General features: G+C 59.5%; 103 protein-coding genes (1 of these 103 cut by a window edge). 46 read left to right on the top strand and 57 right to left on the bottom strand.

Annotation, left to right across the window (positions count from 1 at the left end):
- Positions 1-6: 6 nt before the first annotated feature.
- Positions 7-1941 carry a BCCT family transporter gene (locus BMZ57_RS10765; RefSeq protein ID WP_226994565.1) on the top strand — a complete coding sequence of 645 codons (1935 nt, stop codon included), beginning with the start codon at positions 7-9 and terminating at the stop codon, positions 1939-1941.
- Positions 1942-2129: 188 nt separating this feature from the next.
- On the opposite strand, the gene choV is transcribed toward BMZ57_RS10765, so the two are convergent.
- From choV to BMZ57_RS29650, 4 genes are all read right to left on the bottom strand, one after another.
- Positions 2130-3308 (bottom strand): choline ABC transporter ATP-binding protein, encoded by a 1179-nt coding sequence (choV, locus tag BMZ57_RS10760; protein ID WP_010207126.1) that lies wholly within the window; start codon positions 3306-3308, stop codon positions 2130-2132.
- Positions 3305-4150 (bottom strand): choline ABC transporter permease subunit, encoded by an 846-nt coding sequence (choW, locus tag BMZ57_RS10755; protein WP_010207125.1) that lies wholly within the window; start codon positions 4148-4150, stop codon positions 3305-3307. The genes choV and choW overlap by 4 nt, the downstream gene beginning before the upstream one ends.
- A 68-nt stretch (positions 4151-4218) precedes the next feature.
- Entirely contained in the window at positions 4219-5166 is a 948-nt protein-coding gene (locus tag BMZ57_RS10750; protein ID WP_010207122.1) for a choline ABC transporter substrate-binding protein, read from the bottom strand.
- A gap of 196 nt (positions 5167-5362) precedes the next feature.
- Positions 5363-5563: a hypothetical protein gene (locus BMZ57_RS29650; RefSeq protein ID WP_146136234.1), complete on the bottom strand. Its 201-nt coding sequence runs from the start codon at positions 5561-5563 to the stop codon at positions 5363-5365.
- An 18-nt stretch (positions 5564-5581) separates the two neighbouring features.
- Here BMZ57_RS29650 and BMZ57_RS10745 point away from each other — a divergent pair, with 18 nt between their 5' ends.
- Together BMZ57_RS10745 and gbdR are read left to right on the top strand one after the other, a co-directional pair.
- Positions 5582-6958, top strand: coding sequence for an L-serine ammonia-lyase (locus BMZ57_RS10745; RefSeq protein ID WP_010207121.1), 1377 nt, complete (start codon positions 5582-5584; stop codon positions 6956-6958).
- A 503-nt stretch (positions 6959-7461) separates the two neighbouring features.
- Positions 7462-8565 (top strand): choline metabolism transcriptional regulator GbdR, encoded by a 1104-nt coding sequence (gene gbdR / locus BMZ57_RS10740; protein ID WP_005792167.1) that lies wholly within the window; start codon positions 7462-7464, stop codon positions 8563-8565.
- A 106-nt stretch (positions 8566-8671) separates the two neighbouring features.
- Here the strand turns inward: gbdR and BMZ57_RS10735 are convergent, their stop codons facing one another.
- The 6 genes from BMZ57_RS10735 to BMZ57_RS10710 form a co-directional block, all read right to left on the bottom strand.
- Complete coding sequence (locus BMZ57_RS10735) at positions 8672-8935, bottom strand: hypothetical protein (protein ID WP_010207120.1); 264 nt, start codon at positions 8933-8935, stop codon at positions 8672-8674.
- A 360-nt stretch (positions 8936-9295) separates the two neighbouring features.
- Complete coding sequence (locus BMZ57_RS10730; protein WP_069672925.1) at positions 9296-10456, bottom strand: gamma-butyrobetaine dioxygenase; 1161 nt, start codon at positions 10454-10456, stop codon at positions 9296-9298.
- A gap of 27 nt (positions 10457-10483) precedes the next feature.
- On the bottom strand, positions 10484-10960 hold the full coding sequence (locus BMZ57_RS10725; protein WP_010207115.1) for a thioesterase family protein: 477 nt from the start codon (positions 10958-10960) through the stop codon (positions 10484-10486).
- A gap of 14 nt (positions 10961-10974) precedes the next feature.
- On the bottom strand, positions 10975-11940 hold the full coding sequence (locus BMZ57_RS10720) for an L-carnitine dehydrogenase (RefSeq protein WP_044287998.1): 966 nt from the start codon (positions 11938-11940) through the stop codon (positions 10975-10977).
- 142 nt (positions 11941-12082) lie between these two features.
- A complete protein-coding gene (gene cdhC, locus BMZ57_RS10715) occupies positions 12083-12970 on the bottom strand; it encodes a 3-dehydrocarnitine:acetyl-CoA trimethylamine transferase CdhC (protein ID WP_010207113.1) in 888 nt (295 codons plus the stop codon).
- Between the two features lie 73 nt (positions 12971-13043).
- Positions 13044-13988, bottom strand: a complete 945-nt coding sequence (locus tag BMZ57_RS10710; protein ID WP_010207112.1) for a choline ABC transporter substrate-binding protein — start codon at positions 13986-13988, stop codon at positions 13044-13046.
- A 207-nt stretch (positions 13989-14195) separates the two neighbouring features.
- Between BMZ57_RS10710 and BMZ57_RS10705 the strand changes: the two genes are divergently transcribed.
- Positions 14196-15140 (top strand): GlxA family transcriptional regulator, encoded by a 945-nt coding sequence (locus BMZ57_RS10705; protein WP_010207111.1) that lies wholly within the window; start codon positions 14196-14198, stop codon positions 15138-15140.
- A 76-nt stretch (positions 15141-15216) separates the two neighbouring features.
- Complete coding sequence (locus BMZ57_RS10700; RefSeq protein WP_162098508.1) at positions 15217-15357, top strand: hypothetical protein; 141 nt, start codon at positions 15217-15219, stop codon at positions 15355-15357.
- 120 nt (positions 15358-15477) lie between these two features.
- Here BMZ57_RS10700 and BMZ57_RS10695 read toward each other — a convergent pair whose 3' ends face one another.
- Both BMZ57_RS10695 and BMZ57_RS10690 read right to left on the bottom strand, forming a co-directional pair.
- On the bottom strand, positions 15478-15894 hold the full coding sequence (locus tag BMZ57_RS10695) for a DUF3010 family protein (RefSeq protein WP_010207109.1): 417 nt from the start codon (positions 15892-15894) through the stop codon (positions 15478-15480).
- 41 nt (positions 15895-15935) lie between these two features.
- Positions 15936-16337 carry a lysozyme inhibitor LprI family protein gene (locus BMZ57_RS10690; protein ID WP_010207107.1) on the bottom strand — a complete coding sequence of 134 codons (402 nt, stop codon included), beginning with the start codon at positions 16335-16337 and terminating at the stop codon, positions 15936-15938.
- Positions 16338-16556: 219 nt separating this feature from the next.
- Here BMZ57_RS10690 and BMZ57_RS10685 point away from each other — a divergent pair, with 219 nt between their 5' ends.
- The 6 genes from BMZ57_RS10685 (at position 16557) to etfB (ending at position 24344) form a co-directional block, all read left to right on the top strand.
- Complete coding sequence (locus BMZ57_RS10685) at positions 16557-17534, top strand: dipeptidase (protein ID WP_010207105.1); 978 nt, start codon at positions 16557-16559, stop codon at positions 17532-17534.
- Positions 17535-17612: 78 nt separating this feature from the next.
- Positions 17613-18143: a DUF5943 domain-containing protein gene (locus BMZ57_RS10680; RefSeq protein ID WP_016977793.1), complete on the top strand. Its 531-nt coding sequence runs from the start codon at positions 17613-17615 to the stop codon at positions 18141-18143.
- Between the two features lie 15 nt (positions 18144-18158).
- Positions 18159-20219 carry a dimethylglycine demethylation protein DgcA gene (gene dgcA, locus BMZ57_RS10675; protein ID WP_010207100.1) on the top strand — a complete coding sequence of 687 codons (2061 nt, stop codon included), beginning with the start codon at positions 18159-18161 and terminating at the stop codon, positions 20217-20219.
- Between the two features lie 183 nt (positions 20220-20402).
- Entirely contained in the window at positions 20403-22343 is a 1941-nt protein-coding gene (dgcB, locus tag BMZ57_RS10670) for a dimethylglycine demethylation protein DgcB (protein WP_010207099.1), read from the top strand.
- A complete protein-coding gene (gene etfA / locus BMZ57_RS10665) occupies positions 22343-23563 on the top strand; it encodes an electron transfer flavoprotein subunit alpha (RefSeq protein WP_044287995.1) in 1221 nt (406 codons plus the stop codon). Before dgcB ends, etfA begins: the two co-directional genes overlap by 1 nt.
- 10 nt (positions 23564-23573) lie before the next feature.
- The gene (etfB, locus tag BMZ57_RS10660) at positions 23574-24344 is read left to right on the top strand and encodes an electron transfer flavoprotein subunit beta (protein ID WP_010207097.1); all 771 of its coding nucleotides are present in this window, start codon (positions 23574-23576) and stop codon (positions 24342-24344) included.
- A 771-nt stretch (positions 24345-25115) separates the two neighbouring features.
- On the opposite strand, the gene gbca is transcribed toward etfB, so the two are convergent.
- Positions 25116-26411, bottom strand: a complete 1296-nt coding sequence (gene gbca / locus BMZ57_RS10655; RefSeq protein ID WP_010207096.1) for a glycine betaine monooxygenase oxygenase subunit — start codon at positions 26409-26411, stop codon at positions 25116-25118.
- Positions 26412-26693: 282 nt separating this feature from the next.
- Between gbca and gbcB the strand changes: the two genes are divergently transcribed.
- Complete coding sequence (gene gbcB / locus BMZ57_RS10645; RefSeq protein WP_010207095.1) at positions 26694-27794, top strand: glycine betaine monooxygenase reductase subunit; 1101 nt, start codon at positions 26694-26696, stop codon at positions 27792-27794.
- Positions 27795-27989: 195 nt separating this feature from the next.
- Here gbcB and BMZ57_RS10640 read toward each other — a convergent pair whose 3' ends face one another.
- Both BMZ57_RS10640 and BMZ57_RS10635 read right to left on the bottom strand, forming a co-directional pair.
- A complete protein-coding gene (locus BMZ57_RS10640; RefSeq protein WP_010207094.1) occupies positions 27990-28187 on the bottom strand; it encodes a hypothetical protein in 198 nt (65 codons plus the stop codon).
- A 176-nt stretch (positions 28188-28363) separates the two neighbouring features.
- Positions 28364-29404 (bottom strand): threonine aldolase family protein, encoded by a 1041-nt coding sequence (locus BMZ57_RS10635; protein ID WP_010207092.1) that lies wholly within the window; start codon positions 29402-29404, stop codon positions 28364-28366.
- A 90-nt stretch (positions 29405-29494) separates the two neighbouring features.
- On the opposite strand from BMZ57_RS10635, the gene BMZ57_RS10630 reads away from it, so the two are divergent.
- From BMZ57_RS10630 to fdhA, 8 genes are all read left to right on the top strand, one after another.
- Positions 29495-30223: a TraX family protein gene (locus BMZ57_RS10630; protein ID WP_010207086.1), complete on the top strand. Its 729-nt coding sequence runs from the start codon at positions 29495-29497 to the stop codon at positions 30221-30223.
- A 251-nt stretch (positions 30224-30474) separates the two neighbouring features.
- Positions 30475-31728, top strand: coding sequence for a serine hydroxymethyltransferase (gene glyA, locus BMZ57_RS10625; RefSeq protein WP_069672924.1), 1254 nt, complete (start codon positions 30475-30477; stop codon positions 31726-31728).
- 22 nt (positions 31729-31750) lie between these two features.
- Positions 31751-33001: a sarcosine oxidase subunit beta gene (locus BMZ57_RS10620; RefSeq protein WP_010207084.1), complete on the top strand. Its 1251-nt coding sequence runs from the start codon at positions 31751-31753 to the stop codon at positions 32999-33001.
- Between the two features lie 15 nt (positions 33002-33016).
- The gene (locus BMZ57_RS10615; protein WP_010207083.1) at positions 33017-33319 is read left to right on the top strand and encodes a sarcosine oxidase subunit delta; all 303 of its coding nucleotides are present in this window, start codon (positions 33017-33019) and stop codon (positions 33317-33319) included.
- Entirely contained in the window at positions 33316-36333 is a 3018-nt protein-coding gene (locus BMZ57_RS10610) for a sarcosine oxidase subunit alpha (RefSeq protein ID WP_047542566.1), read from the top strand. The genes BMZ57_RS10615 and BMZ57_RS10610 overlap by 4 nt, the downstream gene beginning before the upstream one ends.
- 123 nt (positions 36334-36456) lie before the next feature.
- The gene (locus tag BMZ57_RS10605; RefSeq protein ID WP_010207081.1) at positions 36457-37089 is read left to right on the top strand and encodes a sarcosine oxidase subunit gamma; all 633 of its coding nucleotides are present in this window, start codon (positions 36457-36459) and stop codon (positions 37087-37089) included.
- 10 nt (positions 37090-37099) lie between these two features.
- Positions 37100-37957, top strand: coding sequence for a formyltetrahydrofolate deformylase (gene purU / locus BMZ57_RS10600; protein ID WP_005792124.1), 858 nt, complete (start codon positions 37100-37102; stop codon positions 37955-37957).
- A gap of 196 nt (positions 37958-38153) precedes the next feature.
- Positions 38154-39353 (top strand): formaldehyde dehydrogenase, glutathione-independent, encoded by a 1200-nt coding sequence (fdhA, locus tag BMZ57_RS10595; protein WP_010207077.1) that lies wholly within the window; start codon positions 38154-38156, stop codon positions 39351-39353.
- Positions 39354-39428: 75 nt separating this feature from the next.
- Here fdhA and BMZ57_RS10590 read toward each other — a convergent pair whose 3' ends face one another.
- The gene (locus BMZ57_RS10590; RefSeq protein ID WP_069672923.1) at positions 39429-39887 is read right to left on the bottom strand and encodes an anti-sigma factor domain-containing protein; all 459 of its coding nucleotides are present in this window, start codon (positions 39885-39887) and stop codon (positions 39429-39431) included.
- Between the two features lie 136 nt (positions 39888-40023).
- Here BMZ57_RS10590 and BMZ57_RS10585 point away from each other — a divergent pair, with 136 nt between their 5' ends.
- Positions 40024-40596, top strand: coding sequence for a DUF2780 domain-containing protein (locus BMZ57_RS10585; protein ID WP_069672922.1), 573 nt, complete (start codon positions 40024-40026; stop codon positions 40594-40596).
- Here the strand turns inward: BMZ57_RS10585 and yihG are convergent.
- Complete coding sequence (yihG, locus tag BMZ57_RS10580) at positions 40593-41480, bottom strand: 1-acylglycerol-3-phosphate O-acyltransferase, YihG family (RefSeq protein WP_010207071.1); 888 nt, start codon at positions 41478-41480, stop codon at positions 40593-40595. The two genes, BMZ57_RS10585 and yihG, sit on opposite strands and share 4 nt — an antisense overlap.
- A 171-nt stretch (positions 41481-41651) precedes the next feature.
- On the opposite strand from yihG, the gene rloA2 reads away from it, so the two are divergent.
- Genes rloA2 through creD form a run of 4 tightly spaced genes read left to right on the top strand, consistent with a single transcriptional unit; the run spans position 41652 to position 45694 of the window.
- Complete coding sequence (gene rloA2 / locus BMZ57_RS10575) at positions 41652-42152, top strand: retropepsin-like aspartic peptidase RloA2 (protein WP_010207070.1); 501 nt, start codon at positions 41652-41654, stop codon at positions 42150-42152.
- 9 nt (positions 42153-42161) lie between these two features.
- A complete protein-coding gene (gene creB / locus BMZ57_RS10570; RefSeq protein WP_010207068.1) occupies positions 42162-42830 on the top strand; it encodes a two-component system response regulator CreB in 669 nt (222 codons plus the stop codon).
- A complete protein-coding gene (creC, locus tag BMZ57_RS10565) occupies positions 42830-44269 on the top strand; it encodes a two-component system sensor histidine kinase CreC (RefSeq protein WP_010207066.1) in 1440 nt (479 codons plus the stop codon). Before creB ends, creC begins: the two co-directional genes overlap by 1 nt.
- Before the next feature lie 51 nt (positions 44270-44320).
- Entirely contained in the window at positions 44321-45694 is a 1374-nt protein-coding gene (gene creD / locus BMZ57_RS10560; protein WP_010207064.1) for a cell envelope integrity protein CreD, read from the top strand.
- Positions 45695-45788: 94 nt separating this feature from the next.
- On the opposite strand, the gene BMZ57_RS10555 is transcribed toward creD, so the two are convergent.
- From BMZ57_RS10555 to BMZ57_RS10490, 15 genes are all read right to left on the bottom strand, one after another.
- On the bottom strand, positions 45789-46418 hold the full coding sequence (locus tag BMZ57_RS10555) for a glutathione S-transferase N-terminal domain-containing protein (protein ID WP_010207062.1): 630 nt from the start codon (positions 46416-46418) through the stop codon (positions 45789-45791).
- A gap of 34 nt (positions 46419-46452) precedes the next feature.
- Entirely contained in the window at positions 46453-47070 is a 618-nt protein-coding gene (locus tag BMZ57_RS10550) for a helix-turn-helix transcriptional regulator (RefSeq protein WP_010207061.1), read from the bottom strand.
- 79 nt (positions 47071-47149) lie between these two features.
- Positions 47150-47875 carry an amino acid ABC transporter ATP-binding protein gene (locus BMZ57_RS10545; RefSeq protein ID WP_010207059.1) on the bottom strand — a complete coding sequence of 242 codons (726 nt, stop codon included), beginning with the start codon at positions 47873-47875 and terminating at the stop codon, positions 47150-47152.
- 107 nt (positions 47876-47982) lie between these two features.
- On the bottom strand, positions 47983-48693 hold the full coding sequence (locus BMZ57_RS10540) for an ABC transporter permease (RefSeq protein ID WP_010207058.1): 711 nt from the start codon (positions 48691-48693) through the stop codon (positions 47983-47985).
- Entirely contained in the window at positions 48690-49409 is a 720-nt protein-coding gene (locus BMZ57_RS10535) for an ABC transporter permease (protein WP_010207057.1), read from the bottom strand. The genes BMZ57_RS10540 and BMZ57_RS10535 overlap by 4 nt, the downstream gene beginning before the upstream one ends.
- Positions 49410-49474: 65 nt before the next feature.
- Positions 49475-50236, bottom strand: coding sequence for a transporter substrate-binding domain-containing protein (locus tag BMZ57_RS10530; RefSeq protein WP_042571453.1), 762 nt, complete (start codon positions 50234-50236; stop codon positions 49475-49477).
- Positions 50237-50244: 8 nt separating this feature from the next.
- Positions 50245-51273 carry a Rossmann-fold NAD(P)-binding domain-containing protein gene (locus BMZ57_RS10525; protein ID WP_069672921.1) on the bottom strand — a complete coding sequence of 343 codons (1029 nt, stop codon included), beginning with the start codon at positions 51271-51273 and terminating at the stop codon, positions 50245-50247.
- 129 nt (positions 51274-51402) lie between these two features.
- Positions 51403-51579, bottom strand: coding sequence for a hypothetical protein (locus BMZ57_RS29495; RefSeq protein WP_010207054.1), 177 nt, complete (start codon positions 51577-51579; stop codon positions 51403-51405).
- Positions 51576-52679, bottom strand: a complete 1104-nt coding sequence (locus BMZ57_RS10520) for a PepSY-associated TM helix domain-containing protein (protein ID WP_042571455.1) — start codon at positions 52677-52679, stop codon at positions 51576-51578. Before BMZ57_RS10520 ends, BMZ57_RS29495 begins: the two co-directional genes overlap by 4 nt.
- Before the next feature lie 63 nt (positions 52680-52742).
- The gene (locus tag BMZ57_RS10515) at positions 52743-55172 is read right to left on the bottom strand and encodes a TonB-dependent siderophore receptor (protein WP_010207051.1); all 2430 of its coding nucleotides are present in this window, start codon (positions 55170-55172) and stop codon (positions 52743-52745) included.
- A gap of 146 nt (positions 55173-55318) precedes the next feature.
- Positions 55319-58132: an acyltransferase domain-containing protein gene (locus BMZ57_RS10510; RefSeq protein WP_021491311.1), complete on the bottom strand. Its 2814-nt coding sequence runs from the start codon at positions 58130-58132 to the stop codon at positions 55319-55321.
- Positions 58133-58241: 109 nt separating this feature from the next.
- Complete coding sequence (locus BMZ57_RS10505; protein WP_010207048.1) at positions 58242-59237, bottom strand: FecR domain-containing protein; 996 nt, start codon at positions 59235-59237, stop codon at positions 58242-58244.
- Positions 59234-59752, bottom strand: coding sequence for an RNA polymerase sigma factor (locus BMZ57_RS10500; protein WP_042571457.1), 519 nt, complete (start codon positions 59750-59752; stop codon positions 59234-59236). The genes BMZ57_RS10505 and BMZ57_RS10500 overlap by 4 nt, the downstream gene beginning before the upstream one ends.
- A gap of 100 nt (positions 59753-59852) precedes the next feature.
- A complete protein-coding gene (locus tag BMZ57_RS10495; RefSeq protein WP_042571458.1) occupies positions 59853-60560 on the bottom strand; it encodes a 3'-5' exonuclease in 708 nt (235 codons plus the stop codon).
- Entirely contained in the window at positions 60557-62479 is a 1923-nt protein-coding gene (locus BMZ57_RS10490) for a putative nucleotidyltransferase substrate binding domain-containing protein (RefSeq protein ID WP_045791561.1), read from the bottom strand. The genes BMZ57_RS10495 and BMZ57_RS10490 overlap by 4 nt, the downstream gene beginning before the upstream one ends.
- A 245-nt stretch (positions 62480-62724) precedes the next feature.
- Between BMZ57_RS10490 and BMZ57_RS10485 the strand changes: the two genes are divergently transcribed.
- Positions 62725-63171 (top strand): response regulator, encoded by a 447-nt coding sequence (locus tag BMZ57_RS10485; RefSeq protein ID WP_010207040.1) that lies wholly within the window; start codon positions 62725-62727, stop codon positions 63169-63171.
- A 127-nt stretch (positions 63172-63298) separates the two neighbouring features.
- Positions 63299-63742, top strand: coding sequence for a hypothetical protein (locus tag BMZ57_RS10480; protein ID WP_010207038.1), 444 nt, complete (start codon positions 63299-63301; stop codon positions 63740-63742).
- A 36-nt stretch (positions 63743-63778) separates the two neighbouring features.
- Here BMZ57_RS10480 and BMZ57_RS10475 read toward each other — a convergent pair whose 3' ends face one another.
- Complete coding sequence (locus BMZ57_RS10475) at positions 63779-65956, bottom strand: malate synthase G (RefSeq protein ID WP_042571460.1); 2178 nt, start codon at positions 65954-65956, stop codon at positions 63779-63781.
- Positions 65957-66223: 267 nt separating this feature from the next.
- Here BMZ57_RS10475 and BMZ57_RS10470 point away from each other — a divergent pair, with 267 nt between their 5' ends.
- Positions 66224-66736, top strand: a complete 513-nt coding sequence (locus BMZ57_RS10470; RefSeq protein WP_044287987.1) for a glycine cleavage system transcriptional repressor — start codon at positions 66224-66226, stop codon at positions 66734-66736.
- Between the two features lie 223 nt (positions 66737-66959).
- Here the strand turns inward: BMZ57_RS10470 and rarD are convergent, their stop codons facing one another.
- The 5 genes from rarD to BMZ57_RS10445 form a co-directional block, all read right to left on the bottom strand.
- Positions 66960-67844 carry an EamA family transporter RarD gene (rarD, locus tag BMZ57_RS10465; RefSeq protein ID WP_010207032.1) on the bottom strand — a complete coding sequence of 295 codons (885 nt, stop codon included), beginning with the start codon at positions 67842-67844 and terminating at the stop codon, positions 66960-66962.
- A 102-nt stretch (positions 67845-67946) separates the two neighbouring features.
- The gene (locus BMZ57_RS10460; RefSeq protein WP_010207031.1) at positions 67947-68921 is read right to left on the bottom strand and encodes a serine/threonine protein kinase; all 975 of its coding nucleotides are present in this window, start codon (positions 68919-68921) and stop codon (positions 67947-67949) included.
- Positions 68922-69115: 194 nt separating this feature from the next.
- Positions 69116-71014, bottom strand: a complete 1899-nt coding sequence (locus BMZ57_RS10455; protein WP_069672920.1) for a PhoX family protein — start codon at positions 71012-71014, stop codon at positions 69116-69118.
- Between the two features lie 78 nt (positions 71015-71092).
- Complete coding sequence (locus tag BMZ57_RS10450) at positions 71093-71857, bottom strand: TOBE domain-containing protein (RefSeq protein ID WP_069672919.1); 765 nt, start codon at positions 71855-71857, stop codon at positions 71093-71095.
- Between the two features lie 58 nt (positions 71858-71915).
- Entirely contained in the window at positions 71916-72653 is a 738-nt protein-coding gene (locus tag BMZ57_RS10445; RefSeq protein ID WP_069672918.1) for a ComFC family protein, read from the bottom strand.
- 92 nt (positions 72654-72745) lie between these two features.
- Between BMZ57_RS10445 and bioB the strand changes: the two genes are divergently transcribed.
- From bioB to BMZ57_RS10395, 10 genes are all read left to right on the top strand, one after another.
- Entirely contained in the window at positions 72746-73801 is a 1056-nt protein-coding gene (bioB, locus tag BMZ57_RS10440) for a biotin synthase BioB (protein WP_010207025.1), read from the top strand.
- 69 nt (positions 73802-73870) lie between these two features.
- Positions 73871-75052 carry an 8-amino-7-oxononanoate synthase gene (bioF, locus tag BMZ57_RS10435; protein ID WP_010207023.1) on the top strand — a complete coding sequence of 394 codons (1182 nt, stop codon included), beginning with the start codon at positions 73871-73873 and terminating at the stop codon, positions 75050-75052.
- The gene (locus BMZ57_RS10430) at positions 75045-75776 is read left to right on the top strand and encodes an alpha/beta fold hydrolase (RefSeq protein ID WP_010207020.1); all 732 of its coding nucleotides are present in this window, start codon (positions 75045-75047) and stop codon (positions 75774-75776) included. Before bioF ends, BMZ57_RS10430 begins: the two co-directional genes overlap by 8 nt.
- Positions 75769-76581 (top strand): malonyl-ACP O-methyltransferase BioC, encoded by an 813-nt coding sequence (gene bioC / locus BMZ57_RS10425; RefSeq protein ID WP_069672917.1) that lies wholly within the window; start codon positions 75769-75771, stop codon positions 76579-76581. The genes BMZ57_RS10430 and bioC overlap by 8 nt, the downstream gene beginning before the upstream one ends.
- Positions 76578-77258 (top strand): dethiobiotin synthase, encoded by a 681-nt coding sequence (bioD, locus tag BMZ57_RS10420; RefSeq protein WP_069672916.1) that lies wholly within the window; start codon positions 76578-76580, stop codon positions 77256-77258. Before bioC ends, bioD begins: the two co-directional genes overlap by 4 nt.
- Positions 77259-77364: 106 nt before the next feature.
- Positions 77365-77646, top strand: a complete 282-nt coding sequence (locus tag BMZ57_RS10415) for a hypothetical protein (protein ID WP_010207017.1) — start codon at positions 77365-77367, stop codon at positions 77644-77646.
- Between the two features lie 257 nt (positions 77647-77903).
- Positions 77904-79709, top strand: coding sequence for a phenylacyl-CoA dehydrogenase (locus tag BMZ57_RS10410; protein WP_010207016.1), 1806 nt, complete (start codon positions 77904-77906; stop codon positions 79707-79709).
- A 260-nt stretch (positions 79710-79969) separates the two neighbouring features.
- Complete coding sequence (locus BMZ57_RS10405; RefSeq protein ID WP_042571464.1) at positions 79970-81259, top strand: GGDEF domain-containing protein; 1290 nt, start codon at positions 79970-79972, stop codon at positions 81257-81259.
- Between the two features lie 90 nt (positions 81260-81349).
- On the top strand, positions 81350-83119 hold the full coding sequence (locus tag BMZ57_RS10400) for an acyl-CoA dehydrogenase C-terminal domain-containing protein (RefSeq protein WP_069672915.1): 1770 nt from the start codon (positions 81350-81352) through the stop codon (positions 83117-83119).
- A 123-nt stretch (positions 83120-83242) separates the two neighbouring features.
- Positions 83243-85021 carry an acyl-CoA dehydrogenase C-terminal domain-containing protein gene (locus BMZ57_RS10395; protein ID WP_047542588.1) on the top strand — a complete coding sequence of 593 codons (1779 nt, stop codon included), beginning with the start codon at positions 83243-83245 and terminating at the stop codon, positions 85019-85021.
- Positions 85022-85247: 226 nt separating this feature from the next.
- On the opposite strand, the gene BMZ57_RS10390 is transcribed toward BMZ57_RS10395, so the two are convergent.
- The gene (locus tag BMZ57_RS10390; protein WP_010207012.1) at positions 85248-86147 is read right to left on the bottom strand and encodes a LysR family transcriptional regulator; all 900 of its coding nucleotides are present in this window, start codon (positions 86145-86147) and stop codon (positions 85248-85250) included.
- 209 nt (positions 86148-86356) lie between these two features.
- Here BMZ57_RS10390 and BMZ57_RS10385 point away from each other — a divergent pair, with 209 nt between their 5' ends.
- Complete coding sequence (locus tag BMZ57_RS10385; RefSeq protein WP_038453977.1) at positions 86357-87619, top strand: aspartate aminotransferase family protein; 1263 nt, start codon at positions 86357-86359, stop codon at positions 87617-87619.
- A 168-nt stretch (positions 87620-87787) separates the two neighbouring features.
- Entirely contained in the window at positions 87788-87946 is a 159-nt protein-coding gene (locus tag BMZ57_RS10380) for a YqaE/Pmp3 family membrane protein (RefSeq protein WP_010207008.1), read from the top strand.
- A gap of 5 nt (positions 87947-87951) precedes the next feature.
- Here BMZ57_RS10380 and pqqE read toward each other — a convergent pair whose 3' ends face one another.
- The 10 genes from pqqE to BMZ57_RS10330 form a co-directional block, all read right to left on the bottom strand.
- Positions 87952-89082, bottom strand: a complete 1131-nt coding sequence (pqqE, locus tag BMZ57_RS10375) for a pyrroloquinoline quinone biosynthesis protein PqqE (RefSeq protein WP_010207007.1) — start codon at positions 89080-89082, stop codon at positions 87952-87954.
- Entirely contained in the window at positions 89075-89350 is a 276-nt protein-coding gene (pqqD, locus tag BMZ57_RS10370; RefSeq protein ID WP_069672914.1) for a pyrroloquinoline quinone biosynthesis peptide chaperone PqqD, read from the bottom strand. The genes pqqE and pqqD overlap by 8 nt, the downstream gene beginning before the upstream one ends.
- Positions 89347-90099 carry a pyrroloquinoline-quinone synthase PqqC gene (pqqC, locus tag BMZ57_RS10365; RefSeq protein WP_069672913.1) on the bottom strand — a complete coding sequence of 251 codons (753 nt, stop codon included), beginning with the start codon at positions 90097-90099 and terminating at the stop codon, positions 89347-89349. Before pqqC ends, pqqD begins: the two co-directional genes overlap by 4 nt.
- 11 nt (positions 90100-90110) lie before the next feature.
- On the bottom strand, positions 90111-91022 hold the full coding sequence (pqqB, locus tag BMZ57_RS10360; RefSeq protein WP_010207003.1) for a pyrroloquinoline quinone biosynthesis protein PqqB: 912 nt from the start codon (positions 91020-91022) through the stop codon (positions 90111-90113).
- 66 nt (positions 91023-91088) lie between these two features.
- A complete protein-coding gene (gene pqqA / locus BMZ57_RS10355) occupies positions 91089-91163 on the bottom strand; it encodes a pyrroloquinoline quinone precursor peptide PqqA (protein ID WP_003194766.1) in 75 nt (24 codons plus the stop codon).
- Between the two features lie 159 nt (positions 91164-91322).
- Positions 91323-93665, bottom strand: coding sequence for a pyrroloquinoline quinone biosynthesis protein PqqF (gene pqqF, locus BMZ57_RS10350; RefSeq protein WP_069672912.1), 2343 nt, complete (start codon positions 93663-93665; stop codon positions 91323-91325).
- A gap of 48 nt (positions 93666-93713) precedes the next feature.
- Positions 93714-94508, bottom strand: a complete 795-nt coding sequence (locus BMZ57_RS10345; RefSeq protein ID WP_069672911.1) for a carbon-nitrogen hydrolase family protein — start codon at positions 94506-94508, stop codon at positions 93714-93716.
- 10 nt (positions 94509-94518) lie between these two features.
- Positions 94519-96201, bottom strand: coding sequence for a flavin monoamine oxidase family protein (locus tag BMZ57_RS10340; RefSeq protein ID WP_069672960.1), 1683 nt, complete (start codon positions 96199-96201; stop codon positions 94519-94521).
- Between the two features lie 167 nt (positions 96202-96368).
- Positions 96369-96815 carry an Lrp/AsnC family transcriptional regulator gene (locus tag BMZ57_RS10335; RefSeq protein ID WP_010206997.1) on the bottom strand — a complete coding sequence of 149 codons (447 nt, stop codon included), beginning with the start codon at positions 96813-96815 and terminating at the stop codon, positions 96369-96371.
- Between the two features lie 40 nt (positions 96816-96855).
- Positions 96856-97725: a LysR family transcriptional regulator gene (locus BMZ57_RS10330; protein ID WP_010206996.1), complete on the bottom strand. Its 870-nt coding sequence runs from the start codon at positions 97723-97725 to the stop codon at positions 96856-96858.
- A 112-nt stretch (positions 97726-97837) separates the two neighbouring features.
- On the opposite strand from BMZ57_RS10330, the gene BMZ57_RS10325 reads away from it, so the two are divergent.
- The 5 genes from BMZ57_RS10325 to BMZ57_RS10305 all read left to right on the top strand — a co-directional run bounded on the left by BMZ57_RS10325 (position 97838) and on the right by BMZ57_RS10305 (position 105439).
- Positions 97838-98263: a VOC family protein gene (locus tag BMZ57_RS10325; RefSeq protein WP_010206994.1), complete on the top strand. Its 426-nt coding sequence runs from the start codon at positions 97838-97840 to the stop codon at positions 98261-98263.
- Positions 98264-99545: 1282 nt separating this feature from the next.
- Positions 99546-102986, top strand: a complete 3441-nt coding sequence (locus BMZ57_RS10320) for an ATP-binding protein (protein ID WP_069672910.1) — start codon at positions 99546-99548, stop codon at positions 102984-102986.
- A complete protein-coding gene (locus BMZ57_RS10315; protein WP_069672909.1) occupies positions 102983-103702 on the top strand; it encodes a hypothetical protein in 720 nt (239 codons plus the stop codon). The genes BMZ57_RS10320 and BMZ57_RS10315 overlap by 4 nt, the downstream gene beginning before the upstream one ends.
- 382 nt (positions 103703-104084) lie before the next feature.
- The gene (locus tag BMZ57_RS10310) at positions 104085-104450 is read left to right on the top strand and encodes a hypothetical protein (protein WP_069672908.1); all 366 of its coding nucleotides are present in this window, start codon (positions 104085-104087) and stop codon (positions 104448-104450) included.
- Between the two features lie 23 nt (positions 104451-104473).
- Entirely contained in the window at positions 104474-105439 is a 966-nt protein-coding gene (locus tag BMZ57_RS10305; RefSeq protein WP_069672907.1) for a tyrosine-type recombinase/integrase, read from the top strand.
- Positions 105440-105724: 285 nt separating this feature from the next.
- Here the strand turns inward: BMZ57_RS10305 and BMZ57_RS10300 are convergent, their stop codons facing one another.
- From BMZ57_RS10300 to BMZ57_RS29130, 5 genes are all read right to left on the bottom strand, one after another.
- Positions 105725-106075 carry a hypothetical protein gene (locus tag BMZ57_RS10300; RefSeq protein ID WP_069672906.1) on the bottom strand — a complete coding sequence of 117 codons (351 nt, stop codon included), beginning with the start codon at positions 106073-106075 and terminating at the stop codon, positions 105725-105727.
- A gap of 476 nt (positions 106076-106551) precedes the next feature.
- Positions 106552-107001: a hypothetical protein gene (locus BMZ57_RS10290; protein ID WP_069672904.1), complete on the bottom strand. Its 450-nt coding sequence runs from the start codon at positions 106999-107001 to the stop codon at positions 106552-106554.
- Positions 107002-107246: 245 nt separating this feature from the next.
- Positions 107247-107618, bottom strand: a complete 372-nt coding sequence (locus tag BMZ57_RS10280; RefSeq protein WP_068588503.1) for a hypothetical protein — start codon at positions 107616-107618, stop codon at positions 107247-107249.
- 92 nt (positions 107619-107710) lie between these two features.
- The gene (locus BMZ57_RS29135) at positions 107711-109597 is read right to left on the bottom strand and encodes a hypothetical protein (protein ID WP_139136460.1); all 1887 of its coding nucleotides are present in this window, start codon (positions 109595-109597) and stop codon (positions 107711-107713) included.
- A 3-nt stretch (positions 109598-109600) separates the two neighbouring features.
- Positions 109601-109795 (bottom strand): hypothetical protein, encoded by a 195-nt coding sequence (locus tag BMZ57_RS29130; RefSeq protein ID WP_139136459.1) that lies wholly within the window; start codon positions 109793-109795, stop codon positions 109601-109603.
- Positions 109796-111065: 1270 nt separating this feature from the next.
- On the opposite strand from BMZ57_RS29130, the gene BMZ57_RS10275 reads away from it, so the two are divergent.
- The gene (locus BMZ57_RS10275; RefSeq protein WP_074900494.1) at positions 111066-111977 is read left to right on the top strand and encodes a site-specific integrase; all 912 of its coding nucleotides are present in this window, start codon (positions 111066-111068) and stop codon (positions 111975-111977) included.
- Between the two features lie 297 nt (positions 111978-112274).
- Here the strand turns inward: BMZ57_RS10275 and BMZ57_RS10270 are convergent, their stop codons facing one another.
- The 3 genes from BMZ57_RS10270 to BMZ57_RS10260 form a co-directional block, all read right to left on the bottom strand.
- Positions 112275-113267, bottom strand: a complete 993-nt coding sequence (locus tag BMZ57_RS10270; protein ID WP_254668487.1) for a replication initiator protein A — start codon at positions 113265-113267, stop codon at positions 112275-112277.
- Positions 113268-113391: 124 nt separating this feature from the next.
- Complete coding sequence (locus tag BMZ57_RS10265; RefSeq protein ID WP_069672900.1) at positions 113392-113628, bottom strand: hypothetical protein; 237 nt, start codon at positions 113626-113628, stop codon at positions 113392-113394.
- Positions 113629-113950: 322 nt separating this feature from the next.
- A protein-coding gene (locus BMZ57_RS10260) for a site-specific integrase (protein WP_069672899.1) crosses the window boundary here: on the bottom strand, positions 113951-114170 show its end. The gene runs 845 nt beyond the window's last position; 220 of the gene's 1065 nt are visible here — the last part of the coding sequence; the start codon falls outside the window, past its right edge; the stop codon is at positions 113951-113953.

Below are 114170 nucleotides of genomic sequence, written 5' to 3'. Positions count from 1 at the left end.
GGTTGGGTGTTCTACACCTCCACCGCGTTGATTCTGTTGTTGACTGCCATCCTGATCATCGCCCCGCAGGAGGCCGGGCGCATGCTCGGCGTAGCACAGGCGTGGCTGTCGAAAAGCTTTGGCTGGTACTACATGGTGGTCATCGCCGCCTACCTGGTGTTCGTGGTGGGTCTGGCGTTTTCGTCCTACGGCAAGTTGAAACTGGGCAGCAAGGACGACACCCCGGACTTCAGCTACGGCGCCTGGGCCGGCATGTTGTTCTCGTCGGGCATCGGCATTTCGCTGTTGTACTTCGGTGCTTCCGAGCCGCTGGACCACTACTTCAACCCGCCCGAAGGCGCAGCCGCCAGCAATGGCGCCGCGCGCCAGGCGCTGCAACTGACGTTCCTGCATTGGGGCCTGCACGGCTGGGCGATCTATGCCTTGGTCGGCCTGGCCGTGGCGTACTTCGCGTATCGCCATAACCAGCCGCTGGCCTTGCGTTCGGCGCTGTACCCACTGGTGGGCGAGCGTTGGGTGAAAGGCGCGGCCGGCCACGCGGTGGACGGCTTCGGCATGTTCGTGACCCTGCTGGGCCTGGTGACGAACCTGGGGATTGGTTCGATGCAGGTGTCGTCCGGGTTGGAAAACCTGTTCGGCATGGAGCACAGCAACACCAACCTGTTGATCGTGATCATCGTGATGAGCACCGTGGCGACCATCGCCGCCGTGTCGGGTGTTGAGAACGGCATTCGGCGCCTGTCCAACCTCAACATCGTGTTGTTCAGCGGCCTGTTGATTTTCGTACTGTTGTTCGGCCCGACCCTGCACTTGCTCAACGGTCTGGTGCAAAACACCGGTGACTACCTCAACGGCATCATCCTGAAAACCTTCGACCTCTACGTGTACGAAGGCGACGCCGACAAGACCGAACGCTGGATGGGCCTGTGGACACTGTTCTACTGGGCCTGGTGGATTTCCTGGGCGCCATTCGTGGGCATGTTCATCGCGCGTATTTCCCGTGGTCGCACGGTGCGTGAACTGGTGGCCGGCGTGCTGCTGATCCCGTTGGGCTTCACCTTGGCGTGGCTGTCGATCTTCGGTAATTCGGCATTGGACCTGGTGCTGAACCAGGGTGCGGTGGCGTTGGGCAAGACTGCGTTGGAACAGCCTTCCATGGCCATCTACCAACTGCTTGAGCATTACCCGGCGTCGAAAATCGTGATCGGCGTGTCGATCTTCGTGGGCTTCGTGCTGTTCCTGACCCCGGCGGATTCCGGCGCGGTGATGATGGCCAACCTTTCCTGCAAAGGCGGCAACGTGGATGAAGATGCGCCGCACTGGCTGCGGATCTTCTGGTCGGCGGTGATCACCCTGGTGACCATCGGCTTGCTGTTCGCGGGCAACTTCGAAGCCATGCAGACCATGGTGGTGCTGGCGGGGCTGCCATTCTCGGTAGTGTTGATCTTCTTTATGTTCGGCTTGCACAAAGCCATGCGCCAGGATGTGGCCATCGAACAGGAGCAGGCGCAATTGGCCGAGCGGGGCCGTCGTGGTTTCAGCGAGCGCTTGACCGCGCTGGACCTGCAACCGAGCCAAGGCACCGTGCAACGCTTCATGGACAAGCACGTGACGCCAGCGCTGGAAGAAGCGGCGACGGCGTTGCGTGAACAGGGGCTGGAAGTGCAGACCCTGCTGGGTAAATCCAAGCGCTGCATCGGTGTGCGCATCGAGATGGCAGAGGGCAACCCGTTTGTCTACGAAGTGAGCCTGGATGCTTACTCGTCGGCACCGAGCGACCTTCCCGAGGAAGAGCGCACGCGTTACTACCGCGCGGAGGTCTACCTGCACAATGGACCTCAGGAATACGACCTGATGGGCTTCACCCAGGAGCAGATCACCCGGGACGTGCTCGATCAGTTTGAAAGCCATCGGCAGCTCCTTGGCCGTGTCTATAGCTGATAGTTGAAGACGGGTGGTGTCCTCACTGATACCACTGGGTCCAAATGTGTAAACAGAACTAAATGTGGGAGGGGGCTTGTCCCCGATAGCAGTGTGTCAGTCAGTACTTCTGTTACTGATACACCGCAATCGGGGGCAAGCCCCCTCCCACATTGACCCAGTTTCTACATTGAGATGTGCAGTGTTTGTCAGCCCAGGTTCTTGCCCAGCAGGGCATGGTAAAGCTCACTGTCCCCCAGAATCCCCACTACCTGGTTGTTGTCATGCAGCACCAGCTTGTTTCCGGTGTGATAACGAATCTGCAACGCATCACGCATGCCGATGTTCGAGTCCACCAGCGTCGGCACCCGGCCCAGACCTTCCACCGCTTGCCCCGGTACCCAGTTCTGCAGGTTCATCACCGCGCCATTCTGGCGAGCGCCCTTGATGGTGTTGCCCTCGGCCAGGTCCAGCCACGAGTCGCCGCCCGGGTCCAGGCAGACTGAACCGTTGACGCGCTTGCAGTTGTCCAGGGTGCGCATCAGGCTGCGGCCGCACAACACGTTCAGTGGGTTGGTATGCGCGACGAAGGTACGCACATAGTCATCCGCCGGGTTCAGGACGATCTCTTCCGGCACGCTGTACTGGATGATCTTGCCGTCTTTCATGATCGCGATACGGCTGCCCAATTTGAGTGCTTCGTCGAGGTCGTGGCTCACGAACACGATGGTCTTGCTCAGCTTGCGTTGCAGTTCCAGCAGCTCGTCCTGCAGGCCCTGGCGGATCAGCGGGTCAAGGGCGGAGAAGGGTTCGTCCATCAGCAGGATATCGGCGTCCATCGCCAGCGCACGAGCCAGGCCGACGCGCTGCTGCATGCCGCCGGAGAGTTCGTCCGGCTTCTTGTTACGCCATTGGGTCAGGCCCACCAGCTCAAGTTTTTCATCCACCAGCTTGCGTCGGTCTTTCTCCGGGCGGCCCTGCATTTCCAGGCCGAAGCTGATGTTTTCGCGCACCGTCAGCCAAGGCATCAGGGCGAACTTCTGGAACACCATGGCGATGCGCTTGGTGCGCATCATTTTCAGCTCGGCGGGTGTGCAGGAGGCGATGTCGATCTGGCGACCTTCATGCTCGACGAACAGTTGTCCACGGCTCACGGTGTTGAGGCCGTTGATGCAGCGCAAGAGACTGGATTTGCCGGAGCCCGACAGGCCCATCAACACACAGATCTCGCCTTTCTCGATGTCCAGGCTGGCTTTTTCCACGCCAACAATCTGCCCGGTTTTTTTCAGGATCTCGTTACGGCTCATGCCTTGGTCCAGCAGCTTGAGCGCTTCGCGTGGGTCTTTGGAGAAGATCACGTCGACTTTGTCGAATCGGATAATGCTCATGCATCACCCCCTACTTTAGCGTCGGGTTGTTTGCAGATGCGGTCGAGCATGATGGCCAGCAGCACGATCGCCAGGCCCGCTTCAAAGCCCAGGGCGATATCGGCGGTGTTCAGTGCGTTGACCACGGGTTTGCCGAGGCCATCGGCGCCCACCAGGGCAGCGATCACCACCATCGACAACGACAGCATGATGCATTGGGTAATGCCGGCGGCAATGCTCGGCATGGCGTGGGGCAGTTCAATGCGCGAGAGCAACTGACGGCGCGAGCAGCCAAAGGCCTTGCCGGCGTCCATCAACTCTTGGGGTACATCACGGATACCCAGGTAGGTCAGGCGGATCGGCGCGGCAATCGCGAACACCACCGTAGAAATCAGCCCAGGCACCACACCCAGCCCGAAGAGGGTCAGGGTTGGGATGAGGTAGACGAAGGTCGGCACGGTCTGCATCAGATCGAGTACCGGCCGCATCATGGTGTAAAACATCGGTTTATGCGCGGCAACAATGCCCAGCGGCACACCGATGACCACGCAGACCAGGGTGGCGAACAGCACTTGCGCCAGGGTCTCCATGGTTTCCTGCCAGTACCCCAGGTTCAGGATCAGCAGGAAGGAGGCGATGACAAAAACAGTCAGTCCCCATTTACGTTGGATAAAGTGAGCCAGCAGCGCAATCAGACCGATCAATGCCAGCGGATTGAACCAGGTCAGCGCGAACGTCACGCCGTGGATCATCGTTTCCAGTGTCGATGCGATTGCGTCGAAGTAGTTGGCGCCGTGTTGGGTCAACCATTCGACGAAGGCAGCGATGTACTGGCCTAGTGGGATTTTCTGTTCAGTCAGCATGGTAGTGAATGTCCACATGCGAAGAGGGAAAACATCCCGGGACAGCGCACCGCCCCGGGGATAGCGGATTACTTGGCGAGGTAGGCTTTAACGGCGTCGAGTCCTGGTTTGCCATCTATGGTGGTGACACCGGCAAGCCAGGTGTCGAGGACTTGCGGGTTCTTCTTCAGCCAGGCTTTCGCCGCGGCGTCGGGTTTCATCTTGTCGTCCAAGACATTACCCATCAGGGTGCTTTCCATATTCAGGGTGAACACCAGGTTTTTCAGCAACTGGCCCACGTTGCTGCATTCCTCGGTGTAGCCCTTGCGGGTATTGGTGTAGATGGTGGCCTGGCCGTAGTTGGGGCCGAACGAATCGTCACCCCCGGTCAGGTACTTCATCTTGAAACGGGTGTTCATCGGGTGCGGTTCCCAGCCGAGGAACACGATGGCCTGGTCGCGTTTGGTGGCGCGTTCGACCTGGGAGAGCATGCCGGCTTCGCTGGACTCGACGACTTTGAACCCTGCGGTTTTCAGGCCGAAGGCGTCTTTGTCGATCAGCGTCTGGATGGTGCGGTTGCCGTCGTTACCCGGCTCGATGCCGTAGATCTTGCCGCCCAGTTCATCCTTGAATTTGGCGATATCGGCGAAGTCCTTGAGGCCTTTGTTGTACAGCGCTTCCGGGACGGCCAGGGTGTACTTGGCGTTCTCCAGGTTGGCGCGCACGGTTTCCACGGTGCCGGCATCACGGTACTGCTTGATGTCGTTTTCCATGGTCGGCATCCAGTTGCCGAGGAAGACGTCCATGTTCTTGCCGTCGGCCAGCGACTTGTAGGTCACTGGTACCGAAATCATCGTGGTGCGCGGCTTGTAGCCCAGGCCCTTGAGGATCTCGCTGGTAGTCGCGGTGGTGACGGTGATGTCGGTCCAGCCGACATCGGAGAAGTTGACGGTCTGACATTGTGCCGGTTCTGCGGCGTGCGCCATGACTGGCAGACTCAGCATGGCGGCCAACAACAACGAGGGTGAACCTTTCATCTGGGTAGACTCCTGTGTTTTTTCTGGCGGCATTCGCCGCGCTTTATAAGTGTTGCGGTTGGTGCGTGCGACAACAGCTCTGGCACGGTGCCTTGCAAACGAGTCGAGACTGATCATGTACCAGTGAAAATCTGACGCCTACAGGGGGCGTCGTATCCAGTACAGGGATGGTCGTATCCAGTGTCGGTGACGTCGCTTACAGATTTTTCCACAGGCAAAACTGCAGTTTTTGCCCATCTGCACCGTTAAAAACGGCCAAAACAGGCGATCGCACGGGAGCGACGCTGGTGAGCATGAGTGCGTCGGTGTGAGACGCCGTGACGGCAAGTAAAAGCTTGATGATGCCGCCATCTGGGCGATCTGAGCGTAGCAGCTCCTTGGTGTCCGGCCTGTTCACCTGCGGAGTCCCACGTTAATGGCTATCAGTGTTTTCGACCTGTTCAAGATCGGCATCGGGCCTTCTAGTTCTCACACCGTCGGCCCCATGCGCGCCGCGGCGTTGTTCGTTCAGGCTTTGCGTGAACGTGAACTGTTGGAACAAGTGCGGCGCGTCGAAGTTCAGCTCTACGGCTCATTGTCGGCCACCGGCATTGGTCACGGGAGCGACACCGCGACCATCATGGGCCTGATGGGCGAATGGCCAGATGCGATCGACCCATCGCAAATCGGCCAGCGCATCCACACCCTGCGCGAGACCGATACGTTGCTGCTGGACGGCCGTTTGCTGGTGCCCTTCGTATGGGCGCGGGACATGCGTCTGCTCGACGAAAACCTACCGTTCCACCCCAATGCGATGACCCTGGTGGTGACGGGCGATCACGGTGAGCTGCACCGTGACACCTACTATTCGGTGGGCGGCGGCTTTGTGGTGGATGAAGCCCAGGCGCAGAGCGGCGTGGCCGATATGGACCGCACCGAGCTGCCGTATGATTTTTCCAGCGCAGTCGAGCTGTTGCAGCTGTGCAAGACTCACAACCTGCGTGTCGCCGAGTTGATGCTGGCCAACGAGAAAACCTGGCGCTCCGAGGAAGAAATCCGCAGCGGACTGATGAAGCTCTGGCGCGCCATGCAGGATTGCGTGGAGCAGGGGCTCAAGCACGAAGGCATCCTGCCCGGCGGCCTGAACGTGCGCCGGCGTGCCGCCAAGTTGCACCGCAGCCTGCAGGAATTGAACAAGCCCAATGTGATCGGCTCGACGTTGAGCGCGATGGAATGGGTCAACCTGTTCGCCCTGGCGGTGAACGAGGAAAACGCCGCCGGTGGGCGCATGGTGACGGCCCCTACCAACGGCGCGGCGGGGATCATCCCGGCGGTGTTGCACTACTTCATGAAATTCAGCGAGGAAGTCACCGAAGCCAACGTGGTCGACTACCTGCTTGGCGCGGCGGCGGTAGGCATCCTGTGCAAGAAAAACGCCTCGATCTCGGGTGCCGAAGTCGGCTGCCAAGGGGAGGTAGGCTCGGCCTGCGCCATGGCCGCCGCCGGCTTGGCCGAGATTCTTGGCGCCACGCCGGAACAACTGTGCAACGCTGCTGAAATCGGCCTGGAGCATAACCTGGGCCTCACTTGCGACCCGGTGGGCGGGCTGGTGCAAGTACCGTGCATCGAGCGCAATGCAATTGCGGCGGTGAAGGCAATCAACGCAGCGCAAATGGCGCTGCGGGGCGACGGCCAGCACTTTATCTCCCTGGACCGAGTGATCCGCACCATGCGCGATACCGGGGCGGATATGCATGACAAATACAAAGAGACATCGCGGGGCGGGTTGGCGGTGAGTGCTGTGGAGTGTTGAGCCAGTGACGCCGCTATCGCAGGCAAGCCAGCTCCCACATTTGGAATACATGCCCCTGTGGGAGCCGGGCTTGCCCGCGATAGCGGCAGTTCAAGCAACACTGCTCATAAAGTGAACACCGGATCCAAAAGCGCCACCTTTTAGCGCGTCGCAAACAGATAAGTAGCTACCGAACGATTTCCCGCCCGACCTGCTGTCACCCGTGCTTTGGGTGACAGACTTCTCCCACGCCCGCAAAGCGCCTTCCCACAAGTGCTACCGATCTGCTCATCCCCTGTGGATAGGCTCATTCCTACGGCTGATTTCGGCTATATCCGTACGTGCGGCGCGGGCTTATCTAGACACGTCATCAGGTCGTTTTTAGGAGTTATTGGACGGCCATTCAATTTTAGGCATGGCATTTGCTCTATCAATTCAAAGCCTCTCTCCTCGCTGGATGTAGAGCGCAATAACAAGAGCCTCGCCTGAGGCCATCACCCGCTTTTGTGTGAGGAGATACTGCGATGACGTCGTTCAACTCCGGGGCCCAACCCCAGAACCGTGCGCCTCAATCCATCGGCTTTTTGCTGCTGGACAATTTCACGCTGATTTCCCTGGCGTCCGCAGTCGAACCGCTGCGCATGGCCAATCAGCTCTCCGGCCGCGAGCTGTATCGCTGGACGACCTTGAGCGTCGACGGAAACCAGGTGTGGGCCAGCGACGGTCTGCAAATCACCCCCGATGCTTCCATGCACAAAGCCCCGGCCCTGGACACGGTGATCGTGTGCGGCGGCGTGGGCATCCAGCGCACCGTTACCCGTGAACATGTGTCGTGGCTGCAAAGCCAGGCACGTCAGTCCCGTCGCCTCGGCGCGGTGTGCACCGGCAGCTGGGCCCTGGCCTGCGCCGGTTTGCTTGATGGATTTGATTGCAGCGTGCACTGGGAATGCCTGGCCTCGATGCAGGAAGCTTTCCCCCGCGTGGCCATGAGCACACGCCTGTTCACCCTCGACCGCAACCGCTTCACCAGCTCCGGCGGCACCGCGCCGCTGGACATGATGCTGCACCTGATCAGCCGCGACCACGGCCGTGAACTCTCGGCCGCCATCTCCGAAATGTTCGTCTACGAGCGTATTCGCAACGAACAGGATCACCAGCGTGTGCCGCTCAAGCACATGCTCGGCACCAACCAGCCGAAGCTGCAGGAAATCGTCGCGCTGATGGAAGCCAATCTGGAAGAGCCGATCGACCTGGACGAACTGGCGGTGTACGTCGCGGTGTCTCGTCGCCAGCTGGAGCGCCTGTTCCAGAAATACCTGCACTGTTCGCCATCGCGCTACTACCTCAAGCTGCGCTTGATCCGCGCACGGCAGTTGCTCAAGCAGACGCCGATGTCGATCATCGAAGTGGCGTCGGTGTGCGGGTTCGTGTCTACGCCGCACTTCTCCAAGTGCTACCGCGAATACTTTGGCATTCCGCCACGGGATGAGCGCGTAGGTTCCAACACCACCCAGCAGGTGGCGATGATGCCGATCCCGCAGGCGCTGGTATTGTCACCGTTGTCGGGACCGATGTCGGCGTTGAGCCAGGCCAGGAACGAGTCGACTTTCGCCAGCGTAAGGCTCTAGACCGAGTCGCCTGCGTTCGCGAGCAAGCCCGCTCCCACAGGTGACCGAGTTCCACCTTTGAAATGCGGTCGAATGTGGGAGCGGGCGTGCTCGCGAATGCGGACTATCAGGCGCCCGAGTTCTGCTTGAACTGCACCAAGGCCGGCAGCAACTGCTTATCGATCGCCTGCCGCACCGCCGGCAAGATCGTCGCGCTGCCGGTGTACATCTGCTCAACCATCCCCTTGAGCGCCTTGGCCCGAGCCTCGCTCAAACCACGCACCGCACACTCGCAGGCCTGCTCGGCGGTGGCGCCGCTGGACACTTCGAAACCCAGTGAGCGCAGTTGGCCCAGCAGGTCATCCTGGTCAATCAAATCCGCGTGCATCATGACGTTTATCCTGGTGAAGGGAACGGGGTTAGACCTGGATTCTGGTTGCCGTCCAAAGGGTCGGCAAGGGCAGATTGCACGAATGCCTCAGATGGCTATGAGCAGGTCGTTTTCGGGCCATTTACCGACCGTATTAATGGGCACACTGAACTCAAGCACTCAGCTTGAAGGTTTGGTCACCCTCAGGATGTAACGCTCACACAAGGCACTCTGCCCCGATCCAGTCACGGCTGGATCGGGGCTTTTTTTAGCCTGGGATTTGTGGCGTGAGTACCGGCCTCATCGCAGGCACGCCAGCTCCCACATTTGGAGTGCATTTCCCTGTGGGAGCTGGCTTGCCTGCGATGGCAGCGCCGCGGTCTAGCGCTGCAACACCCGGATGCGCGACAGTAATTCATCGCGGTCGATGTAGCAGCCCTGGAAATGCCGTGCCCCGGAGGCCGGATCGAACGCATTGCGCGCATGCAGGGTGCGACGGTTGTCGAAGCACCACAATTCGCCCGGGTTCAGGCGCTTGACCAGCCGAAAACGATCCTCCCGCGTCATCGCAATAAACCGCCGATACGCCCGATACAGCAGCGGCATCTGCGCCACGCTGGTCTCGAAGGGCCCGCGTAGAAAGTTGGCCATGCGAATCTCCGCCACGTCGCCCAAGGCATCCAGTGCAATGATCGGCGCCAGGCGGCGATAGTCGCTGTGACGGTCCTTGTTGCGAAACTCCACCGGGATTTCACACAGCGCCCTGAATGCTTCGGGATCTTCCGTGCGCAGGGCGTTGGCGATGGCAAACCCGTCGACAAAAATGCTTTCGCCGCCGTTGGCATCGTTCACCAGGCAATGCAGGAATTGCAGGCCCGGTTGCAGCTCTCGTGTGGGCAAATCACTGTGCAAGGGCAGGTTGAAAGCGGTGTAGGCATTGCTGTCGGCATCGGCCTTGGATTGCACATTGAACAGCACGCCGAAGTTGCTCTCGCGGATGAAGGAAATGCGCTTGGCCACCAGCGCCAGGGAGTCGCGCTCGGTGGGGACGCCTCGGACTTGCGTCAGGCCAGAATCGCGCAGCGCCAGCAACCATTGCAGCAGCGCGCTCGGGTCTTCCATGACGGCCGAATACTCAAAGATCGGTAGCTGGAACCGACTGTCCCACAGCCGCGATTTGGGCGTTGCCGCACGGCGTTCGGCACGGGATTCATCGTCGTAGGCATGCGCCCGCAGCCAACCCGGATCGTACTGACTGCGGTGGCCGCCGCTCCATTCCAGGCTCAGGTTGCCTTGATCAATACGGGCCGAGGCCGGCCTGAGATGGGCGTCCACATCCACAATCTCCAGCACTTGCTCGCGCGTCACGCTGTACACGCATTGGGTGCACGGGCAGTTGTCTCGCAGCCATTGATGATGAAACGGACTGACCCGTCCATCGGCCCACTGCACAAGGATCTGATCCTCCAGCACCCGTACATCCGCGATGTCGCAGATCTTCGGGTAAGTACGGAAATCGGCGACAGCGGCGGCGGTTTGCATGGTGGCTCCTAAGGGTATTTTCAGTGGCTATTTTTTCAGCGGTAGTCCAATCACTCGGCCAAGCAGGGCGGGGCGCGGCAGGTCAGCCTGCTCCGCGCTGATAGCCGTGAGTTTTTCCAGTGTGGACTCGGTGAACGGCGCCGAATGTGGACCGGCCAGATCAACGTGCAACAACATCTGCTCGTTGCCCGCCAGTTCCTTTTCATCCCCAACCAGGTGCAGGCTGTGATAGAGGTGCAGGCGCTTGGCGTCGTGGGCGATGAGTTGGGTATGCACCTCCACGTCGGCACCCAGCTTCACTTCGTGCAGGTAGTTGAGGTGCAACTCCAGGGTGAACAGTGAGTGGCCGCTGGCTTCGCGGTTTTCACTGTCCAGCCCCAGGGTGTCCATCAGCGCGTCGGTGGCGTAGCTGAAGATCAGCAGATAGAACGCGTCGCGCAGATGGCCGTTGTAGTCCACCCAGTCGGGGTGGACCTGGGTGGTGTAGGTGGTCAGTGCGGGCATGTTAGGATTTTCCCTTATTCGGCGAAGGTCATGCCGTGCTTGGCTTTGGTGGTTTTCACCGCCTCCAGCACCGCCAGCAGGCAGTCATCACGATAGCGCTCCAGCGCCGAAATGCTGTGTTTGCCCAGTTGATCACTGGTGCCGTCGACCACATCGTCGATCAGCTTGTCGGTCAACTCCGGCGCTGGCAGGTAGGTCCACGGCAATTGCAGCGCCGGGCCGAATTGCGCCATGAAGTGGCGCATGCCTGCGTCGCCGCCTGCCAGGGTGTAGGTCAGGAAAGTGCCCATGAACGACCAGCGCAGGCCCGCGCCAAAGCGGATGGCGTCGTCAATTTCGCCGGTGGTGGCGACGCCGTCATTGACCAGGTGCAGGGCCTCACGCCAGAGGGCTTCGAGCAGGCGATCGGCGATAAAGCCCGGGACTTCCTTGCGCACATGCAGTGGGCGCATGCCGAGGGATTCGTACACCTTGATCGCCGCTTGAACGGCCTCCGGCGCAGTGTTCTTGCCGCCGACCACTTCCACCAGCGGCAGCAGGTAAACCGGGTTGAACGGATGGCCGACCACGCACCGCTCAGGATGGGTCGAGCCCTCGTAGAACTCGCTTGGCAACAGGCCGGACGTGCTCGACCCAATCAACGCATTCGGCTTGGCGGCGGCGCTGATCTTGCTGTGCAGGTCGAGTTTCAGTTCCAGGCGTTCCGGGGCGCTTTCCTGGATGAAGTCAGCGTCTTTCACACACTCTTCAATGGTGGCGACAAAGCGCAAGCGGTCCTGGGATGCACCCGGCGCCAGGCCTTGTTTTTCCAAGGCGCCCCAGGCGTTGGCAACACGTTTGCGCAGCGCGGCTTCGGCACCGGGCGCCGGGTCCCAGGCGATCACATCCAGGCCATGGGCCAGGGCGCGGGACACCCAGCCGCTGCCGATAACACCGCTGCCGAGGGCGGCGAAGGTTTTGATTTCAGTGATAAAGCGCATGGCAAATTCCTAAAGAGTTCGGTGATCACCGGTGGGAGCTGGCTTGCCTGCGATAGCGGTGTGTCAGTTGGTGCGTTTGGTGGCTGACGTACCGCAATCGCGGGCAAGCCCGGCTCCCACAGGGTTGTGGGGTGTTTGGAAGTCAGCCGCGTTTGGTCAGGCCCATCTTCACGCGGCCCTCGGCCGGGGTCATGACCCGTGCGCCCAGGCGGCTGAGAATTTCACTTGCCCGCTCCACCAACTGGCCGTTGGTGGCGAGCACGCCTTTGTCCAGCCACAGGTTGTCTTCCAGACCGACCCGCACGTTGCCGCCCAGCAGCACCGCTTGCGCCGCCATTGGCATTTGCATGCGACCGATGCCGAAGCCGGCCCACACGGCGTCGGCGGGCAGGTTGTCGACCATGGCTTTCATGGTGGTGGTGTCGGCCGGCGCGCCCCATGGGATGCCCAGGCACAGTTGGAACAGTGGGTCGTCCAGCAGGCCTTCCTTGATCATCTGCTTGGCGAACCACAGGTGACCGGTGTCGAAGATTTCCAGCTCGGCTTTCACGCCCAGTTCCTGGATGCGCTTGGCGCCGGCCCGCAGTTGTGCCGGGGTAGAAACGTAAATGGTGTCGCCGTCGCCAAAGTTCAGGGTGCCGCAGTCCAGCGTGCAGATTTCCGGCAGCAGCTCTTCGACGTGGGCCAGTCGAGTCAAGGGGCCGACCAGGTCAGTGTTGGGGCCGAACGCCATCGGGTTCTCGCCGCCGCCGATCTCCAGGTCGCCGCCCATGCCGGCGGTGAGGTTGACGATGATGTCGATGTCGGCCTCACGGATGCGCTCCATCACCTCGCGGTACAGGGCGACGTCGCGGCTGAACTTGCCGGTTTCAGGGTCACGCACATGGCAGTGCACAACCGTGGCGCCTGCCTTGGCGGCTTCCACCGCGGCGGCGGCGATTTGTTTGGGGGTGACCGGCACGTGTGGGCTTCGGCTGGTCGTGTCGCCAGCACCGGTGAGTGCGCAGGTGATGATGACGTCGTGGTTCATGAGGCGGTTCCTTACAGGCATAGTGGTGCCGTTCGCGGTCGAAAGTGGCCGCGAAACGGTGATTGAAATGGGCTTACTTGCTGGTCAATTTCAGGTTGGCCGCTGCCGGCTTGCCGTCGAAGGTGGTCACCCCTTCCAGCCAGCGCGCCTGGTCTTGCGGGTGATCCTTGAGCCACTGCTTGGCAGACTCGATGGCGTCCTTGTGATCCAGCAGTGGCTGCATCATCCGGCTCTCGTCGGCGGCGGTGAAGGTGAGATTGGTCAGCAGTTTGTGCACGTTGGGGCACTGCTCGGCGTAGTTCGGCGCGGTGACGCTCCACACGGTAGCCATGCCTTCGTTCGGGCCGAGGGCGTCGTCGCTGCCGGTGAGGTAGGTCATGGCGACGTTGACGTTCATCGGGTGCGGCGCCCAGCCGAAGAACACCACGGCTTCCTTGCGGCGGACCGCACGGTCGACGGCGGCGAGCATGCCGGCTTCACTGGACTCCACCAGTTGGAACTTGCCCAGGCCGAACTGGTTCTTGGCGATCATTGCCTTGATCTGGGTGTTGGCGCCTGAGCCTGGCTCGATGCCGTAAATCTTGCCGCCCAGTTCTTTCTCGAACTTGGCGATGTCGGCGAAGGTTTTCAGGCCCTTGTCTGCCAGATAAGTCGGCACGGCGAGGGTGGCGCGGGCGTCTTCCAGGCTGGGTTTGTCGAGGACCTTGACTTGCTTGGCGTCGACGAACGGTGTGATGGTCTGGGTCATCAGCGGGTTCCAGTAACCCAGGAACAAGTCCAGGCGCTGGTCGCGGATGCCAGCGAAGATGATTTGCTGGGAGGCGCTGGTCTGTTTGGTCTTGTAGCCGAGGCCGTCGAGCAACACTTGGGTCATGGCGCTGGTGGCGATTACGTCGGTCCAGTTCACCACGCCCATGCGCACGTTCTGGCAGGATGCCGCGTCGGCAGCCAGTACGTTCGTGCTCAAGATGGCGCTGGCGCTGAGTGCAAGCACACAGCGGCTGATCAGTCGGTTCATGGTGGATCCCTCGGCAGGTCGTTATTGTGGGGGCCGGCGTCTTTATGCGCCGTGAGGCTGATGTTGCGGGTTTAAGTTACGTAGCTTTGGAGGGGACAAAGCGCACGGCGGCGACCAGCTCTTGCACTGCAGCGACCTGCCCCCTTGAATCCACCCGAGAACGGGAGTATCACAGTGCCACGCTGCCCGTCCGACGAGAGCGCCACCATGTCCCAGGATTTCTACTTTCTGCTGATGCCAGGCTTCTCGGCCATCGGCTTTATCTCCGCGCTGGAACCCCTGCGGGTGGCCAACCGCTTTCGCGGCGAGCTGTACCGTTGGCATGTGTTGAGTGCCGATGGCGGCGCGGTGCTGGCGAGCAATGGCATGTCAGTCAACGCCGATGCGGCGCTGGAACCGTTGAAGAAAGGCGCCACATTGCTGGTGGTGGCGGGTTTCGAACCGCTGCAGTTCGCGACCCCTGCGCTGGAACATTGGCTGCGCCGCCTCGACCACGAGGGCGTGACCCTCGGTGCCATCGACACTGGCGCCTGTGTGCTGGCTGAAGCGGGCCTGCTCGACGGTCATCGCCTGACCCTGCACTGGGAAGCCATCGACGCCTTCAAGGAAGCTTATCCACAGCTCACCGTGACCCAGGAACTGTTCGAGATCGACCGCCGCCGCATCACCTGCGCCGGCGGTACGGCCTCCATCGACCTGATGCTCGACCTGATCGCCCAGGCCCACGGCCCTGAGCTGGCGATCCAGGTCTCCGAGCAATTTGTGCTCGGCCGCATCCGCCCACGCAAAGACCACCAACGCATGCAGATCGCCACGCGTTATGGCATCAACAACAAAAAGCTGGTGCAAGTGATCGGCGAGATGGAGCAGCACACCGAGCCGCCCCTGAGCACATTGGCCCTGGCCGAGGCGATCAAAGTGACGCGCCGTCAGCTGGAGCGCCTGTTTCGCCTGCACCTGAACGACACGCCGAGTAACTTCTACCTCGGCCTGCGCCTGGAAAAAGCCCGGCAACTGCTGCGTCAGAGCGACATGAGCGTGCTGGAAGTGAGTATTGCGTGCGGGTTTGAATCGCCGTCGTATTTCACCCGCAGTTATCGGGCACGGTTTGCAAAATGCCCAAGGGAGGATCGGCGGCGGGAGGTGGTTTGACGGCTGATTATAGTTAATTGTATTCGCGACTATGATTTACAGTTCTTTTCATAATCTGGTGGGCCGACGCCCGGAAATGTTGCGCACCCTCCTTGGTGAGGTGGCATTGGAGCTGGGGGAAACGAGCAATCTGGGCCAACTGCTGCGCGCCGGCGTGTGGACCGAATTCGAAAGTGCCTGGAGCGCCCTCACCATTCCCCAGCGTGCAGCGGCCTGAAGAACACAGAGATCAAATGTGGGAGCGGGCTTGCTCGCGAAGGCGGCGTGTCAGTCAGCACTTCTGATACCGACACACTGCCTTCGCGAGGCCCGCTCCCACCCTGATTGATGGTGTGGCTTACTTCTTGACCAGCGCCGAACACGCCGCTTTGTACGCCTCATGCTGATACTTGTTCAGCGTCGCCGGCAGATCAAAGTTGTGCTTCTTGTTCTGTGCATTGAGGGTCTGTGGCGACAACAGCGTCACCTCAACACCCTCCAGCAACTGAAACACCCCTTCAATCTTGAACGTGGTCGGGCCGCCGGCGAATTCCCCTTTTTTGCTGCGCTTCTTGATCGCGATACGTTCGATGGCGTTTGCCTGCACAAACGCCCTCACCTGAGCGGCGAAGGCTTTGACGTTGGCCGCTTCATCGTCGTCTTCAAGGGCGATTTTTTTCGTGGCCAGAGCGACGTGGGTCAACACCTGGTTGTCCAGAGAGGCGACGGCGATGATGGCTTCGCTGCCTTTGATTTCGATGCCGCAAGTCTTCATGAATAGCCTTGGTTCGGAGAGAAAGTGACGAGGATTGTCGCTTATTCCTGGCCAATCGACTCCAAAAACTCCGACCGCTCATCACTCATCCGTGCCAAACAATCATTTTGCGCAATCGCGTACGCCTTGGTGCCGTTTACCGCTGGGAAGGTGTCCACCGCGCAATCAGCGTCGCGCAATTTTTCCCACTTCTGCTGGGCATCCTTCAGACGAGCGGTAATGTCCGCCAGCTTGGTCTTGTCGCTGCCATAGGTCGAAGCCATGCGTTCCAGCAGGCCCAGATAGTTATCCTTGAGCAGTTGTTCAGCGGTGGTTTTGTTGTAAGAGGCGCATTCCAGGGTTTGCTTGTCGTTTTCGATGCCGTCGCACGGCGTGCTGTCGGTGTCTTCGGCCGCGTGAACGCCGGTTGCGATGAGTGCCAAAGCCAGGAAAATCGATTTCATTGCGCCGTCTCATATCAGGTGATGCGGGAATTCTGGCTCAAGCGTAAGACAAAGAACAGTCGCCAGTCAGGCCTCTCACAACAGCCTTTGTCGCGGATTGACGCTTTCGGCAATTCCCCTGTCGTTTTTGCACCCGGCTCTGTCGGCCCCTGGGCATATGCTGGCCCCAAAGCGCCGGCAGACGATTCGGCGCATGAATCGCCAATAAGGGGACGCCTGATGAGCCCAGCCGAATTGCACGCCGACAGCATCGTTATCGACGGGCTGATTATTGCCAAGTGGAACCGCGACCTGTTCGAGGACATGCGCAAAGGGGGCCTCACCGCCGCCAACTGCACCGTGTCGGTGTGGGAAGGGTTTCAGGCCACTATCAATAACATCGTGGCCAGCCAGACCCTGATCCGTGAAAACAGCGACCTGGTGATCCCGGTGAAAACCACCGCTGACATCCGCAAGGCCAAGGAACAAGGCAAGACCGGCATCATTTTCGGTTTCCAGAACGCCCATGCCTTCGAAGACCAACTGGGCTATGTCGAGATCTTCAAGCAGCTCGGCGTCGGTGTGGTGCAGATGTGCTACAACACCCAGAACCTGGTTGGCACCGGTTGCTACGAGCGCGATGGCGGCCTGTCGGGTTTCGGCCGTGAAATCGTTGCTGAGATGAACCGCGTCGGCATCATGTGCGACCTGTCCCACGTAGGTTCCAAGACCTCCGAAGAAGTCATCCTCGAATCGAAAAAGCCGGTGTGCTACTCCCACTGCCTGCCGTCCGGGCTTAAAGAGCACCCGCGCAACAAGTCCGATGAAGAACTCAAGTTCATCGCCGACCACGGCGGCTTTGTCGGTGTGACCATGTTCGCGCCGTTCCTGGCCAAGGGCATCGATTCGACCATCGACGACTACGCCGAAGCCATCGAGTACACCATGAACATCGTCGGCGAAGACGCCATCGGCATCGGCACTGACTTCACCCAAGGCCATGGCCAGGATTTCTTCGAAATGCTGACCCATGACAAAGGCTACGCCCGCCGTCTGACCAGCTTCGGCAAGATCATCAACCCGCTGGGCATCCGCACCGTGGGCGAGTTCCCCAACCTCACCGAGACCCTGCTCAAGCGCGGCCACCCCGAGCGCGTGGTACGCAAGATCATGGGCGAGAACTGGGTCAACGTCCTCAAGGACGTCTGGGGCGAATAACCCACCGCCAACGCCTCTTCTTCCCCCGGTTGTTCGCGCCGGGGGCATTAACAAGAATTTTTCTGGAGTTAAGTTTCCATGGCCAAGATCGCCCCGCAATTGCCTATCGAAGTCGACAGCGAAACCGGTGTCTGGACCTCCGACGCCTTGCCGATGCTGTACGTGCCACGCCATTTCTTCGTCAATAACCACATCGGCATCGAAGAAGTCCTGGGCGCCGACGCCTATGCCGAGATCCTCTACAAGGCCGGCTACAAATCCGCCTGGCACTGGTGCGAGAAAGAAGCTGAATGCCATGGCCTGGAAGGCGTCGCGGTGTTTGAGCACTACATGAAGCGCCTGTCGCAGCGCGGTTGGGGCCTGTTCAAGATTCAGGACATCGACCTCGATAAAGGCACCGCCAGCGTCAAGCTGGAACACTCGGCGTTCGTCTACGTGTACGGCAAGGTCGGGCGCAAAGTGGACTACATGTTCACCGGCTGGTTTGCCGGTGCCATGGACCAGATTCTGCAAGCACGCGGCAGCCAGATCCGCACTGTCGCCGAACAAGTCTACGGAGGCTCCGAAGAGGGCCACGATGACGGCCTGTTCACCGTCAAGCCGTTGTAAGCCGAGGACCGTGCCATGGCTTTCGAAGCAATGTTCCAGCCGATCCAGATCGGCAAACTGACCATCCGCAACCGCGTGCTCAGCACCGCCCACGCCGAGGTGTATGCGACCGACGGCGGGATGACCACCGACCGCTATGTGAAGTACTACGAAGAGAAAGCCAAGGGCGGTATCGGCCTGGCGATCTGCGGCGGTTCCTCGGTGGTCGCCATCGACAGCCCGCAGGAGTGGTGGAGTTCGGTCAACCTGTCCACCGACCGCATCATCCCGCACTTCCAGAACCTGGCCGACGCCATGCACAAGCATGGCGCCAAGATCATGATCCAGATTACCCACATGGGCCGTCGCTCGCGCTGGGACGGCTTTAACTGGCCGACGCTGATGTCGCCGTCGGGCGTGCGTGAGCCGGTGCACCGTGCCACCTGCAAGACCATCGAGCCGGAAGAAATCTGGCGTGTGATCGGCAACTACGCCCAGGCCGCGCGCCGCGCCAAGGCCGGTGGCCTGGACGGTGTGGAACTGTCTGCCGTGCACCAGCACATGATTGACCAGTTCTGGAGCCCGCGGGTCAACAAACGTACCGACGAGTGGGGCGGCACCTTTGAAGGCCGCATGAAGTTCGGCCTGGAAGTGCTGAAAGCCGTACGCGCCGAAGTTGGTGATGATTTCTGCGTGGGCATGCGCCTGTGCGGTGACGAGTTCCACCCGGACGGCTTGTCCCACGAGGACATGAAACAGATCGCCAAGTATTACGACGACACCGGCATGCTCGATTTCATCGGCGTGGTGGGCTCGGGTTGCGATACGCACAACACCCTGGCCAACGTGATCCCCAACATGAGTTATCCACCGGAGCCGTTCCTGCACTTGGCCGCCGGTATCAAGGAAGTGGTCAAGGTCCCGGTGCTGCACGCGCAGAACATCAAGGACCCGAACCAGGCCACGCGCATTCTGGAAGGCGGTTATGTGGACATGGTCGGCATGACCCGTGCACACATTGCCGACCCGCACTTGATCGCCAAGATCAAGATGGGCCAGATCGACCAGATCAAGCAGTGCGTCGGTGCCAACTACTGCATCGACCGCCAGTACCAGGGCCTGGATGTGTTGTGCATCCAGAACGCCGCGACCTCTCGTGAATACATGGGCGTGCCGCACATCATCGAGAAGTCCACCGGGGCGAAACGCAAAGTCGTGGTGGTCGGTGCCGGCCCGGCCGGGATGGAGGCTGCACGCGTGGCCGCCGAGCGTGGCCATGACGTGACCTTGTTCGAGAAGAAAGAGTTTATTGGTGGGCAGATCACCACGGCGTCCAAGGCGCCGCAGCGTGACCAGATTGCCGGCATCACCCGCTGGTTCCAGTTGGAGCTGGCGCGTTTGAAAGTCGACCTGCGCCTGGGTGTCGCGGCCGATGCAGAGACCATCCTGGACCTGCGTCCGGACGTGGTGGTGCTGGCCGTCGGCGGGCATCCGTTTATCGAGCAGAACGAACACTGGGGCGCCGCCGAAGGTTTGGTGGTCAGCAGTTGGGATGTGCTCGATGGCAAGGTCGCGCCGGGCAAGAACGTGCTGGTCTACGACACCATCTGCGAGTTCACCGGCATGTCGGTGGCCGACTTCCTGGCCGACAAAGGCTGCCAGGTGGAAATCGTCACCGATGACATCAAGCCGGGCGTGGCCATCGGCGGTACGTCGTTCCCGACCTACTACCGCAGCATGTACCCCAAGGAAGTGATCATGACCGGCGACATGATGCTGGAGAAGGTCTACCGCGAGGGCGACAAGCTGGTGGCGGTACTGGAGAACGAATACACCGGCGCCAAAGAGGAGCGGGTGGTGGATCAGGTGGTGGTGGAGAACGGCGTGCGTCCGGACGAAGCCATTTACTACGCGCTCAAGGAAGGCTCACGCAACAAAGGCCAGATCGACGTTGAAGCCTTGTTCGCGATCAAGCCGCAGCCTTGCCTGAGCGAGGCGGGTGATGGGTACTTGCTGTTCCGCATTGGCGACTGTGTGGCGCAGCGCAACACCCATGCTGCGATCTATGACGCCCTGCGCTTGTGCAAGGATTTCTAGAAACCACCGAACCACTGTGTACTCGATCTAAATGTGGGAGCTGATCAATGTGGGAGCCGGGCTTGCCCGCGATGCAGGCGACTCGGTCTTGAGTGAAACCGAGGCGATGCCATCGCAGGCAAGCCAGCTCCCACAGTGATCCGGCTTCCATGCTGGACCCGCGTGGTCTTTGGGAGCTTCACCATGTTGAACACCCTTCTTCCGATTCTCTTGTTTGCCGCCCTGGGCCTTGCCGTCCTCGGTGCCCTGCGCCGAGTGAACATGTGGCGCCGTGGCCGCGCGTCCAAGGTCAACCTGCTGGGCGGCCTGTTGGCTATGCCAAAGCGCTACATGGTCGACCTGCACCACGTGGTCGCTCGCGACAAATACATCGCCAATACCCACGTCGCCACCGCGCTGGGTTTTGTGCTGTCGGCGTTGCTCGCCATTCTGGTCCATGGTTTCGGCCTGCAGAACCGCATCCTCGGCTATGCCTTGCTGCTGGCGTCGGTGCTGATGTTTGTCGGCGCCACCTTTGTTTACCTGCGTCGCCGTAATCCGCCTTCACGCCTTTCGAAGGGCCCCTGGATGCGCCTGCCGAAAAGCCTGATGGCGTTCTCGGTAAGCTTCTTCCTGGTAACGCTGCCGGTGGCCGGAATTCTGCCGGTGGACTTTGGCGGCTGGCTGCTGGCGGCGTTGCTCAGCGTCGGTGTGCTGTGGGGCGTGTCCGAAATGTTCTTCGGCATGACCTGGGGCGGCCCGATGAAACACGCCTTTGCCGGTGCGCTGCACCTGGCCTGGCACCGCCGTGCCGAGCGCTTCGGAGGTGGCCGCTCCACCGGTTTGAAGCCGCTGGACCTCAGTGATAAAAGCGCGCCCCTGGGCGTGGAAAAACCCAAGGACTTCACCTGGAACCAACTGCTCGGTTTCGACGCCTGCGTGCAGTGCGGTAAATGCGAAGCCGCCTGCCCAGCCTTCGCCGCCGGCCAGCCGCTGAACCCAAAAAAGCTGATTCAGGACATGGTGGTCGGCCTGGCGGGCGGCACCGATGCCAAGTTCGCCGGCAGCCCCTATCCTGGCAAACCCATCGGTGAGCACAGCGGCAACCCACATCAGCCGATCGTCAACGGCCTGGTGGACGCCGAAACCCTGTGGTCATGCACCACCTGCCGCGCCTGCGTGGAAGAGTGCCCGATGATGATCGAGCACGTGGACGCCATCGTCGACATGCGCCGCCACCTCACCCTGGAAAAGGGCGCCACCCCGAACAAAGGCGCCGAAGTCCTGGAAAACCTGATCGCCACCGACAACCCCGGCGGCTTCGCACCGGGCGGTCGCCTGAACTGGGCGGCAGATTTGAACCTGCCGCTGCTCAGCGAAAAAGGCAGTTGCGACCTACTGTTCTGGGTCGGTGACGGTGCCTTCGACATGCGTAACCAACGTACCCTGCGCGCCTTCGTCAAAGTGCTGAAAGCGGCCCAGATCGACTTCGCGGTACTCGGCCTGGAGGAGCGCGACAGCGGCGATGTTGCGCGGCGCCTGGGTGATGAAGCGACTTTCCAGTTGTTGGCCACACGCAACATCCAGACCCTGGCCAAGTACAGCTTCAAGCGCATCGTGACCTGCGACCCGCACAGCTTTCATGTACTGAAGAACGAGTACGGCGCCTTCAACGGTCATTATCGCGTACAGCACCACAGCACCTTCATGGCGCAACTGATCGATGAGGGCGCGTTGAACCTGGGCCAGCACAAGGGCAGCAGCGTGACCTATCACGACCCTTGCTATCTGGGCCGTTACAACGGTGAGTACGAAGCGCCGCGTCAGGTGCTGCGAGCCCTGGGCATCGAGGTCAAGGAGATGCAACGTTCGGGCTTCCGCTCACGCTGCTGCGGCGGCGGTGGCGGGGCGCCGATTACCGACATTCCCGGCAAGCAACGTATCCCCGACATGCGCATGGAAGACATCCGCGAAACCGGCGCCGAACTGGTGGCCGTGGGTTGCCCGCAATGCACCGCGATGCTCGAGGGTGTGGTTGAGCCGCGCCCGTTGATCAAAGACATCGCCGAGCTGGTGGCGGATGCATTGCTTGAAGAGGCGCCAGCCAACGTTCCATCCAAGCGCGAACCTGCGGAGGTGCATTGATGAGCGACATTATCCGCCGCGACCCACGGGCCGAATGGATCGCCCGTAACCGTCTTCATCCCCTGCATGCGGCGATGCAGCCCGTGCAACACAGCTGGATGGGGCCCAACGGCGTTGTCCGCAAGAACGTGCATGGCGTTGGTTTTATCGGCCCCAACGGGATCAAGCGTATCGACCGCAGCGGCGCCCAGCAGGGCGGCGCGGCGAAGCGTACGGCGGCGGTCGAGGTGCAGTTGCCGCTGCACCAGGTTCCGGCGCCGGCGTTCTACATCAACGTGGTGCCGGACATGGTCGGCGGCCGCCTGAGCAGTCACGACCGCGACTTGCTCGGCCTGGCGCGGCAGCTCGCCGGCAACGACGGCGCAGTGTTGGCAGTGGTATTTGGCGAGCATAAAGAAACCACCTTTGCCACAGCGGGCGTTGATCGCCTGCTGGTGCTGGAGGGCCATGAGTTCGACGGTTATTCACCGGAGCAACGCGTTCAGGGCCTGCGCGCTGTGGATAACCAGCTCAACCCCCGCCATTGGCTGCTGCCGGACAGCCGCAGCGGTGGCGGCGAGCTGGGCCGGCGTTTTGCCGCCAGCCTCAAGCAGCGTCCGGCCACGCGGGTGTGGCAGATCAAAGGCGAGTCGTGTATCGGTCGCGCCGGTGCGGGCCAGGAAGATTTGGCCCGGCCGCTGCCACGCCTGATCCTTGCGGCCGCCGAGTGTGCCGATCCGGTCAGCGAGACACGTCATGAAGTACTGCCCGTGGAGTTATCCACAACCCTGGCGCGCAGCCTGCCACGGATCGAAGATCTAGGTGCCGTGGCGGTAGACCCGGCGGCGATTCCCATGGCCGAAGCGGAATTCATCTTCTCCGGCGGTAACGGCGTGAAGGACTGGGCCCTGTTCCACCAGACCGCTGCGGCTCTGGGCGCCACTGAAGGCGCGTCGCGGGTAGCGGTGGACGATGGCTATATGGCGCGTGATCGCCAGGTCGGCGCCAGCGGCACCTGGGTCACGGCACGGGTCTATGTGGCCGTGGGCATTTCCGGGGCGATCCAGCACCTGCAGGGCATCGGTGCCTGCGACAAGGTGGTGGCGATCAACCTCGACCCCGGTTGCGACATGATCAAGCGTGCCGACCTGTCGGTGATCGGCGAAAGCGCCGCGATTCTGCAAGCCTTGATCGTCGCGGTCGAGGCCCACCGCAACGGCGCCAAGCGCGACGCGGCTTGAGGATATGAGCATGAACACAAATGTTATCAGCTTGGTGTCCATCGGCGCCCACCCGACCTCCGGGCGACCACGCCGTGCCGAGCAAGACGCGCGCGCGGTGGAGCTCGGCCTGCAAATGGCTGGGGATAAGTTGCAGGTGCTACACGCGGGCGACATCAGCGAGCCGACCCTGCGCAGCTACCTGGGCATGGGGTTGCCGCAGTTGCATGTGCTGGAGCAGCCAGCGGGCAGTGATGCCTTGCCGGTGCTCAGTGAATACCTGCGTGACGCCGGTGCCCAGGTGGTGCTCGCCGGCAGCCAGGCGGAAACCGGTGAAGGCTCGGGCATGTTGCCGTTTTTGCTCGCCGAGCAATTGGGTTGGCCTTTGATTGTCGGGCTGGCGCAGGTCGAGTCCATCGACGGCGGTGTGGCCCATGTGCTGCAAGCTCTGCCACGTGGGCAACGACGACGCCTGAAGGTACGCCTACCGTTTCTGGCGACGGTGGATAACGCCGCGCCCAAGCCTCGGCAGAGTGCCTTCGGCCCGGCGCAGCGCGGTGAGCTGGCGGCCCACGAAGTCGAAATCGAACAAGACGAGTTATTCACAGACGCCGTGCTGCAGCCGGCCAAGCCACGCCCCAAGCGCCTCAAGGTAATCAAAGCCAAGAGCGGTGCTGACCGCATGAAAGCCGCCACGGCCAAGGCCAGTGGTGGCGGTGGTCAAGTGCTCAAGGGGCTCAGCCCGGAAGCGGGCGCCGAGGCCATTCTCAAGCTGTTGATCGAGGAAGGCGTCGTACGCTGATCGAATGTGGGAGCGGGCTTGCTCGCGAATGCGGTGTGCCAGTGCCTGTGTTGGCTGACACCTGCCTTCGCGAGCAAGCCCGCTCCCACCTTGGTTCTGCACTGTCCGTGGGATTACCCACAATCCCTGTTGACCCGTCTGTGGATAACCTGTTCGCGGTTGTCCACAGCCCGTTACAATCAAGCCCTCCAGCCCTTTGTACGAAAAACAACCAGGCTAACTGACGGTTTTTACTCGGTTTTTTTGCGCTGTCCGAGCATTTTTCCGCACAGAGTTGCCCCCATACTCTGTTGGCGCTTCTGTGGATAACGTGTTCGCTATCGGCTGCAGCCCTTATTAATCAAGGCTTTCAATCGACTGATCAAAATATGATCAATTAGGGGTATTTACTCACCGGAATCTCTGGAAACCGCGATTTATGAAGCTTTGAAGGGGTTTTCCACAGCGTCGTGCAAGTTGCCCCCAAAGTCTGTTGGTGCTTCTGTGGATAAGGTGTTTGCGTACCTCTACACGTCACGTAATACAACGCTTTCAGGGGTTTGATCAATAAGTGATCAACCGCTGACAAAACCCCGGTACTCAAATAAGTCACGGATTTTCTTCATTTAATTTAGGGTGGAAGGCGCACTTGCCCACAATTGCTGTGGGTGGCTCTGTGGATAAGTTGTTGGGTAAAGGCTGGAGGGTACGTCAGGAGAGGGGTTCAGAGGTTTTGATTAAAATTTGAACACTACATAGGAGCCGGCTTGCCGGCTCCTACAGAGGGGAAGGTTACTCGTGAGCCGCAACGCCTTTGAGGTAAGGCGCCGGAGCGGCCCCCAGGTTGCTCAACATGCGCTCGCTGTACCAGTCCACGAAGTTCACCACGCCGAATTCATAGGTCTTGGAATACGGGCCTGGCTGGTAAGCGGTGGAGTTGATCCCGCGCTGGTTCTCTTCGGCCAGGCGACGGTCCTGGTCGTTGGTGGCGTCCCACACTTGGCGCATGCGGTCCACGTCGTAGTCCACGCCTTCCACGGCGTCCTTGTGCACCAGCCACTTGGTGGTGACCATGGTTTCCTGAGCGCTGATCGGCCACACGGTGAACACGATGATGTGATCGCCCATGCAGTGGTTCCAGGAGTGGGGCAGGTGCAGGATGCGCATCGAGCCCAGGTCCGGGTTCTTGATGCGGCCCATGAGTTTGGCGCAGCCCTGCTTGCCGTCCAGAGTCATCGACACGGTGCCCTTGAGCAGCGGCATGCGCACGATGCGGTTACGCAGGCCGAAGCTGGCGTGGGCGTAAGGGATCTTCTCGGCATCCCAGGCGGCGGCGGAGGCGGCCACGTGGTCCTTGAACGCCTGGTCGGCGCGCGGGTCGGTGACGTCGTCCCATTCCAGCAGGGTTTTCAGCAGTTCCGGGTGCGACGCGTTGCAGTGATAGCACTCGCGGTTGTTTTCCAGCACCAGCTTCCAGTTGGCTTTCTCCATCAAGGTGGTGGTAATCGCCACCTTGGTGTTCTCCATGTCGTAGGGTTCCATGTAGTGGTTCAGTGTCGACAGGAAGTCATCGATGGCTGGCGGGTTCTCCGACAGGCTGATGAAGATGTAGCCACCGGCGGTCTTCACGTTGACTGGCTTGAGGCCGTACTGCTTCATGTCGAAGTCGGCGCCCATCTCGGTGCCGGCGAACAGCAGGCGGCCATCCAGTTCGTAGGTCCACTGGTGGTAGTGGCAGACCAGTTTGGCGACCTTGCCCTTGTCGCTGGTGCACAAGCGCGAGCCACGGTGACGGCACACGTTGTGGAAGGCATGCACCACGCCTTCGGCGCCACGGATCACGATGATCGGGTTCTTGCCCACTTGCAGGGTCAGGTAGTTGCCCTTGGCCGGGATCTCGCAGGTCATGCCGGCGATCAACCACTCTTTCTGGAAGATTTCCTGCATGTCGATATCAAACAACCGCTCATCAGAGTAAAACGGCTGCGGCAGCGAGAAAGTGCGCTCGCGCTCTTGCAGCATTTGCGCGGTGGCCTTGCGTGCGGGTTCCAGCGGATCGCCCAAGCTTAAGGTTGCGGTGACGTCCATCGTGTGTGTCCTCATGGCCATTCTGTGTGGCCGGCGAATAGTGGCTACGGTTGGTGCTTTGCAAGGCGTAAAGAAAGCGTCGTTGTTGGGAGCGAGTGTGGGGCCGGCGATGTGGCGAACCTTATCCATGGGCGACATGGCCCAATCTGTTCCCGACGCGCAACCCTAGGTCGTTGGGGGCTGGTCGCGATAAGTATGTGAATGTCGCAGATAGGTAAATGGGTGGTTCTGACGTTACGCAGAATCGCCACCATAAGGCCGATGTCGGCGGTGGAGAACAACATGTCCAATAATTTCCTGAATCCGGTAACCACCCAGACCTGGGCCAATGGTCGACACATTGTCCGTTGCGTCAAAGTCATCCAGGAAACCTGGGACGTGCGCACCTTCTGTTTCATGGCCGACCAGCCGATCCTGTTCTTTTTCAAGCCAGGGCAATTCGTCACCCTGGAGCTGGAAATCGACGGCCAGCCGATCATGCGCTCCTACACCATTTCCAGCTCGCCCTCGGTGCCTTACAGCTTCTCGGTGACCATCAAGCGCGTGCCGGGCGGCAAGGTTTCCAACTGGTTGCACGATACCCTTCATGAAGGGCAAGAGTTGGCGGTGCACGGGCCGGTGGGCTTGTTCAACGCCATCGACTTCCCGAGTCCGAAAGTGCTGTACCTCAGCGGCGGCGTGGGCATCACGCCGGTGATGTCGATGGCGCGCTGGTTCTACGACACCAACGCCAACGTCGACATGACGTTTATCCACAGCGCCCGTTCGCCCAAGGACATCATCTATCACCGCGAGCTGGAGCATATGGCGTCGCGGATCGACAACTTCAGCCTGCACCTGATCTGCGAGAAACATGGTTTGGGTGAGCCTTGGGCGGGTTATCGCGGTTACCTGAACCACAAGATGCTGGAACTGATGGTGCCGGACTTCCTGGAGCGCGAAGTGTTCTGCTGCGGCCCTACGCCTTACATGAACGCGGTAAAGCGCCTGCTGGAAGTGGCAGGGTTCGACATGACGCGGTACCACGAGGAATCGTTTGGCGCCACACCGCCGGAAGCCCGTGCGGACGCGGTGGAGCAAGCCGAACAAGCCGCCGACGCGCCGGAAATCGACCTGGCGGATCTGCACCAGGTGGAGTTCATTGCGTCGGGCAAAAGCATTCGCGTCGCCCCCGGCGAAACCGTGCATGCCGCAGCCGCCAAGCTTGGCCTGTTGATCCCCAAAGCCTGCGGCATGGGCATCTGCGGCACCTGCAAGGTGATGAAGCTGGGCGGCGAGGTGGAGATGGAGCACAACGGTGGCATCACCGAAGAAGACGAAGCCGAAGGTTATATCCTGTCGTGCTGCAGTGTGCCGAAGGGTGATGTGCGCATCGAGTTCTGACCCTCAGTAGAGTGCTGGCCGCCGACCCGGTTGACGCCGCGCGCTCCGCCGTGGCGGTCGCAGGCCGCGATGAACATGCAGTTGACCGCCGTCCAGGGCACCGGGAAATAGAGCATCAAGAGCCGAAGGCCTTGTGAGCGAAATCACATCAGTGCCGCGTCGCAGGTCATGAGTCTGCGGCGCGAGCCTTAGTGGTTAGCGGACGAAAAGGTTGATGGTGTACGCGCCGGATGCTGTCATTTCGAACTCTTTGCCGGTGACCGTAAAGAGCCTGGAAGGCTCGACGATGGTGTCGCCGACATTCGCCAGCTTCCTCAGGTCGTCGAGGCTGACGAGTGTGGCGCTGGTGGCGTCTCGGCGTTGCGAGTCAATCGTGTAGCGTTGAATTTCCATGATGTTGCCCTCTATAGGATTTCCCTTTCCAGCCGAATATTCGGCAGGCAGTCAGCCCCGAAAAAACGCGTCCGTTTGTTCGGGGTGACGAAATCCTAACCAAGGCAGGGGGTAGATAGATACTGTCAGAAATACCTACAAACAGTCTCTGAAAACGCCCTGAAGGGCCCGTCGTTTCAGGCTTCCATTACTTTCCGAATATCCGCCGCCAATTCTCTTACACGTTCTTCCTCGGTATCCCACGCACACATGAAGCGTGCGCCGCCTTTGCCGATGAACGTGTAGAAGCGCCAGCCCTTGGCGGTCAACGCCGCAATCGCCGGTTCCGAGAGCTGCAGGAACACGCCATTGGCTTGCACCGGGAACATCAGTTCCACGCCGGGAATGTCGGCCACCAGGCTGCTTAGCAGTTGTGCACAGTGGTTAGCGTGGCGTGCATGCTTGAGCCAGGCATCGTTTTCCAGCAGGCCCACCCACGGGGCGGAGAGGAAGCGCATTTTCGACGCCAACTGGCCGGCCTGTTTGCAGCGGTAGTCGAAGTCTTCGGCCAGCTTATGGTTGAAGAACAGGATCGCTTCGCCCACGGCCATGCCGTTTTTGGTGCCGCCAAAGCACAGCACGTCCACGCCGGCCTTCCAGGTCAGGTCCGCCGGTGAGCAGCCAAGGAATGCGCAGGCGTTGGAGAAGCGTGCGCCGTCCATGTGCAGGTTCAGGCCCAACTCTTTGCAGGTGGCGCTGATGGCGCGGATTTCATCCGGGGTATACACGCTGCCGACTTCGGTGGCCTGTGTCAGGGTGACCACGCGCGGCTTGGGGTAGTGAATGTCCTGGCGCTTGAGGGCGATCTCGCGGATCGATTCCGGGGTCAGTTTGCCGTTTTCGGTGCGCGCGGTGAGCAGCTTGGAACCGTTGGAGAAAAACTCCGGTGCGCCGCATTCGTCGGTTTCGACGTGGGCGGTTTCCGAGCAAATCACGCTATGGTAACTCTGGCACAACGAGGACAGCGCCAGGGAGTTGGCGGCGGTGCCGTTGAAGGCGAAGAACACTTCGCAGTCGGTTTCGAACAGGTTGCGGAAACCGTCGGCGGCACGGTGGGTCCATTCATCATCGCCGTAGGCGCGCTGATGGCCCTGGTTGGCTTGTTCCATGGCGGCCCAGGCTTCCGGGCAAATGCCCGAATAGTTGTCACTGGCGAATTGTTGGCTCTTGTCGGTCATGGCCCATTCCTGTGGTCGATGTTGGTGCGCACTGTAACCAAGATTGTCGCGGGTGCGCACGCACTGTAAATGCAAAGTCACTGGGGAATTATGCACGGTACTGGAACCCTGCCTGTCGGACATGTCCGTGACGGCGCTTTGGATCTGCTCAAGTGGCTGGCGCTGTTGAGCATGGTGCTCGACCACCTGCGCTATGTCGGGCTGAGCCTGGACGGCCTGTATGTGCCGGGACGCTTGGCGTTCCCGTGGTTTTGCCTGGCGATTGCGGCGAATCTGCATCGGGTCAGGCACGCACCCGTGACAGGCCAATGGCGCTACCTGGGCTGGCTGTTGGTGTTCAGCGTGATCAGCGAAGTGCCCTATCGGCTGTTTATCGAGGATGCCGATACGTTGAACGTCTTGCCGACCTTGGCACTGGGCCTGCTGGTTGCCCGAGGATGGCAGCAGAAGGCGCTTTTTGATCGCGTATTGGCGCTGATTGCCGTCACGATCGCCGCCGTGTTTTCCACGCAGCTGATGTTCGGTTTGTTTGGTGTATTACTGCCGCTGGCGATGCTGCTGGTGTTCCGTCGTCCCTGGTATTTCAGCGTGTTGCCGGGGTTGGTGTGTGTGGCCGCCAATCAATGGCAGATTCTGCTTAATAGCGGCACGCCTGTCGCGTTGTCGGGATTGGCCGCATGCCTGATCGCGCCGTTGGCGGGATTAGTCCTGTTGCGACATGCCAAAGATGTCACGCCGCCGGCCATGCGCCGTTGGGCTTACGCCCTCTACCCCCTGCATTTCCTTCTGCTGCTGCTCGTTCGCAAGATCATCGCTTAACCCTTGTGGGAGCTGGCTTGCCTGCGATGGCATCACCTCGGTTCTGCTTATAGACCGAGGTGTCTGCATCGCAGGCAAGCCAGCTCCCACACAAGCCCATTCCCACATTTGTTTCGGTGTTGTTCACGCCATGTCGTAAACGCACCTTTGCGTGGCGTCCGTAGGCATTTGATCTTGAGGCGTCAGCCCTACCATCGCATCAAAGGGCCCCTGAACGGGCCTCAACAATACGAAAGGCTGGGAGAGACGCGATGTTCAGCAAACAAGACCAGATCCAGGGATATGACGACGCACTGCTGGCGGCCATGAATGCCGAGGAGCAGCGTCAGGAAGATCATATCGAGCTGATCGCGTCAGAGAACTACACCAGCAAACGCGTGATGGAAGCCCAAGGCAGCGGCCTCACCAACAAATACGCGGAAGGTTATCCGGGCAAGCGCTACTACGGTGGCTGCGAGCACGTGGACAAAGTTGAAGCCCTGGCCATTGAACGCGCCAAGCAACTGTTCGGCGCCGATTACGCCAACGTGCAGCCGCACTCCGGTTCGTCCGCCAACAGTGCGGTGTACCTGGCCCTGCTGCAAGCCGGCGACACCATCCTCGGCATGAGTCTGGCGCACGGCGGTCACCTGACCCACGGCGCCAAAGTGTCGTCTTCGGGCAAGGTGTACAACGCCGTGCAATACGGCATCAACACCGACACCGGCCTGATCGACTACGACGAAGTCGAGCGTCTGGCCGTCGAGCATAAGCCGAAAATGGTGGTGGCCGGTTTCTCTGCCTACTCCAAGACGCTGGATTTCCCACGTTTCCGTCAGATTGCCGACAAGGTGGGCGCACTGCTGTTCGTTGACATGGCCCACGTCGCTGGCCTGGTTGCCGCCGGCCTGTACCCGAACCCGCTGCCGTATGCGGATGTGGTCACCACCACCACCCACAAGACCCTGCGCGGTCCACGGGGCGGTCTGATCCTGGCCAAGTCCAACGAAGAAATCGAAAAGAAACTCAACGCCGCGGTATTCCCCGGCGCCCAAGGCGGCCCGCTGATGCACGTCATCGCCGGCAAGGCCGTGTGCTTCAAGGAAGCGCTGGAGCCAGGCTTCAAGGCCTATCAGCAGCAAGTGATCGATAACGCCCAGGCCATGGCCGATGTGTTTATCAAGCGCGGCTACGATGTGGTATCCGGCGGCACCGACAACCACCTGTTCCTGGTCAGCCTGATTCGTCAGGGCCTCACCGGCAAAGAAGCGGACGCCGCCCTGGGCCGCGCCCACATCACCGTCAACAAGAACGCCGTGCCGAATGACCCGCAGTCGCCGTTCGTGACCTCGGGCCTGCGTATCGGCACCCCGGCGGTGACCACGCGTGGTTTCAAAGTGCCGCAGTGCATCGAACTGGCCGGCTGGATCTGCGACATCCTCGACAACCTCGGCGACGCCGATGTCGAGGCCAACGTGGCCAAGCACGTGTCTGCCCTGTGCGCTGATTTCCCGGTTTATCGCTGAGCGCGGTTTTGGAGTAATGACTATGCAACGCTACTCGGGCTTCGGCCTCTTCAAGCACTCACTCAGCCACCACGAAAACTGGCAGAAGATGTGGCGCACGCCGACCCCTAAGAAGGTCTACGACGTGGTCATCGTCGGCGGCGGCGGGCATGGTCTGGCGACCGCCTACTACCTGGCCAAGGAGCACGGCATCACCAACGTGGCCGTGGTCGAGAAAGGCTGGCTGGGCGGCGGTAACACCGCGCGCAACACCACCATCGTGCGTTCCAACTACCTGTGGGACGAGTCGGCCCACCTGTACGAACACGCGATGAAACTGTGGGAAGGCCTGTCTCAGGACCTGAACTACAACGTGATGTTCTCCCAGCGCGGCGTCTACAACCTGTGCCACACCCTGCAGGACATTCGTGATTCCGAGCGCCGCGTCAGCGCCAACCGCCTCAACGGTGTGGACGGCGAACTGCTCAACGCCAAGCAAGTGGCCGACGAGATTCCGTACCTCGACTGCTCCAAGAACACCCGCTACCCGGTCCTCGGCGCCACTGTGCAACGTCGTGGCGGCGTGGCCCGTCACGATGCCGTGGCCTGGGGCTTTGCGCGTGCCGCCGACGCACTCGGCGTGGACCTGATCCAGCAGACCGAAGTGATCGGTTTCCGCAAGGAAAACGGCGTGTGCATCGGTGTGGAAACCAACAAGGGCTTTATCGGCGCCAAGCGCGTCGGTGTGGTCACTGCCGGTAACTCCGGGCACATGGCTTCGCTCGCCGGGTTCCGCCTGCCGATTGAATCCCACCCGCTGCAAGCCCTGGTGTCGGAGCCGATCAAGCCGATTATCGACAGCGTGATCATGTCCAACGCCGTGCACGGCTACATCAGCCAGTCCGACAAAGGCGACCTGGTGATCGGCGCCGGTATCGACGGCTACAACGGCTACGGCCAGCGTGGTTCGTACCCGGTGATCGAGCACACCATCCAGGCCATCGTCGAGATGTTCCCCGTGCTGTCGCGCGTGCGCATGAACCGTCAGTGGGGCGGGATCGTCGACACCACGCCCGACGCTTGCCCGATCATCTCCAAGACGCCGGTGCCGAACATGTTCTTCAACTGCGGTTGGGGCACCGGTGGCTTCAAGGCCACACCGGGCTCAGGCAACGTGTTTGCCGCCAGCCTCGCCAAGGGTGAAATGCACCCGCTGGCCGCGCCTTTTTCCATCGACCGTTTCCACAACGGTGCGTTGATCGACGAACACGGCGCTGCGGCCGTCGCCCACTAACAGGAGAAATTCCCTATGTTGCATATCTTCTGTCCTCACTGTGGCGAACTGCGCTCCGAAGAGGAATTCCACGCGTCCGGCCAAGCGCACATCCCGCGCCCGCTGGACCCGAACGCCTGCACCGATGAAGAGTGGGGCGACTACATGTTCTTCCGCGACAACCCCCGTGGCCTGCACCACGAACTGTGGATCCACGCGGCGGGTTGCCGTCAGTACTTCAACGCGACCCGCGACACCCTGACCTACGAAATTCTTGAAACCTACAAGATCGGTGAGAAGCCACAATTCACCGCCAAGGCCTCTGGAGAGAAGGTATGAGCCAGACCAATCGCCTGTCCAACGGTGGCCGGATCGACCGTAATAAAGTCCTGACGTTTACCTTCAACGGCCAGAGCTACAAAGGCTTTGAGGGCGACACACTGGCCGCAGCCTTGCTGGCCAACGGCGTCGACATCATCGGCCGCAGCTTCAAGTACTCGCGTCCTCGCGGCATCTTCGCGGCAGGCGCTGAAGAGCCGAACGCGGTGCTGCAGATCGGCGCCACCGAAGCCACGCAAATCCCTAACGTGCGCGCTACGCAACAGGCGCTGTACCAGGGCTTGGTCGCCACCAGCACCAATGGCTGGCCGAACGTCAACAATGACGTGATGGGCATTCTCGGCAAGGTTGGCGGCAAGCTGATGCCGCCGGGCTTCTACTACAAAACCTTCATGTACCCGCAATCGTTCTGGATGACCTACGAGAAGTACATCCGCAAGGCCGCTGGCCTGGGCCGTTCGCCGACCGAGAACGATCCGGACACCTACGACAACTTCAACCGTCATTGCGACGTGCTGGTGGTGGGCGCAGGCCCTGCCGGTTTGGCGGCTGCACTTGCCGCTGCGCGCAGCGGTGCCCGTGTGATCCTCGCCGATGAGCAGGAAGAGTTCGGCGGTTCGCTGCTGGACTCGCGTGAAAGCCTCGACGGCAAGCCGGCGGCTGAATGGGTTGCCAGCGTCATTGCCGAACTGAAGGCCCTGCCGGACGTGGTGCTGCTGCCTCGCGCCACCGTCAACGGCTACCACGACCATAACTTCCTGACTATTCACGAGCGCCTCACCGATCACCTTGGTGACCGTGCGCCGATTGGCGTGGTGCGTCAGCGTATCCACCGTGTGCGCGCCAAGCGCGTGGTGTTGGCGACCGGTGCGTGCGAGCGTCCACTCGTCTACGGCAACAACGACGTGCCGGGCAACATGCTGGCTGGCGCGGTGTCCACTTACGTGCGCCGCTACGGCGTGGCACCGGGCAAGAAACTGGTGTTGTCCACCAACAACGATCACGCCTACCGCGTAGCGCTCGACTGGCTCGATGCAGGCCTGCAAGTGGTTGCCGTCGCCGATGTGCGCCACAACCCACGTGGCGCACTGGTTGAAGAAGCCCGCGCCAAAGGCATTCGTATCCTCACCGGCAGCGCCGTGATCGAAGCCCGTGGCAGCAAGCACGTCACCGCCGCCCGCGTGGCCGCGATCGATGTGAAAGCGCATAAAGTCACCAGCCCCGGCGAATGGCTGGACTGTGACCTGGTCGCCAGCTCCGGCGGCTACAGCCCGGTAGTCCACCTGGCTTCGCACCTGGGCGGCAAGCCGACCTGGCGTGAAGACATCCTCGGTTTCGTGCCGGGCGAAGCACCGCAGAAACGCGTGTGTGTCGGCGGTATCAACGGCGTTTATGGCCTTGGCGATTCGCTGGCGGATGGTTTTGAAGGCGGCGTGCGCGCGGCCAGCGAAGCCGGTTTTGCCCCGGTGGAAGGCACTCTGCCAAAGGCCTTGAGCCGGCTGGAAGAACCGACGCTTGCGGTGTACCAAGTGCCGCATGACAAGCCGACGGCACGGGCACCGAAGCAATTTGTCGACCTGCAAAACGACGTGACCGCTGCCGCCATCGAACTGGCGACCCGAGAAGGGTTCGAGTCGGTCGAGCACGTCAAACGCTACACCGCGCTGGGCTTCGGCACCGACCAGGGCAAGCTGGGCAACGTCAACGGCCTGGCCATTGCCGCGCGCTCGCTGAACGTGACCATCCCGCAGATGGGCACCACCATGTTCCGCCCGAACTACACGCCGGTTACGTTTGGCGCAGTGGCGGGCCGGCACTGTGGGCACATCTTCGAGCCGGTGCGCTACACCGCGCTGCACGCCTGGCACGTGAAGAACGGCGCCGAGTTTGAAGATGTCGGCCAGTGGAAACGCCCTTGGTACTTCCCACGCAACGGTGAAGACCTGCACGCCGCGGTGAAGCGTGAATGCCTGGCTGTGCGCGACAGCGTCGGCCTGCTGGACGCGTCGACCCTCGGCAAGATCGACATTCAAGGCCCGGATGCGCGTGAGTTCCTCAACCGCATCTACACCAACGCCTGGACCAAGCTCGACGTGGGCAAGGCGCGCTACGGCCTGATGTGCAAGGAAGACGGCATGGTCTTCGACGACGGCGTCACTGCCTGCCTCGCCGACAACCACTTCCTGATGACCACGACCACCGGCGGCGCCGCCCGTGTGCTGCAGTGGCTGGAAATCTACCAGCAGACCGAATGGCCAGACCTCAAGGTGTACTTCACTTCGGTCACCGACCACTGGGCGACCATGACCCTGTCCGGCCCCAACAGCCGCAAGCTGCTGGCGGAAGTGACGGATATCGACCTGGACAAGGACGGCTTCCCGTTCATGACCTGGAAAGAAGGTTTGGTCGGCGGCGTACCGGCTCGCGTATTCCGGATCTCGTTTACCGGTGAGCTGTCGTACGAAGTCAACGTGCAGGCTGACTACGCCATGGGCGTACTGGAAAAAATCGTCGAGGCCGGCAAAAAGTACAACCTGACCCCGTACGGCACCGAAACCATGCACGTACTGCGGGCCGAGAAGGGCTTCATCATCGTCGGCCAGGACACCGACGGCTCGATGACTCCGGACGACCTGAACATGGGCTGGTGCGTCGGTCGTACCAAGCCGTTCTCGTGGATCGGCTGGCGCGGCATGAACCGTGAAGACTGCGTGCGTGAAGAGCGTAAGCAACTGGTGGGCCTGAAACCGATCGACCCGACCGTGTGGCTGCCAGAAGGCGCGCAGCTGGTGTTTGATCCGAAGCAGTCGATTCCGATGAAGATGGTGGGTCACGTCACCTCAAGTTATGCCCACAACTCCCTCGGCTATTCGTTCGCGATGGCAGTGGTGAAGGGCGGCTTGAAGCGCATTGGCGAGCGGGTGTTCTCACCGCAAGCGGATGGCAGCGTGATTGAGGCGGAGATTGTGTCTTCGGTGTTCTTCGACCCGAAAGGCGATCGCCAGAACATCTGATGCACCGAGTCGCCTGCATCGCAGGCAAGCCAGCTCCCACAGCGCAATGCGTTGCAAATGTGGGAGGGGGCTTGCCCCCGATGAGGCCAGAACAATCACCACAGCATTCAGAACAGGTGCTTTATGACAGCAGCCAACGTATACCAACAACGCCCCACCACCGGCGCCAAGGCCGAGTCGTCGCTGCACCATGCCGACCTCGCCAGCCTGGTCGGCAAAGGTCGCAAGAACGCCGGTGTGACCGTGCGCGAGAAAAAGCTTCTGGGCCACCTGACCCTTCGCGGTGATGGCCACGATGCAGCCTTCGCCGCCGGCGTGCACAAAGCGCTCGGCATTGAGCTTCCAGGGGCCCTGCAAGTCATCGTCAAAGGCGAAACCAGCCTGCAATGGCTCGGCCCGGATGAGTGGCTGCTGATCGTGCCAAGCGGTGAAGAATTTGCCGCCGAGCAAAACCTGCGTGCCGCCCTGGGTGATTTGCATATCCAGATCGTCAACGTCAGCGGCGGCCAGCAGATTCTTGAACTCAGCGGCCCGAACGTGCGTGACGTGCTGATGAAGTCCACCAGCTACGACGTGCACCCCAACAACTTCCCGGTGGGCAAGGCGGTGGGCACGGTGTTCGCCAAGTCGCAACTGGTGATCCGCCACACGGCTGAAGACACCTGGGAACTGCTGATCCGTCGCAGCTTCTCGGATTACTGGTGGTTGTGGTTGCAGGATGCATCTGCCGAATTTGGCCTGAGCGTCCAAGCCTGAGGAATACCCCATGAGCCGCGCACCCGATACATGGATTTTGACCGCCGACTGCCCCAGCGTGCTCGGCACGGTGGACGCGGTCACCCGCTACCTGTTCGAGCAGGGTTGCTACGTTACTGAGCACCACTCGTTCGATGACCGGCTGTCGGGCCGGTTCTTCATCCGCGTGGAGTTCCGCCAGCCCGACGGTTTTGACGAGCAGGCCTTTCGTGATGGCCTGGCCACCCGGGGTGAAGCCTTCGGCATGATCTTCGAGCTGACGGCGCCGAACTACCGGCCAAAAGTGGTGATCATGGTCTCCAAGGCCGATCACTGCCTGAACGACCTGCTGTACCGCCAGCGCATCGGCCAACTGTCGATGGACGTGGTGGCGGTGGTGTCCAACCACCCCGATCTCAAACCTTTGGCCGACTGGCACCAGATTCCCTACTACCATTTCCCCCTCGACCCCAACGACAAACCGTCCCAGGAGCGTCAAGTGTGGCAGGTGGTGGAAGACACCGGCGCGGAACTGGTGATCCTTGCGCGCTACATGCAAGTGTTGTCGCCGGAGCTGTGCCGCAAGCTGGATGGCAAGGCCATCAACATTCATCACTCGTTGCTGCCGGGGTTCAAGGGCGCCAAGCCGTATCACCAGGCGTACAACAAGGGTGTGAAATTGGTCGGCGCCACGGCGCATTACATCAACAACGACCTGGACGAAGGCCCGATCATTGCCCAGGGCGTGGAAGTGGTGGATCACAGCCACTATCCCGAGGATTTGATTGCCAAGGGACGGGATATTGAAGGGCTGACACTGGCCCGGGCGGTGGGGTATCACATTGAGCGAAGGGTGTTTCTCAACGCCAATCGCACGGTCGTTCTTTAGATCGCTATCGCAGGCACGCCAGCTCCCACATTCGACCGCATTTCAAGGTTGGAACCCGATCAAATGTGGGAGCGGGCTTGCCCGCGATGAGGTCCTTACTAACAACGCAAAAACAGCATCTGTACCCGAGCACTTAAACGCGCTGCCCAACCAAAGAGGCAACGCAGTTCCATAAAAACAACAGCGAGGTGAAAGCATGTCTGGTAATCGTGGTGTCGTGTATCTCGGCAGCGGCAAGGTCGAAGTACAGAAAATCGACTATCCCAAAATGCAGGACCCCCGTGGCAGGAAGATTGAGCACGGCGTCATCCTGCGCGTGGTTTCCACCAACATCTGCGGCTCCGACCAACACATGGTGCGCGGCCGCACCACTGCCCAGACCGGCCTGGTGCTCGGTCATGAAATTACCGGTGAAGTGATCGAGAAGGGCAGCGACGTCGAGAACCTGAAAATCGGCGACCTGGTTTCCGTACCATTCAACGTAGCCTGCGGCCGCTGCCGCTCCTGCAAAGAACAACACACCGGCGTGTGCCTGACCGTCAACCCGGCCCGTGCCGGCGGCGCCTACGGCTATGTCGACATGGGCGACTGGACCGGCGGCCAGGCCGAATACGTGCTGGTGCCCTATGCCGACTTCAACCTGCTGAAACTGCCGGACCGCGACAAGGCCATGGAGAAAATCCGCGACCTGACGTGCCTGTCCGACATTCTCCCGACGGGCTACCACGGCGCCGTCACAGCGGGCGTGGGCCCAGGCAGCACCGTTTACATTGCCGGTGCCGGCCCTGTGGGCTTGGCCGCTGCGGCTTCAGCCCGCCTGTTGGGCGCAGCGGTGGTGATCATCGGCGACGTCAACTCTATCCGCCTGGCGCACGCCAAGGGGCAGGGCTTTGAAGTGGTCGACTTGTCCACCGATACCCCGCTGCACGAACAGATCGCCGCGTTGCTCGGCGAGCCGGAAGTGGACTGCGCCGTCGACTGCGTAGGTTTTGAAGCCCGCGGCCACGGCCACGACGGCGTCAAGGCCGAAGCACCGGCCACCGTGCTCAATTCATTGATGGGCGTGGTGCGCGTGGCCGGCAAGATCGGTATCCCTGGCTTGTACGTCACCGAAGATCCAGGTGCTGTCGATGCCGCCGCGAAAATGGGCAGCCTGAGCATTCGTTTCGGCCTGGGCTGGGCCAAATCCCACAGCTTCCACACTGGGCAGACGCCAGTGATGAAGTACAACCGCCAGCTGATGCAGGCGATCATGTGGGACCGTATCAACATTGCCGAGATCGTCGGCGTGCAGGTGATCAGCCTGGATGACGCGCCACGTGGGTATGGCGAGTTTGATGCGGGTGTGCCGAAGAAATTTGTGATCGATCCGCATAAGTTGTTCAGCGCGGCATAAACCCCAGGCTATCGAAGATCCACCTGCGGGAGGGGGGCAAGCTCTCTCCCGCAGGGTTTTGTGGTATTTGAAGTATCAGCGGTAGGCCAGTGCGCCTTGGTACACCGTCGGGCCGGTGGGCTGCTTGCTCAACGACCCACCCTTAGTTTCCGAACTCACCATCAATTCCACCGGCTTGCGAATGCTGGCCTGCTGGCGCGGGTTCAATCCAATGATGCCCTTGCCATCCTCCGGTAACAGCCCCAGGGAAACCGGCGCGCTGCCTTCTGGCATGGCCCACAGTTCCAGGCTGCGGTCGGGTTCAGGTGCCGCCGTGGCAATGGGGTCGACTTCGAGGTAATCCTTGTGCGCCATGATCTGCGCCGCCGGCTGCTGGGTGGTGGTCACCAGGGTCGCGGCGGATTTGACGCTGTCCTGGGTATAAAGCGCGCCGCCGAGCCCGGCGACGATGGCCACGCACACGCCGATGAACACGCGCGGGCGGCTCCAGAATGGGTTTTTTTGTTCAATTACTGGGGGGCGGCTGGCACTCATAAGGCTGTTCCTGGCAAGTCTTGAAGTCATTTCATGGACTCTGGTATGCCGATTGGGTTCCTCGACCGACCTGGAACAATGTGCCGGATGCCCAGTCAAACGCCTGCTTTCACCCCTATACCCAGAGGTTGTTTCGATGAAGATTTCACGCGGTTTCGCCCTTTCCTGCCTGATGACCCTGGCAGCCGACCCGGTGTTTGCCGCAGGCTTCAGCCTTGGTGACGCGGCCAATGCCATTTCCGGCATGCAGGGTGGCAACAACAAGGCCGCAGCTGCCGCACCGTCGTCCGAGACGGCTGGCTTGTTGAGCGCACTGACCTCACAACTGAACATCACCCCTGAACAAGCCGTCGGCGGCACGGGCGCGATGCTGGGCCTGGCCAAGAACAAGCTGAGCGGTAACGATTATTCGCAACTGGGCAATAGCGTGCCGGGCCTCGACCAATTGTCGGGCAACAACGCATTGGGCAGCCTCGGGGCCTTGAGCGGGATGCTCGGCCAGACCGGTGGCAGCAAGACCAGCGGCCTGGACGGCCTTTTGGGCAACGTGAAGAACACCAACGACCTGAACACTGCCTTCAGCGCTTTGGGCATGGACAGTGGCATGATTGGCCAATTTGCCCCGGTGATCCTGCAATACCTGGGCGGCCAGGGCGCCAGCAGCTCGGTGCTGGGCAAGCTGGCCCAGGCCTGGGGCACCGGCAGTTAAGAACGCTCTGCGCGCAGTTGCTCGATGCGTGCGTCCTTCTCCGTCCAGAGCTGGTTCACCCAGCTCTGGACGGTCTGGCGAAACGCCGGATCATTCTCGTAATCCCCTTGCCACAACGCCGGATCCAGCTCACGGGTGCGGATATCAATGATCACCTCTGGCACCGCGCCACTGATCAAATCCCAGAACCCTGGAATCTGCTGCTGCGGATAGACCACGGTCACGTCGAGCACGGCATCCAGCTGTTCACCCATCGCTGCCAGCACGAACGCCACGCCGCCCGCTTTGGGCTTGAGCAAGCGGGTAAAGGGTGAATCCTGCTGCTTGCGCTTGGTCTCGTTGAACCGCGTGCCTTCCAGGTAATTGACCACCGTCACCGGCTGGCGCTTGAACAGCTCGCAGGCTTCCTTGGTGATCTTCAAGTCCTGCCCCGCAAGTTCCGGGTGCTTGGCCAAGAAGGCCTTGGTGTAGCGCTTCATGAAGGGGTAATCCAGTGCCCACCAGGCCAGGCCGAGGAAGGGCACCCAGATCAGCTCTTTTTTCAGGAAGAATTTGAAGAACGGTGTGCGGCGGTTGAGGGCCTGGATCAGCGCCGGGATATCCACCCAGGATTGGTGATTGCTGATCACCAGGTAGGACGTATCGCTGCGCAGGTCTTCACCGCCGCGAATGTCCCACCGGGTCGGGATGCACAGCGAGAAGATCAGCTTGTCGATCTCGGCCCAGGTCTCGGCGATCCACATCACCGCCCACGACATGTAGTCACGCAAGCGGCCCGGCGCCGCCAGCTTGAGCAGCGCGAACACCATCAACGGGCCGATCAGAATCAGCGTATTGAGCAATAGCAGCAGTGAAACAAAACAGCCGGTGAGCAGGCGGCGCATAAGCAACTCTTGGGATCTGGTGGGCGGGCCATGATAAGCAAGCTGAGTCTAGAGGCCAAATCACAAAGCGTCGGACGAATGTTTCACAATGTGCCTGCTAGGGTTGAACGCTAACTAAAGACGGCTTTTGCGGTCTAGAATCCGCCTACTTCTTTCCGAGGAAATCACTTCGTGAAACTGCTCCTTGCCTCTCTCGCCCTGGCTGCCCTGCCTGTCATGGCCGCCGAACCGACCCTCTACGGTCGCTACGAATACATCCAGTTGCCGGAGATCGGTGAAACCTTCAAGGCCAAGATGGACACCGGTGCGCTGACGGCTTCGCTGTCGGCCCGTGACATCGAGACCTTTACCCGTGACGGCGACGACTGGGTGCGCTTCCGCCTTGGCGGCAAGGATGCTTCCAACAAAGTCTACGAACACAAGGTGTCGCGCATCAGCAAGATCAAAAGCCGCGCCGACGAAGACGACGACAAGGATGAAGCCTCCGTGGCCAAACGCCCGGTGATCGACCTGGAAATGTGCCTGGGTAACGTCAAGCGCACCGTCGAGGTCAACCTCACCGACCGCAGCAGCTTTAACTACCCGCTGCTGATCGGCGCCAAGGCCTTGCGTGAATTCGGTGCAGCGGTGAACCCGGCGCGTCGTTACACTGCCGACAAACCGGACTGCTGACGGACCACCATGCCGCATATCCTGATTGTCGAAGACGAAGCGGCGATAGCCGACACGCTGATCTTCGCCCTGCAAGGGGAGGGCTTCACCACCACCTGGCTGACCCTCGGTCAGGCGGCGCTTGAGCATCAGCGCCAGACGCCCGCCGACCTGATCATCCTCGACATCGGCCTGCCCGATATCACGGGTTTTGAAACCTGCAAGCAATTGCGCAGGTTCAGTGAAGTGCCGGTGATGTTCCTCAGTGCGCGGGATGGCGAGATCGACCGCGTGGTGGGGCTGGAGATCGGCGCCGACGATTATGTGGTCAAGCCCTTCAGCCCACGGGAAGTGACGGCGCGGGTCCGGGCGATCCTTAAACGCATTGGCCCAGGTGCTGCGCCGGCAGTGTTTCAGGTTGATCTGGAGCGCATGCAAATTGCATATCGCGGCCAGCCCTTGAGCCTGACGCGCCATGAGTTCCGCCTGCTGCAAAGCCTGCTGGAACAACCCGAGCGTGTGTTCAGTCGCGAGCAATTGCTGGATGCCGTCGGTGTGGCGGCGGATGCCGGCTACGAGCGCAATATCGATAGCCACATCAAAAGCCTGCGCAGCAAGTTGCGCAGCGTGGCCGCCGATGCCGAGCCGATCCAGACCCATCGCGGCCTCGGCTACAGCTACAGCCCGGGCAACAGCTGATGCGCCTGGGGCTGCGGATCTTCCTGGTGTATGCGCTGTTCATCGGCCTGACCGGCTACTTTGTGCTCAGCACGGTCATGAAGGAAATCCGTCCCGGTGTGCGTCAATCCACCGAAGAAACCCTGGTAGACACCGCCAACCTGCTGGCCGAGATCGTGCGTAATGACGTGAAGAACGGCACCCTCGGCCAAAGCCACTGGCCGGAACTGCTCAAGGCCTACGGCAACCGTCAGCCGGGGGCGACCATTTGGGGGTTGCCGAAGAATCAGGTCAACCACCGCATCTACGTGACTGATGCCAAGGGCACCGTGCTGCTCGACTCCACGGGCGAGGCGGTGGGGCAAGACTATTCCAAATGGAATGACGTGTACCTGACCCTGCGCGGTGAATACGGTGCGCGTTCCACCCGCAGCGAGCTGGATGACCCGACTTCGTCGGTGATGCACGTGGGCGCGCCGATCCGTGACAACGGCCAGATCATCGGCGTGGTCACCGTGGCCAAGCCGAACAGTTCATTGCAACCGTACGTCGACCGCACCGAGCGCCGCCTGCTGTGGTACGGCGCGGGCTTGGTGATTCTGGGCCTGCTGCTGGGTGCGCTGCTGTCGTGGTGGCTGAGCGTTGCGCTGCGCCGGCTGACCGCCTACGCCGAGGCCGTCAGCGAGGGGCGGCGTGCCGAGTTGCCCCATTACCGCGGGGGTGAACTCAAGCAACTGTCCACCGCCGTGGAGCACATGCGCACGCAGTTGGAAGGCAAGGCCTACGTCGAACATTACGTACACACCCTGACCCACGAACTGAAAAGCCCATTGGCCGCGATTCGCGGCGCGGCGGAGCTGTTGCAGGGTGATATGAGCCGCGAGCAACAGCAGCGCTTCGTCGGCAATATCGACAGCGAAAGTGCGCGCCTGCAGCAGTTGATCGAACGCCTGCTGAACCTGGCGCAGGTCGAACAGCGCCAGGGCCTGGAAGAGCAGGCGAGTATCTCGTTGGCGGCCATGGTCGATGAGGTACTCAAGGCCCAATGCGCGCGGATCGAAGGCGCCGGGTTGCAGGTCGAGCAGTCGATTGCGGCGCAGGTGAAGGTGTACGGTGAACCCTTCCTGTTGCGTCAGGCCCTGGGCAACCTGCTGGAGAACGCCCTGGACTTCACGCCGCCTGGCGGCCTGTTGAGGTTCAGCGCGCAGACGCGACACAACGATGTGCAAGTATGCCTGTTCAACCAGGCCGCACCGATTCCCGACTACGCCCTGCCACGCCTGAGTGAGCGCTTTTACTCGCTGCCACGTCCGGCCAGTGGGCGCAAAAGCACCGGCCTGGGCCTCAACTTTGTCGAGGAGGTTGTGAAGTTGCACGGCGGCGCGTTGCAGATCGGCAATGTCGACGGCGGCGTGCTGGTGGTGCTGCATCTCCACACAGTCTCCACATTGCCCACATAAATCCCCCACACAGGCTGCCCAGACTCTTCCCATCAAAACAGGGAGAGACCCATGAACCGCAGCCTGCTTTTCAAACTTGGCGCGATTGCGCTGCTGATGCTGTTATTGCTCATTCCGTTGCTGATGATCAACGGCATCATTGCCGATCGCCAGTTCACTCGCGATAACGTCCTGGACGACATTGCTCGCAGTTCCAGCTACAGCCAGCGCCTCACCGGCCCGGTGATGGTGGTGCCGTATCGCAAGACCGTCCGCGAGTGGAAGCTCAATGAAAAGCTCAACAAACGTTACGAAGTCACCCGTGAAGAGCGCGGTCGTCTGTATTTCCTGCCGGATCGATTTGAGCTCGACGGTAAGGTGCAGACCGAACTGCGCGCACGGGGCATTTACCAGGCGCGGTTGTTCCACGCCGACAACCGCATCAGCGGGCGTTTCGAGTTACCTGCGCAATTGGGCATTGCTGAGAACTTTGCCGATTACCGTTTTGAGCCGGCGTTTCTGGCGGTGGGCATCAGCGATATTCGCGGTATCGAAAACGCGCTGAAACTGGAGCTGGGCAGCCAACAACTGGAGTTCGAACCGGGCTCCCAGGTGGACTGGCTGGGTGAAGGCGTGCACGTGACATTGCCGGAGCAGGACAGCAAAAAGCCCAACGTCGTGGACTTCGCTTTCGACCTGCGTCTGCAAGGCACCGAGCAACTGCAAGTGGTGCCGGTGGGCAAGACCAGCCAGGTATCGCTGGCTTCCAACTGGCCACACCCCAGCTTCATTGGTAACTTTCTGCCGGCACAACGCGAGATAACCGACACGGGTTTTACCGCCAACTGGCAGACGTCGTTCTTCTCCACCAACCTCGAACAAGCCCTGCAAACCTGCCTGGACAAACAGGGCTGTGATGATTTCAACAACCGCAGCTTCGGGGTGAACTTCATCGACCCGGTGGACCAGTACCTCAAGAGCGACCGTGCGATCAAGTACGCACTGCTGTTCATTGCCCTGACCTTTGCCGGCTTCTTCCTGTTCGAGGTGCTCAAGAGTCTGGCGGTGCACCCGATCCAATACGCGTTGGTGGGGTTTGCGCTGGCGTTTTTCTACCTGTTGTTGCTGTCGTTGTCCGAGCACATAGGCTTCGCCCTGGCTTACCTCATCTCTGCCAGTGCCTGTGTGTTGTTGATTGGCTTCTATGTGTGCCATGTGCTGCGCAGCATCATCCACGGCCTGGGCTTCTCGGCGGGGTTGGCAGCATTGTATGGCTTGTTGTACGGGCTGTTGAGTGCCGAGGATTACGCGTTGCTGATGGGCTCGTTGCTGCTGTTTGGACTGTTGGGCACGGTGATGGTGCTGACACGTAAGTTGGACTGGTATGGCGTGGGCAAGCGCAAGGCGGCCGAGCCTTTGGCATTTGACCTGGAGGCGGTGCAATGATCGGGTTGCGTGAGGATCAGCAGATCAAGGCGCGGTTGGTGGCAAGGATTAACCAACTGTTCCCGCTCTCCATAGGGGACCGTGTTACAGCCAGTCAAGCCGGTGGTTGTGTTTCCAGCATCGAAGGGCGCTGGCTGACGTCGGCGTACCAGGCGGCAAGCTGCGGATTATCCACGCGCCATTGCAGATCCGGATGACGGAAGTCGAGGTAACCCAAGGCGCAGGCCACGCTGATGGCGGCGATGTCGAAGTGGCTGGTCAGCTCGGCAATCGCGTCAGTCTCTAATTCAGCCAGGCTGCGGCGGATCTTTTTGCGCTGTTCGTCGAGCCACTGGTCCCACTGTTTTTCGACTGGGCGCAGGGCGGTTTCGTAGCGCACCAATACGGCGGCATCCATGATGCCGTCGGCCATCGAAGCCAGGGTCAGGCGGCGCCAGCGGGCTGAGCCGTCGCGAGGGATCAGCGGGTTGCCGACGTGCTGGTGGTCGAAGTAATCGAGGATCACCCGGCTGTCGTGCAACACCGTGCCATCGGCCAGGCGCAGGGCCGGGATCTTGCCCACGGGGTTGCCTTGCACCACCTGCGCATCCGGGTTGACCGGGGTCGGCATGCAGCCATGCAGGGCTACGCGGCCCTGCTGGCCGGTTTCAGCCAGCAGCACGCGAACCTTACGAACGAACGGTGAAGCGGGGTTGTGAAACAAGGTCATGCTGGGAGCGGACATGGGCATTCCTCGGAAAGGGCTGTAGGGCCTGTGTTCAGTTGTTTTCTTGCGGGATGGCTTTCAAGTAGTTGTAAACCGTCGCTCGGGAGATCTCGAAGTACTCGCCGAAATAATCGACGAAGTTGCGGATGTCCAGCAGCCCATTGGCTCGCGCTTGTATGAGGACAAGCATGATTTCGGTGCGCCCGAAATCACCTCGCCGCACGCAGTGTTCGACGGAGATCTTTTCGACGATGTCGTTGAGTGTTTCCCGCCAGTCAGCGCTAAACAAGGGGGCGGGGCGCGCCTGGGGCTGCAGGCCCACAGCGAAACCACTCAGTAGCTTTTGCACCTGCGATAACGCCGTGACATCGAAGTTCAGGCACAGGAGTGCAACGATTTCGCCGCTCTCCGAGCGGGCAACGATAGAAATCGAACGTAGCGTACGGTTGTTGGGGCCGGCTTTCTCATACGGCCCGAGGACATCCAGCCCTGGGGCCAGGTCCGGAAGGTCACAAATCAGCGATGCGTCACCGACCTTGCGCTTGGAGAAACCATTGGCGATGTGCACGATCAAGCCGCTGCGGACATCGTGAACCACCGCTTCCAGGTCGGGGAAAAGCAGAGCAGCGATGCCGTCTGCCGCTGCGTTCATGAAGGCGATACTGGCCATGGCGATCCAAGCACAGGTAGGTGGAGGCAACGATTGTACGGAGTCGGCCACACCTTTGACAGGTGCGTTGGCGCGGCCCTCAGTGGTGGATCTGCGCCAGGAAAGCTTGAGCCCTGTCGCTCTTGGGGGCGGTAAAGAATTGCTCCGGGGGCAGGTCTTCGACAATACGTCCCGCATCGAGGAACAACACTCGCTCGGCAACCTGGCGCGCGAAGCCCATTTCGTGGGTAACGCACAGCATTGTCATGCCGGTGTCGGCCAATGTGACGATGACGTCCAGCACTTCCTTGACCATTTCCGGATCGAGTGCCGAGGTGGGTTCGTCGAACAGCATGATTTTCGGCTCCATGCACAACGCCCGGGCGATGGCCACGCGCTGCTGCTGCCCGCCTGAAAGTTGACTGGGGTACTTGTTCGCCTGGTTTTCGATACCGACCTTGTCCAGAAAGTGCCGTGCGTGCGCTTCAGCACGCTTGCGTGAGAAACCGCGAACCGACATCGGGGCCAGTGTGCAGTTTTGCAGGACCGTCATGTGGGGGAACAGGTTGAAGTTCTGAAACACCATGCCAATCTCGCGCAGCGCTTTATGTCGGGCTGGCGATGGTTTTCCGAGGTCGGCATCCAAGGCGCGGATAACCCCGCTATCTGCGACTTCAAGGCGGCTGATGCAGCGAATCAAGGTCGATTTTCCTGAGCCGGATGGCCCGCACAGGACGATGCGTTCACCTTGGCTGACGGTGAGGTCAATGGCGTGAAGTACCTGGAAGTTGCCATACCATTTGTTCAATCCACTGATTTGCACCACGGACTCTCGCGTTGGCAGGGCTGGAAGGCAGAGACTGTCTGGAGCGGTGATGCTCGAATTCATTGGCTTACCCTCTGGACCGCAGTGTTGGGAATGTTGAAGCCTGACTACCCGATGTGCTTGCTCAGTGACCGTTCAAGGCGTCTAAGCGTGCGTCTGACGACCTCGACGATCGCCAGGTACAACACCGCCGCCCAAAGGTAGATCTGGAAGTCGAAGCTGCGTGAGAACGCCAGTTTGGCCACGCCCATCAGGTCGTAGAGGGTCACCAGCGAGGCAATGGAACTGGCCTTGATCATCAGGATCAGCTCGTTGCCCAGCGGCCCGACGGCCACCAGTAACGACTGCGGCAGGATGACCTTTTGCAAGGTGGCCCAACGCGAAAGGCCAAGCATTTGCGCCGCTTCGCGTTGGCCTGGTGCGACGGCTGTCAGGGCGCCGCGCATGATCTCGGCTTGATAGGCTGCGGTATTGAGGGTGAAGGCCAGCAGCGTGCAGAGCCAGGCGTCCCGGAAGAACCACCAGAGGCCTACGTCTTGCCAGAAGCTTTTGAATGACCCCAGGCCGTAATACAGCATGAACAGTTGTGCGAGCAGCGGGGAGCCGCGAAAGAAGTACATATAGGTGCCAGTGATGCCGCGCAGCCAACGGTTGCTCGACAATCGTCCCAGGGCAAGCAGCAGGCCCAGGAGTGCGCCGAGGCTAAAGGAGATGGCCACCAGTTTTGCGGTGACCAGCAAGCCGTCGATAAAACGCGGGGCGTAACGTTCGAACAGTTCCAGGTTGAGCAGCGCACTCAACAGGCTCTCGATATTCATGGCTTGGCACTCAGTTGGTGGCGGCTGAAATATCGTTCGAGAAAATTGAACACGCGGCCGGACAACGCCGAGAAAAACAGATAGCCGAAACAGGCCACGGCGTAGAACAGCATCGGTTCTTTGGTCACGCTGACCGCCAGGCTGGTCTGACGCATAAGGTCGACCAGGGAGATGGTTGAAACCAGGGACGTGTCCTTGAGCAGCGACAGCCAGTTATTCGACAGGCCGGGCAAGGCAATGCGCGTCAGTTGTGGCAGGACCACCTTGCGAAGGGTCGTACCCTTGGGCAAGCCCAGCATTGTCGCGGCCTCGAATTGCCCCTTGGACAGGGACTTGAAGGCACTCAACCAGACCTCGCTGGAAAACGCGGCAAACACTAGGCTGAAGGCAATCATGGCCGCGACGAAGGTGTTGATCGTGACTTCGCCTTGGTAGCCCATGGCTGCGAGCATGCGTTGTGCGGCAATCTGGCAGCCGTAATAAATGATCAACAAGGTCAGTAGTTCGGGCAGCCCACGGAACACTGTGGAAAATACCGTCGCCCCCGTCCGTAGCCAGCGTCGCTTGGACCTCGCCGCCAGGGCTACTAACAGGCCCAATGGTAAACCGAGCGGGATGCAGGCGAGTGCCAAGGTGATGGTGACCAAGGCTCCGGCCAGAAGCGCCGAGCCCCAGCCGCCGTTGGCGAAAGATAACAGTGACAGTTGTTCGAGCATGCCAGAACCCTCTCGCGAAATTTGGCCTGCACGTGAGCCCGAAGCCAGCGCCCGGGCCCCGCAGGTCAATAGATATCGAAGGCGAAGTAGCGTCTGGAGATGTTCTTATAGGTGCCATCGGCGACGATTTCGTCCAGCGCCTTGTTTAGCCGCTCACGCAACTCGACGTCGCCCTGGCGCACCGCGATGGCCGCGTCGGTATTGGTACCGTCGATGTCCCCGAGAAATGTGCAGCAGTCCTTGCCTGCGCCTGCGACCCAGGCGAGCAAGGGATATTTGTCGGCGATGACGCCGTCCAGGCGCCCGGCTGCCAAGTCACTGGCGGCCTCGTCCTGGGAGGGGTAGAGCTTCACCGTGGCGCCGGCCGCGGCGTAATGTTCTTCGGCGTAGATGGCTTGTGTCGAATAAGACTGGGCACCCACTGTCAGGCCTTTGAAGTTGGTCTGGGCGTCGCTGATGCCTGAGTCATTGGCCACGGCGACCGACAGCGGTGTGCGGTAGTAGCGGTTGGTGAAGGCGATCTTCTTTTTGCGCTCTTCGGTGACATTCATCGAGGCAACGATCGCATCGTATTTTTTCGCCAGCAGGGCGGGAATCATGCCCTCCCAGTCCTGGGTGACAAAGGTGCAGTTGACCTTCATTCGCTCACACAGGGCGTTGGCAATGTCGATATCGAAGCCGTGCAGCCTGTTGTTTGAATCCACGTAATTGAACGGCGGATAAGCCCCTTCACTGGCAATGCGCAGTGTTTCTGCGTGTGCCGCGCCCGCGACAGTGCAGAGCAGCCAGAGCGTGGCTGTGGTGATCGTACTCGTCAGCTTTTTCATGTGAATACCTACCCTATTGTTATTGTTTGTTCAGGCGTTGATTCGGACTGGTTGCAGGTAGCGGTGCTCGCATCGCCAGGCTTCATGGCCTGGACCAACCCGACCGCCAGGGTGGCGATGGCAATGTCCTGTGCGGCAAGGCCGGTCAGGTCGGCGACGGTGATGTCGTCAGCACCGAGGCGCCCCGGGAGGTTGCCGGCCAGCACTTGCCCCAGCGAGATGTCGGCGGTGTTGGCGATCAACCCGGCGCGAAGGGCATGGGCCAGTTCACCGCGTTCGGCGCATTGGCGGTGGTCGTCGGTCATGATGACCCGAGCCAAGGAGAGGATTTGCGGGTCAAGTTCCTGTTTGCCCAGGCTGTCCGAGCCCAGGGCGACGATGTGGGTTCCGGGTTTTACCGCAGACACTGGCACGATCGGCTGAGTGGACGGCGTGCAGGTAATGACGACATTGCAGTGCTCGAACACCTTCTCCACCGTTGCCGCCACGTAAACCGTCAAACCGTGATGCTCCAGTTTCTCTGCCAGTCGGGTGGCTCTGGTCGGGTCTCGTCCCCAGATGAGTACTCGATCGGTCCCCAGCAGGTGTGCAGCCCACTGCGCCTGGTGTTCGGCCTGATGGCCGGTGCCGAGAATACCCAGTGCGGTGATGTGTGACGGTGCCCCGGCCTTCGCCGCCAAAGCCCCGGCCGCGGCGGTGCGCCAACTGGTCAACCAGCCTTGGTCGTTGAGAAGGGCAACGATCTTGCCGGTTTGTGAGCTGAAGACCAGCATTAGCCCGTTATTGGTTTCCAGCCCCTTGGAGGGGTTCTCATAGAACCCCATGGCCAGTTTGACCACGAAGGTTTGCCCTCCCCGAAAATAGCCAAGCCGGATATGGCAGTCCCCCGGAGGCTCCTGGAACATCAATTCGCCGGACTTGGCGCTGATGATGTTGTCTTGGGCATGCTGAATGCAGGCGTCGCGTACCACGCGCAGCATGTCGTCGCGCTTCAGCACCGTGCGCAACTCGGTAAGGCTATAGATGGGGAGAGTCATGGGTGTTGCCCCGCAGGTCGGCGGCACAGGATGTGTGACCTTGGGGCGAGATTAAGCCTGCTTGGACTGTTTGTGTAATTTATTATTAATGTCTAATTATTGCTGGGCACGATTTACAACGCTCACCGCTCATCGGCGCAGTACTCCCCACAGCGCAATGGCTGCCGGGATCCCAAGCCCCAGCCAACTCAGCGAATCCCACAACCCGTCTCCCAGCAACGCCGCGAACAACCCTGCCGCCGTGAACAGGCCGATCCCCAGCGGAATACCAAATACCTTCCAGAAATTCGATTGCCTAGGCTTCATGCCTTGCCCGCCTTGCGCCGCACGATCCACAAATAAACCCCGCTGCCGAGCACGATGATGGTCAGCACATCCAGCGTCGCCCACAGGATCTTCATCGGCATGCCGCCGTAGTCACCAAAGTGCAGCGGCTGGGACATGCCCATGGCGTCCATGTACCACGGTCGTTCAGCGATGGCGGTGACGGCGAGGGTGCTGGCGTCAATCAGCACGGGTGTGAGCAAGTGCGAGGTCAGGTGGGTGCTGCCCTTCATGAAGACCGCGTAATGGTGCTCACTGGAAAAGCGCGTGCCGGGGAAGGCGATAAAGTCCGGCTGCATGCCAGGTGCGGCTTTGGCGGCGATACTCAGGAGTTCGGTGGCCGGAGCGCGCTGGCTCAGGGGTGGAGCATGTTTGTACGGTTCGATCATCGCGCTGAGGCTGTCCTGGCGCCAGGCGGCGATGATCAGGTCGGCGCAGGCGCTGATCACACCGGTCACGCCGACGACCAGTGCCCAGGTCAGAGTGACCACGCCGATCAGGTTATGCAGGTCGAGCCAGCGCAGGCGGGTGGATTTGTCCTGGCGTACGGTGGCGAACTTCAAGCGACGCATGAATGGCAGGTACAGCACGGTGCCCGAGATAATCGCGACCACAAACAGAATGCCCATGAATGCCAGCAACAACTTGCCCGGCAGACCGGCAAACATGTCCACGTGCAGGCGCAGCAGAACCATCGTGAACCCGCCGTTGGCCGATGGCATCTCCACGGCTTCACCGGTGCGCGCATCGAGCATGAAGGTGTGCGACGAGTTGGGTTCGGTGCCAGCGGTGGCGGCCATGATCGCGATCACGCCGTTTTTGTCGTCTTCGTCCCAGGCCAGGTATTGCATGGCGTCGCCAGGGCGATGAGCCTGTGCGGCGCTGACCAGTTGCTCCAGGTTGAGCTGCGGCGTGTCGGCAGGCATGTACGCCAATTCCGGCTCGTTGCCCAGCAGATGGTCGATCTCATGGTGAAACACCAACGGCAAGCCGGTAAGGGCGAGCAGCAGCAGGAATACCGTGCAGATCAGGCTGGTCCATGTGTGGATGAAGGACCAGCGGCGGATGGTTTTGCTTTTCATTTGTTCAACCTTCAGACACACCAAAGCCGCCCACGGGGGCGGCCTGGTGGTTAACTCAGCCGATTACCACTGATAGGTGGCGCTGGCGACGACGCTGCGTTGGTCGCCGAAGTAGCAGTAGGAACCGTCACAGGTGGAAATGTAGTCCTTGTTGAACAGGTTGGTGGCGTTGAGTTTGATCGAGGCGCCTTTGAGGGTGTTGTCGAGTCGGCCCAAGTCGTAATGCACCGCACCGTCGAATACGGTGTATGCGTTGGCTTTGCCGAGCCAGGTGTTGCCCTGGTCGCCGTAGGTGTTGCCGGTGTAGCGGGCACCGAAGCCGATGCCGAAACCGTCCAGTACTCCTGTGTGCCAGGTGTAGTCGGTCCACAGGGAAGCTTGCTGGTTGGGCATCAGTTGCAGGCGGTTGCCCTTGAATTCGCCTTTCTGCACTTCGGATTTGGCCAGGGTGTAAGCGGCGATCACCTTGAGATTCTCGGTGACGTCGGACACCGCTTCCAATTCCAGGCCTTTAACTTTCACTTCGCCGGTTTGGTCGGTGACAGATTGGCCGCCTGCGCCGGTGCTGGTAACGAGTACGTTTTTCTGAGTCAGGTCGTATACCGCCGCACTCAGTAAAGTGTTGGAGCCAGGTGGCTGGTATTTGATCCCCAGCTCCCATTGCTTGCCTTCGGTTGGTTTGTACGACTTGAGCGGGTCCACGCTGGCGTTGCTCGCTGGCTGGAAAGATTCAGCGTAGGACAAGTACGGCACAAAGCCTGAGTCGAACACATAGCTCAACGCTGCGTTGCCACTGAAGTTTTTGCTTCGGTCAGTGTTGGTCACGTCTTTTTTATTGAAGTAGGTAGTGCCTTGATGCACCCAGTCTTCCCGTCCGCCGAGGGTCAGGCGCCAGTTGTCCAAAGCCATTTGGTCTTGAACATAGAGGCCGGTTTGTACAGTTTTCTGGTTGTAGTCGTAGTAGGCGTCGGCGCGTGCGGGGCGCACGACTGGTGTCGTGTTGACGGGGTTGAAAATGTTCACACGCCCGGCGCTGCCGTAGATAGACAGGTAAGAAGTGTCTGTGCGCTGGTGGTCCAGACCCAATAGCAGGGTATGGGTGACATCACCGGTCGAGAAGTCGGCCTGGAAGTTGTTGTCGACCGCGAATTGGCCGATGTTTTCGTCAACGTTTGTTGAGGTGCGGTCGATATTGCCTGCCGCGTCAACCGGATAATAGGCATAGGCACCGACAGTCAGTTGCTGGAACGACAACTCCGACTTGGTGTAACGCAGGTTCTGCCTGAACTGCCAGGTATCGTTGAAGCGATGCTCGAAGGCATAACCCAGCGCGTAATAGGTACGGTCGTAGAACTCGTAGTCCGGATCGCCCAGGTTCTTGTGGTGGGACACATCGCCCAGCGGCGATTTGATCTTGGTGCCCACGATTGGCAGGAACTGACTGGTCGCGCCCGTATCGTCGCGGGTGAACTGCGACAGGAAGGTCAGCTTGGTATCGTTATCGATATTCCATGTCAGGCTTGGCGCAATGTTGTAGCGCTTGTTGTCGATGTGGTCGACCTGGGTGCCGGCATCGCGCACCACGCCGCTGAGGCCATAGAGGAACTGGCCTTCATCATCGATCTTGCCGGTGCTGGCGAAGTTGATCTGGCGATAGTTGTCGCTGCCGTATTGCACCTGCACGGCATTGCTCGATTCAGCGCTGGGGCGGCGGCTGACCATATCCAGCAGACCGCCCGGCGGGGTCTGGCCGTACACCGACGAGGCCGGGCCACGCAGCAGGGCGAGGCGGTCAAGGTTCCAGGTTTCGGCTTTCGGGTTGGCGTACACGCCACGCGGCAGTGGCAGACCGTCGAGGAACTGGGTCGGTTCGAAGCCGCGCACACGCATCCAGTCGTAGCGGGTGTCGCTGCCATAGCTGGCGGAGACGATGCCGGGCATGTACTTGACCGCGTCATCCAGGTTCTGGACGTTGCGGTCCTGCATCTGCTCGCGGGTGGCGACGGAAATCGAACGGGGTGCCTCGACCAGTGCAGTGTCCGTCTTGGTGCCGGCGGCAGTGCGCTTGGCCAGGTAGCCGTCGACCGGCCCCCAGGCGCTTTCATAGCTGTCCTGGCCCGTGATGTTGGTGGTAGGCAATGCGAGTACCCCCTCCGGCACCGGCACCAACGAGTACGTCCCGGCACTGCTCTGCTCCAACTGCAACCCAGTCCCCCTCAACGCTTCACGCAGCGCAGCCGGCGCATCGAACTGGCCCTGGACCGGCGCCGAGGTCTTGCCTGACGCCAATGCCGGGCTGAGGGTCAGTGCCAGGCCGCCCTGGCTGGCGATCTGGTTCAGGGTGGTGGCCAGTGGTGCCGCCGGCAGGTTGTAGGTGCGCACGCTGGACGCCTGCTCGGCGGCAATCAGCGAGGTGCTGGCCAGCGGGGCGCTGAGGGCAATCGCCATGGCTAACAGGCTGGGGCGCAACAAGGTGTCTAGCGTGCGGGACATAGGGCGGCTCCTGAATGGAAATATTTCGCAATTGCCTAGGTGCCGAACGAAAAACGAAAAGTGATAGGGCCAAGTGAAAATAAATCTGTGAGCGTTCACAACTCTTCGCACTGCATGGCCCTGAAAGTTCAGGCTTGCGATGCGTTTCAGCCTTGTGCCCATTGCAGTTTCGCGGTCAAAGCGTCTGCGTAAGGTTCTGCACGGGCGATGGCCGCACGCGTCGCTTCACCGTGGCCGAAGGCATCGATCAACAGCAGGGCGTGGGGGGCCAGGAAGTCGCTCAGTCGATTGAGTTGTTCCTCCAGCGCACGGTAGCGAGTACTGTCCATGAGGCCCTCGCTGATATACCAGGCCGCGTGTTTGTGCAGGTAGTCGAGTACGTAAAGGCCGCACAGTGCGTTCACCAGATCCTTTGCAAGCCCCGGCGGCAGGGAGTCGCCGGCCTTTACTGCGCTCTCGATGGCGAGGCGTTGGGCATGCGCTTCGCCTGCCCGTGCAACCACCATCAGCTTTGAATTCCAGACCTGCATGTCGTCCTCACCCAACGTCCGGCGTGCGGCGACATGGTCGGCCACCTCCTTGAGCAAACGGTATTCCAGGGTGCGGGCCATGCTCAGGCTGTACTCGGGATCGTCCAGTTCAGCCTGCGGGTCGGGTGGTGTGGGTTTGCTCAAGGGTTGGCCGATCAGGACCTTGGCGGCATCCAGCAGGATCATGCGGTTATTGCCGCCCGCGTCCTGGTAGATCTTGGCCATGCCTTCGTAGTCGGCGAAACGATTGAGGTTGAGCGCCCCGGCCACGCCGCAGCGCAATCGGCATTCGGTGGCCACCGCCTCGGCGGCGGGGGCGCAAAGGGCTTTGAGCAACGCCAATCTCTGGGAAATGGCGGCCCACGGTGTCCACGTCACCTCTCCCGCGCCGGTGTTGTCCAGTGATGACTGACTGGCCGTGCCCTCGATCCAGAGACACGCGCAGTCATTGGCGAAGCTTTTCATCACGTACGCGGTGGCCAGGCAGCCGAACAGTGCGCGGCGTTGGGTGCGAAAATCCAGCAGGCTTGTACCGTTGCCGATGCGTGCCTGGGTGGTGCGCCGGTTGGCATGCGTCAGGGCCAGTGTTGCACAGGCCAGCATGACGGAGCTCAAACCGGTGCCAACCATCGCCCACACGTTCTTGGGGGCGAAGAGTGAGCGGATCAGACGCCGATCGGTGTTGCCCAGTGGGTCGTGGAAGCGGTTGGAGTCATCAATGTGCGCCCCGTCACACAGCCATGCGTCAAAAGAGATGCGTACCTGATTAAAACGCAACACGCCGTAATCCAATGGCACTGCGCGAATTTCCGCTGGCGACGACATTTCAATGCCGGGGCACGGGCCCTGTGCATCACTTAATGGCAAGACAAAGGCGAAGACACCACAGCGTTGGTCCTGAACCGTCAACTCAGCAAACACTACGCCCATCTTATTCAGGTTATTGATACCGACATTGGCGAATTTCAGCGCGGCGTTGTTCGGTGTGTTCAACACAAACGTACGCGTGTCGGTATCGAATACCGCCTCCAGGCAGGGGGCCATATGCGAGTTGCTGCGGCCTATTTCAGTCAGCGCGTAGACCCCCAGGCTTTCGCCCGTTTCCAGTTCGCGCCGCCACCGGGCGGCATGCGGGTGGTCCTGCTCGAACGCCAGCAGTGTGCCGATGCACAAACCCTGCTGAATCACGCATCCCATGAACAGCGATGGATCATTGATCGCCGCATGAGTGGCCACGGCCATCAACCATTCCGGTTGTTTGAACCCGTGGATGCCGTCGGGCAGTTGCTTGAGCAGATGCTGCAAGCGCCAATAGGTATGGCGGTGGCCGTCGTGGGCGCTCTGGTTGGTTTGCGGATGCAACTGCGGATCGCTGAACGTATAGGCCATGTGCGCGTGGGTTTGGGCAGAGACGGGCCCGTTGACCAGAGGGCGCAGGACGTTGAGCGTCTGTGAGTCGACCAGCAGTTGGCGAAGGGCATTGGGCGGCGCGGCCAGGGGTGTGTAGGTTTTGGCATCGCGCAGGCTTTTGAGGATGCACATCGACATGCCTCGGTTCACGCCCATGTCGATAAATAGGCGGCGGTGGTCGGGCGCTAATGTGGTGAGTGTCTTGGGCAGGTCGGTGGGGTGGGTCACGCCCCGCGTGAACAACTCGTGCAGGTCTTCCCCGTGCCGGTAGCAGCGTCTCAGCACGGTCGAATAGATGGGCATTCTGAACGGCTGTTGCTTCAGGGGCTGTAGCCGTGCGTTCATCACTTCTGCGACATGCCGGTGCGCCGAGTAATGGGAGGCGTAGGCGATCGGCACCCAGCGCAATGGCGGCGTGTTGTCGCCGTAGCGTTCAAGCAGACCGTTCAGGCCGCTCATTTCGCCGCTGATGATGCATTGCTCAGGGGCATTGACCGAGCCCAACTCCAGCTTCAGTTCTGGCCACCTGTCGAGCAACGCTTGCGTCTTTTGCGGCGCCAGGTTGATCAGCAGCATGCCGCCGCGGCCCTCCTCACTGCGGTAGGCCGCATTGAGGGCGCAGACTGCAGCCACGCCCTGCTCAATGCTCAGTACGCCGGCGCATACCCGAGCGGCAATCTCACCAAAACTCTGCGCGAGAATCAGTGCCGGACGCACGCCTGCGTCGTGCAGCAACTGGTTGAGCACAACCGCAGCGCCATACAGGGCCAGTTGCATGACTCCGGAAGGCAGCGGCAGGGCATGCTGATGGGTCAGCAACACTTGAGTGACCAGGCCGGGCTGCAGGCCGGGCTCGTGCTGCGCCGCCTCGTGTTCGATGAGCGCCAGGGTGGACTCTATCGAGCCACGCAACTCCTCGGCGTGTTGGTGCAGGTCGGCCAAGGCACCGCAGGGGTCGTTGCCCTGACCGGGGAAGCAGAAGGTAAACGTGTGGCGGGTGATGTTTGGGAGCGTCGACATCGTTTCATCCTTAATAGAACAATTGAGATGTCTATTGAAGGACACGACGGTAAGGCTGAAACCTGTCAGGCATGACAGTTTTTTAGACGCGTTTGAAATGAGGGTTTGTTCATTTCTCGCTAAGTGATTCGGTGTTTTTCGCCGTGGCTTTCACCGTCACCCACCAGGGAGTGTGCTGCTCGATGTGCACCGGCAGTGTCGGCAGCAGCGCGTTGAGCGCCAGCGTGGTGTCGTGCAGTGGGAAGCTGCCGGTGATGCGCAGGTCAGCCACGTTTTTATCCACCCCCAGGTAACCGGTGCGGTAACGGCTGAGCTCCTCGACCACCTCGCCCAGGCGCGCGTTGTCGACCACCAGCATGCCGCGGGTCCAGGCATCGGTGGCGGGAGTGACGGCAAGCAGCGGGCCGAGGCCGTCGCTGCGCATCAGCACTTGTTGGCCTTCCTTGAAGACCTGTTCCTGGTGCAGCGCCTCGGGTTGGGCCGCCACGGCCGATTGCAGCACGCTCAAGCGTGTGGCGTCGTCTTCGCGCTTGACGATAAACCGTGTGCCCAGCGCCCGCAGGCTGCCATCGCGGGTTTGTACATAGAACGGGCGTTCATCGTTGTGGCCGGTTTCGACCAGGATTTCACCTTCCTGCAACACAACCAGCCGGCGTTTTTCATCGAAACGCACGTCGATGGCGCTGTGGGTATTGAGGTTGATCAGCGTACCGTCCGACAGCTTCAGCGTGCGCTGCTCACCCGTGGCGGTACGTTGGTCGGCCAGCCAATAGTGGATCGGCACATAGCGCTCACCGGCAAACAGCGCCAGGCCAATGACCAACGCGACACTTGCCAGGCCACTGCCCAGCTTGCGCACACGCTGGCGAATACCTTCACGCGATTGCAGCAATGCTGCCCGCGCCGGGCCTGAGGCTACGCTGAAACGCTGGTCGAGCATGCCCAACTGACGCCAGGCGCGGGCATGTTCTTCATCGCTGGCCAGCCATTTATCGAACTCTTCACGCTCGATCGCGCTGCCGTCACCCGAATCAAGGGACAACTGCCAGGCGATCGCCGCATCCAGCACGCGGGCCGACACCGGTCTGGAACTGATCACCGTCACTGCGGCTCGCCATACAGCGCGATGTAGCACTGGCGAATACCTTGGGCCAAGTACTGGCGCACGCGGGGCACCGACACGCCGAGGCGCTGGGCGATTTCGGCGTGGCCCATGCCGTCGAGACGGTTATAAAGGAAGGCGGCGCGGGCCTTGCTCGACAGCTTGCCGAGCAGGCGGTCGATGGCCTTGAGGTCTTCGAGGATCAGGTGCTGTTCTTCCGGCGAAGGGTGTTCACTTTCCGGGATCAGCATCAGTTCGGTGAGGTAGGCCTGTTCCAGGGCGGCGCGACGGAAGTAATCGAACAGCAAGCCCTTGGCGATCGCCATCAGGAACGCACGGGGTTCGCGGGGCGCGCGCAACTCGTCACGGCCCAGCAGACGCATGAAGGTGTCCTGGCTCAGGTCTTCGGCGCGGCTCGGGCAGGCCACGTTGCGTCGAAGCCAGGCCAGCAGCCAGCCACGATGGTCGCGATACAACGCGCCAACAAGCTCACTGTGTGGATTCTGGATCGACGACAAGGCATCACCTGGTAAACGGGATGTTTAAACTAACGAGAATTATTCGCGATTGTGGCAGAGCCGTGGTGTAGGCGCAATTGGCGTTTGTCGGGAGATGACATTAAAACGATGGCGCGTGTTGACGCCGTTTCCATTGGCTCAAACGCTCTTGCAACGCCTGTGGCGTATCGATGTGCTGCTGGCGCGCGCGGCTGAACAGGATGAGCATCAGCTCCGCCGTGGCCAAAGCATCGGCGCTGGCGTGATGACGTTCGCCCACGTGCAGGTTGAAGTGATTGATCCAATCGTCCAGCCCGGCTTCGCGGATATGCGCCTCGGGGCACAATAGGGGAGCGATGTCTGCAACGTCGAGAAACGGATGGGTCAGGCGGTAACCCAGGCTGTCCTTGAGTGCCCGGCACAGCATGTGTTGATCGAACGGCGCATGGAAGGCGAGTAATGGGCTGTCACCGACAAAGTCCATGAAGTCCAACAACGCGTCCACCGGATCGCTGCCGGCCGCGATCGCACTGGGGCCGAGGCCGTGGATCAACACGCTGGGGCTGAGTTTGGTTTCAGCCCGTTGCAGGGTGCGTTCGAACAGTTGCGAGAAATCCACCGCACCGTCTTCGATCACGACCGCGCCGATGGACAGTACCTGATCACGATTGAGGTTGAGGCCGCTGGTTTCCAGGTCCACCACCACCCAGCGCTGGTTGCGCAGGGTGTTGTTGCCCAGTGGCGTGGGACTGCGCAGTTGCGCCAGGCGCTGTTGTTGCGCACTGTCGAGCCCCGGCTTTTTCTTACGCAGCCAGTTGAACAAACTCACAGCTGATACCGCAGCGTCAGGCTGCTTTGCAGACGTTGTGCCTGGCGCAGGGATTCACGCAGGATCCGACGGTCCAGATGGTTGAGGCTGTCAGGGTCGACACGGTTGGAGTACGGCTGGTTCTCGCGGGATTGCAACTGGTGCTGCTGCATGCGGGTCTGCTGGATAAAGTGGTAGGCCTCTTCATACGCGGCGCCGTCCAGGGGCTCAATCACCTCCTTCACCACCAGTTGGCGCAGACGCTCCAAGGTGTTGTTGGCGTGGATACCATTGGCCAGGGCCAGCAGGCGCGCGCCGTCGACGAAAGGGGTCAGGCCCTGCACCTTGAGGTCGAGGGTGGCTTTTTCGCCACCTTTACGGGTCAGTACAAATTCACGGAAACGTCCTACGGGCGGCCGCTGGCGCAACGCGTTTTCGGCCAGCATGCGTTGGAACAACCGGTTGTCCGCCACTTGGTCGAGAATGGTTTGGCGCAATTGCTCGCAGCCACGTTCATCGCCCCACACCACACGCAGATCGAAATAGATGCTGGAACCCAGCAGATTCTCCGGCGTCGCCTCGCGGATAAAAGCTGCAAACCGCCGCGCCCACTCCGCGCGCGACAGGCACAGCTCCGGGTTGCCGGCCATGATGTTGCCTTTGCACAGGCTGAACCCGCACAAGGCAAGATTCTGATTGATCTGCTGGGCGAGTGGCAGCAGCCGGCCACGGATCGCTGCTGCTTCGGCGGCGTCCTTGGCATCGAACAGAATGCCGTTGTCCTGATCGGTGTAAAGCGTCTGCTCGCGACGGCCTTCGCTGCCGAAGCACAACCAACTGAACGGTACGCCGGGGTCGCCTTTTTCGGCCAGGGTCAGCTCGATCACCCGGCACACGGTGTGATCGTTGAGCAGCGTAATGATGTGGGTGATCTGAGTGGACGAGGCCCCATGGGCCAGCATGCGTTCGACCAACTGGCCGATCTCGCCGCGAATCGCCACCAGGTTGTCCACCCGCGGTGCGTTGCGGATGGTGCGCGCCAGATGCACCAGGTCCACCCGTTGCAGTGAAAACAGGTCGCGTTCGGACACTACACCGCACAGGCGCTGGTCCTTGACCAGGCAGACGTGGGCGATATGCCGTTCGGTCATGGCGATTGCAGCGTCGAAGGCGCTGTGGTCAGGGGTCAGGAAGAAGGGCGCCTGGGTCATATGCCCTTCGATGGGTTGGCTGAAATCGCTGGTGCCATCGGCCACCACCTGGCGCAGGTCGCGCAGGGTGAAAATCCCCAGGGGCGCCTTGAGCTCATCGACGATGACGATGCTGCCCACCTGTTGCTCATGCATCAGCGTGACGGCTTCGCGCAGCGGTGTGGCTGGGCTGCACGTGACCGGATGGCGCATGGCCAATTCGCCGAGGCGCGTGTTCAGCGAGTACTGAGTGCCGAGGGTTTCCACGGCTTTTTGCTGCACTTGCTGATTGACCTGGTCCAACAGGCTGCTGACGCCACGCAGGGCAAAATCGCGAAACGGGCTGGACAGCGCGAAGAGCTTGATGAATGCCGGTTTGTTCAGTTGCAGGCAGAAGGTGTCTTCGGCGGCCTTGTGCTCGGTGCGGGTCGCCCGTTCGCCCAGCAACGCGGCCAGGGGGAAGCACTCGCCAGTGGTGATTTCGAAGGTGGTTTCGGCGCTGTCCGGTCGTTCACCCACAACCCGGCCCTGCTTGACGATATAAAAGTGTTCAACCGGCCCACCCGACGGTTTGAGGATGCTGTCGCCGGAGCCGTAAAAGCGTAACTGGCACTGTTCCACCAAAAACGCCAGGTGGGCGTTTTCCATCTGGTTGAACGGCGGGAAACGCTGCAGGAACTGCAGGGTGCCGTGAATATTCTGCAAAACAGCAGTTTTTCCCGCTTGCGCGAAAGCATCAGCTTTACTCATAACAGTGACCGCATTTTTTTGTCGTTATCGTCCTGCATGGTCGACTCCCGCGCGGCGGGTGCCCATTGGACGTAAGTCTAGGTCGATACAAACGGCACACACCTAGGGAAAAACCTTACATGACTATCGTCCAAAACCCGTAGAACGCCCACTAGGCAAACTTTCCGACGAAGTGCACATTGAACGCCCTTCCGCAGATGTCTGACGAGTGTGCTGGGAGATTGATTAGAACTGCTGAGAACCGTATGTCCGACCACGATATTTTGAGTGACGCTGAGCGCGAGGCGCTGAGCGCCGTGATGCTGGAGCCTGATTTACCGCCACAACGCGTGCTGATCGTCGACGACGACAAGGACGCACGCGAATTGCTGGCGGAAATCCTGGGACTGGACGGTATTCGCTGCATGACGGCTGACAGTGGTGAGGCGGCGTGGGATTTGTTGAAGTCGAGCAGCTCCATCGGTTTGCTGATCACCGATTTGCGCATGAACCCCGGCAACGGGCTGGAGTTGATCAAGCTAGTGCGAGATTCCACTCGCGCTGCATTGCCCATTATCATCATGTCGGGGGACGCCGAAGCGCCAGATGTGATTGATGCGATGCACTTGAGCGTGGTGGATTTTTTGCTGAAACCGATTGATAGCGTGAAGTTGGCGAAGATGGTCAAGCGGGAGTTGGGGATGGCGCAGTAGGGGCCGTTTGTCTGGAGTTACACCACACTGTCAACTCTGACAGTCGTTGCAGTGGGCGATCGCATGTTCAATGGTTTGGGTGCTCTTGACGAGCTTTTGGCCCATGACCTGAACAGGAATCTAATTTATGCCCACTGCAGAAGATAACAGCCCTCAGGCTGACGCTGACCACGCGTTAGCGGAGTTTGAATACACCCTCAAAGGCAATCGTCTCAAATTAACCTCGCGGAGGATCATCAGGGACATTCAACGACTGATAATACCCACAGACGAAGTCAACGGCTTAGGTATTAGCTTGACCTATTCTCCGAAAAGAGTCGAAGAGGGGAATAACGAATTCAACTTGTCGGAGATCTCGAAAGTAATATTTATGCTCAGTCCGTTTGAGGAATACGACCGAGCCCCCTCAGGAACGATAGAGGTCAAATATCAAATCATCCCCGAACCTACAGTAGATAGAGTCGAGCTCTCGGGCCTTGTGCGAGACGGCAAAGTCAGTAATAAAACGGGTGATGTACTTACGTTCAGCGGTACATTCAACTACGGGTTTAGTGTGCCTCTAAAGCGTTAATAAAAAGCCCTGATCTCACGATCAGGGCTTTTTCATTTACAGGCCGTTTTTAGCCTTGAACTCCCGACGCCTGCGGTGCAACACCGGTTCGGTATACCCATTCGGCTGTTTGGTACCTTCAATCACCAACTCCACCGCCGCCTGGAACGCGATATTGCTGTCGAAATCCGGTGCCAGTGGGCGATACAGCTTGTCCCCGGCATTTTGACGGTCCACCACTGGCGCCATGCGCTTGAGGCTTTCCATCACCTGGACTTCATTGACGATGCCGTGGCGCAGCCAGTTGGCGATGTGCTGGCTGGAGATACGCAGGGTGGCGCGGTCTTCCATCAGGCCCACATCGTTGATGTCCGGCACTTTCGAGCAGCCAACACCCTGGTCGATCCAGCGGACGACATAGCCGAGGATGCCCTGGGCGTTGTTGTCCAGCTCGTTGCGGATTTCTTCGTCGGACCAATTGGTGTTACTGGCCAAGGGAATGGTCAGGATGTCGTCCACCGACGCGCGCTCGCGCTTGGCCAGTTCGGCCTGGCGGGCGAATACGTCGACCTTGTGATAGTGCAACACGTGCAGGGCAGCCGCCGTGGGCGACGGTACCCAGGCGGTGTTGGCGCCGGCCAGTGGGTGGGCGATCTTCTGCTCGAGCATTGCGGCCATCAGGTCGGGCATGGCCCACATGCCTTTACCGATCTGCGCGCGACCTTGCAGGCCGGTGCTCAGGCCGATATCCACGTTCCAGTTCTCGTAGGCGCTGATCCATTTTTCCGCCTTCATGGCGGCCTTGCGCACCATCGCGCCGGCTTCCATGGAGGTGTGGATCTCGTCGCCGGTACGGTCGAGGAAGCCGGTGTTGATGAATACCACGCGCTCACTGGCCGCCTTGATGCAGGCCTTGAGGTTGACCGTGGTGCGGCGCTCCTCGTCCATGATCCCGACTTTGAGGGTGTTGCGCGGCAGGTTCAGCACGTCTTCGATGCGCCCGAACAGCTCATTGGTGAACGCCGCTTCTTCCGGGCCGTGCATCTTCGGTTTCACGATGTACACGGAACCCGTGCGGCTGTTTTTGCGGCTGCTGTTGCCGTTGAGGCTGTGGATCGCCGCCAGGCTGGTGATCAGCCCGTCGAGAATACCTTCCGGCACTTCGTTGCCGTCTTTGTCGAGGATCGCGTCGATGGTCATCAGGTGGCCAACGTTACGCACGAACAGCAGCGAACGGCCATGCAGGGTCACGTCCTGGCCATTCACGCCGGTGTAGACACGGTCGGCATTCATGGTGCGGGTGAAGGTCTTGCCGCCCTTGGCGACTTCTTCGGCCAGGTCGCCCTTCATCAGGCCGAGCCAGTTGCGGTAGATCACCACTTTGTCGTCGGCATCGACGGCGGCGACGGAGTCTTCGCAGTCCATGATGGTGGTCAGCGCGGCTTCCATCAGCACATCTTTGATGCCGGCGGCGTCGGTCTGGCCGACAGGGGTGCTGGCGTCGATCTGGATTTCGAAGTGCAGGCCGTTGTGTTTCAGCAGGATCGCAATCGGCTGCGCTGCAGGGCCCTGGAAACCGATCAACTGTGCGTCATCGCGCAGGCCGCTGTTGCTGCCGCCCTTGAGGCTGACGATCAGCTTGCCGTCGACGATCTTGTAGCCGGTCGAATCCACGTGGCTGCCGGCGCTGAGCGGTGCGGCCTCATCGAGGAAGGCGCGGGCGAAGGCGATGACCTTGTCGCCACGTACCTTGTTGTAGCCCTGGCCCTTTTCGGCGCCGTCGGCTTCGCTGATGGCATCGGTGCCATACAGCGCGTCATACAGAGAGCCCCAGCGCGCATTGGAGGCGTTGAGGGCGAAGCGGGCGTTCATCACCGGCACTACCAGCTGCGGGCCGGCCATGCGGGCGATCTCGTCATCGACGTTTTGGGTCGTGGCCTGGAAGTCTGCGGCTTCTGGCAGCAGGTATCCAATGTCTTGCAGGAAGGCTTTGTAAGCCACCGGGTCATGCGCCTGGCCGGCGTGGGTCTGGTGCCAGGTATCGATCCGCGCTTGGAAATCGTCGCGTTTGGCGAGTAGGGCTTTGTTCTTCGGTGCCAGGTCGTGGATGACCTTGTCGGCGCCGGCCCAGAACTGGTCGGCAGTAATGCCGGTGCCGGGAATGGCTTCGTTGTTCACGAAGTCGAACAGGACTTTGGCGACCTGCAGGCCACCGACTTGAACGTGTTCAGTCATTGCTTGCCTCACTCTGCGGAGCTTATGCGCTGTTTCAGATTTTCATTATGTAGTGCACGATTGGGCATACTACATGATGACTTGCGGTTGTGAAAATTAGACTAAATACGTCGTTTAGCGACCCACTTTGGTCGTACGGTCACAGCGGAGAACCGGATGTTCTCAAAAAACTAATGGATTGTTCCAGATAAATATAAAAATGGTACACGATTTGTTTTCAAGGGCTTGCGGGTCCACCTTGTAGATTGAATTCCAGAGGGCTTGGCCATGGACCATCTTGTACTCACAATTATCGCCGCCGACAAACCCGGGCTGGTTGAACGCATTGCGCAGAACATCGCCGCCCACGGCGGCAACTGGCTGGAAAGCCGCATGGCCCACATGGCCGGGCAGTTTGCCGGGATCCTGCGGGTCAGCGTTCCTGCAGAGCACCGTCAGGCGTTGGTCGGGGCGCTGGAGGATTTATCCACACATGGCATTCGCGTGCTGGTGGGCGAGGGCAGTAGCGGACAGGCCTCGGCCTCCAGATCGATCATGATGACGCTGGTGGGCAATGACCGTGCGGGCATTGTGCGCGAGATTACGGCGCTGCTGAGCAAGCAGGGTGTAAACCTGGAGAGCCTGAGTACCGATGTGCGCCCGGCACCCATGAGCGGCGATCCATTGTTTACCGCCGAGGCGTTGTTGCAGGTGCCAGCGGCGTTGTCCCTCGATACCTTGCAGTTGTCCCTGGAAACCCTGGCCGATGACTTGATGGTGGAACTGCATCACGAGGAATAATCTGCCCACAGGGTTATGCATGGAAATCTTGCATGGGCCTGTGGATAACCTGTAGAGACCCGGCGCCAGGCCACGCCCGCCGGGCGCCTCCGTCATTTGAGCAAAAAACGAGCAATTTCAAAAGCTTGTGCACAAATGGCGGGGATCAGGTTGTGGATAACCTTGGGGTGGATGCCTGCAAGCCACGCCCGCTGTGGCTTGCAGAGGTTTGTACGTTATTTGATCAGCGTTTGCGTGCGCTGAGCCAGATATCAACGCTGTACACCACCAGGCCTGCCCAGATGAAGGCGAAGGCGGTCAGTGTGCTCGGTGCCAGGTGTTCACCGAACAGCAGCACGGCTTCCAGCAACACCAGCGTCGGTGCGACGTACTGCAAAAAGCCCAATGCGGTGTAGGGCAAATGCCGTGCGGCGGCGTTGAAACACACCAACGGGATCAGCGTCACCGGGCCGGCGGCCACCAGCCACCAGGCTTCGGACGTACTCCAGAACGCCATCTGGGCACTATGGGCGGTCGGGTTGAACAGCAACCAGGCCACTGCAATCGGCACCAGCATCCAGGTTTCCACCACAAGCCCCGGCAGCGCTTTAACGGGCGCCTGCTTGCGAATCAGCCCGTAGAAGCCAAAGGTCAACGCCAGCACCAGCGATACCCACGGCAAGCTGCCGACTTGCCACACCTGTTGCGCCACACCCACGGCGGCCAGCCCGACGGCCACCCACTGCAAGCGCCGCAGGCGTTCGCCCAGGATCAGCATGCCCAGCACCACATTCACCAGTGGGTTGATGTAGTAACCCAGGCTCGCTTCCAGCATGCGTCCGGTATTCACCGACCACACGTAAGTCAGCCAGTTGCCCGCAATCAACGAACCACTGAGGGCCAGGATCGCCAGGCGCTTGGGGTTGTCGCGCAATTCGCGGAACCAGCCGGGATGCTTCCACACCATCAACAGCAAACCGCCGAACAGCGCCGACCACAGCACGCGGTGTACGATGATCTCGGCAGCGGGTACGCTGGCGATGGCTTTGAAGTAGAGCGGGAACAGACCCCAGATGACATAGGCGCTCAGGCCCAGGATGTACCCCTTGCGGGGGTTGGCGGCTTGCATGCGGAATCCTTGCTTAGGCAGCTAACAAAGCGCAATTGTAAGGATATTTCTCAGGCAATGGGATCTGCTTTCTGTGGGAGCCGGTCTCCCACAGAACAGCCGTTAAAACAGTTTCAGGGGTTCTTCGTTCAAGGCCGAGAGTTGCTCGCGCAACGCCAGCACCTGATCGCCCCAATAACGCTCGCTGCCAAACCACGGGAAGCTGTGAGGGAACGCCGGGTCGTCCCAGCGCCGCGCCAGCCAGGCGCTGTAGTGCATCAGACGCAAGGCGCGCAGGGGTTCGATCAGCGCCAGTTCACGCGGGTCGAAGTCATGGAATTCCTGGTAGCCGTCCATCAATTCCGAGAGCTGGCCCAGACATTCCTGACGATCTCCGGCGAGCATCATCCACAGGTCCTGCACTGCCGGACCCATGCGGCAGTCGTCCAGGTCAACGATGTGGAACATCTCGTCGCGACACATCATGTTGCCGGGGTGGCAATCGCCGTGCATGCGGATGTTCTTGTGCGGCGTGGCCTTGTACACCTCTTCCACACGCTTGAGCAGGTCGCGGGCCACGGACTCGTAGGCCGGCAGCAGGCTCTTGGGAATGAAATTGCCTTCGAGCAACGTGGTCAGGGAGTCGTGACCGAAGTTCTTCACGCCCAGGGCTTCCCGGTGTTCGAACGGGCGGGTGGAACCCACCGCATGCAAACGGCCGAGCAATTGCCCGAGGCGATACAGTTGATCGAGATTGCCCGGCTCCGGCGCGCGGCCGCCACGGCGCGGGAACAAGGTGAAGCGGAAGCCGGCGTGTTCGAACAGGCTTTCGCCGTTGTGGATCAGTGGCGCGACCACCGGGACTTCGCATTCGGCCAGTTCGAAAGTAAAGCGGTGTTCTTCGAGGATTGCTTCGTTGGTCCAACGCTGTGGCCGATAGAACTTGGCGATCAGCGGTTCCGAGTCTTCGATACCCACTTGATAGACACGGTTTTCGTAGCTGTTGAGCGCCAGAACGCGAGCATCGCTGAGGAAGCCGATGCTTTCGACAGCGTCGAGTACCAGATCGGGCGTGAGTGTTTCAAACGGGTGGGCCATGCGAACTCCTGCGCGCAGCAGGGCGCCGCGTCCGGCCGGGTATGGTAACGCACACGAGCATAGATAGGTGGTGGCTGTGGGGACGCCTTCGCGAGCAAGCGCGCTCCCATATTTCACCGCGTATAGCCTGTAGGAATGCGGTGGAATGTGGGAGCGGCGGTTCGACGCCTCGACTTGCTCGCGAAAGCGGTCTATCAGGCGCCGACGATACCGCCGTCATCCCGGCGAATCGCCATCACCGACGAGCGCGGCTTGCCATTCGGCAGATGCTCCGGCCAGGTCGAACCGCCGGTCTCCCCCGGATGCTGAATCCCTACAAAGAGCGTCTTCTGATCCGGCGAGAAGCTGATGCCTGTCACTTCACAGGCCACCGGCCCGACCATGAAACGGCGGATTTCCCCGGTGGCGGGGTCTGCACACAGCATCTGGTTATTGCCCATGCCTGCGAAATCTCCGGCGTTGCTGTAGTCCCCGTCTGTGAGGATCCACAAGCGCCCGGCCTTGTCGAAGCCCAAGCCATCGGGGCTGTTGAACATGTTCTGCGGGTTGATGTTCGACGAGCCACCTTTTGGCGTGCCGGCGTGCACACCCGGGTTGCCGGCCACCACAAACAGGTCCCAGGTGAATGTCGAGGCACCGTGGTTATCGGCGTCGGCCTTCCAACGCAGGATCTGGCCGTAGACGTTTTTCTCACGTGGGTTGGGGCCGCCCACTGGCTGGCCCTCTTCACCCCGCTTGGCGTTATTGGTCAGGGTGCAATAGACCTGGCCATCAGTGGGGCTGACCACGATCCATTCCGGGCGGTCCATGCGTGTGGCTTTCACCACGCTGGCGGCCAGGCGGGCGTGGATCAGCACTTCGGCCTGGCTGGCAAAACCGGTGCTGGCGTCGATGCCGTTTTTGCCGTGGGTCAGCTCGACCCATTGGCCCTTGCCCTTGGGGTGGTCGGTGTTGCCGTCGCCCGCGTCGAAGATCGCCACATACAAGGTGCCGTGGTCGAGCAAGTCTTTGTTGGCCTTGGGGTTCTTGTGGTTGATCTTGTCGCGGCTGACGAACTTGTAGATGAACTCGCCGCGCTCATCGTCGCCCATGTACACCACGGCGCGGCCGTCGCGGGTTTCCGCCAAGGCAGCGTTTTCGTGCTTGAAGCGGCCCAGGGCGGTGCGTTTGGCCGGGGTGGATTGTGGGTCGAACGGGTCGATTTCCACGACCCAACCGTGGCGGTTGAGTTCGTTGGGATTCTTGGCGATGTCGAAGCGTGGGTCGTGTTGGTGCCAGTTGATGTCTTTGCTGGCGGCGACCACGCCATAGCGTTTCTGCTCGGCGTCGAAGGTCTGTTGCGGGTTGCTGCTGCCGAAGCAGTCGGTGAAGTTCTCTTCGCACGTCAGATAAGTGCCCCACGGTGTCTTGCCGTTGGCGCAGTTCTGGAAGGTACCCAGGGCTTTTTTACCGGACTTGTCGGCGCTGGTTTTCAGCCAGTCGTGGCCGGCGGCGGGGCCGCTGAGGCGGATCGGCGAGTTGCCATGGATGCGGCGGTTGTAGCGCGAGTCCTGCACGAACTGCCAGGTGTCGCCCTTGCGGCGTACTTCGATCACTGACACACCTTCGCTGGCCTGGGCCTTGTGCACGTCTTCGGCCGACTGCGGCGCACCGCCGTGGGCGAAAAGGTAGCGATAGTTGGTGTATTCGTTGTTGATCGCCATAAGCGCGCGGTTGTCGTCACCGGGGAAGGCAAACAGGCTCATGCCGTCGTTGTTGTCGCCGAACTGTTGCTCCTGGGCCTTGGCCGTGCCGTTGCCGGACGGGTCGAAGGCCGGCGCGCTCTTGCTCAGCGGCTGGCCCCAGCTGATCAGCACCGAAGCGCTGTAGCCCGGCGGCAAGGTAATGGCGTCGCTGGTGGCAGCGGCGATGCTGGTGAAACCCAGCAACGGGCTGGCGCTGGCGGCGTTGACGGCGAGAGCGCTGCGGGTCAGCAGGTTGCCGCCGAGGAACATCGCGGCGCCGCACAGGGCACCGGCACCGATGAAGCGGCGGCGGGTGAGGCCGACCATCTGCTCAAGGTCGGTGGCTTGGTTTTCTTCTAATAGGCTCATCTCAGGCTCCCTGCGGTTTTTGCAAACACCATAAGGAGCGGGCGTGACGAAATTGTTGCAGTTTAAATAGCGGGCCGCTTACACCGGTGTGCCGAGCAGCACATTGCTCGGTGCACATTGAACCTGGATCGCTTTACCTTCGGCCACGCACAGAGCCTTGAGCGTGTCGGGCTGCGCCAGGGCGCATAAAACCTGGCTGTTGGGCAGGATGACACGCACTTCGCTGGGGCCGTCCTCGGCGTCGAGAATGGCGTCGACGATGCCGCTCATGCAATTGTTTCCAGTTGTTGCTAAGGCCTCGGGCGCCAGCAATTCCAGCCAGCCGGCCTTGATCAGTGCGACCACTTCCACGCCGATCTCCAGCTCTAGTCGCTGCGTGCTGTCGTGGGTGATCTGCGCAGCCAGGGTCAGCCCGCCAGCCAGTTGCAGACGGATCAGATCATTGCGGCCATGCTGCTCGATAGCGACGACCTGACCATGCAGTTGATTACGCGCGCTGGTGCGCAGCATCAAGCGGCCCAGCAGGTTGAAGTCACTGGCGGCTTCGTCAGAGCCCAGCACTTGGGCCTGCAATACTTGCAGGCGCTGATAAAGACGCAGCACGCGCTCACCTTCCGCCGTCAGCTTGGCGCCGCCGCCACCTTTCCCGCCGACGCTGCGTTCCACCAGCGGCTTTTGCGCCAGGTTGTTCAGCTCATCAATGGCATCCCACGCCGCCTTGTAACTCAACCCCGCGCTTTTCGCCGCGCGGGTGATAGAACCCTGCTCGGCGATATGCGCCAGCAGGGCAATGCGCTGGGGGCGGCGGATGATGTGTTGGCTGAGGGGCGTTGGCAGAGACATGGCAATACGCTTCGATGTGGTGGGCCGAACGTTGCGGGCAAGGTGGGACGGAGTCAAGTCAGCTGCCTGGTTTGGGCGTGCGCGCCAGGCAGTACACATCGACCTGTCGCGCCCCGGCGTTCATCAACAACCGCGCCAGGCTGTGGGCGGTGGCACCCGTGGTGAGTACGTCGTCCACCAGTGCAAAGTGACGGCCTTGCACCTGGGCATCGGGCGCCAAGGCGAAAGCGCCGAGCAGGTTGCGTTTGCGGGTCTTGGCATCGAGGGCTTGTTGGGCGACGGTTTCATGGGGGCGTAACAACAAGTGTTCATCGTAGGCGATGTTTAAGGAGCTGCTGAGCCAGCGCGCCAGCATCAAGGCCTGGTTATAGCCGCGTTCACGCAGGCGCTTGCGCGCCAGGGGCACCGGTAGCAGGCAGTCGGGGCGCGTGAGTTCGGTGTTGTCGAAGCGGTGTTGCAGGTGCTGCGTCAACAACTGTGCAAGCATTTGTCCGAGGGGCCAGCGCGCCTGGTGCTTGAAGCGGCTGATCAGACAGTCGATCGGAAAGCTGTAAGTCCAGGGTGCGATCACCTGTTTGAAAGCCGGTGGATGCTGTTGGCATTGACCGCAGATCAAACCCTCCATCGGCAAGGGCAGGGCGCACAGGTTGCAGTGCTCCATCAACCAAGGCAGCTCGGTTTCGCAGGCGTTGCACACAGCATCGCAAGAGTCCGTTGCCTCATCGCAGATCAAACAGGTTTGTGTGTTTTTTGACCAGATGTAAACCTGGTGTTTGTGGTCTGGTTGACAGTGCATGAATCTTCCTTAAATATGCCGAGCATCCGTGTCGTGCCTGTGGGTATTGCCCTGCCCACAGCGCTTGCCAAAGCATAATCAAGGAATCGCCCATGAGCGCCAGCACCACCGCCACCTTGCGTCACGATTGGTCCCTCGCCGAAGTCAAAGCGCTGTTCGTGCAGCCGTTCAATGACCTGTTGTTCCAGGCGCAGACCGTGCACCGCGCGCATTTCGACGCTAACCGTGTGCAAGTGTCGACGCTGCTCTCGATCAAGACCGGGGCCTGCCCGGAAGATTGCAAATATTGTCCGCAGTCGGGCCACTACAACACGGGCCTGGAAAAAGAGAAGCTGATGGAAGTGCAGAAGGTCCTCGAAGAGGCTGCCCGCGCCAAGGCCATCGGTTCGACCCGTTTCTGCATGGGCGCCGCCTGGAAGCACCCGTCGGCCAAAGACATGCCTTACGTGCTGCAAATGGTCAAAGGCGTGAAGGCCATGGGCCTGGAAACCTGCATGACCCTCGGCCGCCTCGATCAGGACCAGACCGAGGCCCTGGCCCAGGCTGGCCTGGACTACTACAACCACAACCTTGATACGTCGCCGGAGTTTTACGGCTCGATCATCACCACCCGCACCTACAGCGAGCGTCTGCAAACCCTGGCTTACGTGCGGGAGTCGGGTATGAAGATCTGCTCGGGTGGCATCCTCGGCATGGGCGAGTCCCTTGATGACCGCGCCAATTTGCTGATCCAGCTGGCCAACCTGCCGGAGCATCCGGAGTCGGTGCCAATCAACATGTTGGTGAAGGTTGCCGGTACGCCGCTGGAAAACGCCGAAGACATCGACCCGTTCGACTTCATCCGCATGCTCGCCGTGGCGCGCATCCTGATGCCGCAGTCCCATGTACGGCTGTCGGCTGGTCGCGAGGCGATGAACGAGCAGATGCAGGCCCTGGCGTTTTTTGCCGGTGCCAACTCGATCTTCTACGGCGATAAGTTGCTGACCACTGCCAACCCGCAGGCCGACAAGGATATGCAACTGTTTTCGCGCCTGGGGATTCTGCCGGAAGCGCGCGAAGAGCATGCCGATGAAGTGCATCAGGCCGCGATCGAACAGGCGCTGGTGGAGCAAAAGAGCAGCGAGCAGTTCTATAACGCCGTTGTTTGATTGAAATGCCATCCCTGTAGGGGTGGCAAGCCAGCTCCCACATTGTTCACCTGATGTATCGAGGCCAGCATGTCTTTTGATCTCGCCGCGCGCCTCGCTGCCCGCCGTGCCGAACACCTTTATCGCCAACGCCCGCTACTGGACAGCCCCCAAGGTCCGGAAGTGGTGGTGGACGGCCAGCCGTTGCTGGCGTTCTGTAATAACGATTACCTGGGCCTGGCCAATCACCCTCAAGTGATCGAAGCCTGGCGCGCCGGTGCGTCCCGCTGGGGCGTGGGCGGCGGTGCTTCGCACCTGGTGGTCGGGCATGCGACACCGCACCATGAACTGGAAGAAGCGCTGGCCGACTTCACCGGTCGCCCGCGTGCGCTGCTGTTTACCACCGGCTACATGGCTAACCTCGGCGCGGTCACGGCGTTGGTGGGGCAGGGCGATACGGTGCTGGAAGACCGACTCAACCATGCCTCGTTGCTGGATGCGGGCCTGCTATCGGGTGCGCGTTTCAATCGCTACTTGCATAACGACGCCGAAAGCCTGGCCAAGCGCCTGGAGAAAGCCACCGGCAATACGCTGGTGGTCACCGATGGCGTGTTCAGCATGGACGGCGACCTGGCGGACCTGCCCGCGCTGGCCCGTGAAACCAAAGCTAAAGGTGCCTGGCTGATGGTCGATGATGCCCACGGCTTCGGGCCATTGGGTGCCAACGGCGGAGGCATCGTCGAGCATTTCGGCCTTAGCCAGGAGGACGTGCCGGTATTGGTCGGCACCCTTGGCAAGGCGTTTGGCACGGCTGGGGCTTTTGTGGCGGGCAGTGAAGCGCTGATCGAAAGCCTGATCCAGTTCGCACGCCCGTACATCTACACCACCAGCCAACCGCCGGCCCTGGCCTGCGCCACCTTGAAAAGCCTGGAGCTGCTGCGCACCGAACATTGGCGGCGCGAGCACCTCAACAGCCTGATTCACCAGTTCCGCCAGGGCGCCGAGCAGCTTGGGCTGGACCTGATGGACAGCTTCACGCCGATCCAGCCGATCCTGATCGGTGACAGCGCCAAGGCCATGCGCCTGTCGCAGATGCTGCGCGAGCGCGGCCTGATGGTCACCGCCATTCGCCCACCCACCGTGCCGGCTGGCAGTGCCCGCTTGCGCGTGACCTTGACGGCGGCCCACACCGAGGCGCAGGTGCGGCTATTGTTAAACGCATTGGAAGCGTGTTTGCGCGTATCAAGCAGTTCGGAGCCCGACCATGCGTGACCGACTGATATTGCTGCCCGGCTGGGGCCTCGGCGTATCACCGCTGGAGCCTTTGGCTGCCGCACTGCAAGGCCTGGACGAACACCTGCAGGTGCAGATCGAGCCCTTGCCCGCGCTGGCTTCCAGCGACCTGAATGAATGGCTCGACGAACTCGATGCCACGCTGCCGGACAACGCATGGTTGGGCGGTTGGTCGTTGGGCGGCATGCTTGCCTCGGAATTGGCGGCGCGGCGCGGCGAACGCTGTTGCGGCTTGCTCACACTGGCGAGCAATCCGTGTTTTGTCGCCCATGACGGCTGGCCGAGCGCGATGCCCGCCGAGACGTTCGACGCGTTTCTCGCCGGTTGCCATGCCGACTCCCAGGTCACCCTCAAACGTTTTGGTTTGCTGTGCGCCAAAGGTGCCGAAGACCCGCGTGGGTTGTCACGCTTGCTGGTCAGTGGCGCACCGAATACGCCTTCCAGTGTGCTGATGCCCGGTCTTGAACTGCTCGCCCAACTCGACACCCGCGACGCTTTGCTGGCGTATCGCGGCCCGCAGTTGCACCTGTTCGCCGGACTGGATGGGTTGGTGCCCGCCGAAGCCGCCAGCGATCTGCTGGCGCTGCTGCCTGATGTTGAAATCGGCCTGATTGAACAGGCCGGCCACGCTTTTCTTCTGGAAGACCCCCACGGTGTAGCGGGGGCCATCCAGGCTTTTTTGCATGAGTGCGTCGATGACTGATTTATCCCACGCCCCGCTGCCGGGAGCCTTGCCGGACAAGCGCCAGGTGGCGGCATCCTTTTCCCGCGCAGCCGCCAGTTACGACAGCGTTGCTGAGTTGCAGCGGGCAGTGGGCAGCCAATTGCTGATGCGCCTGCCGGCCGATATCACCCCGCAACGCTGGCTGGATATGGGCTGCGGCACCGGCTATTTCAGCCGCATGCTGGGTAAGCGGCTGCCTGCCAGCCAAGGCATCGCACTGGATATCGCCGAAGGAATGCTCAACCACGCGCGCCCTTTGGGTGGCGCCGAGCAGTTCATCGCGGGTGATGCAGAGCGTTTGCCGCTTAAAGCGGACAGCGTGGAGCTGATCTTCTCCTCTCTCGCGGTGCAGTGGTGCGCGAACTTCGAAGCGGTGCTCAGCGAGGCCTATCGCGTGTTGCAACCGGGTGGTGTGCTTGCCTTTACCAGCCTCTGCGTGGGCACCCTGGAAGAACTGCGCGAAAGCTGGCGTGCGGCGGATGGCTTGGTTCACGTCAACCGCTTCCGTACTTTCGAGGCTTATCAGCAACTGTGCGCAGCCAGCGGCCTGCGGGTGGTGAGCCTGGAGCAGCGTCCCCATGTACTGCATTACTCGGATGTGCGCAGCCTTACCCATGAGTTGAAGGCCTTGGGCGCCCATAACCTCAACCCCGGCCGCCCGGGAGGGTTGACGGGGCGCGCGCGGATTGTTGCACTGGTGCAGGCGTATGAGCGGTTCCGCCAGGCCCCGGGCCTGCCGGCGACTTACCAAGTGGTGTATGCCGTACTGGAGAAACCTCTATGACCGCTGCCTACTTTATTACCGGTACCGACACCGATGTCGGCAAAACGACTGTCGCTGCCGGCCTGCTCCACGCAGCGCGACAAGCCGGCAAAAGCACCGCCGCCGGCAAGCCCGTGGCGTCCGGCTGCCAGGTTACGCCCAAAGGCTTGCGCAACGCCGATGCATTGGCGTTGTTGGCCGAATGTTCGTTGCCCTTGAGTTATGCCGAGGTCAACCCGGTGGCCTTCGAACCGGCCATTGCACCGCATCTGGCGGCGCGGGAGGCGGGTGTGTCGCTGACGGTGCAATCCTTGCTCAAGCCCATGCAGCAGATGCTGGCGCGAGAAGCGGATTTCACTTTGATCGAAGGCGCAGGCGGTTGGCGGGTGCCACTGGCTGATCAGGCGAACCTGTCGGATTTGGCCATGGCGCTCAAGCTGCCGGTGATCCTGGTGGTGGGCGTGCGCCTGGGTTGCATCAGCCATGCCTTGCTGACCGCCGAAGCCATCGCCCGCGACGGTTTGCAGTTGGCCGGGTGGGTGGCAAATATCATCGACCCCAAGACCTCCCGTCTGGAAGAAAACCTCGCCACCCTGGCCGAACGCCTGCCCGCGCCGTGCCTGGGCCGTGTGCCGAAACTCAAGCACGCCGGGGCTGAGGCCGTGGCGGAGTACCTGCAATTGGACCTGCTTGACTGATTTTGGCTATCGATAAGGCATTATGCCATTAGTGTTTTTGACGGGTGTTTTGCGGGCGACTCTGCTTCAATCAAGGTTCACGATTCTCTAAAGGCAGGCTTACGCCATGGAAATCTCTGGAAGCAGCGCGTTTTATTCGGGCCTGAGCAGCATTCAGGCCGGGCAAAACCGTGTCGACCAGGCCGCCGGTAAAATTGCCAGCGCCGCGACGACCCAGCCCTCGGATGCGCAAAGTGACCGTCTGCAAGCCAATGACCGCGCCCAGCCGTCCAACTCGGCCAGCAACATGGTCGAAATGGCCCAAGGCAAATTCCAAGTGGAGCTCGGTGCAAAAGTCGCCAAGGCTTCGGATGAAATGCTCGGCACCCTGATCGACACCTACGCTTAATCCCCTTCTGTCTTACCCGGTCACTGCAGGAGCGAGCTTGCTCGCTCCTACAAAAACTCCCCATCTCTCCTAAAGTCATGTGTGGCAACCCGCCGCAGGCTTCGCCGTGCGCGCCTTTGATTCATGTCATGACAAACGGCATCCGGACGGCGCTTGACATCCCCAGGTGGTAAACGTATGTTTCAAACACCTGTTTGACCGCCACAACACATCCACGCGGTTGTTCATTCCAGATACATCAGCAGAGGTTTATCGCTATGCCTGACTACAAGGCCCCCTTGCGTGATATTCGCTTCGTTCGTGACGAACTGCTTGGCTATGAAGCGCACTATCAGAGCCTGCCGGCTTGCCAGGACGCTACCCCGGACATGGTTGACGCCATCCTTGAAGAAGGCGCCAAGTTCTGTGAGCAAGTGCTGGCACCGCTGAACCGCGTGGGTGACATCGAAGGCTGCACCTGGAGTGAGTCGGGCGTTAAAACCCCAACCGGTTTCAAAGAAGCCTACAAACAATTCGTCGAAGGTGGCTGGCCAAGCCTGGCCCACGACGTGGAGCACGGTGGCCAAGGCCTGCCGGAATCCCTGGGCTTGGCTGTCAGCGAAATGGTCGGCGAAGCCAACTGGTCGTGGGGCATGTACCCAGGCCTGTCCCATGGCGCGATGAACACCATCTCCGAGCACGGCACCCCCGAGCAGCAAGAGGCCTACCTGACCAAGCTGGTGTCGGGCGAGTGGACCGGCACCATGTGCTTGACCGAGCCACACTGCGGCACCGACCTGGGCATGCTGCGCACCAAGGCCGAACCTCAGGCCGACGGTACCTATAAAGTTTCCGGCACCAAGATCTTCATCTCGGCCGGCGAACACGACATGGCCGATAACATCGTCCACATCGTACTGGCTCGCCTGCCGGACGCACCGGCTGGCACCAAAGGTATTTCGCTGTTTATCGTGCCGAAGTTCCTGCCGAACGCCGACGGTTCCATCGGTGCGCGCAACGCGGTGACCTGTGGTTCCCTGGAACACAAGATGGGCATCCACGGTAACGCCACCTGCGTGATGAACTTCGACGCGGCCACCGGTTTCCTGATTGGCCCGGCGAACAAAGGCCTGAACTGCATGTTCACCTTTATGAACACCGCTCGCCTGGGCACCGCGCTGCAAGGCCTGGCCCACGCTGAAATCGGCTTCCAGGGCGGCCTGAAATATGCGCGTGACCGCCTGCAAATGCGTTCCCTGACCGGCCCGAAAGCGCCGGATAAGGCCGCCGACCCGATCATCGTGCACCCTGATGTGCGCCGCATGCTGCTGACCATGAAAGCCTTCGCCGAAGGCAACCGTGCGATGGTGTACTTCACCGCCAAGCAAGTGGACATCGTCAAATACGGCACCGACGACGAAGCCAAGAAACAGGCCGATGGCCTGCTGGCATTCATGACCCCGATCGCCAAGGCGTTCATGACCGAAGTCGGTTTTGAATCCGCCAACCACGGCGTGCAGATCTACGGCGGTCACGGCTTCATCGCTGAGTGGGGCATGGAGCAGAACGTTCGCGACAGCCGCATTTCGATGCTGTACGAAGGCACCACCGGCATCCAGGCGCTGGACCTGCTGGGTCGTAAGGTGCTGATGACCCAAGGCGAAGCGCTCAAGGGCTTCACCAAGATCGTGCACAAGTTCTGCCAGGCCAACGAAGGCAACGAAGCGGTCAAAGAGTTCGTTGCACCGCTGGCTGCGCTGAACAAAGAGTGGGGCGAGTTGACCATGAAGGTCGGCATGGCCGCGATGAAAGACCGTGAAGAAGTGGGGGCCGCCTCGGTGGACTACCTGATGTATTCCGGTTACGCGTGCCTGGCTTACTTCTGGGCCGACATGGCGCGCCTGGCTGCCGAGAAACTGGCTGCCGGCACCACCGAAGAAGCGTTCTACACCGCCAAGTTGCAGACCGCGCGCTTCTACTTCCAGCGTATCCTGCCGCGTACTCGCACTCACGTGGCCACCATGCTGTCGGGCGCCAACAACCTGATGGACATGAAAGAAGAAGACTTCGGCCTGGCTTACTAAGCCTTACCGGGTTCACTTCAAGAGCCGCTGCTCCCTCCCGGGAGCGGCGGCTTTTTTCGTTTCTGCGTCGGAGCGAGCCCGCTCGCGAAAAAACACAGCGGGCACGCCAGCCCCGACAGAAAGCATTGCAACAAAAAGCTCAGGGAATGGTAGTGGCTGCCGTTACAGTGATGGCAATGTGATATATGCGTGTCAGTTTGTGCTTAACTGTCAGCGTAAAGGCACAGTGCCATCATTTTTTGCGGGTCGGAGTTTTACCCTTGTCACGCGTGTCCGCTGTGCGTTTCAGTCATTTCCTACCTTCGTTGCTGCTCTTGCTGGCCGGGCTCTCGGCTGCGTACGTCAAGGAGCTCAACGTCTTCTTCACCTCACTGTTCAATGTGTTGCCGACCCTGGTGTTGCTGCTCGGCGGTTCGTATTGCGCGGTGTACCGTCGTCAGCGTGAACTGTTTCTGATGATCACGGTGTACATCGCCTACTTCCTGCTGGATACCCAGACAGACTTCTATCGCGATCACGGTCGCGTGCGTGAAGACGCAGCCGTGGTGTTTCACCTGTGCTGCCTGCTGCTGCCGTTGTTGTTCAGCATCTACGCGCTGTGGCAGGAGAAGACCCACCTGTTCCGTGACTTCGTCGCGCGTGGCGCGGTGTTGCTGGCGATCGGCAGCGTGGCCTTGGCGCTCGAGCAGAGTTATCCCCAGGCGGTGCTGAACTGGTTGGCGGAGATTCGCTGGCCGGCGCTGCATGGCAGTTGGATGAGCCTGATCCAACTGTCGTACCCGATGTTCCTGATCGGCTTCCTGACCCTGGCGGCGCAGTACTGGTACCAGCCGCGCCCGCTGCATGCAGCGCAACTGGTGGGGCTGCTGGGCATGTTCTGGATGTTGCCGCAGACGTTCATCCTGCCGTTCACCCTGAACATCATGTGCAGCCAGGTGATGCTGATGATTGCCGCCGGTGTGGCCCATGAGGCTTATCAAATGGCCTTTCGCGATGAGCTGACCGGCTTGCCGGGGCGCCGCGCACTGAACGAGCGCATGCAGCGGCTGGGACGCAACTACGTGCTGGCGATGAGCGACGTCGACCATTTCAAGCGTTTCAACGACACCCATGGTCATGACGTCGGCGACCAGGTGCTGCGCCTGGTGGCGAGCAAGTTATCCAAGGTCAACGGCGGCGGGCGCGCTTATCGCTATGGGGGTGAAGAGTTCGCCGTGGTGTTCGCCGGCAAGACGGTGGAAGAATGCTTGCCGCACCTGGAGGAAATCCGCGGGATCATCGCCGATTACGATATCAAGCTGCGTAATTCGGACCGCCCTCAGGACGATCATCAAGGCCGTCAGCGCCGTTCCGGCAGTGGCGCATCGAGTGTTTCGGTGACCATCAGCATTGGCGTGGCTGAGCGCCAGGCCGAGCAGCGCACGCCGGAAGAAGTGCTTAAATCCGCGGACCAGGCGCTGTACGCCGCGAAGGGCGCCGGGCGCAACTGCGTGGTGGCCGCCGGGCAAACCCGGCGTGGCGCAGTGCGTATGGAGAGCGCTGCCGGTTGAGTGATGGCGCTGTATTCAGCAGCGCTACAGTGATTGTCCGCGGCAATGCCCGGCAGTAGGTTGAAACCATCTGCTGACGGAGACATTGCCATGCCTGAATACAAAGCGCCCCTACGCGACATGCGTTTTCTGATCGACAACGTGTTTGATTTCCACGGCCATTACGCCGCCTTGGGCGCGACTGACGCCAGCCCGGACATGGTCAGCGCGATTCTCGAAGAAGGCGCAAAATTCTGCGAAAACGTACTCGCACCGCTTAACCGCAGCGGCGACGAAGAAGGCTGCCATTTCGAAAATGGCGTGGTCACTACACCCAAAGGCTTCAAGGAGGCCTTCGCCCAATACGTGGAAGGCGGCTGGCACGGTGTGGCCGCGGACCCGGCCTATGGTGGCCAGGGCCTGCCGCAGTCACTGGGCCTGGTGCTCAGCGAGATGATCGGCTCCAGCAACACATCCTGGGGCATGTACCCAGGGCTGACCCACGGCGCGATGTCGGCGATCCACGCCCACGGCACCGCCGTGCAGAAAGACACGTTTCTCAGCAAACTCACTGCCGGCGAATGGACCGGCACCATGTGCCTCACGGAAGCCCACTGCGGCACCGACCTGGGCCTGATCAAAACCCGCGCCGTGCCCCAGGCGGACGGCAGTTATGCGGTCACCGGCAGCAAAATCTTCATCTCGGCCGGCGAACACGACATGAGCGCCAACATCATCCACTTGGTATTGGCCAAACTGCCGGACGCACCGGCGGGCACCAAGGGTATTTCATTGTTTATCGTGCCCAAGTTCCATGCGGACTCCGGCGAGCGTAACGCAGTGCACTGCGGCTCCATTGAACACAAGATGGGCATCAAGGGCTCCGCCACGTGCGTGCTGAACTTCGATGGTGCCAAGGGATTCCTGATCGGTGAGGCGAACAAAGGCCTCAACTGCATGTTCACCATGATGAACCATGCGCGGCTGGGCACCGGCATGCAGGGCCTGTGCAACGGCGAAGCAAGCTTCCAGGGCGCGATCAAATACGCCAACGACCGCCTGCAGATGCGCTCACTGACCGGCGCCAAGGCTCCGGATAAAGCCGCCGACCCGATCATCGTGCACCCCGATGTGCGCCGGATGCTGCTGACCATGAAGGCCTTCAACGAAGGCAACCGCGCACTGACCTACTTCACCGCACAGTTGCTCGACACCGCACACCTGAGCAGCGATGCCACCCAGCGCCAGAACGCCGAAGACCTGCTGGCGTTCCTCACCCCGATCTGCAAAGCCTTCATGACCGACACCGGCCTTGAGGTGACCAACCACGGCATGCAGGTTTTCGGCGGTCACGGTTACATCCGCGAATGGGGCATGGAGCAGCTGGCCCGCGACGCACGGATTGCGCCGATTTATGAAGGTACCAACGGCATCCAGGCTCTCGACCTGCTGGGGCGCAAGGTGCTAGGCAGCCAAGGCAAGTTGCTGCGTGGGTTTACCAAGATCGTGCATAAGTTCTGCGCAGCGCATGCCGAGCATCCGCAACTCAAGGCCTATGTGGCGCAGCTCAATCAGTTGAATGGGGAGTGGGGCGAGTTGACCACCAAGGTCGGCATGGCCGCAATGAAGAATCCCGATGAAGTGGGCGCGGCGGCTGTGGATTACTTGATGTACAGCGGCTACGTCATTCTCGCCTACCTTTGGCTGCGCATGGCAATCGCCGCCCTTGAGCAACAGGACACCGACTTCGCCAAGGCCAAGCTGGCTACATGCGACTTCTACTTCAAACGTCTGCTGCCACGTACCGCCACTCACCGCGCTGCGGTGGAAGCGGGCAGCGAATGCCTGATGAGTCTGCCTGCGGAGGCCTTTGCGCTGTGATGACTTAAAAATACCGATCAGTCACAAGTGGACCCTATGTGTCTGAAAAGTTGTTCGGGTACACTCTGAGCCTGTAAAACCGACTCTCACCGAATCACTTTTCACGTTCTCACGAGGTTTGCCATGGCTGATTACAAAGCGCCGCTGCGTGATATGCGCTTCGTCCTCAACGAAGTCTTTGAGGTCGCCACCACTTGGGCCCAATTGCCGGCATTGGCAGACACCGTTGACGCCGAAACCGTAGAGGCCATCCTCGAAGAAGCCGGCAAGGTCACCGCCAAATCCATCGCCCCGCTCAGCCGCGGTGGCGATGAACAGGGTTGCCGCTGGGACAACACCGCGGTGTTCACGCCGGATGGCTTTCCACAGGCCTACGCGACCTATGCGCAAGGCGGCTGGGTGGGGGTTGGCGGTGATCCGATCTTCGGCGGCATGGGGATGCCCAAGGCGGTGTCCGCCCAGGTTGAAGAGATGATCAACTCATCGAGCCTGGCGTTCGGTTTGTACCCGATGCTGACATCCGGCGCCTGCGTGTCAATCAACACCCACGCCAGCGAAGCACTCAAGGCGACTTATCTGCCGAAGATGTATTCCGGTGAATGGGCCGGCTCCATGTGCCTGACCGAGGCCCATGCCGGTACCGACCTGGGGATTATCCGCACCAAGGCCGAGCCACAGGCGGACGGTTCCTACAAAGTCAGCGGCACCAAGATCTTTATCACCGGTGGCGAACACGACCTCACCGACAACATCATCCACCTGGTGCTGGCCAAACTGCCGGATGCACCGGCCGGTCCCAAGGGGATTTCGCTGTTCCTGGTGCCGAAGTTCATGGTCAATGCCGATGGCAGCCTGGGCGCGCGTAACACGGTGAGCTGTGGGTCCATCGAGCACAAGATGGGGATCCAGGCGTCGGCGACCTGCGTTATGAACTTCGACGACGCCGTGGGTTACCTGGTAGGCGAGCCGAACCGCGGTCTGGCGGCAATGTTCACCATGATGAACTACGAGCGTCTGGGTGTCGGTATCCAGGGACTGGCGTCCGGCGAGCGTTCCTACCAGAACGCGATCGAATATGCCCGCGACCGCCTGCAAAGCCGTGCACCGACGGGCGCTCAGGCGCAAGACAAAATGGCCGACCCGATCATCGTGCACCCGGACGTGCGGCGCATGCTGCTGACCATGAAAGCCGCGAACGAAGGTGGCCGGGCGTTCTCCACCTACGTGGCGACGCAGCTGGACATCGCCAAATTCAGCGACGACGCCGCTGCCCGCGAGCGTGCGGATAACCTGGTGGCATTGCTGACGCCGGTGGCCAAGGCTTTCCTGAGCGACCTGGGGCTGGAAACCACTGTGCTGGGCCAGCAAGTATTTGGCGGCCACGGTTACATTCGCGAGTGGGGCCAGGAGCAACTGGTGCGCGATGTGCGCATCACCCAGATCTACGAAGGCACCAACGGCATCCAGGCCCTGGACCTGATGGGACGCAAGATCGTCGGCAGTGGCGGGGCGTTCTATACCTTGTTCGCTGACGAAATCCGTGGGTTCATTGCCTCGTCGGGGACCGAGCTGGCCGAATTCACCAAACCGCTGAGCGCGGCGGTGGATAACCTGGATGAGTTGACCGCCTGGGTGCTGGACCGCGCCAAGACCAACCCGAACGAAATCGGCGCGGCGTCGGTGGAATACCTGCATGCCTTTGGCTACATGGCTTATGCCTACATGTGGGCACGCATGGCCAAGGCTGCGATGGGCAAGGAATCGGAAGAAGACTTCTACGCCAGCAAGCTGGGTACTGCACGCTTCTACTTTGCGCGTCTATTGCCGCGTATTCATTCGCTGAGTGCGTCGGTAAAAGCCGGCAGCGAATCGCTGTTCTTGCTGGATGAAGCACTGTTTTAAGGGATTGGAGAGTGTGTAAGCATTCTCTTACATGACGTGCTGCTATTCGTCCTCTATCGCCAGATTGGATCCACGGATAATCTACTTCACATGGACGTCGCGCAGGAAGCGCAAAGCAACAACACGGACACGTAGGATTCTGCCAGGAAGGCGGAGTGAAATGGATGTCAGGGAAACAGTCTGCAAAGCCCCGCTTCGGCGGGGTTTTCTTTTGCCCGTGAAAAAGTCAGGCCGGTGCCTGCGGGGCATTCATCACGTCTTCCAGCAAGGTGCGCAGCAACGCCATCGTCGCCTGCTGACGCTGCACATCGCGGCACACCAAGCCGACTTTCAGCGGCACCCTGGGTTCACTCAGCGGTTTCCATAACAGTGACTGGCTGTTGTGTTCGTCCTGGGAACGCCCCGGCAGCACCGTCGCCAACTTCGTGTGGGGCAAGCTGTCGAGAATCCCCACCATGGTGTTCAGCTCCGCCTGTACTTGCGGGCGTCGTCCGAGGTTGGACAATTGGCCCTGCCAGATCTGCCTGACTTGAAACTCTTCCCCCAACAGCAACATGGGCAACTCGGCCGCCTGCTTCAGCGAGACTTTCTTGAATGCCCGCAAGGGATGGTCCTCGGGGATGACCACCTTTAACTCATCTTCATACAACAACACGCCGTGCAGCCCCGGCTGGCGTGGCGGCAGGTAGCTGATGCCAATATCCAGCGAGCCGTTGAGCAGTCGTCGCTCGATCTCAAGCCCCGTCAATTCGTAAATCTGCACCACCAGATGTGGCTGGGCCTTGCGCACACGCTCCAGCATCTGCGGCACCAGGCTGGTGTGCACGGTTTGCAGGACACCGATGGCCAAGGTGCGCATCGCCTGCCCCTTGAAGTTACGCAGTGCTTCAACCGCCTGTTGCATGCCATCGATCAGCGGCAGGGCATGGTTGTACAGTGTGTGCGCCGCCAGTGTCGGCAGCAGGCGCTTGCTGCTGCGCTCGAACAGGCTCACATCCAGGTTCTGTTCCAACTGGCGTATCTGCTGAGACAGCGCCGGTTGGGAGATCGACAGGCGCTCGGCGGCACGGCCTACGTGGCCTTCCTCATACACCGCGACGAAATAACGCAGTTGCTTGAAATCCATAAGGCTTACTTATCGAAAAAGCTGGAAAAACGAAATGGCTGTTGGCCGCTGAGGCGCCTAGTCTAGCGCCTATTCGCAGGGCTTACAGGGCCGAATCGAGCAATGAACAGCGTTTATGTTGATAGGGTTTACATAGGCAAGGCAAAAAACCTCAGGGCCGTTCTGGCGTGCCGCACCGACCAAGGTCCGGTTGCTATTGGGGGTGAGCTATGAATCTGTTCCGTCGCGCTGCGCCGAGCCTGGACGATTTGCTTCTCGAGGCGCCCAGCGAGACGTCTTCCAGCGAGTCCCTGATGCCCTGCGTCGCCCGCCCGCCGCACGTTTTCGTGCGCGGCCAGGGCTCGTGGCTGTGGGACAGCGACGACCGTGCCTACCTGGATTTCAGTCAGGGCAACGCAGCCAACAGCCTCGGCCACAGCCCCCAGGTGTTGATCAAGGCGCTGGCTGACCAGACCCAGGCGCTGATCAACCCCGGCAACGGCCTGCACAACCGCGCTCAACTCAACCTCGCTGAGCGCCTGTGCCATCGCACCGGTAGCGATCAGGCTTACCTGCTCAACAGCGGCGCGGAAGCCGTCGAAGCAGCGATCAAGTTGGCGCGCAAATGGGGCCAGCTGCATCGCGGCGGGGCCTACCGCATTATCAGTGCCAGCGCGGGTAGCCATGGTCGCAGTTTCGCCGCGATGTCGGCATCGGCGGGTGGCCCGGAAAACCGTTTTGAACCGCAGTTGCCCGGCTTCAGCCATGTGCCCTTCAACGACCTGTCAGCGCTGCATGCGGCAGTCGACGCGCAAACCGTCGCCATCCTGCTCGAACCGATCCAGGGCGAAGCGGGCGTCATTCCTGCGACCGAGCATTACCTCAAAGGCGTTGAGCGCTTGTGCCGTGAATTGGGGATCCTGCTGATTCTCGACGAAGTGCAAACCGGCATCGGCCGCTGCGGTACCTTGCTCGCCGAGCAGCAATACGGCGTGCGTGCCGACATCATCACCCTCGGCAAAGGCCTGGGCGGCGGTGTGCCCCTCGCAGCACTACTGGCGCGTGGTAAAGCCTGTTGTTTCGAGGTGGGCGAGTTGGAAGGTACTCACCACGGTAATGCGCTGATGGCGTCGGCCGGCCTGGCGGTACTCGAGGCGGTGCTGGAGCACGGCTTTATGGACCACGTGCGTGAGTCCGGCTTGTACCTGGGCGAGGGGCTGGCCCGTCTGGCCTACCGCTACGACCACGGTCAATTGCGTGGTCACGGCCTGATGTGGGGCCTGACGTTGTCGGATGATTCTGCGGATGCTGTTGTAAAAGCTGCCCTGCACGAAGGCCTGATCATCAACGCCCCGCAACCAAACTGCTTGCGCTTCACCCCGGCCCTGACCGTGAGCAAAAGCAACATCGACGAAATGCTCCTGCGCCTGGCCCGTGCCTTCTCCCGCGTGCGCACCGCACAACTGCAATGCCGCAAGGGCGTCGCCGTTTAACCTCTTCCTGAACCGTCTCGCGGTCTACGCGGCGCCTCCGGCCTGATTCTTTTGGTTGGGGGCGTTTTTTTGCCTGGATGGCCCAACGCCAGATCCCACTGAACCCTCACGAATGGCCAAGGTCGATTAGCTACACGGCTCACACGAGCCGATTTTTGGAGCTTACCCATGGACATCATTCGTATCATCATCGCCATTCTGCTGCCGCCACTGGGTGTGTTCCTGCAAGTGGGTTTCGCCGGTGCATTCTGGCTTAACATCCTGCTGACTTTGTGCGGTTACTTCCCCGGCATCATCCACGCGGTGTACATCATCGCCAAGCGCTGAGGCCGTCAGCCTTTTGCGATGAGCCGTGAGTTGCGCTCGTTGCGAAAGGCCAATTGCTCGATGGTCTGGGTCGCGTGTTCGGCTTCTTCCCGCGCTTGCAGGATGATGCCGTGCTGCTCGGACTTGCTGCACACCGGGTCGGCATTGCTCGCGTCTCCCGTGAGCATGAAGGCCTGGCACCGGCAGCCGCCGAAGTCCTTTTCCTTCTCGTCGCAGGAACGGCATGGCTCGGGCATCCAGTCGTAACCGCGAAAGCGGTTGAAGCCGAATGAGTCGTACCAGATGTGCTGCATGCTGTGGTCGCGCACGTTGGGAAATTGCACCGGCATCTGTCGGGCGCCGTGACAGGGCAGGGCGGTGCCGTCTGGCGTTACTGTCAGAAAGATACTGCCCCAGCCGTTCATGCAGGCTTTAGGGCGCTCCTCGTAGTAATCCGGCGTTACGAAGATCAGCTTGCACGGGTGCCCTTCGGCCTCAAGCTTGGCGCGGTATTCGTTGGTGATGCGTTCGGCGCGCACCAGCTGTTCCCGGGTCGGCAACAATCCCACCCGATTGAGCTGCGCCCAACCGTAGAACTGGCAGGTGGCGAGTTCGACGAAGTCCGCCTCCAACGCAATACACAGCTCGATGATGCGATCGATCTTGTCGATATTGTGCCGATGGGTCACGAAGTTCAGCACCATCGGGTAACCGTGGGCCTTCACCGCGCGGGCCATTTCCAGTTTTTGCGCGAAGGCTTTTTTCGAGCCGGCCAGCAGGTTGTTCACCTGTTCGTCGCTGGCCTGGAAGCTGATCTGGATATGGTCCAGGCCGGCTTTCTTGAAATCGCTGATCTTCTGTTCGGTCAGGCCGATGCCGGAGGTGATCAGGTTGGTATAGAACCCCAGCCTGCGCGCCTCGGCGATCAGCTCGGCGAGGTCTTGACGGACCAACGGCTCGCCGCCGGAAAACCCCAGCTGTGCCGCGCCCATCTCGCGGGCTTCGCGAAACACCTTGAACCACTGCTCGGTGCTCAGCTCTTTGCCCTGCTCGGCAAAATCCAGCGGGTTGGAGCAGTACGGGCACTGCAGCGGGCAGCGATAGGTCAGCTCGGCCAGTAACCATAGCGGCAAGCCAATCGGCGGTTTTTCAGGCAAGGGTGATCCAGTGCTCTGCACGGGCGACCTCCATGAATTGCTCGATGTCTTCGCCGAGCTCAGGCACGCCGGGGAACTGTTTATCCAGCTCGGCGATGATCGTCGCCACGTCGCGCTCACCGTCGATCAAACCGCCGATCAGCGCAGCGCTGTCATTGAGCTTGATCATGCCTTCGGGGTAGAGCAACACATGGCCCTTTTGCGCGGGCTCGTACTGGAAGCGATAGCCTTGGCGCCAGGTGGGTTTCTTGCTGCGATCAAAGCTCATAGGGTGATCCCTTTATGCCACACACGCTGCTCGGTCACGCTGTGATACGGCGGGCGGTTGAGTTCGTAAGCCATGCTCATGGCATCCAGCATGCTCCACAGGATATCCAGTTTGAACTGGAGAATTTCCAGCATGCGCTCCTTGCCTTCACGGGTGGTGTAGTGCTGCAGGGTGATCGCCAAACCATGTTCCACGTCGCGCCGGGCCTGGCCGAGACGGGTGCGGAAGTATTCATACCCGGCCGGGTCGATCCACGGGTAATGCTGCGGCCAGCTGTCGAGGCGCGATTGGTGGATCTGCGGCGCGAACAGCTCGGTCAGCGAGCTGCTGGCGGCTTCCTGCCAACTGGCGCGGCGGGCGAAGTTGACGTAGGCATCCACCGCAAACCGCACGCCTGGCAACACCAGTTCCTGAGAGCGCAGTTGGTCGGGGTCCAGTCCAACGGCCTGGCCGAGGCGCAGCCAGGCTTCGATGCCGCCGTCCTCACCGGGGGCGCCATCGTGGTCGAGCAAGCGCTGGATCCACTCGCGGCGGATCTCACGGTCTGGGCAATTTGCCAGGATCGCGGCGTCTTTCAGGGGGATGTTCACCTGATAGTAGAAGCGGTTGGCGACCCAGCCCTGGATCTGCTCGCGGGTTGCGCGGCCTTCGTACATCGCCACGTGGTACGGGTGGTGTATATGGTAGAAGGCGCCTTTGGCACGCAGGGCGGCTTCGAATTCAGCGGTGGTCAATGGCGTGTCGGTCATTTCGATCGCTCCTACAGTTCAATGCTCATGCCGTCGTAAGCCACTTCGACATTGCGCCGCACCAGCTCCGCTCGCTCGGGGGAGTCTTCATCAAGGATCGGGTTGGTGTTGTTGATGTGAATAAGCACTTTGCGCTGTTTTGGCAATTGCTCCAGCACTTCCAGCATGCCGCCGGGGCCGTTCTGCGCCAGGTGGCCCATCTCGCGGCCGGTGCGGGTGCCGACGCCACGGCGCTGCATTTCGTCGTCATCCCACATTGTGCCGTCCACCAGCAGGCAGTCGCTGCCGGCCATGATCTCCAGCAACGGCGCGTCGACCTTGCCCAGCCCTGGCGCGTAGAACAGTTTGCCGCCGGTGCGCAGGTCTTCGACGATCAGGCCGATGTTGTCGCCGGGGTGCGGGTCGAAGCGGTGCGGCGAGTAGGGCGGCGCGGCACTGCGCAGTGGCAGCGGGGTGAAGCGCAGGTTCGGGCAGGCCGGGATGGTGAAGCTGGCGTCCAGCTCGATGCGGTTCCAGGCCAGGCCGCCGTTCCAGTGGGTGAGCATAGTGAACAGCGGGAAGCCGGTGCTCAGGTCTTCATGGACCATGTCGGTGCACCACACCTGGTGCGGGCAACCTTCACGCAGGCTCAGTAGGCCGGTGGTGTGGTCGATCTGGCTGTCCATCAGGATGATCGCGCTGATGCCGGTGTCGCGCAGGGCGCGGCCAGGTTGCATCGGTGCAAAGCCCTGGAGTTGCGCACGGATATCCGGCGAGGCATTGCACAGCACCCAGTTCACACCATCGTCGGAGATCGCGATGGACGACTGGGTACGCGCCTGGGCCCGCAGGCTGCCATCACGAAAACCCGCGCAGTTCACGCAGTTGCAGTTCCACTGCGGGAAACCACCGCCGGCGGCGGAACCTAGAATCTGGACAAACATGGCAGCTCCATCAAGCTCAAAACAAAAACGCCCCGGGCGAACCGAGGCGTTGTATTACCCAGCGGATTAACGGCTGGCGAAGTACATGGTGACTTCGAAACCGATGCGCAGATCAGTGTAAGCAGGTTTGGACCAGGTCATATTCTTACTCCTACGAAGGGATGGGACGTTTACTACCAAGTAATACATATAGTCCACCTCCAATCGGAGATGTTCAGATGTGTGCGTGGGAATGTTACGCAATTCTTTTCAAGTTAGCGCTGCCTTGATGGAAAAAGGCTTTTGCAGGGGCGGCAATGATCAGCCTGCCGCTTGCCAGCCAGCCGAGCTGCACGGGCCGTTGGCCACGCAGCGCCAGCCGCCTGTGGCGTCGTTCAATTGCTGGGCGGCGAGCTGCAACGCTTCGCGGGTACAGGCTTGGATGTGGGATTGCAGTTGATCCAGATAACCCGACGGATGACCTGCCAGATGGGCGTGCCACAGCAGTTCGGCGGCTTGGGCGTTGGGCAGTGTCTGTGCTGAGAACTGCTGTGCCAGGGTCAGGTTGCCCAGGTCGTCGCTGCTATCGATCAGTGCCGGCAGTTGCTGGAGGAAGGCTTGCAGGTGATCAGCGATGCCCTCCAGGGACACGCGGGGGGATTGCACGCCGAATACCAGGCCGGTCTGGCCGTTTATCTGTCGGATGCCGCTGAACACGGCGTAGCCGATTTGCAGCTCGACGCGCAGGCGCTGGTAGAACGGCCCTTGGACCAGATGGCCCAGCAGTCGCCACGCGGCTTCATCCGCCAGGGACTGGCTTGGCGCCTGGCAAAACAGCAGCAGTGCGGCTTCGTCCGAGTCGGTTTTTAGCGTGTGCCATAGGCGCTGACCGCTGAGGGAAGGACGTGCTTGATCAAGCCGCGCGGGTTGCCCTGGCAGCCGGGCCGCTGCGGTTTTGATCGCGGCTTCATGGGCGGCGGAAAAGCCCAGGCCCAGGCCTTGCCAACGTGCGGTGGCCCAGGCTGTCGATTCAGCGTTGTGACCGTTGCAGCAAGCGGGCAGCGCCTTGAGCAATTCACGGATGGCAATCATCTGTGGCAAGACGGGTTGAGCTTCCTGCGGTTGATTCAGGCTTTGCGCCAACCGGTCCAACACGGCTGGCATGGGCTCCTGCAGCCCGACCATCTTCACCAGCCCGTCCTGCCCCAGGTTTTCGAATGACAATTCGACGCCTGCCTGACGGGCATTCTCACGCAACGGCTGCAAAGCACTTTCAAGGCCGCAAGGCGCTGACCGCCATTGCAGATACAGCGCGCCTTCATCGCCGTCGTCTGCCAATGCTTGACTGAATGTCAGCGCCGACACTTCCTTGCGGCCACGGGAACGATCCTGGGCAAAGGTGCGTAAGCCTCGGTGGGCGCTGGTCTGGCCGCGAATCAGGCCGGCGCGTTCTTCCTTGATCGGAGGGCGCAGGAATGGGTTGTTCGGTGGCAGTTGCCACGTGTGTCCGGAGGGCGGTAGGTGCAGTGAATCCAGTAGGGTCTTGAGGGCGGCCACACTCTGTTCCGAGAGATCCTGGCTGTGGTTTTTTGCCAATGCCAGGGCGCCTTGGACCTGCCGTTGCCGAGCGGCCAACAGTGCGAATTCTTCCCGCAGTGAAGTCCAGTCGCTGTGTGCGAAAAAGCTCAGCCAGTCGAGCAGCAATGCCTCTATTTGGCTAGCCGATTCGCCTTGGGTGGTGAAGTCGATATCCAGCACAGCCTGCCCAGCGTAGTCATAAAGCACTGACGCCTGCAGTGCACTGGCCAGTTGTCGCGTCTTCAGTTCAGCCAGCAATCCGCCGGGCGCCGAGGTGTTAAGCCAGGTGCAAAGAAACTCCAGCGCTGGCCGGGGCGCGTCGCAGGTAATGACGTGATGCAGGTGATGATTGGCGATGTGCTGATAGCCCCGCGCCTGGCCCGGCATCAATGCCGGTGGGGCGGATTGTGGGCGCAGAGGCCCAGAAGTCAGCTGTTCACTGAACGACTGTGCCAAGCCTTGCAGCGCCTCCAGTGATTGCGGGCCCGCCAGGCTCAAGGACATCTGTCCGCTCTGATAGAACTGCACGTGAAATTCGCGCAACGCCTGCTGAAATGCCTCACGTTCTACCGGCAAACTGTCGCGGTTGCCTGCATGGAAACCCCGCAGTGGATGATCCGCCGCCAGTCCTTCAAGCAACGCGACCTGCTGCTGAGCCTTGGCATCCTGGGACCAGGCGACGAATTCCGCGTGCACTACCTCGCGCTCGCGCAATTGATCCTCCAGGGCCAGGCGCGGGTGGGTGAGCATGTCACCCAAGCGCTCCAACCCATCGGCAAATGTTGCAACCGGCAATTCAAAGAAAAAATCCGTGGTGCGCTCGCGGGTGCTGGCATTGACCTGACCGCCATGGCGTTGCACGTAGGCCATCAACCCTTCACTTGTGGGAAAGCGCTCTGTGCCGAGGAACAGCAAATGCTCCAGGAAATGCGCCAACCCCGGCCAAGCCAGTGGCACATCATGGCTGCCTGCCGCTACGCGCAAAACGGCGGCGCAACGTTTCAAACGCGGCGCATGCTGCAAGGAAACTCGCAGGCCATTGGCCAGGGTCAGTTGAAGGGGATGAGGGTGGGCCGGCGCAGGCATGGGCACTTCCGAAACGTAGAATGTGCCCATGTTAGCAAACCGACTGGATCAGGGCTTGTGCAGCGCCCCGTACAGCTCGGGGCGACGGTCCTGCAAGTAGTGATTGGCGGCGCGGGCGTCGAGGATCGACTGGCGATCCAGCTCCCCGACGATCAAGGCTTCATCCAGGCCCGCCTGGGCAATGCGCTGGCCATTCGGTGCGGCGATGCTGCTTTGCCCGCAGTACTGGATCTCGCCTTCACGCCCACAGTAATTGGCGTAGGCCACATAACACTGGTTTTCGAAGGCCCGCGCCCGCACGGTGACGTCGGCGACAAAGTCGAACGGCACCATGTTGGCGGTGGGCACCAGGATCAGTTCGGCACCGGCCAGGGCCAGGCGCCGGGTGTTTTCCGGGAACTCCAGGTCGTAACAGATCAGAAAACCAAGCGTCCAGCCGTTGAGCTCCACCAGAGGGAAATCATCCTCGCCGGCGCTGAACATCGAGTGGTCCAGGTCGCCAAACAGATGGGTCTTGCGGTAGTTGCACCGGCGCTGGCCGTGGGCGTCGATCAACTGCACGGCGTTGTAGATCTGGCCATCCTCGGCCCGTTCCGGGTAACCGTACAGAATTGCCAGACCGGCGCTTTTGGCCAGTTCGGCAATCGCCTGTGCCGACGGCCCATCCTGCGCCTCGGCCAGCGCGCCAACGGCCTCGGCGCCGATGTTGTAGCCGGTGAGAAACATCTCCGGCAGCACCAGCACATCGGCACTGGAGGCCTCATGCGCCAAAGCGTGCAGGCGCTTGAGGTTGCCGCTTACATCCAGCGGCTGCGGTGGGCATTGGTACAGGGCGACGCGCATGTTCAACTCCTTAATCGGCCAGGGCGATCGGCCCGATTTCATCGAATACGTCACCCGGTCCTGGGTTCTCCGGGTGAGTGCTGCCACCGAAGTGGGTCATGATGCCCCACACCGCGTTCAGCGAGGTTTGCACGGCGCCTTCGACCCAGGCAGGCGTCCAGGACACATCATCACCGGCTATAAAGATCCCACGTTGCTCGGCGGGCATGTCCTTCTGCATGAAGTGTGCATACATGCGTTGGTTGTAGCGATAGTGGCCCGGCAGCGCGCCTTTGAAGGCGCCGAGGAAATGCGGGTCGGCTTCCCATGACACGGTGATCGGGTCGCCGATGATGCGCGCCTTGATATCGACTTTCGGGTAGATCTTTTTCAGGGCGTCGAGGGCCAGTTTTACGCGCTTGTCGATGGGCTGCGGCAGCATTTTCAGGGCGTCGCTCATCCACGAGTACGACAGGCAGATCACACCCGGCTTGTCGTCGCCGTTATCGAACAGATACGTGCCACGGGTCAGGCGATCGGTGAGGGTCATGCTCATCAGGTCACGGCCGGTCTCCGGGTCTTTGTCTTTCCAGAACGGGCGGTCGACCATCACGAAGGTTTTCGACGATTGCATGTAGCGCGTGCGGTCCAGGGCCATCCACATCTTTTGCGAGAACAGGGTTTCGTCGCATTCGATCTGGGTGGTCAGCAGCCAGCTTTGGCAGGTGGTCAGTACGGCAGCGTATTCGCGAGTGTCGCCATAGTTGTCGGTGACGGCGAAACGACCATCCGCGGCATGGGCAATGCGTTTCACCCCTGCCCTTGGCGCACCGCGGTGCAGCGAACTCAGGCTGGTGCCCGCCGGCCAGTGGGCGCAACGCTCCGGTTCATGGCGCCAGATGCCCATCGGCACCTGTGCCACGCCGCCGACCACCAGGTGTTGGTGGTCATCGCAGTTGGTCATTACCACGCGGAAGATTTCCAGCATCGAATTGGGGAAGTCCGAGTCCCAGCCGCCGGTGCCGAAGCCGACCTGGCCGAACACTTCGCGGTGATGGAAGGACAACTTGGCGAAGGCCTTGGAGGTGGCGACAAAGTCGTAGAAGGTGCGGTCATCCCACAGTGGCACCAGCTTGTTCCACAGCTCCTTGAGGCGCGGCACGTCGCGGTCGCGGATGGCTTGCTGGATATCGCCGAACTGCGAACCCGCTTCCAAGGCGTCGGCCCAGGCGTCCGCCACTTCCTGGAACAGGACCGGCAAGTCGGAGAGTTTTTGCGCGTAGTGGGTCTGGCCTTCAAGGTCAATGACCGTACTGCCGGACGCCGGCGTCAGTGGGTTGGGGAAGGGTTTGGTTTCCAGCCCCAGCTTGTCGACATAGTGATAGAACGCGGTGGACGACACCGGAAAGCGCATGCCACCCAGCTCGGCGATGATGCCTTCGGCCCCTTCGAAGGCTTGGGAGCGCAGGCGACCGCCCATTTTAGAGGCTTCGTACACCACCGGCTTGAGGCCCAGTTTCATCAGCTCGTAGGCGGCCACCAGGCCCGCGATCCCGGCGCCGACAATCGCCACTTCGGCACCGTGGTTGGCGGTGGGGATGCTGCCCAGGCCTGCGGGGTGTTCGATCCAGTCATCAAAGGCAAACGGAAAGTCCGGACCAAAGATGGTGATGGGTTTCTTGCCGTCGGCGGGGTGGCGATTGGTCTTGCTGATGGTGCTGGACGGAATGCTCATGGCTGACCCTTACTGGCGACCTGGCGGGCGTGACCCGCTGAGTATAGGAAAAGATGGCAGCCAGTTTAGGGAGCGTGGCGTTCGTTAATAAGGCGCAAAGTGTCGTCGGATTGATCTGTTTTTAGTCAGAATGACGAACCTGTTGATCAGATTGGCTGTCCGCGATCCAATTTGTTACTGAGGATGATCGACGTTGTGGTTTTCTCCACCCCATCCACACTGCCGATCTGGTCCAGCAATTGGTCCAACTGCTCGGGCGAATCCGTGCGCAGCCAAGCGACGTAATCGAACTCACCACTCACCGCGCACAACTGTTGCACCTGGGCCATCGCACTCAACCTACGCAGCACTTCCTTGCCCGAGCGCGCTTGCACGGTGATCCCGACGTAAGCCTGCAAACCACCATCGACGACACGCTGCCCGAGGCGCACGCCATAACCGGTGATCACCTGGGTTTTCTCCAGGCGTGCCAGGCGCGACGTCACCGTGGTGCGTGCGATGCCCAACTGCCGGGCGAGCATGGCCACACTTTCGCGGGCGTTGATCTGCAGGGCGGCGATCAGTTGGCGATCAATTTCGTCTAGGGCGGGCAAGGCGAGGGCTCCGATACGGGGGGGGCAATGTGCTGGCATCTTACAGGCTGGCGTCGGCGAGGAGGCAGCGGGTAAACAGTTGCGGCACGGGGAGATGCTGTTGGCTGTGGCGACTGAGCAGGATGATTTCGCGGTAAAACGTCAGGCCGCCCAATGGGATGATTCGCACCTTGGGCGAGCGCTCCAGCCACAACCCCGCCTGAGGAATCAACGACACGCCCAGGCCACACTCGACCATCTTGACGATGGCTTCCAGCTCATCCAACTCCAGCGCCATCTGTACATCCAGCTTCTGTTCACGCAGGAAGCGGCTGACCAACCGTCCGCCAAACGAAGCACGGTCGTAACGCACATGGGGCTGTGTCGCGAGCACGTGCAAAGGGTCATCGCCCGTCAGCGCATGAGGCACGACCAGTACAAACGGCTCCTTGCGCAGGACCTGTACGTGCAACTCCTTGGGCAAATCAAAGGGCGGACGAATGATGATGGCCGAATCCAATTCGCCGGCGTCCACCCGACTCAACAGCTCCAGGGACACACCGGGTATCAGTTTGCACTCCACCGTCGGCGCTGCCTGGCGCAAACGCACCAGTGCCTGGGGCAGCAGACCGGTTTGCGCGGTGGTGATGGCGCCCACTTTCAGCTCGCCTCGGTACTCGTTGGCACCCACCGGCACGGCCATGCGATTGAAGGTTTCCAGGATCTCCCTGGCCAACGGCAAGGCGCGCAAACCGGCCGCATTCAACGTGGCCTGGCGCCCGGTACGGTCGAACAACTGCACGCCGAGCGTCTGTTCCAGTTGACGAATCTGCGCACTGACCGCCGACTGCGTCAGCCCGATATGCATGCCTGCCGCCGCGAACGTGCCGTGACGGGTTACCGCAATAAAGGTCTTCAATTCGCGCAACATGGACGACTCGATTGATCAAAATAATTTGAGCTCGGCGCAAAAACTATCGTCTTTTCATCGTCAGGAGCAAGGCTAAACTCGGGGCACTTAATACCCACAGAGGTTTGACCTGATGACACTCGCACCTTTTCACCTGGCAATTCCGGTCTATGACCTCGCCGCTGCGCGGCATTTCTACGGTCAAGTCTTTGGCCTTGAAGAGGGGCGTTCCAGCGAACACTGGGTCGACTTCAACTTCTTCGGGCATCAGTTGGTCATTCACGAACACCCGAAAACCGCCTCACAGGAATCCGCCCACACCAACGCAGTCGACGGCCACAACGTGCCCGTGCCGCATTTCGGCGTGGTACTGGGCTGGGAAGAGTGGCAGGCGTTGGCGGAGCGCCTGCAGGCGCAGCAAACCCGGTTCGTGCTGGAACCGCACATTCGTTTCAAGGGCCAAGTGGGGGAGCAGGCGACGTTGTTTCTGTTTGACCCCTGCGGGAACGCACTGGAGTTCAAGGCATTCAGGGATATCGGGCAGTTGTTTGCGAAGTGAGGCTGCCAGACACACAAAAGCCGCGCAATGCGCGGCTTTCTTGTTTGGTGGGCCCACACGGACTTGAACCGTGGACCAAAGGATTATGAGTCACCGAATGACACTCCGAGGCCATTTAAGTCTAGACGAGGGTAGGCAAAGGTACAACAGGGCTAACCAACTGTTAACACTGAGTTTTTGCTAGTTTTGGAAAAATGGTTACGACTGGGGACTGTACCGCCAGTGTACTTCTAGGACGTCTCCTCTGGCGCAGATGCGTTGGCTCTGTTTGCCTGTGAAGAGTCCTTTGCACTTGAACTAGAAATTCGAATCAGACGGCGCATCTGGGGGGGACGATAGATTTTTTGTGCGGTCCCTAGTCTCAAGTGTGTTTTTCGCTGATTTGGACCAAAGCGGGGGGCTAAGCCTCTTTCTAATCCCCTAATCCCCCCCCAAAAGCACCGCCAATGCCTTAAAGGTTCCCTTGAATGCCCGGAAAATGCCCGTTTAACACCCGTTACGCATCTTTGTGCTGCTGTCCGAAAAAGTACCCATGCACATCTTCATGCCCATTAAGCACTGGTCAGTTCCTCCAATGATCCTGCTTTTTCCCTTCAGGACACATCAATCGCACCGCTAATAAATGACCTAGCCAAAACCTTGGGTTTTTTGCACAAAATACGGCTTAAATGCAGCAGTAAGCTAGATTTGGGCGGAGGGATGTAATTTATATGCGCTGCTGCTAAGCATGGCGCGGGCACGTAAGTGCAGACGGCGGTTCTTATCTATCGGAAGATCTAGATCTAATAGCAAAGGATGATTCCTTCGTTAATTTGTCGGACGAGGTCGAAATGAAAGGGCGTCGAAAAGTCAAAACGAACAAATGGCAGATAACGGATCAGATTATCAAGGAAGCGAGAGCAATTCTTACCTCACGAGCTTCGTCAAACGGGCGTTTTTTAGATATTGCAGCCCGGAGCACCCTTGAAGAACCCATCGGAATGTTAGCCGGGAGCCGCGGGGCACTGCACGTCCATTGTCCGATTGTATCTGAGCATAACGCACGCCAGCTCAATGCTACGTAAGTCATTTGGCGTATGGCCGCGACCGATATTTCAAATCGGTAGGCTGCGCCAAGGACGCATTTTCTTCAGTTGAAACTCATAGGAGCGTTGGGCCATCGATAGGCGTAATGGCACTTTGTTCTACCTATAATAGCTGCCAATTATGTATTCTTCGCCGGCGTGTCCGGGGCTGCAGCGGCGGCTTGAAGAAAGGAATTGATCACAGGAGTAACCGCCAGATGTCACAGGAAATGCAGGAACCCGAGAGTCAGAGCGCTGGGCAGGAACTGCTAAGGCAGCGCTGGATAGAGGGGGGGCCGCTGGTGGCGATCTGGGGGCAGCAGGCGGGTTGGTCCCTGAGCATGCCTGACCCAGTTCTCAAGCGAGCACTTGAACATGCGTCCCGTATGCCCGGTCAGGCATGGAATTCGCTTCTGACTAACGAACCGTTAGAGGCGGAGTTCTACGACTGGCTGGCTGAACGCTTCCGCAACCGTCCAGCTTCGCAGTTGGTGACTGAGGCTGCCCGTGTGCCGTGGTGCGCTGTCTTTACATCCTCTTTTGACAGTGGCCTGGCAAACTGTCTGGCCGGTGAAGGTCGCGAGCCGGAAGTCATACTGCAAGGCCAGCCTGCGCCTCGCGTTCTCCGCAACACGCGGCGTCCGCCGTTTTATTACCTCTACGGCCAAGCCGGCCGACAGGTTGATAGTCTGAAGCCGCCAGTAAATCGGCAGACGCTATCACAGCGACGTATGGCTCAGGCCTTGGTGATGCTCGGCCGCGTACTGGAGACCGCAACGCCTTTAGGCCTCGTGGTAATTGATGGTTATGACCCATCGACGGACTGGCTTCGCGCTGAGGAATTGCTGGCGGCGATTTCCGATGCGCCGAAGCATGGTGTGTTGTGGTGCGGATCTGATCCGATGTTATCGGAGGATGACAAAGTAGTTTTCGACGAACTTGTTCATAAGGGCGTCATTGTCCGCGAATCTCGTGCTCTGGGTATGATCGTCAATGAATTGGTCGAGGCCATAGGCGTTCCTGAACCGTCGCGCTGGGATGACCCGGAAGTCATAACGCTCAAGAATGGTCGCAGTATCAAGACTACTCCTAACCTTCGTCTCGTCACTCAAGCATCAGCGGTACTGGTTGACGATTTGTGGGCTGTAGCGCCAGATCAGTTGACACCCAGCGAAATGGAGATGGAATTTGAAGCCTTCCATGGCAACTCCGCGAGTTTTCGCAGGATCGCTGATGGAGTGCAGCGCGGGTTTGCGATCGAGCGCGAGTTTGAGCTCGCGCTTATTAAGCGTGTCGATCAGGCGCTTGAACAACATCACGCGGCCTCGCCAATCGTCCTGCACGGGCAGTCCGGTGTGGGCAAAACAATCGCTTTGGCGCGATTGGCTATCCATGCAAAAAGGCATGGCAATGCGGTTCTCTTCGTCAACCGACGTGTTCCGCAGGCGACCGACATCAGTGATTTCCTAACTGCAGTGGACGGCCAGCAGGGAGTCACTCTGCTTCTAGTCGACACCATGTCTCCAGTGTCCCGCTATAACGATCTTCTGAGAGCTTTGCGAAGCGTGGGCCATCGTGTCGTGGTAGTGGGCTCATCCTATCGCCTCAGCTTCGACGGCAAAGTGCCCAGTCGATTCGTCGAAGCAAGAGCGCAGCTTAACCCCGCAGAGCAGAACGATCTCCTTGAAATGGCCCAGAGATATGTTCCATCTGTGGTTGCAAGGGTTAGGAAGGAAAAAAGCAATGAGTACGTTCTCGCTGGCTTCTACCGCCTCTTACCACACAGCCGGGGACGGCTGTCTGAAGGTCTCGGCAAAGAAGTTGATCGTGCGCGCCACGAGCTGCGCAAGAGGGCCGCAAAAATTCCGCCGCAAGAGCCAGGAGCTCTTGCGCAAGCATTTATGAAAGCGGGACTTCCAGTCGATACGACGCAGTTCCTGCCGGACGCGCGCCCCGACGGGCCATCTGATTCTCCTGAAGCCCGTGCTATCGACCTAGTCATGGCCAGCAGTCGATTGTATAAACCTGTGCCCTTGAGCATTGTGCTACGTGCCGTCGGCGCAGGTCACGGAAGCACTGGCACATATAGCATCGATACTTTGCTGGAGCTCATCCGCGACCAAGACTTATTCCGTTGGATCTACTCTGACGAAGAACAAACAGATGTGCTGGTCATGGCGCGCCTGCAGATTGAAGCCCGCCTTATCTGCGAAGCAAGGTTTGGTAGCGCGACACTTGAAGCCGACGCCATCAGCAGTCTGATCGAGGCGGCCGTGAGAGCAGGCCCGGAAGGTAATGATGAGACTGCTTACGTCGCTGACCTGGTTCATGCGGTGGGTCCGGACGGACCGGAGGGCAGTCGGTACAAGGAGAGCTACGCGCAGATCGCGCGTTCCCTTTCTATTCTGCGCGCAAAAACGATGCCTAATGCCCGTTTGATGCTGCAGGAATCAGTCCTTCGTCGCCACTATGTGCGCACTCACAAAAACATCGAACATCCTGAGAAGGTTGCCCTCCTCAACGAAGCTGTCAATGTGGTTGACGAAGCGTTTGATCGCATTAGTCAGCAGGGTTCGTCCGGACTTTATGCGGCACGTCAGACGGTCGACAACCTTTGGAACGAGCGTGCAGCGACTTATGGGTTCTTCGCGACTGATGCCGTCGAGAATGGTCAAAATGCGAGTGCATGGTCCGCATACAAGGCTGCGCATGATGCAGCGACTTTGGCCAATGCACGGCGGGAATCTTCGTTCTCGCTTGACGTTTCCTTGTGGATGCCCACTGGCATCCTAAAGCTAAAAAGCACATTGACGGAGGCACAGCGCCTGGAGATCGCTGCGGATCTCAGGTCGTCCATTGACGGCGTTGACGAAAGCATGCTTGACGAGGCGCAAAAGCAGAAGTTTCAAAGTAGACGCATGATTGCCGGTTTTGCAATGGGGGATGAGACCCTTTCCGACGATGCTTTTGCTCAGTTGGAGCAGGCTGGCTCAACTGCTGGATATTTCATGCGTGCGCGAGACCTAGCCCCGGCTATCATGCCCCAGACTGAACCCTCGGCCCAGGATATTGCCGGGGCGAAGAGGTGTGTTAATTATCTTCGGCAGTACTACGACAAGATATCCCAAGACGAGCGCTGCCTGCGCTTGCTACTGGATATGGAATGGGCGATTCGTACGCAAAAGTGGTTTATGCGCGGGTTACGTCAGCCCTTCCCGGCAGTCACCGACTTTCGGGAGATGGTCCAGGACATTGTCGGGGATATGGCATTACTGGGCGAGGACAAACTGGCGACTAAATACCGATACCTGCGCGCCGTGACCAAATGGTTGGCAGGTAATGAGAGGACGAGTAGGGAACTATGGACAGAGTTGGCGTCCGACACCGAGTTTGCCGATTCTCAGCGTGTTTCCTCTCGCCACGTGCTCACAGATGCAAACGGAACTCCCATCATATATCGAGGCATAGTGGAGAAGCAGATCGGCCCTGGTCGCTTTCAAGTGCGTGTCGAGGGCATTGGTGTCATTGATCTGCTGGCGGAATACTTTCCGAACGTTGAAATTGCATTCGGACGTACAGTCTCTAACTTCCACATCGCTTTCAATTATCGTGGCCCCCTTGCAGATCCCCCAGGTAAGGTGCGGAGGCTCGGCCGATGAATTTCGTGCTCCTGCAAGAAAAAGCCATCGCGTTCACCAACATGGTCAATAAAGACCTTGATCGGACGGCAATCCATCCAGTGACTCTCGAAGTTCCCGAGCCCCCCCCAGACGAGCTGCATTTCAATAGGCTCGTGGTTTGGTGTTATGGTTTTTTTTACGAAGCCGCTGTAGATGTTCTCAAGGAGTGCAAGGCGTTGCTTAAAACGCGCGCCCCCGAGCAGACCAATCTGTATGAGCGCTCTGCGCGCGTAGTCCAAAACCTGCGTACTTACAAGGTCCACAACCTACCACCAAGTAGGGAGAATCTGAAGAAGCAGCAGACGGCCCAAGACTGGATTACCACCGCAAGCGCTAAGAGCCAGGGAATTGAAGGTGCTACTCAGGAATTGTGTGAGATCACTTTGGCCATGCTCAGCGTCTTGGATGCTGCATGGAGGGAATCAACGAAAGATCCAGAAGACCGCAACCAGTTGGTCGAGCGCATTGTGAATAGCTTAGAAAATGGCTGGCAGCCCTATCAACTAGATGAAATCGTCACAAGTGTTGCCGAGGATATCGGATTGAAAGGTTTTGACGCCAAGGCATTTAGGGGCATTCACCTTGACGCTTGGAAAAGCAAAGCTCGATGGTTCGTTGATCGGGATACCGCGGCTGTAGGGCTCCGTCGTATCATTCGCAAGGCCATGGAAGACTCTTTCGGTGTGGCCGGCTGATATGGGCAGTGTCCACAAATAGGGGGCATTTGGCCCCCGTTTTTCTCTTGCGAAATACGATGATTTAGGTTGCAACTAAATCATTACTCCTACTTAACCGCCCGGGTGCATTCCCACCTGACCATGCGTTGCACCGGGTTTGGCCTAGCATTAGGCAAGGATCTATTCGCGTCTTCTTGCATTGGTGCCTAAGTATTTACGAACTGGTTTTACCAATCTTGAAGCTTCCTTGCGACTAGGTCGGTGGCCATCCAACGCTTATGGAGGGGACTCACCTCAAAAATGCGTATCTGCACTTATATGTGTTCATTAATTAGCAATCCTTTAACGATAAAAATTGGTGATAAAATACGTTATCACCACTTTTTGAAAGGATCTCATCATGGCGCCACGCATCAATACCCGGTCTGATAAAGGCTACAAATGTCTTGACGACATTTGTACATTGACTGACCTGGTCAGGGCACAGGTGAACGATGAAGATTGGACGTGCGTAGCCTGCAAAACACCTGTGTATGTCAAGAAACTCAATACTGCTGAACGCGAAATCCTCGTGAGGCGTGTCCGCGCTCAAGACGTGGTAATAGGAGATCAGGTCTATGTGGGCCACAACTTCGACGTGGCTTATTTAGTGAAGGGTTCGGAAATGGGCCGAGAAAAAACCAATAGTCATCTGTGGGTATTGAAGATGGCAGATAATGGAGGTGTCCAATATAAAATGCCTGACGAATACGTGAATATCGCCTAGCAATGAACCACCCTATCGATCCTATGGCCAGCGCAGCGGGCGATCTGCAGATCGCTGGCGAACGCCGCCTGACCGCCGCCGAGTTTCAGATCCTTGCTAAGGTGCCAGCAGCAGTCGAATGGTTCGCCAATATCGACAACCCGCGCACCCGGCGTGCGTACCAGGGCGACCTCGAGGACTTCTGCAGCTTCGTCGGCCTGTCTGCCGCAGACGAATTTCGCGCGGTCACCCGGGCGCATGTGCTGGCCTGGCGCGCAGATATGGAGCGCCGGGGGTTTGCCGGCGCGACCATCCGGCGCAAACTGGCGGCGCTGGCCAGCCTGTTCGATCATCTGCTGGAAAACAACGCGGTCGCCGGCGGCAACCCTGTCCACGGGGTGAAGCGCCCAAGGATCGAGACCAACGAAGGCAAGACACCGGCCCTGGGTGATCACCAAGCAAAGGCGCTGCTCGACGCGCCGGATCCGGACACGCTCAAGGGCAAGCGCGATCGAGCGATGCTGGCGGTGCTGCTGTACCACGGCCTGCGCAGGGAGGAAGCCGCGCAACTCATGGTGGCTGATATCCAGGAACGTCGCGGCATCAAGCACCTGCAGATCCACGGCAAAGGCGGCAAACTGCGCTTCCTGCCGCTGCACCCTATAGCGGCCGAACGCATTCATGGCTACCTGGAAATGTCAGGTCATCACTTAGTCGGCGCCGAGGCGCCACTGTTTGTGCCTCTGCGCGGTCTTGCGACGGGTGCTGGTATCAGTGCCAACGGGATCTACATGATGGTGGGCAGCTATGCAAAGGCGGTGGGCATCGAGGTTGCCGGACTTGGCGTGCATGGTCTGCGTGCTACCGCCGCTACGAATGCCTTGGAGCACGAAGCAGACATTGCCAAGGTACAAGCTTGGCTGGGGCACGCCAATATCAGCACAACGCGGATTTATGACCGCCGGCAGCTCAGGCCGGAGGATTCGCCCACATTCAAAATAAGGTATTAGCTATACCTGTTCGGCAGGACGATTTTGGGTAGCCGTTCTCAAATATCCTAAATTATCTCGCTGACTATAATCGCCCTGTAAGCCTTGTCATAGCGGCGTTAGGTCGAATAGAAGTCTTGGAATCACCCCGGTTTCCTCCGATAGTGAGCAACCAGTTTGCTGGTCAAATCGAAAGCAAATGCCTGCTCAAGTCCATGCGAGTACGCACTCATCGTCCATCAATCGCTTGCGCAGGTAATGAGGCGAAGGCTGCAATGCTCTCTATCCTCTCTGCATGAGTCACATTTACTTGTTTGGATCGAATTGCTGCCAAGAATCAGGCATGCCTGTGCCGAAGCCGCAATTTAGGCAATCCAGCCCTTTCTCATCAACTGATCGATTGAAGGCAAATGTGTTGCCTTTAAGGTCGGTCAGTAGCAGCTTTTCGCCTTTGCTTTTTGCCTCCCAAGTTTGCTCACTAAGGATCTTTTTCTGAAAAGGATCGACCTTCACTACCGTGGCTTTACTGCCCTTAATATCGATGGCCACTAGCGGCCCTACTACGCCTTGCATAGCTCGATAGCTGCCTTCAAATGGATTGCCGCAACCACTCAGACCGACGCACAGCCCGATAAGGCAACCAATCTTTTTAAGCATCTGACGATCTCCTCAACAATTGATCTTGCCGGTCATCCTCTACGGACTGACTGCGTGACAGAAGCTTTGCAGTCTGATCGCTTGAATTCCTCAGTTGGACAATTAACTGATCAAGCCCCAGCTCGGTCAGAAAGACCGCCAGCTTGTCGAGACTTTTGAAGGTTCGCTCGCCGCCTCGCTGCCGGCGTAACGACATAAATTCGGAACCTAATTGAATGCGCAATGACCACCCATCGCGGGTGTGAAGGGCCGAGATATCATGCACCAAGCCTGAAGCCAGGTACCGCCGTAGATCAGCTTCGAAAATTAAGGACATAGACCACGCATCAGAATTGGAGCAGGGGGGCAGCCCGTAGGTCTTCCCCCCTATCACCAGCAGCAGAGTTTATTGGATTTTACCCTTCTACTACCCTGAAGCGCTGCGGACTCGATGATATCAATCAGCTAAAAAATATCAATAAATAAATATTGATATATCAATAATTGATATTTGATAGGGCGCGCTGAAATGCTTCAGGAAGATCCGTCTCGCTTTCACCCACGCGGCTAACCGTTCCTAGCCCACCACAGCTTCCTCTCGAGCAATGGAGACGGCCTTCCAGTCCTAACCATCCTTCAGAAAGGACTGCCTGGCCCCCACCCGCAAAGTCGAGAGTGATAGTCAGAAAAGTGGATGAATACTTGAAGGGGTAGGCGTTCAGGATCCCGTGGTGCATCGCATCGTACGAGTACATTTTCCCGTCCCCTGATCTGTCGATCTTGAGCACTTTATAACCGGTACTCAATCCGCCGTCGCTGATGTAGTACCCACTCACCTCTGACGAAATCAGTTCTGGGATTTTTTCCCAAGGGGTCAACCCCAAGCCACAACAAGCGGCCACACAAAGTACCTTCCACCGTTGCTTCAAAGGGTGCTCCTTTTTCATCAATACCAAGTCCAGAGAAATGCGACCACGATCCCCCACAACACCCAGCAGAAACGCTTTCTAAGCGTGCACTGATGGGTACGGTGCGTTGCGTATATTGCTGATATGGTCGCGATGATCAGAAGTGCCAGATAAGTTTTGTGGGCAGTGCTATAGGACGCCTGAGGGAGCAACGCAACAGTCATCGGAAGTAACGCGATCGCGGAGGTCGCCCACGCAACGACAACCCTGTGATAGGCCATTTTTCAAGCTCTCCCTACGTAAGGCACCGTCGCAACTGGCAGCTCATTGATCAAGTGTTGCAGCTGTACCTCATGGATTTCCGCCATTCGGTCATCAAAGCCGTTTCGTCGATTTAGTTCCGCAGTCACCAGATACCAGGTCAAAGCGTCCAGTGATGGCGTCTCAAAAAGCCGAATCTCGATGGGGGTCGTTTCATCCCACTCATAAGCGCCTATTCCGCTCAGTTGGGGCGACAGAAAATACTGATCCCCACGCATGACCCATACCAATCCCGGCCAAGGGGCAAGGCCATCAAACAGGTACCTGAGGTCGACCGGGTTGTCCCAGTTTTCGCAGTACGTGGCCGTTAGGTAATAATCGAATGTAAGGCTCATCTGGGTGCACTCAAGCAGGGGCGAGTCTGCATCGAAGCATGAGGGCTCGCGTGCCAGAACCACGTCTACAACGACGCTGCGTGTGCTTCGCACTACTGATTGTCCGAAGGGTTGAGCGGCGACCGACGCTTTTCGGCACGCTCGCCACGAGTGGTACGATTTTTCTGCTGACCTTCTGATCTATCGGCAGAGCTTGGTCGAGAAAGACGTTGACCGGCAGACTCGCGGCTTTGCCGTGAAGGCGGCGGTGTATCAGCCCTGCTAGGGGAGCCACCTGGTGACGGCCCAGGCGAGCCCAAGGTTTTTTGTGCTTGTTGGATCTTTGCGCGGAGTAGCTCTTGCTTTAGACCGGCGCTCTTGATTGCCGACATCTTAGAGAGTCCGCCGACGACTGAGCCCGCGACAGATGCAGCGATACTTCCTAATTGGGTGAAGCTGGCAGCACCGTCTGTTTTTGGTAGCGATTGAACTCTCAAAAGCGCTGCAGCAGCCCATGTTGCGACCAGAATAACGAATCCGGCGCCACCGGCTAAAACTCCGCGCATGCCATTAATCTCCATTGGCGTACCAGAGCTATTAATAGCAGTTGCAGCTTGTATAAAACTTATGCTGGCTAATTGGCTAGCAACTAAATAAAGAATACCTTCAGCAAAAAACAATGATAGATATGTAAATACAAGCAGCCGTATCCAATAGAGCAATATCTCTATACCAAAGACACATGCCAAAAGCGCTACCAGCGGGAATATATGAATAAGAGCGGCTTGTCCCATTGCTGTCAAATAGACAAACCATGGAAGCTTTGCCGCTAGATCTAAAGTTGCAAGTGCACCGTTTGCTTCATTGAGTGCTCCAATCGCCTCAGATGCATTTTCGCGAACCTTTGAACCAAAAGACGAGCCATCAGAACCGGAATAAAGAGATCCTAGGCTTTTATTGACAACATCTGACCAAGCTCTAACCCCTGCGACAACAGATGGCTCTGTATCAGGTGCTAAATTAGAAGGTCGAATACGGTCTCCCACTGCCCTATATCCCTCTTCAGCACCTGCTTGCGCAGCCTGATAAGCCTCATAGCAGTTTTCCGGAACTAAATATCTGTTATTTACACCTGATGGCTCTGCTAACAACGCCGGATCAGAAAGCGAACCATCGGCAATTTCCCACGGGTTCAGGTAGCCTGCCGGCTCGTCAACGCCGCCTGATAGTCTAGACTTCCAACCTGATTCATTAGGTAGCAAGTATCTTTTTCCAGTTGGCCACTTATCACTACTTAACTTTTCTAGCGCAGCTTTTCCTGCGGACCTCCGTTCGCTTGCCTTATAAGTATCAATTAAAGTTAGAGCTTGTCGAATTTGTGGAAACCACGAAAAAGTCAGGCCTGACACCTTATCGGCAGTGGCACTACTAAGTATAGAAACTTGAGAATCCGGTACTCCGAGCGCACCACCACCTCGAAGCCCTATAGCTTGCCAAGTAGTTTCTGGAACGCTACTGTCATCGTTAGGACTTGGCTCGCAATATACTTTGTAATCCTTTATGAGCTTAGCCAAATCACTTCCCATGAAAGGGGTAATTTCCCGCTCGGTGAGATCGGCAATCATTAGTGCTGATTGGTCGTTATCTTTAGTTCGATACACCTGTACGAGCTTTTCATATGTAGGGAGAACTACTTGAAGTGTAAATGATTGTCCTTTTGTCATTTCCATGCTGGCACGACCAGGGAAGGTCACGGTTTCAGGCTGCAAAGCGATAAATACGAACAGCGATGTGATAAAAATCCCGAAAGGCATACTGGTGGGCCTGCCTCGCACCAGATTCCAAATAATCCAAGATAATGAAATGTAAGGCACAGCCCTGGCGAGCTGGCGAACTGTTTCAGCAAGCTCAGCATTCTTTGTTCCCATCGAAATTAACGATGAAATCATTGCGTCAAGACCGCTTTGAAATAACCACCCAAAATTACCAAACTCGCCCATGCGTCAAGCCTCGATACTTGAGAAAATCTTTTTAGGTACGGTAATAGAAATCGCTACGGTTCCAATCACGAAAACAAGTGCTGCCCATATGAGGCCAGCGGCTGTATACACATAATTTTCCAGCACCGTGAATCCCACAACCAAAATTACTAACGTCGCCAGCCTGGATGGACTCATCTCAGTATTAAGCACCTTCACGATAACTCCTCACCTGTCCTTAAGGAGTTTCACTCTGAAGTAAAATTCGAAAACCTCAAAGTCAAAACAGGCCATCCGAATTCAGTCCCGCTGCTAGTCAGCGATTAATCAGAATGGTTCGTGAAATACGGTGTCATCAAAATCTCAGTTCGTTCAGCTTAGGCTGAACGTGCAGCGCTCTACGCGCTGCTGCGTGCGAAGCACGCGGCTCTGTCAGGGTGCTTCGCTACGCTCAACACCATGAACAGAGCCGCGTCCCGCGATCAAAAGCAAAATCGATGTGACATTCAGCATTTGCCATTGACCTCAACTTGCCTCGATAGCAAGATCAAATTGCACCCGAACTAGCTATGCGAGTTCTCCTCACAGGATGTCACGCTATTTCGTGCGTTCTTTCTAGACTGCTAATTCAGTCTGCGTGAGTGGTGCGGGGTTATGCGGCAGCTATTGCTGCCCGTTACCTCGCTTCCCAAGCATCAGTTTGCTAATTCAATCTGCTCGCTTGGTCATCCTGAGTTGATTAGCCATCACCTCAAGGCGTTGTATTAGGCTTGATGCGGGGTTTTGCTTCGGCCGTGCATCAGATTTACCACTGTCTAACTCTGACAATAAATTGAGTTGTATCAGGCGCGAAAACCTGGCAAGGGGACAACCCTTCGACTCTGTCGATTAGACAGCAAAGCAAACAGTGAGAGTGCGAAAGCGCATCTTTGCGGTACTTTGGTATCTGCATCTGATAAGTCCGACACTGCAAAAAAAGGGGCTAGGCATCCGCTGGATGTCGGAACCACATACTTGAATTCCAAGCGCCCCATTTGGGTTGCAGCTGAAATTTAAGTCTTTAAAGTGGTTGCTGTAACTTACAGCAGGATCTAAAAATGTATGAATAGTAAGCTGAACGGGCATCACGAAGAAATTTTAGCTCTCCGGATACAGCGCTATACGTTAGTGATGATTCAACGTTGGCTGCTTGAGCAGCGTAAGGTAAAGGTCTGTCTTTCTGCTATTTCAAGATCAATCCATAGATCACTAAATACTCAGGGGCGAGACTCGGTTTCCATTTCAGACGCCGACTTCACACGCTACCGAAACGATGTAGACGCGAGCTTACAGCGACGGACCTATCGTCGACACTTGAGTAAATATATTGGCCTAATCGAGAATTTTCGATATGTAAGGGGGTATGGTGCTGAGCAAATTCTTATAGAACTGCGAGCCCAAGGAGTGGAAACGTCCCTGAGCTCCATCGTCAGAATGTTGCAGGTGATTAATGAGCAAAAAAATCAAAAGTCCTCGATCTAGAGAAAAAAGAACATTTGCCAAGCCTTCCACTCAAGCAAAGATTCTTAGTAAGTCAATGTATAACTCCGGGCTTGTCTCGGGGCTTGGTACTTCACATAGTTACGAGGCTAGCCTTAAACTGGCTGCACAATGGCTTCGTGGGGCAGGGCGAGGAGCATTACACGAACTCACTCCGAAGGCAGCTAAAGCTTATCTTTATGAGCGCTCCAGAGAAGTAGGTCAAAAAACTTTAGACAGAGACAGGCAGGCTCTCCAGGCTGTTTTACGCCAACTTGGAAAGCTAAGTGATAAGCAGCGTTTGAGTGTAATTCAGGCAGAAAAGCCACAGAACCTAAGTAGCCGAAATTACACTGCAGAACAAGTGCAAAGAATTCTTTCTCATCAGACCTCTCGTAATGCGCTTAGCACCGAGTTAGCCGCTACAGCGGGCCTGAGAGCTCACGAACTACTGACACTACTCCCAGCATCCGAAAGGGCAATGGATGATCGTCCTGCGGACCCAGGAAAGTTTCGAGAAGGTATTAGGTATACTGTGGTAGGAAAAGGGGGGCTCGTCCGCGAAGTAAGCTTGCCAAGAAACTTGGCTGCACAACTCGAAGCTCGCCGGCTAGATGCGCCTGTCATTGTCATAGATCGTCGAATTCATTACAAAAGCTTCTACGATATAGCCGGTGGGCAATCGTGGTCTCAATCTTTCTCGCGCGCGAGCAACTCGGCATTGGGCTTTAGCAACGGAGCGCATGGTTTGAGACATTCATACGCTCAGGACAGAAACCGCGAGGTGCAAGCTTCACTGGGTGAGGTACAGCGAGCAAAAGCTATTGTCTCCCAAGAGTTAGGGCATTTCCGTCCGGAAATCACTGACACCTATCTTCGATAGCGAGACAGGCGCTGGTGCTGTTGCAGTCAGGTTGCCTAACGTACCGCTCGGGACGATGTCAGTGCGGGCCTAGCCATTCGATCCTGCGAGAGATTTATTGATTTAACTGGATTTAGAGGATGAAAGATCAATTTTATCCTTTAAATACAATGAGTTGGTTGATTTGCGTGTACCCAATAGACGGTTTTATACGCCCAATAGACGGTCGACAGTACCCAATAGACGGTGTTTCCGCCCAAAAGACGGAAGCTGCAGCCCGCGTCCGAGCCTAGCTTGCGCACCTTACCGTCTATGCGGTTAGGACCTCGGGAGCAAGGGTGGGCTCCGTTTTCTCATCACCAACATAGGGTTACGATTTCTCCCCATATGCTCTTTCAACGTGTATTCGGGCAGACAATCGCTTTTGATGATGTTCCGAAGGTGTCGGAAAAATCTCTCGGCCCCCCCCGAACTGCCGCTGCGTTCGTAAATCTTTTCGAAGGACCATATTGCCTCGCTGTTGCCGGCACGAAGCCTGGCGAGCCGATAGACGAACCTGCTGATACCTTTCGTTATGAGGAAGTAATCTGGATGGACCGTCATTACCGATGGTGATTTGCAGCTCACTATTTCACGATAAACCCACTCAGGAACCTCGATCTCTACGGAGTCGATTTTGTTCGTTCTCGTGCGAGACAAGACGCGATAACGGGTAATCAATCCTTCCGCTTCGGTCGTACGTAAATCAGCTTTCATACGAACGGTCTTGATTCGCGTCGTTTGAAGACGGTCAAGCGCCGCTTCGATCTCTTGTACCTGGCGACTTCCATCACCGCGCCGTGTGAACTTCAAAATTTCGCTTGCATGCGGTCGGAATATTTTTCCGGGCTTATCCCCGGCGCCTTTTCGATAGCGATCCATTGCTTGGGTCAAATGGGAGACCATCATAAGCACGATGTCGTAATCCCAAACTGTGGCCATCCCGAACGCTCCGCTAGAGACCTCAACATGGCCGTCGGATAGCTCATATCGAATGACCTCTCCAACCCGCTGGTTTTGTTTGGAGAGGCGGAAAATGGCAACGTCCATAATACTCCGGCTGTCTCGAGTGGCAGAGCTATGAAGTGCCGGGATAAAAAAATCCAGCTGTTCGTCCTGTTCGTCCTGTTCACTCGCGATTGAGGTTGGGAGCTGAGCCGCTACAGATTGATCACTCACTTCACCTACTTTGTGTTCTGTTCGCCCAACGGTTAGTTTTTGCGCTTTTCCGGAAGTAGCTGCGATGTTGTTCCTTTCCAATGAGCGCTGCATTAGGTTTTCTAAGCGGTCTATCAATGGACTCCGTGCGGGTTCATCGGGGCTTACCGGACGAGTAGTACCTTCCGAAGTGCTCATGCCGAGGGTTTAACTCTGGTGAGCGTGAGGTCGTGTCGCATCATTCAACACCCGCCAGCAACCCGGCCACGTCTGTAGCACGAAAGTAAATGAGGCGACCCAGACGGAGCTTCATCCGGTGCAGCGATTCTGCGAAAGCGCTTTCAGATGGGTGAGTCAAAGTGTAATCCAGGCCTTTCTCACTACGATGAAGCAGCTCGGCAAGATGTTTTTTGGTTAGCAGAGGGCCGTAGCGCTCGATCAGTTGCTGCTCAATTCGAGTCTGGGTCGCGGTCATTTCGACATCCTTTAAGGCGGGCTAATAACCTAAATAGTGGAAGTCGAGTGCCCCAAAACCGCGGGTTTAGTTCGAAAAGACGAACTATCTTGATTCGGCAGACGTGCGGTCATTCAAAACGGCGGGAGATATCAAGGACGGGCTTTGGTTTCGGTGTACAGACAGCAACCAATCCGGAGAGGGCTCGGGTGCTAGTCGCGGAGGTGAGACGGGGTGGGTAATAGAGTTTTCCAGCCGATAGGAGAGTCTTGGCAACGTTCATAGAGGGTAAGCAATTCAGGAAAAGATTCCGCATGCAGAATCTTTTGTACCCTGTTTAAGCCTAGTCTTTGTCGATGCTATCCAGTCTCTCGACTAGATCTTCTGCACGTAAGTGGGTGTAGCGCTTAAGCATTTGCATGGACTTGTGGCCGCTGATTGCTGAAACCTCTTGATCAGATAGGCCGGATTCGACAAGTCGGCTGACGGCCTCATGCCTCAAATCATGAAAACGAAAATCCGTCATCCCGAGCGGCTTCCTTAACGTTGCCCAGACTTTGTTA

Origin of the sequence: Pseudomonas simiae, from assembly GCF_900111895.1 — a bacterium.
Lineage (GTDB): Bacteria > Pseudomonadota > Gammaproteobacteria > Pseudomonadales > Pseudomonadaceae > Aquipseudomonas > Aquipseudomonas simiae.
The sequence above is the reverse complement of the archived record's forward strand: the minus strand, read 5'-3'. Positions and strand labels throughout refer to the sequence as shown.

What these genes read in the sequence shown, in the direction of transcription:
- BMZ57_RS10690 (WP_010207107.1), bottom strand. Translation starts at nt 16,337, where the DNA reads ATGAAATCGATTTTCCTGGCTTTGGCACTCATCGCAACCGGCGTTCAC.
- BMZ57_RS10540 (WP_010207058.1), bottom strand. Translation starts at nt 48,693, where the DNA reads ATGAATATCGAGAGCCTGTTGAGTGCGCTGCTCAACCTGGAACTGTTC.
- BMZ57_RS10730 (WP_069672925.1), bottom strand. Translation starts at nt 10,456, where the DNA reads ATGCAAACCGCCGCCGCTGTCGCCGATTTCCGTACTTACCCGAAGATC.
- creC (WP_010207066.1), top strand. Translation starts at nt 42,830, where the DNA reads ATGCGCCTGGGGCTGCGGATCTTCCTGGTGTATGCGCTGTTCATCGGC.
- BMZ57_RS10635 (WP_010207092.1), bottom strand. Translation starts at nt 29,404, where the DNA reads ATGACCGACAAGAGCCAACAATTCGCCAGTGACAACTATTCGGGCATT.
- BMZ57_RS10685 (WP_010207105.1), top strand. Translation starts at nt 16,557, where the DNA reads ATGAGCCCAGCCGAATTGCACGCCGACAGCATCGTTATCGACGGGCTG.
- BMZ57_RS10270 (WP_254668487.1), bottom strand. Translation starts at nt 113,267, where the DNA reads ATGCAGCGCTCATTGGAAAGGAACAACATCGCAGCTACTTCCGGAAAA.
- BMZ57_RS10330 (WP_010206996.1), bottom strand. Translation starts at nt 97,725, where the DNA reads ATGTTGCGCGAATTGAAGACCTTTATTGCGGTAACCCGTCACGGCACG.
- bioB (WP_010207025.1), top strand. Translation starts at nt 72,746, where the DNA reads ATGAGCGCCAGCACCACCGCCACCTTGCGTCACGATTGGTCCCTCGCC.
- gbcB (WP_010207095.1), top strand. Translation starts at nt 26,694, where the DNA reads ATGTCCAATAATTTCCTGAATCCGGTAACCACCCAGACCTGGGCCAAT.
- creD (WP_010207064.1), top strand. Translation starts at nt 44,321, where the DNA reads ATGAACCGCAGCCTGCTTTTCAAACTTGGCGCGATTGCGCTGCTGATG.
- BMZ57_RS10695 (WP_010207109.1), bottom strand. Translation starts at nt 15,894, where the DNA reads ATGAAGACTTGCGGCATCGAAATCAAAGGCAGCGAAGCCATCATCGCC.
- gbca (WP_010207096.1), bottom strand. Translation starts at nt 26,411, where the DNA reads ATGGACGTCACCGCAACCTTAAGCTTGGGCGATCCGCTGGAACCCGCA.
- etfA (WP_044287995.1), top strand. Translation starts at nt 22,343, where the DNA reads ATGAGCGACATTATCCGCCGCGACCCACGGGCCGAATGGATCGCCCGT.
- BMZ57_RS10490 (WP_045791561.1), bottom strand. Translation starts at nt 62,479, where the DNA reads ATGAGTAAAGCTGATGCTTTCGCGCAAGCGGGAAAAACTGCTGTTTTG.
- BMZ57_RS10700 (WP_162098508.1), top strand. Translation starts at nt 15,217, where the DNA reads ATGTTGCGCACCCTCCTTGGTGAGGTGGCATTGGAGCTGGGGGAAACG.
- BMZ57_RS10265 (WP_069672900.1), bottom strand. Translation starts at nt 113,628, where the DNA reads ATGACCGCGACCCAGACTCGAATTGAGCAGCAACTGATCGAGCGCTAC.
- BMZ57_RS10275 (WP_074900494.1), top strand. Translation starts at nt 111,066, where the DNA reads ATGAGCAAAAAAATCAAAAGTCCTCGATCTAGAGAAAAAAGAACATTT.
- etfB (WP_010207097.1), top strand. Translation starts at nt 23,574, where the DNA reads ATGAACACAAATGTTATCAGCTTGGTGTCCATCGGCGCCCACCCGACC.
- glyA (WP_069672924.1), top strand. Translation starts at nt 30,475, where the DNA reads ATGTTCAGCAAACAAGACCAGATCCAGGGATATGACGACGCACTGCTG.
- BMZ57_RS10725 (WP_010207115.1), bottom strand. Translation starts at nt 10,960, where the DNA reads ATGCCCGCACTGACCACCTACACCACCCAGGTCCACCCCGACTGGGTG.
- BMZ57_RS10400 (WP_069672915.1), top strand. Translation starts at nt 81,350, where the DNA reads ATGCCTGAATACAAAGCGCCCCTACGCGACATGCGTTTTCTGATCGAC.
- gbdR (WP_005792167.1), top strand. Translation starts at nt 7,462, where the DNA reads ATGACGTCGTTCAACTCCGGGGCCCAACCCCAGAACCGTGCGCCTCAA.
- BMZ57_RS10705 (WP_010207111.1), top strand. Translation starts at nt 14,196, where the DNA reads ATGTCCCAGGATTTCTACTTTCTGCTGATGCCAGGCTTCTCGGCCATC.
- BMZ57_RS10510 (WP_021491311.1), bottom strand. Translation starts at nt 58,132, where the DNA reads ATGTCGACGCTCCCAAACATCACCCGCCACACGTTTACCTTCTGCTTC.
- choW (WP_010207125.1), bottom strand. Translation starts at nt 4,150, where the DNA reads ATGCTGACTGAACAGAAAATCCCACTAGGCCAGTACATCGCTGCCTTC.
- BMZ57_RS10385 (WP_038453977.1), top strand. Translation starts at nt 86,357, where the DNA reads ATGAATCTGTTCCGTCGCGCTGCGCCGAGCCTGGACGATTTGCTTCTC.
- BMZ57_RS10430 (WP_010207020.1), top strand. Translation starts at nt 75,045, where the DNA reads ATGCGTGACCGACTGATATTGCTGCCCGGCTGGGGCCTCGGCGTATCA.
- BMZ57_RS10280 (WP_068588503.1), bottom strand. Translation starts at nt 107,618, where the DNA reads ATGAGCCTTACATTCGATTATTACCTAACGGCCACGTACTGCGAAAAC.
- bioD (WP_069672916.1), top strand. Translation starts at nt 76,578, where the DNA reads ATGACCGCTGCCTACTTTATTACCGGTACCGACACCGATGTCGGCAAA.
- pqqD (WP_069672914.1), bottom strand. Translation starts at nt 89,350, where the DNA reads ATGAGCTTTGATCGCAGCAAGAAACCCACCTGGCGCCAAGGCTATCGC.
- BMZ57_RS10520 (WP_042571455.1), bottom strand. Translation starts at nt 52,679, where the DNA reads ATGAAAAGCAAAACCATCCGCCGCTGGTCCTTCATCCACACATGGACC.
- BMZ57_RS10475 (WP_042571460.1), bottom strand. Translation starts at nt 65,956, where the DNA reads ATGACTGAACACGTTCAAGTCGGTGGCCTGCAGGTCGCCAAAGTCCTG.
- dgcB (WP_010207099.1), top strand. Translation starts at nt 20,403, where the DNA reads ATGTTGAACACCCTTCTTCCGATTCTCTTGTTTGCCGCCCTGGGCCTT.
- BMZ57_RS10380 (WP_010207008.1), top strand. Translation starts at nt 87,788, where the DNA reads ATGGACATCATTCGTATCATCATCGCCATTCTGCTGCCGCCACTGGGT.
- yihG (WP_010207071.1), bottom strand. Translation starts at nt 41,480, where the DNA reads ATGCGCCGCCTGCTCACCGGCTGTTTTGTTTCACTGCTGCTATTGCTC.
- bioC (WP_069672917.1), top strand. Translation starts at nt 75,769, where the DNA reads ATGACTGATTTATCCCACGCCCCGCTGCCGGGAGCCTTGCCGGACAAG.
- BMZ57_RS10485 (WP_010207040.1), top strand. Translation starts at nt 62,725, where the DNA reads ATGTCCGACCACGATATTTTGAGTGACGCTGAGCGCGAGGCGCTGAGC.
- BMZ57_RS10415 (WP_010207017.1), top strand. Translation starts at nt 77,365, where the DNA reads ATGGAAATCTCTGGAAGCAGCGCGTTTTATTCGGGCCTGAGCAGCATT.
- fdhA (WP_010207077.1), top strand. Translation starts at nt 38,154, where the DNA reads ATGTCTGGTAATCGTGGTGTCGTGTATCTCGGCAGCGGCAAGGTCGAA.
- BMZ57_RS10305 (WP_069672907.1), top strand. Translation starts at nt 104,474, where the DNA reads ATGGCCAGCGCAGCGGGCGATCTGCAGATCGCTGGCGAACGCCGCCTG.
- BMZ57_RS10720 (WP_044287998.1), bottom strand. Translation starts at nt 11,940, where the DNA reads ATGCGCTTTATCACTGAAATCAAAACCTTCGCCGCCCTCGGCAGCGGT.
- BMZ57_RS10410 (WP_010207016.1), top strand. Translation starts at nt 77,904, where the DNA reads ATGCCTGACTACAAGGCCCCCTTGCGTGATATTCGCTTCGTTCGTGAC.
- BMZ57_RS10615 (WP_010207083.1), top strand. Translation starts at nt 33,017, where the DNA reads ATGTTGCATATCTTCTGTCCTCACTGTGGCGAACTGCGCTCCGAAGAG.
- BMZ57_RS10455 (WP_069672920.1), bottom strand. Translation starts at nt 71,014, where the DNA reads ATGAGCCTATTAGAAGAAAACCAAGCCACCGACCTTGAGCAGATGGTC.
- BMZ57_RS10735 (WP_010207120.1), bottom strand. Translation starts at nt 8,935, where the DNA reads ATGATGCACGCGGATTTGATTGACCAGGATGACCTGCTGGGCCAACTG.
- BMZ57_RS10525 (WP_069672921.1), bottom strand. Translation starts at nt 51,273, where the DNA reads ATGACTCTCCCCATCTATAGCCTTACCGAGTTGCGCACGGTGCTGAAG.
- rarD (WP_010207032.1), bottom strand. Translation starts at nt 67,844, where the DNA reads ATGCAAGCCGCCAACCCCCGCAAGGGGTACATCCTGGGCCTGAGCGCC.
- BMZ57_RS10750 (WP_010207122.1), bottom strand. Translation starts at nt 5,166, where the DNA reads ATGAAAGGTTCACCCTCGTTGTTGTTGGCCGCCATGCTGAGTCTGCCA.
- BMZ57_RS10745 (WP_010207121.1), top strand. Translation starts at nt 5,582, where the DNA reads ATGGCTATCAGTGTTTTCGACCTGTTCAAGATCGGCATCGGGCCTTCT.
- pqqB (WP_010207003.1), bottom strand. Translation starts at nt 91,022, where the DNA reads ATGTTTGTCCAGATTCTAGGTTCCGCCGCCGGCGGTGGTTTCCCGCAG.
- BMZ57_RS10550 (WP_010207061.1), bottom strand. Translation starts at nt 47,070, where the DNA reads ATGGCCAGTATCGCCTTCATGAACGCAGCGGCAGACGGCATCGCTGCT.
- BMZ57_RS10515 (WP_010207051.1), bottom strand. Translation starts at nt 55,172, where the DNA reads ATGTCCCGCACGCTAGACACCTTGTTGCGCCCCAGCCTGTTAGCCATG.
- BMZ57_RS10680 (WP_016977793.1), top strand. Translation starts at nt 17,613, where the DNA reads ATGGCCAAGATCGCCCCGCAATTGCCTATCGAAGTCGACAGCGAAACC.
- BMZ57_RS10555 (WP_010207062.1), bottom strand. Translation starts at nt 46,418, where the DNA reads ATGTCCGCTCCCAGCATGACCTTGTTTCACAACCCCGCTTCACCGTTC.
- BMZ57_RS10585 (WP_069672922.1), top strand. Translation starts at nt 40,024, where the DNA reads ATGAAGATTTCACGCGGTTTCGCCCTTTCCTGCCTGATGACCCTGGCA.
- BMZ57_RS10320 (WP_069672910.1), top strand. Translation starts at nt 99,546, where the DNA reads ATGTCACAGGAAATGCAGGAACCCGAGAGTCAGAGCGCTGGGCAGGAA.
- BMZ57_RS10605 (WP_010207081.1), top strand. Translation starts at nt 36,457, where the DNA reads ATGACAGCAGCCAACGTATACCAACAACGCCCCACCACCGGCGCCAAG.
- bioF (WP_010207023.1), top strand. Translation starts at nt 73,871, where the DNA reads ATGTCTTTTGATCTCGCCGCGCGCCTCGCTGCCCGCCGTGCCGAACAC.
- BMZ57_RS10395 (WP_047542588.1), top strand. Translation starts at nt 83,243, where the DNA reads ATGGCTGATTACAAAGCGCCGCTGCGTGATATGCGCTTCGTCCTCAAC.
- BMZ57_RS10610 (WP_047542566.1), top strand. Translation starts at nt 33,316, where the DNA reads ATGAGCCAGACCAATCGCCTGTCCAACGGTGGCCGGATCGACCGTAAT.
- BMZ57_RS10325 (WP_010206994.1), top strand. Translation starts at nt 97,838, where the DNA reads ATGACACTCGCACCTTTTCACCTGGCAATTCCGGTCTATGACCTCGCC.
- BMZ57_RS10590 (WP_069672923.1), bottom strand. Translation starts at nt 39,887, where the DNA reads ATGAGTGCCAGCCGCCCCCCAGTAATTGAACAAAAAAACCCATTCTGG.
- purU (WP_005792124.1), top strand. Translation starts at nt 37,100, where the DNA reads ATGAGCCGCGCACCCGATACATGGATTTTGACCGCCGACTGCCCCAGC.
- BMZ57_RS29135 (WP_139136460.1), bottom strand. Translation starts at nt 109,597, where the DNA reads ATGGGCGAGTTTGGTAATTTTGGGTGGTTATTTCAAAGCGGTCTTGAC.
- cdhC (WP_010207113.1), bottom strand. Translation starts at nt 12,970, where the DNA reads ATGAACCACGACGTCATCATCACCTGCGCACTCACCGGTGCTGGCGAC.
- BMZ57_RS10445 (WP_069672918.1), bottom strand. Translation starts at nt 72,653, where the DNA reads ATGCACTGTCAACCAGACCACAAACACCAGGTTTACATCTGGTCAAAA.
- BMZ57_RS10390 (WP_010207012.1), bottom strand. Translation starts at nt 86,147, where the DNA reads ATGGATTTCAAGCAACTGCGTTATTTCGTCGCGGTGTATGAGGAAGGC.
- dgcA (WP_010207100.1), top strand. Translation starts at nt 18,159, where the DNA reads ATGGCTTTCGAAGCAATGTTCCAGCCGATCCAGATCGGCAAACTGACC.
- BMZ57_RS10640 (WP_010207094.1), bottom strand. Translation starts at nt 28,187, where the DNA reads ATGGAAATTCAACGCTACACGATTGACTCGCAACGCCGAGACGCCACC.
- BMZ57_RS10710 (WP_010207112.1), bottom strand. Translation starts at nt 13,988, where the DNA reads ATGAACCGACTGATCAGCCGCTGTGTGCTTGCACTCAGCGCCAGCGCC.
- BMZ57_RS10460 (WP_010207031.1), bottom strand. Translation starts at nt 68,921, where the DNA reads ATGGCCCACCCGTTTGAAACACTCACGCCCGATCTGGTACTCGACGCT.
- BMZ57_RS10480 (WP_010207038.1), top strand. Translation starts at nt 63,299, where the DNA reads ATGCCCACTGCAGAAGATAACAGCCCTCAGGCTGACGCTGACCACGCG.
- BMZ57_RS10630 (WP_010207086.1), top strand. Translation starts at nt 29,495, where the DNA reads ATGCACGGTACTGGAACCCTGCCTGTCGGACATGTCCGTGACGGCGCT.
- BMZ57_RS29495 (WP_010207054.1), bottom strand. Translation starts at nt 51,579, where the DNA reads ATGAAGCCTAGGCAATCGAATTTCTGGAAGGTATTTGGTATTCCGCTG.
- BMZ57_RS10450 (WP_069672919.1), bottom strand. Translation starts at nt 71,857, where the DNA reads ATGTCTCTGCCAACGCCCCTCAGCCAACACATCATCCGCCGCCCCCAG.
- choV (WP_010207126.1), bottom strand. Translation starts at nt 3,308, where the DNA reads ATGAGCATTATCCGATTCGACAAAGTCGACGTGATCTTCTCCAAAGAC.
- BMZ57_RS10315 (WP_069672909.1), top strand. Translation starts at nt 102,983, where the DNA reads ATGAATTTCGTGCTCCTGCAAGAAAAAGCCATCGCGTTCACCAACATG.
- BMZ57_RS10620 (WP_010207084.1), top strand. Translation starts at nt 31,751, where the DNA reads ATGCAACGCTACTCGGGCTTCGGCCTCTTCAAGCACTCACTCAGCCAC.
- BMZ57_RS10290 (WP_069672904.1), bottom strand. Translation starts at nt 107,001, where the DNA reads ATGAAAAAGGAGCACCCTTTGAAGCAACGGTGGAAGGTACTTTGTGTG.
- BMZ57_RS10470 (WP_044287987.1), top strand. Translation starts at nt 66,224, where the DNA reads ATGGACCATCTTGTACTCACAATTATCGCCGCCGACAAACCCGGGCTG.
- BMZ57_RS10300 (WP_069672906.1), bottom strand. Translation starts at nt 106,075, where the DNA reads ATGCTTAAAAAGATTGGTTGCCTTATCGGGCTGTGCGTCGGTCTGAGT.
- pqqF (WP_069672912.1), bottom strand. Translation starts at nt 93,665, where the DNA reads ATGCCTGCGCCGGCCCACCCTCATCCCCTTCAACTGACCCTGGCCAAT.
- BMZ57_RS10535 (WP_010207057.1), bottom strand. Translation starts at nt 49,409, where the DNA reads ATGCTCGAACAACTGTCACTGTTATCTTTCGCCAACGGCGGCTGGGGC.
- BMZ57_RS10530 (WP_042571453.1), bottom strand. Translation starts at nt 50,236, where the DNA reads ATGAAAAAGCTGACGAGTACGATCACCACAGCCACGCTCTGGCTGCTC.
- BMZ57_RS10345 (WP_069672911.1), bottom strand. Translation starts at nt 94,508, where the DNA reads ATGCGCGTCGCCCTGTACCAATGCCCACCGCAGCCGCTGGATGTAAGC.
- pqqC (WP_069672913.1), bottom strand. Translation starts at nt 90,099, where the DNA reads ATGACCGACACGCCATTGACCACCGCTGAATTCGAAGCCGCCCTGCGT.
- creB (WP_010207068.1), top strand. Translation starts at nt 42,162, where the DNA reads ATGCCGCATATCCTGATTGTCGAAGACGAAGCGGCGATAGCCGACACG.
- BMZ57_RS10310 (WP_069672908.1), top strand. Translation starts at nt 104,085, where the DNA reads ATGGCGCCACGCATCAATACCCGGTCTGATAAAGGCTACAAATGTCTT.